The organism is Cellulomonas fimi (assembly GCF_028583725.1).
Classification (GTDB): Bacteria; Actinomycetota; Actinomycetes; order Actinomycetales; family Cellulomonadaceae; genus Cellulomonas; species Cellulomonas fimi_B.
On the sequence record NZ_CP110680.1, the window covers coordinates 2,700,015 to 2,815,357 of the forward strand.

The following is a 115,343-nucleotide window of genomic DNA, read 5'->3' on the forward strand; positions in this document are numbered from 1 at the left end:
CCTCGAACGCGTGCACGTGCCCGCGGTCGGACACGGTGGACACGAGCAGGAGGTCGCCCGAGTGCGCGAGCCGCGCGGCGCGCACGAGGTCGGCGCGCCCTCGCGGGCCGTACGGCGCGAGCGGGTCCTCGCCCTCGGGCTCGGCACCGTCCTGCTCCAGCAGCACGAGGCCGCGCGGACCGATCGCGACGAGCCCGCGGTCACGCGTGTCGGCGACGACGACCCCGACGGTCGGCACGGCCGCGAGCCCGGCGACGAGCCCCGGCCACCGCTCCTGGAGGTCCTCCAGCGCGAGCCGGTGCGACGCGTGCGGGAACCACACGAGCCCCAGGTTGCCCGAGCCCACGACGACGACCTCGGGCACCTCGCCGTCGGCCGCGGCCTCCCGTGCGTCGCGCGCGTCCGGCCCGACCACCGTCGCCGTGCGCCCGCCGCCGAACGCCGACGTGAGCAGCGCGTTCAGCGGCCCCCAGTCCTCGCCGGTCCCGCTCTGGACCCCCGGCGCCGCGGGGGCCGCCATGAGGGCCCGCACGGTGTCGAGCAGGCTGCGTCCCTCGACGTCCTCGAACGTCGCCCCGAGCGCCTGCCCGTGGTCGGACAGCACGACGACCCGGTACGCGCGCGGCGCGACGGCGCACACCGCCTCGAGGGTCCGCAGGACCCGGTCGAGCCCTTCGAGCGAGCGCATCGACTCCGGTCGGGTCGGGCCCGCGTGGTGCGCGATCTCGTCGTAGTCGACGAGGTCGACGAAGATCGTCGGGTCGCCGCGCATGAGCGCCTCGGCGACGAGGGACGTCGACAGGTCCCGCATGAGCACGTTCGTGACGCCGCGCAGCACCACGTACCAGCCGCCTCGCGAGATCCGCGGCCGCACGTCGCGCACACGCTGCCGGCGCGCCTGGTAGAGCTCCTTGACCATCTCCCCCAGCGACAGGCTGACCGCGCGCGCGAGGACGAACGGGCTCGCGAAGAACCGCAGGAACGACGGTCCCGGCCCGAGCCCGGCGCGCTCGCCGTCGGGCCCGCGGCTGCGCGTGCGGCTCATGACGACGTACGCGGCGGACGCGTCGCCGGAGAACATCGTCGACACCGCCGTCCCGCCACCCGCGAGCAGGCCCTTGCCGGTCGTCAGGCGCGTCTCGACGAGCGCCGCGTCGACGGGGTGGTTCGTGACGACCAGCCGGCCGAGACCACGGTCCCACCAGCGGAACGCCGGGATCTGCGTGGAGTCGCCGTGCAGGAGACCCGCCTGGCTCGCGGGCGTCGTCGACGGCACGCGTGCCCACCACTGCTCGAGCCGGTGCGACCCGTCGGTCAGCCAGCGCTGGATCGTCGGGGCCAGACCCGCCTCGATGGCCTGCTGCAGCACGGGCTCGGCGACCCCGTCGAGCTGGACGACGAGCATGCCCGCCTGCCGCGTGCCGTCGGGCACCGCGCCGGACCTGCGGGCGTGCCGACGCGCCCGGCGCAGGACGTCGGCGATGACGTAGTCGCTGTCGTTCGCGCCCCAGACCCAGCGCGCCGCGGCCATGACGACCGCCGTGACGACCAGGACGGCCGCGGTCGCCCACGCCGAGTCGAGCGCGATCCCGGGCGCGTAGGCGAGGGCGACCCACGCGACCGCGACCTGGACGACGAGCCCCGCGACCAGCGCGCCCATCGCCCCCGCGACGGCGGCGAACCAGCGCAGCGGCGCCCGCAGCGCCAGGTCGCCCACGGCGACCGCGAGCGCGACGACCACGACGCCGAGCGGCGACGCGGCAGTGACCCCGTCGACGAGCGCGATCGCGACGCCGAGCCCGAGCGCGGTCGTCGCGAGGCCGAGCAGGACGTCGCCCACGTCGGCGAGCGTCGGCACCCACCGGCGGGGTGGGCGGGCGGGACGCTCGGCGGCGGGCATCGGCGGCGTCAGCGCCTCGGCGGGGCGGCGCGGTGCGGGTCGCTGCCCCAGCGGGCCGCGTCGGGGACGCCGAGGGCGTCGCACAGGGCGTGCCAGACGGTGCGCGGCTCCTCGCCGTCGTCGAGCGCTTGCTGCGCGGTCCGGTGGTCGAGCTCGCCGATGACGAGCTCGCGCACGAGCGCGCGACCCTGGGCGCTGCCCAGCACGTCGTCGACCAGATCCCAGAACTCCCGGTACCTCACGGGCCACAGCCTGCCACCCCGCGGGCGCCGCGCCCACACCCGCGGCCGGGCGCGCGGAGGGCGGGTGTGGGCGCCGCCTGGCACGATGACGCGGTGGTGCTCTCCCGGTTCTCCGACGCGACGCAGGCGTGGTTCTCCGGCGCGTTCGAGCAGCCCACGGCCGCGCAGACCGGTGCGTGGACGGCGGTGTCGGGTGGCGAGCACGCGCTCGTCGTCGCACCGACCGGGTCCGGCAAGACGCTCGCGGCGTTCCTCTGGGCGCTCGACGGGCTGCTCACGCAGGCACCACCGGACGACCCGGCCGCGCGGTGCCGCGTGGTGTACGTGTCGCCGCTCAAGGCCCTCGCGACGGACGTCGAGCGCAACCTCCGGTCCCCGCTGGTCGGCATCCGGCAGGCGGCGGCACGCCTGGGCCGCACGCTGCCCGACGTGACCGTCGGGATCCGCACGGGCGACACCCCGCCCGCGGAGCGGCGCGCGTTCGCGACGAAGCCGCCCGACATCCTCATCACGACGCCCGAGTCGCTGTACCTCGTGCTGACGTCGGCGGCGCGGTCGGGGCTCGCGGGCGTCCGGACGGTGATCGTCGACGAGATCCACGCGGTCGCGGGGACGAAGCGCGGCGCGCACCTGGCGCTGTCGCTCGAGCGTCTGGACGCGCTGCTGGACCGCCCGGACGGGCCGGGGCCCGTGCAGCGGATCGGCCTGTCGGCGACCGTGCGGCCCGTCGAGACGGTCGCGGAGTTCCTCGGGGGTGCGCGGCCCGCGGCGCAGGGCGGGCGCACGGTCACGGTCGTGCAGCCGCCGTCGACCAAGCGCATCGAGGTGGACGTCGTCGTGCCGGTCCCGGACCTCACCGAGCTCGGGACCGTTCCGGGCGCGGACGCCCCGCTGCCCGACCTCGACCTCAGCGGCACCGCGGACCGGCCGCTCGCACGGCCGTCGATCTGGCCGCACGTCGAGGAGCGCGTGGTCGACCTCGTGGCCGACCACCGCTCGACGCTGGTGTTCACGAACTCGCGGCGTGGCGCGGAGCGGCTCACGGCACGCATCAACGAGGTGTGGGCGGGCCGTCAGGGCGAGGACGTGCCCGACCCCGGCACGCTGCGGCCCGCGGCGGTGCCCGCACAGTCCGGCACGGCCGTCGGCGTCGACACCCGGACGGCCGAGACGATCCTGGCGCGCGCGCACCACGGCTCGATGAGCCGCGCGGAGCGCACCCGCACGGAGTCCGAGCTCAAGGCCGGGCGGCTGCCCGCGGTCGTCGCGACGAGCTCGCTCGAGCTCGGCATCGACATGGGCGCCGTCGACCTCGTCGTGCAGGTCGGCTCTCCCCCGTCGGTCGCGAGCGGCCTGCAGCGCGTGGGGCGCGCGGGCCACCAGGTGGGTGCCGTGTCACGCGGGGTCGTGTTCCCGACGTTCCGCGGCGAGCTCGTCCCGGCCGCCGTCACGGCGGAACGCATGCGCGGCGGCGTGCTCGAGCCGCTGTCGGTGCCGCGCAACCCGCTCGACGTGCTCGCGCAGCAGGTCGTGGCGATGGTCGCGACCGACGACTGGTCGGTCGACGACCTCGCGGCCGTGGTCCGTCGCGCCGGCCCGTTCGCGACGCTCGGCGACGCGACGCTGCGCGCCGTCCTCGACATGCTCGCGGGCCGCTACCCGAGCGAGGAGTTCGCGGAGCTCCGGCCGCGGCTGGTGTGGGACCGCGTGACCGACACGCTGACCGCCCGCCCGGGCGCGCTGCGGCTCGCCGTCACGAGCGGCGGCACCATCCCGGACCGCGGCCTGTTCGGCGTGTTCCTCGCGAGCGGCGCGACGACGAGCGACGTGCCGGTCGACGCCGAGCGCACGGGCGGGCGCGTGCGCGGCGGACGGCGCGTCGGCGAGCTCGACGAGGAGATGGTCTACGAGTCGCGCGTGGGCGACACGTTCACGCTCGGGTCGAGCACCTGGCGCATCGACGACATCACGCCGGACCGCGTGCTCGTGACCCCCGCGCCGGGCGTCCCCGGGCGCCTGCCGTTCTGGAAGGGCGACGCGCAGGGGCGGCCCGCGGAGCTCGGGCGTGCGATGGGCGCGTGGGTGCGCGAGCTCGGCACGCTGCCGGAGCCCGCCGCCCGCGCGCGCGTCGAGGCGGCCGGCCTGGACCCCTGGGCGGCCGACAACCTGCTCACGTACCTGGGCGAGCAGCGCGCGTCGACGGGCGACCTGCCGACCGACACGGTGCTGGTCGTCGAGCGGTTCCGGGACGAGATCGGCGACTGGCGCGTGGTGCTGCACTCCCCCTACGGGGCACGCGTGCACGCGCCCTGGGCGATCGTCGTGGGGGCGCGGCTGCGCGAGCGGTACGGGGTCGACGCGGCCGCGATGCACGCGGACGACGGCATCGTGCTGCGGCTGCCCGACGTGCTCGGCGAGGACGCGTGGGCCGAGGGCGACGCGGACGCCGGACCCGCGATCGGCCTCGACGACCTGCTCGTCGACCCGGACGAGGTGCTCGACACCGTGCGCTCGGAGCTCGGCTCGTCCGCCATGTTCGGCGCCCGGTTCCGCGAGGCCGCGAGCCGCGCGCTGCTGCTCCCGCGCCGCCGGCCCGACCGGCGCCAGCCGCTGTGGCAGCAGCGCCAGCGCTCGGCGCAGCTGCTGTCGGTCGCCGCGCAGTACCCCGACTTCCCGATCCTGCTGGAGGCCGTCCGCGAGTGCCTCCAGGACGACTTCGACACCGACGCACTGACGTCGCTCATGCGCGACGTGGCGAACGGCCGCGTGCGCGTCGTCGAGGTCACGACGCCGCAGCCGTCGCCCTTCGCGCAGGCGCTGCTGTTCGGGTACACGGCGCAGTTCCTGTACGAGGGCGACGCGCCGCTCGCCGAGCGCCGGGCCGCGGCGCTCACGCTCGACCCGACCCTGCTCGCCGAGCTGCTCGGCCAGGGCGGCGAGTCGCAGCTCGCCGACCTGCTCGACCCCGCCGCGGTGGTCCGCACCGAGGCCGAGCTCGCGGGCACGGCCCCCGACCGGCAGGTGTCGTCGCTCGAGGGGCTCGCCGACGTCCTGCGCCGGCACGGCCCGGTCACGGTCGACGAGGCCGCACAGCGGGTCGTCGAGGACCACCGCTCCGACGTGCCCGCCTGGCTCGACGACCTCGCACGGGCCCGTCGCGCGATCCGCGTACGGCTCGGCGGCCTGCCGCCCGAGCGCGCCGAGCAGTGGGCGGCGGTCGAGGACGCGGGACGGCTGCGCGACGCGCTCGGCGTCGCCCTGCCCGTCGGCGTCCCCGAGGTGTTCACCGAGCTCGTCCCGGACCCCGTCGGGGACCTGCTGCGCCGGCACGCCCGCACCCGCGGGCCGTTCACGGCCGCGTCGGCCGCGGCGCGGTTCGGGTTCGGCGTCGCCGTCGTCGCCGACGCACTGCAGCGCATGGAGAGCGCGGGCGTCCTCGTGCACGGCCGCCTGCGCCCCGACGAGCTCGGCGGGACGGGCGACGAGTTCTGCGACGCCCAGGTGCTGCGGACCCTGCGGCGACGGTCGCTCGCCGCGCTGCGCGCCCAGGTCGAGCCGGTCGACCCGCAGGCGCTGGGCGTGTTCCTGCCGCGCTGGCAGGGCGTCCAGCCGGTGCGGCTCCCGGGCCGGTCGGCGGGCACGGCGTCCCTGCGCGGGACGGACGGCGTCGCGCGCGTCGTCGAGCAGCTCGCGGGAGCGGCCCTGCCCGCGTCGGCCTGGGAGACGCACGTCCTGCCGGCCCGCGTCCCCGACTACGCGCCCTCGATGCTCGACGAGCTCACCGCCGCCGGGGAGGTGCTCTGGGCGGGGCACGGTGCGCTCGCCGGCCACGACGGCCTGGTGTCGCTGCACCCGACGTCCGTCGCCGACCTCACCCTGCCGCCTCCGCGGGAGCGCGACGCGGACGACCCGACCTCCACGGTCCTGCACGACGGCGTGCTCGAGGCGCTCGGCGGTGGCGGGGCGTGGTTCCTGCACCAGCTCGTCGAGCGGGTGCGCGCGACGTCGCCGGAGGAGGTCCCGCCGTCGTCGGGCGACGTCGCGACCGCGCTGTGGGACCTCGTGTGGGCCGGGCTGGTGACGAACGACAGCCTCGCGCCGCTGCGGGGCTGGCTCGGCACCGGCACGACCGCGCACCGCACGCGGGCTCCGGCACCGCGCGGCAGGGCGCTCCGTCCGCGGCTGGGGCTGCGGGCCGGTCTGCGCGCGTACGCCACCGACGGCAGTGCGACGTCGGGCGTCGGTCCCGGCGGTCCGGCCGGCACGGGCGCGACGTCGGCGGCCGCCGCGGGAGGCCGGTGGTCGCTCCTGCCCCCGCGTGAGGCCGACCCGACCCTGCGCGCGCACGCGGCCGCCGCGCAGCTGCTCGACCGGCACGGCGTGCTGACGCGCGCGGTCGCCCCGTCGGAAGGGCTCGGGGCACGGTTCGCGGACGTGTACCGCGTGCTCACGGCGCTGGAGAACGGCGGCCAGGTGCGTCGCGGGTACTTCGTCGAGCGGCTCGGCGGGTCGCAGTTCGCGCTCCCGGGGGCCGTCGACCGGCTGCGGGTGGACGCGCAGGTCGTCGACCGGGCCGCGGAACGGGCGGCCGACGTCGCGGCCGACCCGCTCGGCGTGCCCGCGCGCGGCGACGGCGAGGGGCCGCTCGTCGTCGTGCTCGCGGCGACCGACCCCGCCAACCCGTACGGTGCCGCGCTCGCGTGGCCGAGCGGCGACGTCGACCGCGACACCCCGGCCGCCGGCTCCGACGGCACGCGCCCGGCCCCCGGACGACACCGCCCAGGCCGCAAGGCGGGCGCGCTCGTCGTCCTGGTCGACGGGGCGCTCGTCCTCTACCTCGAGCGCGGCGGACGCACCGCGCTGTCGTTCAGCGGCGACGCGGCGGTGCTCGAGGCTGCGGCGCACGGCCTCGCGGACGCCGTCCGGACGCGGCACACCGGGCGGCTCACGGTGACGCGCCTGGACGGTGCGGAGGTGCTCGCGGACGGCGCGCTGCACGGACCCGTCGGGCAGGCGCTCGTGACGGCCGGGTTCGCGCCGACGCCGCGCGGCCTGCGCCTGCGGGGACAGTCGTGACCGTGGTCGCGCCACCGGCCCCCGACGCCGTCGTGGCGCGGGCGTCGTCACCGGGACGGACCGGCGATGCCCGAGGGTGACGTCCTGCGGCGCACGGCCGCACGCCTCGACGCGGCTCTCGTCGGGTCGCCGCTGGTCCGGGCCGAGCTCCGTTGGCCCACGGCCGCGGGAGTGCACCTCGTCGGGCGGACGGTGCTCGGGACGACCGCCTACGGCAAGCACCTGCTCACCCGGTTCGACGACGGCCGCACGCTGCACACGCACCTCCGCATGGACGGCACGTGGCGGGTCGCGGCGACGGGCACGCCGCAGGCGCAGGCCCGCGCGCCGCAGATCCGTGCCGTGCTGGCGACGGAGCGGTGGACCGCGCTCGGGCGCCTGCTCGGGATGCTGGACGTCGTCGGGACGCGTGACGAGCACACGCTCGTCGGCCACCTCGGCCCGGACGTGCTCGACGACGACTTCGACGTCGCCGAGGCGTTGCGCCGCTGGGCCGACCGCGGCGCGACGCCCGTCGCGGAGGTCCTGCTCGACCAGACGGTCGCGGCCGGGATCGGGACGATCTTCATGGCGGAGTCGCTGTTCGCGGAGCGGGTCTGGCCGTGGACCCCGGCCGACGAGGTGGAGGACCCGGCGCGCGTCCTCGCGACCGCTCGACGTCTCATGCAGCGCTCGGTCGCCACGGGCCGCCCGGACGAGCGCGTGCACGGACGGCGGCAGCGACCGTGCGTGCGGTGCGGCACGCCGATCGCGCGCGGCACGGCACGGCGTCCGCCGATGGAACGTCCGGTCTTCTGGTGCCCGCGGTGCCAGGCACCGAGGCGGTAGCGGCGGTTTTCACCCGGGTGTGACCACACTCCGGACGCGCGCGTCACCCGCTCGGCGCAGCATCGCGCCGTACCCGTGCCGTGGCGCACGTCGGGGCCGGACATGGCACGGTCCGCGGACCTGAGGTCCACGGACCGTGAGCCCGGCAGCACCGGGACGCGGGTCAGCCGATGGGGGCGAGCTCCGCGCGACCGCGCTGCCAACCACCGTCGGCGCCGCCGCCGACGGACGCCGCGAGGTCGGCCGGGACGGTGTCGGGGATCAGGAGACCCTCGGCCACCGCGACACGGTCGCTGACCTCGCGCAGGACGAGGGACATCGGGACGTCGAGCGCCTCGCAGATGCTGTTCAGCAGCTCCGACGACGCCTCCTTCTGCCCTCGCTCGACCTCGCTGAGGTAGCCCAGCGAGACACGGGCCGCAGACGACACCTCACGCAGGGTGCGCCCCTGGCGCTGACGAGCGTCCCGCAGGACGTCGCCGATCTCTCGACGTAGCACAACCATCCGGGCTCCCCCTCTCGCGTCGCGTGCCGGCCCACCGCTCGGTGCCGGCACCCGCGAGGGGCCCGTCACCACCGCCCCCGGCTTCGTCTGCGCCGGGAGACTCCCACCGTACCGCGCACCTCCCGCGCGCGCGGGCGTGCGTCGGGCCGGGGGTCGAGTGCTCATCACGTGCTGTGCAACGATCCCGACGGTCCGGGTGTTCCCGGCGCGGGCACGCGTCCGGCGACCGCGTCGGCCGCGAGCGCGAGCACCGTGCGCACCGCCGCGGCCCGGACGGCGGGCCGGTCGCCGTCGAGGTGCACCGACCGCACCGCCACGGCGTCCGGCGTCGCGACCGCGACGTGCACGGTGCCGGGCGGGTGGCCGTCCTGCGGCGTCGGGCCCGCCACGCCGGTCGTCGCGAGCCCCACGTCCGCGCCGAGCCGCGCGCGCACGCCGGTCGCCATCGCGGCGGCGACGTCGGGGTCCACGGCGCCGCGCTCCGCGAGCAGCGTCCGGTCGACGTCGAGCAGCGTGCCCTTGAGGTCGGTCGCGTACGCGACCACGCCGCCGCGCAGCACGGCCGACGCACCGGGCACCTCGACGAGCGTCGCGCAGACGAGCCCGCCGGTGAGCGACTCGGCGACGGCCAGCGTCCAGCCGCGGGTGCCGAGAGCGTCGAGGAGCGAGGCGGCGGGCGACCGGTCGGCGGCGCCGCCCGCGCCGCCGGCGGGGGTACGCGTCGTCCCGGCGCCGTCCGCCACGGGTGGACCTACACGCCCGCGGCGGGCGGGACGGCCGCGGCGCGCCGGATCCGCACCGCGGTGCGCACGTAGTCGAGGCCCGTCACGACCGTGACGAGGACGGCGGCGCCCATCACGACGGCCGCGACCACCTCGACGGCCGCGGGGAGCTGGTCGAGCGGCAGGAGGTAGAGGCCGATCGCGACCGACTGCAGGACCGTCTTGAGCTTGCCGCCCCGCGAGGCCGGCAGGACGACGTAGCGCAGCAGGAAGAACCGCATGGCCGTGATCCCGAGCTCGCGGACCAGGATGACGACGGTCACCCACCACGGCAGGTCGCCCAGCCACGACAGCAGGACGAGCGCGGTGCCGACCAGCAGCTTGTCGGCGATCGGGTCCAGCAGCTTGCCGAGGTCGGTGATCTGACCCGAGCGCCGGGCGAGCCACCCGTCGAGCCGGTCGGTCAGCGCCGCGACGACGAAGATCGCGGTCGCGAGCAGGCGCCCGGTGACGGTGTGGCCGCCGTCGGCGAGGAGCGCCCACGCGAAGAACGGGACGAGCACGATGCGGGCCACCGTGAGCACGTTCGCCAGGTTCCAGGCGGAGGGGACGGCGTCGACCACCCGCACAGCCTAGTTCGGCGCGAGCCCCCTCCCGCGCACGGCCGTTCGGGTGACGCGAGTCAACCGGCCGTGGCGCCGCCACTACTGTCCGCGTGTGACCCGACACGCGCGCGCCCGGCGACGGCCGTCGCGCACCGCGGCCGGCCTGGTCGCGGCGGTCGTCGTGCTGGTCGGCGTGGGTGCCGCGACGGCGCTGGCGTCGAGCCGGGCCGACGAGGGCGTGGTCGCGGGCGCGCGCCTCGACCTCCCGCCCGCGGTCACCGCGACGCCCGCGGCGCCGACGCCGACGCCGACGCCCACGGCGGACCCGGACGTCGAGCTCACGCTCGTCGCCGCGGGCGACGTCCTCCCCCACCTGCCGGTGCTGTCCTCGGCGCGCACGGCGGACGGGTACGACGTCGCCCCGCTGCTCGCCGGGCTCGACCGGTGGGTGCAGCCCGCGGACCTCGCGCTGTGCCACCTCGAGGTGCCCGTCGCACCGGCCGGCACCGCACCCAGCGGGTACCCGATGTTCGGCGCGCCCGCGGCGGTCGTGCAGGGGCTGCGCGCGCAGGGCTGGGACGGCTGCTCGACCGCGTCGAACCACTCCGTCGACCGCGGCTTCGCCGGCGTGACCGCGACGCTCGACGCGCTCGACGCGGCCGGGCTCGGGCACGTCGGCACGGCACGCACCGCCGCCGAGCAGGCCCAGCCGCAGCTCTACCGGCTCGACCGCGCGGGTCGGACCGTCACCGTGGCGCACCTGGCGGCGACCTACGGCACGAACGGCATGCCCGTCGACGCGGACAAGCCGTGGTCGGTGGACCGGATCGACGTGCCCGCGCTCGTCGCGGCCGCGACCGCCGCGCGCGCCGCCGGTGCCGACGTCGTCGTGGCAAGCGTGCACTGCTGCGTCGAGTACCGCACCGCACCGACCGCGGAGCAGGTCGCGATCGACCAGGCGCTCGCCGACTCCGGTGTCGTCGACCTCGTCATCGGCCACCACGCGCACGTGCCGCAGCCCGTGGAGCGCCTCGCGGGCGGTCCGCGCGGTGCCGGCATGTGGGTCGCGTACGGCCTCGGCAACTACCTGTCGAACCAGGACGAGGCGTGCTGCTCCCCCGACACGAGCTCCGGCCTGCTGCTGACCGCGCACCTGCGTGCGACCGGCGCGTTCCCCGCGCGGGGCGTGGCGGCGGGCCCCGTCGAGGTCACAGGCGTCGAGTGGACCCCGGTCACCGTCGACCGCAAGGGTGGCCACCGGGTGCACGCCCTCGTCGACGTCCCGCAGGGCACGGACACCCTGTCGGCCGCGCAGGTCGCCGACCGCACCGCGCGCGTGGTCGCGGCCGCCGGCCCACAGGCGCCGCAGCGCACGACCCCCGGCACGTCGACCGGGCCCGCCCCCGTCGTGGTGCCGCGCGCCGCGGGCTGACCGCGCCGGGCCGGGCGGCAGGCCTGGCCGCGGCCGGGAGAGGCGGCGCGGTCAGGTCCGGGTCGCCTCGGCCGGCTGCGCGCCCCCGAACAGCCAGCCCTGCCCGTAGCGCCACCCGTTGCGGTGCAGGTAGCGCGCCTGCTCCTCGTGCTCGATCCCCTCGGCGATCGTCACCATCGCGAGCTCGCGCGCGAGCGCGCCGAGCGCCCGCGCCACCTTCCCGGCGGTCGGGTCGTCGGGGATGCCGGACGTGAACGACATGTCGAGCTTCACGCCCGCGACCGGCAGGTCCCGCAGGTAGGACAGCGGCGAGACACCCGTGCCGAAGTCGTCGAGCAGGATCGGCACGCCCGCGGCGGACAGCTGCGTCAGCTCGTGCCGGATGCGGGTGCTCGACGCCACGAGCGACGACTCCGTGAGCTCGACGACGATGCGCCCGGGGGTGACCCGCCGACGCGAGATCTCGCCGAGGAGCGTCGTCGCGAACTCGCCGTCCCCGAGCTGGTCCGCGGACACGTTGACCGACACCCAGCGGGTCTTGTCCCGCGTGCGGGCGACGAAGTCGACGACCGACGTGGCGACGTACTGCCCGAGCGGGACCGACAGCCCTGCCTCCTGCACGAGCGACAGGAACGCACCCGGCAGCAGGAGGCCGCGGTGCGGGTGCTGCCAGCGCACGAGCGCCTCGTACCCGACGACGCGCATGTCCGCGAGGTCGACGATCGGCTGGTAGTGCACGACGAGCTCGCGCCCCGCGATCGCGTCCGCGAGCTCGCGGTGGATGCCGGTGCTCGACGTGGCGCTCATCGACGCGTCGTACACCTCCGTCCGTCCGCGGCCGGCGGCCTTCGCCCGGTACAGCGCGGCGTCGGCCGCGGCGAGCAGCGCGGGCGCGCCGCCCTCGACGGTCTCGGGGTCGGCGAGCGCGATGCCGATGCTCGCGGCGACCTGGACGCGGCGGCGGGCGATGCGGGCCGGCTCGACGAGACCGGCGTGGATCGCGGCGGCGATCTCGAAGACCGCGCGCGGGCCGTCGGCGTCCTGCACGACGACCACGAACTCGTCGCCGCCGAGCCGCGCGACGGTCCCGCGCCGTGCGGTCGCCGCCCGGAGCACGCCGGCGACGTGCACGAGCAGCTCGTCGCCGGCCGCGTGCCCGTACCGGTCGTTCACCTGCTTGAAGCTGTCGAGGTCGCACGCGATGACCGCGACGCGGTCGACGACCCCGGGCTGCTCCAGCACGGACTGGAGCACCTCCTGCATGAGGGTGCGGTTCGCGAGGCCGGTGAGCGGGTCGTGCATCGCGCGGTGCGTGAGCATCTCCGCCTGCAGCCGGGACTCGGTCGAGTCGCGGACCTGGACGACGAAGTGGTCGGGCAGGCCGCTCGCCGACCGCACGAGCGCCGCGTCGAGCACGACCCAGACGGCGTGCCCGTCGGCGCGCACGTACTTCTGCTCGAGCGAGAAGCGCGGCGCACCGCCCGCGAGGAGCTTGTCGACCTCGACGCGCTCGGCCGCGCGCCCCTCGGGCTCGCCGAGCTCGGACATCGGGTAGCCGCGCAGCGCGTCGACGCGCGTGCCGAGCAGCTCGGCGAGCGCCGAGTTCGCCTCGACGACGCACCAGTCGAGGTCGACGAGCGCCATGCCGATGGGCGCGTTCTCCATCGCGACCCGGAACTGCGTCTCGCTGCGCGACAGCGCCGCCTCGACCTCGCGCCGCCCGGTGACGTCGACGAGCGTCGTCAGGACGGCGGGGTTCTCGCCGTCACCCGCCGGGACGAGCTGGCTGGCGACCTGGACCATGCGGACGTGCATGCCCGAGCTGTCGGGCAGTGCGACGCCGACGAGCTCGGGTCCGTCGGCCGTCGCGCCCGGTCCGCCCGTCGCACGGTGGCCCAGGACGGCCGCCGGGTTCATCGACAGGCCCTGCTCGTTCACCAGCACCAGAGGCAGGTCGGTCACGGGCCTGCCGAGCGCGGCCGCGGGGTCGACGCCGAGGATCGCCGCAGCCCGCTCCGAGATGTCGAGGACGTGCCCGGCGAGCGACTGGACGAGCACGCCCTCCTTCGTGACGGACTGCAGCGCGTCGTACCGCTGCCGCAGCTCGCGGGAGAGCTCGAGGAGCTGGTTGGCGATGCGGACCTGCCGGCGCTGGCGCGCGAGCAGGACGAGGACGGCGATCAGCGCGACGATCGCGACGACGGCGATGACCGTGGAGATCAGGCTCCGCGGGTCGGTCACCGACAGGTTCATCGGCCGCCGCCGGACCAGGGTCCCGCGTCGTCCTCCTCGGCGTCGTCGAAGTAGTCGGTCGCGACCGGCGGGTCGCCCGGCAGCGCGCCGTCGTCGTGCGCACCGGGTTCGCCGCGCAGCATCGCGAGCGTGCCCGGCAGGTCGTCGGGCTGGACGAGCACCTCGCGCGCCTTCGAGCCCTCGGACGGGCCGACGATCTCGCGGGACTCGAGCAGGTCCATGAGCCGCCCGGCCTTGGCGAAGCCGACGCGCAGCTTGCGCTGCAGCATCGACGTCGAGCCGAACTGCGACGTGACGACGAGCTCGGCGGCCTGGAGCAGCAGGTCGAGGTCGTCGCCGATGTCCTCGTCGACCTGCTTCTTGGCGGGGGCCGCGGCGACGTCCTCGCGGTAGACGGGCTTGAGCTGCTTCTTGACGTGCTCGACGACCGCGTGGATCTCGGACTCCGAGACCCAGGCGCCCTGCGTGCGCATGGGCTTGGCGGCGCCCATCGGCAGGAAGAGCGCGTCACCCTGGCCGATGAGCTTCTCGGCGCCGGGCTGGTCGAGCACGACGCGCGAGTCGGTGAGGGAGCTCGTGGCGAACGCGAGGCGCGACGGCACGTTGGCCTTGATGAGGCCCGTGACGACGTCGACGGACGGGCGCTGCGTCGCGAGGACCAGGTGGATGCCGGCGGCGCGCGCGAGCTGCGTGATGCGCTGGATCGACGCCTCGACGTCGCGCGGGGCGACCATCATGAGGTCGGCGAGCTCGTCGACGATCACCAGCAGGTACGGGTACGGCGCGATCTTGCGCTCCGAGCCCGGCAGCGGCTTGACCTTGCCGGCCCGCACGGCGACGTTGAAGTCGTCGACGTGCTTGAACCCGAACATCGCGAGGTCGTCGTACCGCGCCTCCATCTCCCGCACGACCCACTCGAGCGCCTCGGCGGCCTTCTTGGGGTTCGTGATGATGGGCGTGATGAGGTGCGGGATGCCCTCGTAGATCGTGAGCTCGACGCGCTTGGGGTCGACGAGGACCATGCGGACCTCGTCGGGCGTCGCCCGCATGAGGATCGACACGATCATCGAGTTGACGAAGCTCGACTTGCCCGCGCCGGTCGCGCCGGCGACGAGCAGGTGCGGCATCTTGGCGAGGTTGGCGGTGACGTACCCGCCCTCGACGTCCTTGCCGACGCCGATGACCATCGGGTGCTCGGACCGCTTGGCGGCGCTGGACCGCAGCACGTCGCCGAGCGACACCGTCTCGCGGTCCGTGTTGGGGATCTCGATGCCGATCGCGGACTTGCCGGGGATGGGCGACAGGATGCGGACGTCCGCGCTCGCGACCGCGTACGCGATGTTCTTGCTCAGCGCGGTGACGCGCTCGACCTTGACGGCCGGGCCGAGCTCGACCTCGTAGCGCGTGACCGTCGGGCCGCGCGTGAAGCCGGTGACCTTCGCGTCGATCTCGAACTGGTCGAGCACGGTGGTGAGCGACTCGACGACCCGGTCGTTCGCGGCGGAGCGGACCTTGTGCGGTGCGCCCTTGGCGAGGGCGTCCTCGTTCGGGAGCGTGTACAGGACGTCGCCCTCGAGCATCGGCTGCTCGCCGCGGGGCACGCCGCGCGGCTCGGGCGCGCGGAGCTCCGCCGGCGGGCGCGGTGCGGGGACGACGGCCGTGGGCTCGGTGACGGGCGCGGGCTCGGCGTCGGCCGCGAGCGCCTCGACGACGGCGGCCCGCTCGAACGCCTCGTCGCCCACGTACGCGTCGAGGCGGTCGGGGTCCGCGTCGTCGACCTGGCCGGCCCGCTTGCGGCGGCCGAGCAGGCGGGTCTTCTTCTTCGGCGGCTCGATCTCGGGCAGCGCGGTGTGGCCCGCGTTGATGACGAGCGGCGCGTCGTCGTCCTCCTCGGCCTCGGCGTCCCGGTGCCCGCCCGTGAGCCGGTGGTAGAGGTCGCGCAGCCGCGGCACGATCTGGTGGACGGGCGTCGCGGTGACGACGAGCACCCCGAAGAACGCGAGGAGCAGCAGCAGCGCGACGGCGACGCCCGACGTCAGCAGGCTCGCGAGCGGCGTCCCGACGAGGAACCCCACGACGCCGCCCGCGCTGCGCAGCGCGGCGAAGTCGTCGGTCGTGGGCAGCCCGGCGCCGATGTGCACGAGGCCGCAGACGGCGAGCGTGATCGCGGTGAGCCCGATGCTGATGCGCGAGTTGGCCTGGACCCGGTCCGGGTGCCGCATGAGCCGCACGGACAGCCCGAGCAGCACCACGGGCACGACGACGCCGACCGTCCCGAACGTGCCCGCGACGACCGCGTGCACGACGTCGCCCGCGGTGCCGGACAGGCTCCACCACTCGCGGGCCGCGATGACGATCGCGAGCCCCAGCAGCGTGAACGCGAGGCCGTCGCGGCGGTGCGCCGGGTCGAGGTCGCGCGCACCGTGGCCGACCTTGCGCGCGGCGCCGCCGACGAGGTGCGCGGAGCCCATCCACACGCCGCGCAGCATGCGCAGCGGCAGCGCCGGTCGCTGAGGTGCGGGAGCAGGCCCGCGACCGGTGGGTCGCGACGAGCCTCCGCGCGGTGTCGCGGGGCGGCCCTGGCGCGAGGCGCCGCCGGACGCGCCGGAGCGCGCTCGGGACGAGGAGGTGCGGGTCGCCATGGTCCTCACGGTAGTGCGCCGCGCCGACGGGCTCCGGGTGGACCGGCCGCGTGTCGCACGGACGGCGGTCCGTGACCCGCCCGGCGGGCGACCGCGTGGCGGGCCGACGCGCGATGCCGGAGCGTGTCGGGGCGGTGTCCTGGTCAGGCCGTGAGCAGGCCGACGCCGAGCGTGACGACCCCCGCGGCGAGGACCGCGGCACCGGCCGGGAGGAGGACGACGAGCCGGCTCGGCGCCGTCCGGCCGGCTCCCGCGGCCGACAGGAAGAACCCCGCGGGCAGCAGGATCGCGGCGACGAGGACGCCGGTCTGGGCGAGCCAGCGCCAGAACCCGTCGAGCGACGTCGCCTCCCCCAGCAGCAGGCAGACGAGCCCGAGGGTGACGAGCACGCCGGCGTGCGCGTGCCCGGCACGGAAGAACGAACGCTGGAAGTCGGTCGCCGGGACGGTGCCGCCTCCGACGCGCAGGAGGAACCAGCCGCCCGACTCGATGCCGACGACCGTGAGCGCGACGATCCCGGCCGTGATGCGTGCGGCGTCGCTGAGCTCGAGCACGGGTGCCTCCTGGGTCGATGTTTGCGAACAGTGTTATGTAACAGCGTTCGCAAACCGGCGTCAAGACCGTAGACTCCCCGCATGGCCCGGCCCCGGCTGCACGACGACGCGCTGCGCGCACGCCTCCTCGAGGAGACGTCGCGCGTGATCTCCCGCGGCGGTCCCGACGCCGTGACGGTCCGCGACGTCGCGCGCGCCGCGGGCACCTCCGCGTCGGCGGTGTACTCGCTGTTCGGGGGCCGCGAGCCGCTGCTGCGCGCGGTGGGCGACGAGGCCGCCGCCCGGTTCGGCGCGTCGCTCGCGGCCGCCCCGCGCACGGGCGACCCCGCGGCCGACCTGCTCGCCCTCGGGCTCGCCTACCGCCGGTGGGCGCTCGACGAGCCGCACTTCTACCGCGTCATGTTCGGCACCCGCAGCACCGACGACCCGGCCGCCGCACCGGCAGCCCGGGCGACGACGTTCCTGGTGCTGCGGGACGCCGCGCACGCCGTCCTCGTCGCCGCGGACGCTCCCGGCGCGCAGGCGCGCGCGGACCGCGCCGCAGAAGGCCTGTGGGCGCTCGTCCACGGGCTCGTCGACCTCGAGCTCGGCGGCCTGCTGCCGGGCGCCGAGGACGTCGCGGCCGAGCGCTACGCGGCCGTGCTGCGAGCCGCCGGGCCCGGGATCCTGCGCGGCGCCTGACCCACGCCACGATGTCGGACGGCCGTGGGACGGTAGGCCCGTGGGAGTCCAGTCCGTCAGCCGTGACCAGGTGCTGCGCCGCCGCGTGCGCGTCCAGCAGCTCGACCGGCCCGTCGACCCGACGCGTGCCGTGACCGACGCCGCGGTGCTCGACCTCGGCGTGCAGGACACCGGTCCCGACGGCGCCCTGTGGGCGCTCGCGGTCCGCGGCGTCCCCGTCCGGTCGCGCGCCTGGCCGCAGGACGACCTCGCGCTCGTGTGGTCGCTGCGCGGCGCGCCGCACGCCTACCGTCGCGAGCGGTTGCGCGACGTCCAGGCCGCGCTGCGCCCCTACTCCGACGCCGACGCGGCGTCGCGCATCTACGACGCCGCGAAGCCGCTGCGCGCCGCCGGGATCCGCCCCGTCGACGGCCTCGCCCACGCCGCACGGACCATGCGCGCGGTCGTCACGGAGCCCATGGTCAAGGGCGCCCTGTCGACCCGCATGACCCAGGAGCTGCCCGAGCCGTACGTGCGCTGGTGCCGCGCGTGCCGGGCGACGCACATGTGGGAGATGACGTTCCGGCTCGCAGCCCTGCACGGCGGCCTCGAGCTCGAGCCGGGCACGTCGCCGCCCGTCGTGCGCCGGATCCCCGGGTGGCCGTCGTCACGCGTGGGCAGCGTCGAGCGCGCCCGGACGTCCCGCGTCGACCCGCTCGACCCCGTGCGGCTCGTGCTGCACCTCATGGGGCCCGCCGACCCGAAGCAGGTCGCCGTGTTCCTCGACGCGCCCCTCGCGGACGTCCGGGAGCGCTGGCCGGCCGACGTGGTCGACGTCGAGGTCGACGGCGCGCCGCGCTCGGTGCTCGCGTCCGACGCCGAGGCCCTCGCGCGTGCCGGGCGCGACGACGAGCCGCCGGTCGTCCGGCTGCTCGGCCCCTACGACCTCTTCCTGCAGTCGCGCGACCGGGAGACGCTCGTGCCGGACCCCGCCCGCCGTCGCGCCCTGTGGCCCGTCCTCGGCAGGCCCGGCGCGGTGGTCGTCGACGGCGACGTCGTCGGCACGTGGCGCCCGCGGGCCCGGGGGCGCCGGCTCGGCCTCGAGCTCGACCCGTGGGTGCCGTGGACGCGGGACGTGCAGCGCGCGGTCGACGCCGAGCACGAGCGTCTCGCCGAGTTCCGCGGGCTCGAACGCACCTGACCGTCACAGAACCGTCGGCACGCCCCGCTCCAGCACGACCAGCCGGTCCGCCAGACCGGCGGCCGCCGCGCCCTCCACGAACGCCTCGAGCGGGTCGACGAAGTGCGCCCAGTCGGTGTGGTGGACGGGCACGACGCGCGCGCCCGCGAGCAGCCGGGTCGCGGCGACCGCGCGCGCCGCGTCGAGCGTGAGCGGCTCGGCGCCGAACCGCCCGACGTTCGCACCGCCCACGAAGAGCACCGCCACGGCCACGTCGGGAAACCGCTCGGCGACCTGCGCGACGACGTCGACCTGCGCGTTGTCGCCCGACACGTAGACGGTCGGCTCCCCCGCGGCGCGCAGCACGAACCCGGTGACCTGCCCGCTCAGCGCCTCGGCGCCGGGCGGGCCGTGCACCGCGGGCACGGCGGTCACGCGGACCGCGCCGGCCGTCGTCTCCTCCCAGGGCTCCAGCCCGCGCACGCCCGGCACGCGCGCGGCCGCGTCGGGCGTCGAGAGCACGAGCGGCACGTCGGCGAGCAGCGCGCGGCCGCTGACGTCCAGGTTGTCGGCGTGCTGGTCGTGCGAGAGCAGGACCGCGTCGACGGTCCCGATCCCGGCTCGTGGGACCGCGGGCCCCACGAGCTTGCGCAGCGTGACGGCCCCCGGGTACTCGGCGGGCGCGTCGTCGAACGTCGGGTCGGTGAGGAAGGTCAGCCCCGCGTACCGCAGCAGCAGCGTCGGCCCGCCGACGAACGTGGCCTCCACGTGGCCGGTCGTCACGGGTGCGGTGCTCGGGCGGGCGTCGTCGGGTGTCGTGGTCATGCGGCGAGCCTGCCGCCTGTCCCGGCAGGTCGGAAGAGGCAAGGTCACCGCCGACCCGTCGCACCGCCGACGGGTCGCTGCGCGCCCACTCTCGCACCGGCGGTCCGCAGTGTCCGCGGCAGCATCGCGCCGCCTTCCGGCAGGAATGACGGGGACCCGCGTCGGTGGTCCGGCCTAGCGTGGCGTCATGACGTCCACGCTCCCTGCCGGCGGCCGCCCGTGAGCCGCCGGGGCTGGCTCCTGCTCGTCGCGATGGGCGTGATCTGGGGTGTCCCCTACCTGCTCATCAAGGTCGCCGTCGGCGAGGTCACGCCCGCGATGGTCGTGTTCGTGCGCACGGGGCTCGGCGCGCTGCTCCTCGTGCCGTTCGCGCTGCGCGGCGGCGGCCTGCGTGTGCTGCGCGGCCACTGGCGGCCGGTCGTCGCGTTCGCGGTCCTGGAGATCGTCGGCCCGTGGATCCTGCTGTCGAACGCCGAGCGCTCGCTGTCGAGCTCGCTCACGGGCCTGCTCGTCGCGACCGTGCCGATCGCCGCGGTCGTCCTCGCGCGCGTCGTCGCCAACGAGCACGTGACGCTGGTCCGGTGGGCCGGCCTGCTGGTCGCGCTGGGCGGCGTGGCGCTGCTGCTCGGTCCGGGCGCCGGCGCCGACGACCCGTGGGCGGTCACGCAGGTGCTGCTCGCCGCGCTCGGCTACGCGACGGCCCCGATGATCGCGGACCGCTACCTGCGCGACGTCCCGCCGATCCCCCTGACCACGGCCTGTCTGGCGCTGTCCGCGCTCGCGTACGCGCCGGTCGTGGCGTTCACCGGGCCACACCCGTGGCCGTCGACGCCCGCCGTGCTGTCGCTCGCAGCCCTCGGCGCCGTCTGCACCGCCCTGGCGTTCGTGCTGTTCTTCGGCCTGATCGCCGAGGTCGGCGCGGCGCGCTCGACGCTCGTCGCGTACCTCAACCCGGTCGTCGCGGTGCTGCTCGGCGCGCTCGTGCTCGACGAGCCGGTGACCGTGACGGTCGTCGTCGCGACCGCGCTCATCCTGATCGGCTCGGCCGCCGCCTCGCGGCGGACGTCCGGCCGCGCACCGCGCCCCGACGAGCCCGCCGACGCGGTGCCCGCCGGGGAGGCGAACGTGGCGGTCGGCGCGGCTACGCCTCCACGACCACCGGGATGATCATCGGCCGGCGACGCAGCCGGTTCGACACCCAGCGGCCGACGACGCGACGCATCACCTGCTGCAGCTGGTGCGTGTCGACCGCACCCTGCGCCGCGGCCTCCTCGAGCGCCCGCGTGAGGTCCGGGAGGATGTCCTCGAAGACCTCGTCCTGCTCCGCGAAGCCGCGCGCGTGGATCTGCGGGCCCGCGAGCACCTTGCCGTCGGCCGAGCTGACCACCGCGAAGATCGAGATGAAGCCCTCGTCGCCGAGGATGCGGCGGTCCTTGAGCTCGGCCTCGGTGATGCCGCCGACGCTCGACCCGTCCACGTACACGTAGCCGCACGGGACCGCGCCGACGACCGACGCCTTGCCGTCGACGAGGTCGACGACGACACCGTCCTCGGCGAGGACGACCCGGTCGGCCGGCACACCGGTCTGCACGGCCAGGGCCGCGTTCGCGACGAGGTGCCGCACCTCGCCGTGCACCGGCATGACGTTGCGGGGCTTGAGGATGTTGTAGCAGTACAGGAGCTCGCCGGCGCTCGCGTGGCCCGACACGTGCACCTTCGCGTTGCCCGAGTGCACGACGCGCGCGCCGAGGCGGGTCAGCCCGTTGATGACCCGGAACACCGCGTTCTCGTTCCCGGGGATGAGCGACGACGCGAGGATCACCGTGTCGCCGGGGCCGACGGACACCTTGTGGTCGTTGTTCGCGATGCGCGACAGGGCCGCCATCGGCTCGCCCTGCGAGCCCGTGCACATGAGGACGACCTCGTCGTCGGGCAGGTCGTCGACCGCCTTGAGGTCGATCAGCACGCCCTCCGGCACGGTGAGGTAGCCGAGCTCGGACGCGATGGCCATGTTGCGGACCATCGAACGGCCGACCAGCGCGACGCGCCGGCCGTGCGCGACGGCGGCGTCGAGCACCTGCTGCACGCGGTGCACGTGCGACGCGAACGACGCGACGATGATGCGCTTGGTCGAGTCGGCGAACACCGAGTCGAGCACCGGTCCGATGCCGCGCTCCTGCGCGACGAACCCCGGGACCTCGGCGTTGGTCGAGTCCACCATGAACAGGTCGACGCCCTGCTCACCGAGCCGCGCGAACGCGCGCAGGTCGGTGATGCGCCCGTCGAGCGGGAGCTGGTCCATCTTGAAGTCGCCCGTGTGCAGCACGGTGCCCGCACCGGTGCGGACGGCGACGGCGAGCGCGTCCGGGATCGAGTGGTTGACCGCCACGAACTCGCACTCGAACACGCCGAGCGTCTCGGTCCGGCCCTCGCGCACCGCCAGCGTGAACGGCTGGATCCGGTGCTCCTTGAGCTTCGCCTCGACGAACGCGAGCGTGAGCTGCGAGCCGACCAGCGGGATGTCGCGGCGCAGCCGCAGCAGGTACGGCACGGCGCCGATGTGGTCCTCGTGGCCGTGCGTGAGGACGATGGCCTCGATGTCGTCGAGCCGGCCCCGGATGTAGTCGAAGTCCGGGAGGATCAGGTCGACGCCGGGCTGGTGGTCCTCGGGGAACAGGACGCCGCAGTCGATGACGAGCAGCCGGCCGGCGTACTCGAGGACCGCCATGTTGCGTCCGACCTCACCGAGCCCGCCGAGGGCGACGACGCGCAGGGCGCCGTCGGGCAGCGCGGGCGGCAGGGTGAGCTCGGGGTGGGGGTGGCTCAAAGGGTTCTCCTGGGTCAGCGGAGCGCGACGTCGAGCAGTCCGGCGGCGCGCAGGCCGTCCCGGATCGCGTCGACCTCGTCGTCGGTCGCGGGCACGAGCGGCAGCCGCGTCGATCGGGTCGGGATGAGGCCGAGGATCTCGCACGCGGCCTTCGCGGCGACGCCCTGGAAGCCGGCGCCGTTGAGGGCGTCGATCGCGGGCACGACGGCACGGAACTGGCGCAGCGCCTCGGCGTGGTCGCCCGCGTCCCACGCACGGACCACGGCGGCGAGCTGAGCGGGCGCGACGTGGCCGGACACGCTGACGATGCCGACGCCGCCCGCCGCGAGCAGCGTGAGCAGCGCACCGTCGTCACCGGAGTACCAGGCGAGCCCGGTCCGCGCGATCGCCTTGGTCGCCGCGAAGGCGTCGCCGGCGGCGTCCTTCATGGCGACGACGCGGTCGTGCGCGGCGAGGGCGTCGAGGCTGTCGGGCGAGAAGCGGACGCCGGTGCGGCCGGGCACGTCGTAGAGCATGACGGGCAGCTCGGTCGCGTCGGCGATGGCGCGCACGTGCGCGACGACCCCCGCCTGCGACGGGCGGGAGTAGTACGGCGTGACGACGAGCAGCCCGTGCGCCCCGGCCTCGGCGGCCTGCTCGGCCATGCGGACGGCGTGCGCGGTGTCGTTGGAGCCGGCGCCCGCGAGGACGAACGCGTCGTCGCCGACGGCCTCGACGACGGCCTGCACGAGCTCGGCCTTCTCGGGCGCGTGCGTCGTCGGCGCCTCGCCCGTCGTCCCGTTGAGGACGAGGCCGTCGTTGCCCTGCTCGACCAGGCGCTTCGCCAGGGTGACCGCCGCGCCGAGGTCGACGGCACCGTCGGGGGTCATCGGCGTCACCATCGCGGTGAGCACGGCCCCGAACGGTCGGGCGGGCGTGGCGGCGCGGGTCATGCGCTCACGGTACCGCCCGCCGGACCTGCGGCGGTGCCCGGACCACGCCCCGGACGACGCGTCAGCGCCGCACCCACGTGCGGTAGCGGTAGCGCGTCGGGCCCGACACCTGCCACTCGCCCGTGACGTCCGCGGGGTCCCGCTCGCGCCACGCGTCCGCGTCGAGCCGCGGGGCGTGCGCGTCGCCCGCGACGTCGAGGTCGACGACGGTCGCCTCGACCCGGTCGGCGGACGGCAGCGCCGCCGCGAAGACCTCTCCCCCGCCGATCACCCACGTCTCGACGTCGCCGACGAGCGCGAGCGCGTCCTCGAACGAGCCCACGACCTCGGCGCCCGGCGCCTCGAAGGTGGGGTCCCTGCTGAGGACGACGTTGCGGCGACCGGGCAGCGGGCGCACGTGCGGCGGCAGCGACTCCCACGTCGCGCGTCCCATGACGACCGGGTGGCCCGTCGTGAGGCGGCGGAACCGCGCCTGGTCCTCGGGCAGGTGCCACGGGATGCCCCCGCTGGCCCCGATGACGCCTGCGGGGGTCTGGGCCCAGACGAGGACGACGCTCACGCGCGCCATGCTAGGTCGACGCACCTGGCCGGCCCCGCCGCGCCGGTGCCCCGGTCGCCGTGTGCGCACGCGGCCGCCGGGCGACACTGGACCGATGACGACGACGTCCTCGCACCTGCCCCCCACGGTCGCCGCGCACGTCCCCACGGGTGTCCTCGTCGGCGGCGTCTGGCGACCCGCGCACTCCGGTCGCACGTTCGAGGTCGCCGACCCCGCCACGACCGAGGTCCTGTTCGACGTCGCGGACGGGGACGAGCAGGACGCGCTCGACGCGCTCACCGCGGCCGACGCGGCGTTCGAGGAGTGGCGCACCGCCGCGCCGCGCGTGCGTTCCGACGTGCTGCGGGCCGTGTTCGACTCGCTCACGCGCAGGACGGAGGACGTCGCCGCGCTGGTCACCGCCGAGGGCGGCAAGCCGCTCGCCGAGTCACGCGCCGAGGTCGCCTACGCGGCCGAGTACGTGCGCTGGTACTCCGAGCAGGCGGTGCGGCTCGACGGCCTCGCCCGGCGCGCGCCCGCGGGCACCCACCACCAGCTCGTGCTGCGGCGTGCCGTCGGGCCCGCCCTGCTCATCGCCCCGTGGAACTTCCCGATCGCGATGATCGCGCGCAAGGTCGCGCCCGCCCTCGCCGCCGGGTGCACCGCCGTCGTCAAGCCCGCGCAGCTCACGCCACTCACGACCGCGTTCGTCGCCGAGATCGTGCGCGAGGAGCTCGCGGCGCGCGACCTGCCGACGGGCGTGCTCAACGTCGTGCCCACGTCCTCGGCGCGCTCCGTCTCGGGTCCGCTGCTCGCCGACGAGCGGCTGCGCAAGCTGTCGTTCACCGGGTCGACCGAGGTCGGCGCGACGCTGCTCAAGGCGTCCGCGGACCGCATCCTGCGCACGTCGATGGAGCTCGGCGGGAACGCCCCGTTCCTCGTGTTCGACGACGCCGACCTCGACGCCGCGGTCGAGGGCGCGGTGCAGGCGAAGATGCGCAACGCGGGTCAGACGTGCGTCGCCGCGAACCGCTTCCTCGTGCAGGAGGGCGTCGCGCCGGAGTTCACCCGACGTCTGACGGCGGCGTTCGGCGACCTCGTCGTCGGGCACGGCGCCGACCCGGGCACGACCGTCGGGCCGCTCATCGAGGCGGCAGCGGTCGACCGCGTCGAGGAGGTCGTCGCCGAGGCGGTCGACGGCGGCGCGCGCGTGCACGTCGGCGGCGAGCGCCCCGCCCGCCCCGGCTACTTCTACGCACCGACGGTCGTCGACCGCGTCGACCCGGACGCGCGGCTCGTCCGCGAGGAGATCTTCGGCCCCGTCGCGCCCGTCGTGACGTTCGGCTCCGAGGCGGACGGCGTCCGGCTCGCGAACGGCACGCCGTTCGGGCTGGTCGCGTACGCGTACACGCGCGACGTCGGGCGCGTCATGCGGCTCGCGGAGGCGCTCGAGACCGGGATGCTCGGCGTGAACCGCGGCATGGTGTCCGACGCGAGCGCTCCGTTCGGCGGGGTCAAGTCGTCCGGGCTCGGGCGCGAGGGCGGCGAGGCGGGCCTCGAGGAGTACCTCGAGACGGTGTACGTGGCGCTCTGACCGGGGGCGTCGCGGACCCGGCGCGCCGGTGTGCGACAGTGACCCGCGTGGTGAGGGACGACGAGACGCGGGCGGCCGTCCGCCAGGCGGTGTCGGTGTCGGTCGCGACGGGCCTGTACGGCGTGTCCTTCGGCGCGCTCGCGGTCGCGGCGGGGCTGAGCCTGCCCCAGACGGCCGCGCTCAGCGTCCTCATGTTCTCGGGCGGCTCGCAGTTCGCGTTCATCGGCGTGATCGGTGCGGGCGGCGCGGCGGGCGCGGCGATCGCGACCGCGGGGCTGCTCGGCGTGCGCAACGGGCTCTACGGCCCGCAGGTCGCGCCGCTGCTGGGAGTGCACGGCTGGCGTCGCCTGCTCGCCGCGCACCTCACGATCGACGAGTCGACCGCGGTCGGCACCGCGCAGCCCGGACGCGCCGCCGCACGGGCCGGGTTCTGGTGGACCGGCGTCGGCGTGTTCGTCCTCTGGAACGCGTTCACGCTGGCCGGCGCCGTGCTCGGCGACGCGCTCGGCGACCCGCGGAGGTACGGGCTCGACGCCGCGGCCGCGGCCGCGTTCCTCGCGCTCGTCTGGCCGCGCCTCACGGGCCGGTCCGCGCACCTGGCCCGGCTCGTGGCGGCCGGTGCCGTGCTGGTGGCGCTCGCCACCACCCCGTTCGTGCCCGCGGGCGTCCCGGTGCTGCTCGCCGCAGCCGTCGCCATCGTCGTCGGTGTCGTCGCCGCGCCGCCCGACCCCACCGACGCCGCCACCGAGCCGCAGGGAGCCGTCTCGTGAGCGACGTCGTGCTGTGGGGCGCGATCGTCGCCGCAGGCCTCGTTTGCCTGGCGCTCAAGCTCGTCGGTCACCTCGTGCCCGAGCACTGGCTCGCCGAGCCGCGCGTCGCCCGCGCCGCCGCGCTCGTCACCGTCGCGCTGCTGTCCGCACTCGTCGCCGTGCAGGCCGCCACCACGGGTCGCGCGATCGTCCTCGACGCCCGGATCCCGGCGCTGGCCGTCGCCGCGGTCGCGCTCGCGCTGCGCGCGCCGTTCGTCGTGGTCGTCGTGCTCGCCGCGGTCACCGCCGCCGTGCTGCGCGCGCTCGGCATGCCCTGACACCGACGCGACCCCTCGTCGCCCGGCCGGGCGGTCGCCACCCGCTTGATAGCCTCGCCCGACCCGCCGGTCGCCCCGCACCGGCGGCCTGATCTCCCGGAGGACCCCGTGCAGAACCACCGGTGCCCGACCGGCGCCCCGACCTCGCCGACGACCGCGAGCGTCCGACGCGGCCCGGCGGTCCGGGGAGGTGCGGCGTGAACGCCGACGTGTCCGTCCGGCCCGCGGTCCCCGGCGACGAGGGCCGCATAGCGCGCGTGCAGGTCGCCGCGTGGCGGCTCGCGCACGCCGACGCGCTCGGCAGCGAGGCGCTCGCGCTCGTCGACGAGGACGCCGTGCGGGACCGCTGGTCGACCGCGATCACGTCGCCGCCGTCGACCGGCTTCCACGTGCTGGTGGCGTGCGACGGGCCCGCGGTCGTCGGCGTCGCCTCCGTCGCCCCCGTGCCCGCGCCGGCCGACGACCCGACCGGCGCACCGGGCGGCGTGGTGCTCGCTCTCGAGGTCGAGCCGCTGCGGCAGCGGCAGGGGCACGGGTCGCGGCTGCTCGCCGCGGCGGTCGACCTGCTCCGCGCGGACGGCGCCGACCAGGTCCTCACGTGGGTGCTCGACGGCGACACCGCCCGTGAGCAGTTCCTCGCGTCGTGCGGGCTCGGCGCGGACGGTGCGGTGCGCGAGCTCGCGCCCGCGCGCGACGCGCAGGGCGCCGAGCGGATCGTCGTCGAGCGCCGCTGGTCCGCCTCCATCTGACCTCCGCCATCCGACCGCCGCCGGAGGGCGCTGCCGGACGACGACGCGTCAGGCCGCGCGGTGCAGCCGGCTCGCGGTCCGCAGCGACTCGCGCGCGCGTCGCCGGTCCCCCGCCGCGTCGTACGCGAACGCGAGGTGGTACCAGGAGCGCCAGTCCTCGGGCGCGGCGTCGACGACCGCGCGCGCGTCCTCGAAGGCGTCGCGCGCGGCCGCGCGGTCGATCCGCCCGCCGGGCGACCGCGGGAGGGTGTCGACGGGCAGCTCGTCGGCGTCGGCGAGCTCGTCGGCCATCCGCTGCACGTCGACGGCGAGCCGCCACTCGCGCGCGACGAGCCCGACCACGAGCAGCGGCAGCACCCAGAACGCGATCCCGAGGACGACCCCGACGGGCTCGCCGCTCGTGACGAGCGCCGTCGCGCGGACGGCGACCAGCCAGACGTAGAGCGCGAGCAGCCCGGTCATCGCGACCGCGGCCGCGATGCCGGTGCGCCGACGGCGCGAGGGCTCGGCCACGGTCAGAGGTCGAGCAGGTGCTCGAGGCCCACGGTCAGGCCGGGCCGTCGGCCGACCTCGCGCACGCCCAACAGCACGCCCGGCATGAAGCTCACGCGGTCGAACGAGTCGTGCCGGATCGTCAGCTGCTCCCCCGCGTTGCCGAGCAGGATCTCCTCGTGCGCGACGAGACCGCGCAGCCGGACCGCGTGCACGCGGACGCCGTCGACGTCGGCGCCCCGCGCACCGTCGAGCGTCTGCTCGGTCGCGTCGGGCATCGGCCCCAGCCCCGCGGCGGCACGCGCGGCGGCGATCCCCGCGGCCGTGTGGCGCGCGGTGCCGGACGGGGCGTCGACCTTGTTCGGGTGGTGCAGCTCGACGACCTCGGCGGACTCGAACCAGCGCGCCGCACGCGCCGCGAACGCCATGGCGAGGACGGCGCCGATCGCGAAGTTGGGCGCCACCAGCACGCCCACACCGGGCCGGTCGGCGAGGTGGTCGCGGACCCGTGCCAGCGCGTCGTCGTCCCAGCCGGTCGTGCCGACGACGGCGTGCACGCCCGCGTCGACGAGCGCGTGCACGTTGCCCTCGGTCACCGACGGGACCGTGAAGTCGACCGCGACCTGCGCTCCGGCGTCCACGACGGCCGACAGGTCGCCGCCCGCGTCCAGTGCGACCGCCAGCTGCAGGTCGGGGGCCTCGTCGACGGCCCGCACGACGGTCGAGCCCATGCGTCCAGCCGCGCCGAGGACGGCCACCCTGATCGGTTCGCTCACGGGGTGAAACCCTATCCGGCGACCGGCGACCCCAGCGCCGCGGCGATCCCCTGCTCGATCCGCCGCAGCTCCAGCGGTGTGAAGCCGGTGAACCGCTCGACCTCGCGCGGCGGGTAGCCCGCCTGCACGTACCAGCGGATCGCCCCGAGCGCGTCCTCGGGGCGGACCGGTCCCGGTCCGACGGCATCGCGCACGAACGCGGAGAACCGCACCGCCGCGAGCAGCGCGTCGGGCGCGAGGCCCAGGTGCTCGACGGACCACCGGTGCAACGTGCCGACGGGCAGCTCCGCTGCGCGCGCGAGGTCGGCGACGGTCACGAGCCCGCGGGACGCGAGCAGCTCCTCGACCGCGGGCTCGAGCAGGGTGAGCTCCTCGGGCTCCTCGGCCGCCGCGAGCGCCCCGGCGACCGCGACGCCCAGCAGCTGCGCCGCGCGGTCGTCGTCGCCCGCCTCGAGGGCCGCCTGGCACGCGGCCACGTCGGCGGTCGCGAACGACCGGTCGAGCGGGACGACGTCGTCCGGGGCGACGGGGACGCGCAGCCGCGCGAGGGCGAGCGGTCCGAGCTGAGCCCCCAGCCGGACCGACGGGCCCGGCTGCTCACGGACGACGGGGCGGCTCGACGGACCGCGGACACCGGGGCCGTCCGCCGTGCGGCGCCGCGTGAGCGCGTCGACGCGTCCGCCGCGCGCGCCGAGCGTCACGAGCGCGAGCCCGTGGCCGTCCGGCAGGAGAACCTCACGTGTGACGACGACCGACGGCTGCCGGACCACCCACAGGTGCTCGACGAGGCCACGCGCCGCGTCGGGCGGCTCGAACCTGCGGTACTCGACGCTCATACCCCATGATGACGCGCGGTCGCCGGACCGGGTGGGCCGATCGGCCCGCCGGTCGGGTGAGGATCGTGCGGGTGCGTCGGGGTCAGTCGCCGAACGGGCCGACACGCACCACGGAGCGCGGCCGCGACGCGAGCTCGGCGGCGAGCTCCTGCACGTCGGCGGCCGTCACCGAGCGGATGCGCTCGAGCGACTCGTCGATGCTGAGCAGCTCGCCGTGCACCAGCTCGGCCTTGCCGAGTCGGCTCATGCGCGAGCCGGTGTCCTCCATGCCGAGCACGAGGCCGCCCGCGAGCTGCCCGCGCGACCGCTCGAGCTCGGCCGGCGTGATGCCGTCCTGCGCGAGGCGCTCCCACTCGGCGACCATGAGGGCGACGACCTCGTCGACCTTGCCCGGTGCGCAGCCCGCGTACAGCCCGAAGACCCCCGTGTCGGCGTGCCCGGAGGCGTACGAGTACGTCGAGTAGGCGAGGCCCCGCCGCTCGCGGATCTCCTGGAAGAGACGCGACGACATGCCGCCGCCCAGCACCGCGTTGAGGACCGAGAGCGTGAAGCGGCGGTCGTCGGTCGCGGTGAGCGCCGTGCCGCCGACGATGACGTTCGCCTGCTCGGTGTGCCGGCGCACCGTGAGCTCGACGCCGTCCGCCGGGATGCCCGACGAGCCCGCGGCGAGCGCGAGCGACGTGACGGGACGCCGTCCGGTCGGCGCGGCCTGACCGTCGAGCGACCAGCCACCGGTCGCGAGGGCGTCGGCGACCTGGGCGCACAGCACGTCGTGGTCGACGCCGCCCGCCGCGGTGACGACCAGGGTCGACGGCGTGTAGTGCCAGCGGTAGTGCTCCCACACGGCGTCACGCGGGACCGCGCGGATCGTGTCGGGCGTGCCGCCGATGGGGCGGCCGAGCGGGTGTCCACCCAGCACCGCCGACGCGAACTGCTCGTGCACGACGTCGCTCGGGTCGTCGTCGTTCATCGCGAGCTCTTCGAGGATCACGCCGCGCTCGGTCTCGAGCTCGTCGGCGTCGAGCCGCGCCGAGGTCACCATGTCCGCGATGACGTCGACCGCCATCGGGAGGTCGGTGTCGAGCACGCGCGCGTAGTAGCAGGTGTGCTCCTTGCCGGTCGCGGCGTTGGCCTCACCGCCGACGGCGTCGAACGCCTCGGCGATGTCCATCGCGGACCGGCGGGCCGTGCCCTTGAACAGCAGGTGCTCGAGGAAGTGCGTCGAGCCGAAGTGGCCCGACTCCTCGTCGCGCGAGCCGACGCCGACCCACGCCCCGACGGTGGCGGAGCGCAGGCCGGGCATCTGCTCGGTGAGCACGCGGACCCCGCCGGGCAGGACGGAACGACGCACGATGGCGTCGCCGTCCTGCCCGGCGGTCTGCTCCGCCCCGGGCAGGCCCGGGCCGACGAGCGGGAGGTCCAGCGGCACGTCAGGCGTCGGCGGGCGCGGCGGCGGCGGACTCCGCCGGCGCGTCGGCCGCGGCGTCCTCCTCGATGACCGCGTGCAGCGAGAGCTTGCCGCGCGGGTCGATCTCGCCGATCTCGACCTGGACCTTCTGCCCGATGGACAGGACGTCCTCGACGTTCTCGACGCGCTTGCCGCCGACGAGCTTGCGGATCTGCGAGATGTGCAGCAGACCGTCCTTGCCCGGCGAGAGCGACACGAACGCGCCGAACGTCGTCGTCTTCACGACGGTGCCGACGAAGCGCTCGCCCACCTCGGGCATGTGCGGGTTGGCGATCGCGTTGATCGCCGCCCGCGCGGCCTCCGCCGACGGACCGTCGGTGGCGCCGATGTAGACCGTGCCGTCGTCCTCGATCGAGATGTCGGCGCCGGTCTCCTCCTGGATCTGGTTGATCATCTTGCCCTTGGGGCCGATGACCTCGCCGATCTTGTCGACGGGGACCTTCACCGTGATGACGCGCGGCGCGAACGGGCTCATCTCGTCCGGGACGTCGATCGCCTCGGCGATGACGTCGAGGATCGCGAGACGCGCCTCCTTGGCCTGCGTCAGCGCGCCGGCCAGCACCGACGCGGGGATGCCGTCGAGCTTGGTGTCGAGCTGGATCGCGGTGACGAAGTCGCGCGTGCCGGCGACCTTGAAGTCCATGTCACCGAACGCGTCCTCGGCGCCGAGGATGTCGGTGAGCGCCGCGTAGCGGGTCTCACCGTCCACCGTGTCGGACACGAGGCCCATCGCGATGCCCGCGACGGGGGCGCGCAGCGGCACACCGGCGTTGAGCAGCGACAGCGTCGAGGCGCAGACCGAGCCCATGGACGTCGAGCCGTTGGAGCCGAGGGCCTCGGACACCTGACGGATCGCGTAGGGGAACTCCTCGCGGCTCGGCAGCACGGGCATGAGCGCCCGCTCGGCGAGCGCGCCGTGGCCGATCTCGCGGCGCTTCGGCGAGCCGACACGGCCCGTCTCACCCGTCGAGTAGGGCGGGAAGTTGTAGTTGTGCATGTACCGCTTGCGCGTCTCCGGGGAGAGCGTGTCGAGCTGCTGCTCCATGCGGAGCATGTTGAGCGTCGTGACGCCGAGGATCTGCGTCTCGCCGCGCTCGAAGATCGCCGAGCCGTGCACGCGGGGCAGGACCTCGACCTCGGCCGACAGCGTGCGGATGTCCCGCAGGCCGCGGCCGTCGATGCGGAAGCCGTCCGTGAGGATGCGCTGGCGGATGAGCTTCTTCTGCACCGACCGGTAGGCGGCGGAGAGCTCCTTCTCGCGGCCCTCGAACTGCTCGGCGAGCTGGCCCACGACCTCGGCCTTGATCTCGTCGAGACGGTTCTCGCGCGTCTGCTTGTCGGCGATGGACAGCGCCTCGCCCAGCGACGCGGTCGCGGCGGACTCGACGGCGGCGAACGCGTCGTCCTGGTAGTCCGGGAACGTCGGGAAGACCTGGGTCTCCTTGGCGGCCTTCGCGGCGAGCTCCTGCTGCGCCTCGACGAGGACCTTGATGAACGGCTTCGCGGCCTCGAGGCCCTGCGCGACGATCTCCTCGGTGGGCGCGGTCGCACCCTCCTGGATGAGGTTCCACGACTTCTCGGGCGCCTCGGCCTCGATCATGGCGATGGCCACGTCGTCACCGACGACACGACCGGCGACGACCATGTCGAACGTCGCGCGCTCACGCTCGGAGTAGCGCGGGAACGCGACCCACTGGCCGTCGACGAGCGCGATGCGCACGCCACCGACGGGGCCCGAGAAGGGCAGGCCGGAGAGCTGCGTCGAGATGGACGCGGCGTTGATCGCGAGCACGTCGTACGCGTCGTCCGGGTGGATCGCGAGGACGGTGATGACGACCTGGACCTCGTTGCGCAGGCCCTTGACGAACAGGGGGCGCAGCGGGCGGTCGACGAGACGGCACGCCAGGATCGCCTCGGTCGAGGGACGGCCCTCACGACGGAAGAACGAGCCGGGGATCTTGCCCGCGGCGTACTGCCGCTCCTCGACGTCGATCGTCAGCGGGAAGAAGTCGAACTGGTCCTTGGGGTGCTTGCCGGCCGTCGTGGCCGACAGGAGCATCGTGTCGCCGTCCAGGTAGGCGGCGGCCGAGCCGGCGGCCTGCTTGGCCAGGCGGCCCGTCTCGAAGCGGACGGTGCGGGTGCCGAAGCGACCGTTGTCGATCACGGCCTCGGCGAACTGGATCTCGGGACCCTCCACGGGTGCCCTCCTCGTTCTCGAAGGCGCCGGCCGGCCGCGGCGGTCTTCGACCGTGGTCCTCGGAGCCGTGGGGCTCCGGGGGCCACTACCGAGGACCGGACGAGCGGGCCGACGCGGTGGATGGTGCTGGGTGGTGCTGGTGGTGCTGGTCGTGCGGGAGGCACGCCGGCCGGACGGTCAGGCCCGGCCGGGGCGAACATCGGACCAGCCCGGACCCTGGTACGGGTCCGGGCTGGTCCGGAGGCTCAACGGCGCAGGCCGAGGCGCTCGATGATCGAGCGGTAGCGGTTGATGTCGACCTTCTGCAGGTAGCCGAGAAGACGACGACGACGACCGACGAGCAGCAGCAGGCCGCGACGGCTGTGGTGGTCGTGCTTGTGCTCCTTGAGGTGCTCCGTCAGGTCCTTGATCCGCTGGGTCAGGACGGCGATCTGCACCTCCGGCGAACCGGTGTCGCCCTCGTGCGTCGCGTACTCGGTCATGATGGCCTGCTTGGTGGCGCTGTCCAGGGACACGGTTCTCCAGGTTGTCTCGTTGCGCGGTGCTCCGGGGCATGTCCACCCGGGCTCTCTCGTTCCGCGGCCGTTCTGACGGCGTCGACCATCGTACCAGGCGGTTCGTGGCCGACCTGCCGCCCGCCGCCCGCCGCCGGCCCCCGGCCGGCGCCGACGCCCCGCGTCAGGCGGTGGCCGCGCCCGCCAGGACCTCGCGCACGCGCTCGACGTCCTCGCCCATGCGCTCGAGCAGCGCGTCGACCGAGTCGAACCGCAGCGTCGGGCGCAGCCGCTCGACGAGCTCGACGACGACCTGCTCGTCGTAGAGGTCGAGGTCGTCGCGGTCGAGGACGTACGCCTCGATGCGGCGCTCCTGCCCGTCGAACGTCGGGTTGGTGCCGATCGACACCGCGGCGGGCAGGACGCGGTCCGGGTCCTGCGACGTCACGGCGGTCCCGTCGGCGTGCCGCACGCGCCGCAGCCACCCGGCGTACACGCCGTCGGCCGGCACCATGCCCGTGAGCTCACCGCCGAGGTTCGCCGTCGGGTAGCCGAGCTCGCGGCCGCGCGCGTCGCCGTGCACGACGGTCCCGCGCACGCGGTGCGGGCGGCCGAGCACGCGCGCGGCCTGCACGACGTCGCCCGCCTCCAGGAGCTCGCGCGCCCACGTCGACGACCACCGGCGCCGCAGCGGGTCGGCAGCCTGGTCCTCGGCGCTGCCGGGGTCGGCGGCGGGCGCGGGCGTGACGTCCTCGATGACCTCGACGTCGAACCCGTACCGCTCGCCGAGCGCGACCATCGTCGAGAGGTCGCCCGAGTTCTGCCAGCCGAACCGCACGTCGCGGCCGACGACGACCGTGCGCGTCCGCAGCCCGTCGACGAGGTACCGCTCGACGAACTCCTGCGGCGTCTGGCGCGCGAACTCGAGCGTGTACGGCAGCAGGAGGACGGCGTCGAGACCCGTCTCCGCGAGCAGCTCGAGCCGGTCCTCGTCGCCCGTGATGAGCTCGGGCGCGCTGTCGGGCCGGTGCACCTGGAGCGGGTGCGGCGTGAACGTCACGGCCACGGCGCGCGCCCCGACCGCGCGCGCGTCGGCGCACATTCGGGTGAGGACGCTGACGTGCCCGCGGTGGACACCGTCGAAGTTGCCGATGGTCACGACCGACGGGCCGAACCCGGACGGGACGTCCGCGAGGTCGTTCCAGCGCTGCACAGGGAGGATCATGCCACCGCCACGACGCGGCCCTGACGGCGGTCCCCGCCGCGGACGGTCCGGGACGCGCCGCGCGCACGCGCGGACGCGGCACGGCGCGCGGCCGACCCGAGGCCGGCCGCGCGCCGTCGTGGACCGTCCGTCAGCTGCGAGGCCGGTCGATCACGAGCGCCGCGGCGTCGGTCGTGGCCGAGCCCTCGGTGCTGGTGAACACCGCGCGGTACTGCGTGCTCGCGGCGAGCACGGTGACCGGGACCCGCAGCGTCGTCGACGTCGCGCCCGGGATCGTGTGCCACGACCCGCGCGCCCAGCGGACCTGCCACGCGACGCGCGGCTCGGGGTACCCGTCGGCCGCGGCGCGGAACGTCGCGACGGTGCCGAGCCGCGCCCTGACGTCGCTCGGCTGCTGGGTGACGACCGGGGGCGTCCGCTGCACCGTGAGCCGGGCGGCGGTCGACTCGGCGGTCCCCGAGGCGTTCGAGAACACCGCCCGGTACCGGTTGCCGTCGGTCTTCGCGGTCGCCCGGACGGTCAGCGTCAGGCTGGTCGCACCCGCGACGTCCTTCCAGCCGCCCCGCGCACCGCGCACCTGCCACTGCACGGCCGGCGCCGGGACGCCGTTCGCGGCCGCGGTGAACGTGGCGTCGGTGCCGACCCCGGCGGTCGCGTCGGCGGGCTGCTCCGTGATCGTCGGAGCGACCGCGGTCGGCTTCCCGGCGCCCTGGTCGGCGACCCACGACGCGACCCACGACAGCGCCGAGTTCCAGTTGACCGTGATCTCGTTGGTCGACCACGCCTGGATCTCGTCGACGTAGCACGCCGACGGTGCGCAGCCGTTCGGGAAGGCCGCCTTGGTCGTCGGGTCCCACGTCGCCGCCTGGGAGTTGGGACCGCCCGCGAGCGAGCCGGGCGGCGGGCCCGGCAGCGACGGGTCGAGCTGGTGCGCGAACCACCGGCTGTGCTGCTGGTGCGAGGCGACCTCTCCCCAGCCGGTCACGTACGACTGGTTGAGCGCGTTACGGCCCAGCAGGTAGTCGAGCCCCTCGAGCGTCGACGCACGGAACCTCGCGTCGCCGGTGAGGTCGTACGCCGTCGCGACGACGACGAGGTTGTTCGCGACCTGCGAGCTCGAGCCCCACACGTACTGGCCGCCGGGCGGCGAGTACAGCGACCCGAAGCCCTGGTCGGCCTGTGCGGCGAGGTACTCCTCGGCACCCGCGACGACCGACGCGCGGACGTCGTCACGGTCGGGCAGCGCGCTCGGCACGGTCGCGAGGTCGAGCCGGCCGAGCGCCGCGACGCTCCCCCAGCTGAACCCGTCCGGCGTGAACACGTCCGCCGCGTGGAGCGGCGACGACGTCACGGCCTGCGCGAACGCGTCCTCCCCTGTCGTGAGGTACAGCTCCGCGGCGGCCCAGTAGAGCTCGTCGGACACCTCGGAGTCGTTGTACGCGCCGCCGCCGTCCGCACCGGCCTCGCCGGGCGCGTAGAGCGCCGGGTGCGCCTGCGCGGCGGCCCACGTCGAGCGCGCGGCGTCGAGCAGGGTCTCGGCGAACGCCGGGTCGTACGCCTCGAACAGCCGCGCACCCTGCGCGGCGACCGCGGACAGGTTGAGCGTCGCCGCGGTCGACGGGCGGTGCAGCGAGCGCACCTGCGGGTCGTCGGCGGGCAGCAGCGGCAGGCCGGTCCAGCCCTCGTCGTGCACCTTGTGGTGCACCATGCCCGCGTACTCGCCCTCGGGCACGATCATCGAGAGCATCCACTCGAGCTCCCAGCGCGCCTCGTCGAGCACGTCGGGCACGTCGTTGCCGTGCTCGGGCAGGTCGAGCGTGCCGTCGGCCAGCGCCTCGGCCGTGCCGGCGTGCAGCGCACGCTCGTACGTCTGGAGCAGCTGGCCGACCGCGATGCCGCCGTTGACGACGTACTTGCCGTGGTCGCCCGCGTCGTACCAGCCGCCGCTCACGTCGAGCCGGTAGTCGCACGTCCAGCCGTCGTAGTAGTCGCGCGGCCCGAGGCAGGGGACGTCCGTGTCGCCCTGGTTGGGCGCGACGCCGACGTGCCCGGCCTCGCGGGCGTACTCCTCGCCGACGACGTCGGCCTCGATCTCGGTGCCCGAGCGCGCGAGGTAGAAGTAGTTGAGGGCGTCGTACCGGAGCTGCTGGTAGAGGTCGGCCTCGATGTCGAACGGCCGGCTCGTCTCACCGTCTGCGACGAGCGTGAAGCCCTCGCCCTCGACCGTCACGTCGGAGAAGTCGATGACGTGCACGGCCTGCTCGGCCGACGGCTCGACGCCGCGCGGCTCGCTCGTGCCGTCGGCGACGACCCCGCCGTCGGCGTCGTGCAGCTCCCACGCGACCGGGTCCGCTGCGTCCGTCACGAGCGTCGCGCGCTTCGGTCCGAACGGCAGGTAGCCGACCTGGTTGACGCGCACGCGCGGCCCGGTGTCGGGCTCGTACCCGGGCGGTGGGGTCGCGGACGTCGTCAGCGAGACGTCGGAGATGCAGAACTCGTACGCGGCGGCCTTGCCGAGGTGGAACGCGAGCTGCCCCGGCGCGGTGCCGTCGGGCGGGAACGTGAGGTTCGACGTGAACGCGTAGTCGAGGGTCGTCGGCTCGCCGGTGAGCGGCGCCGAGCCCTGCTCGAACGCAGTCCGGTAGGCGCCGCCGCCCTCGCCCACGATGACGCGCACCGGCATGTCCGGCGTCGCGCTCGCGGTGAACGACAGGACGTAGTTCTCGCCCTCGTCGACGGGCAGGCCGTTGTACGCGAGGCCCGCGTCCCAGGGGTTGCTCTGGCCGCCCGGCAGGTCGACGCACATGCGGCCGTCGGCGAACACCGGGTCGCTCGTGCCGTAGAGCGACCACGGGCCGAGCGACTCGGCGAACGACGTGTGCGACAGCAGCTCGACGTCGGAGTCGAGGGACACGTCGTCGAGGCAGAACGTCCACGCGTCGGCGCTGAAGCCGCCGAGCTGGAACGCGATCTGCCCCTCCGGGTCGTCCGGGGCGGGCGTCGCCGGGTACGTGGCGGACGCGGTGAACGTCTCGGTGACGTCGCGCGGGTCGGAGGTCAGCGCCGGGCTCGTGTCGAGCACCGTGCCGTACGGCGCGCCGTTCTGGCCGACGAGGGCGCGGATCGTGACGTCGGTCGAGGCCGACGCGGTGTACGCGAGCGTGTACGTCTCGCCCTGCTCGATCGCGACGCCGTTGAGCACGACGCCGACGCCGTACTGCGCCGACCCGGCCGGCACGTCGACGCACAGCGCGCCCGTGCTCGTGTCGATCGGCCCGTCCGTGCCGTAGGCGACCCAGCCCTCGGCGCCGGACTCGAAGGTGCCCTCCCCGATCTGCGACGCGGCGAGGGCCGCGCCGCTTCCTGCCAGCGCGAGCGCGACCGTCGCGACGACGGCCGTGGCGCCCGTGCGCGCGTGTGCTGAGGTGCGAGAAACCACTCTGTCTCCCCTGTCGTAGGAGCGCTCCCATCCGGGACGGGAGCACCGGTGCGGCGCGGGCAGGTTAGGCACGGCGGTGACGGGCGGGGAAGCGGATCGATGCGACCGAAACGATTCGGTCCTGGATGCGGTCACCGCGGGGGCGATCGGGCCGCTCAGGTCGACGCGGGAGCGAACACCAGCACCGGGCGCACGCGCGGCCCTCGCTCCTCGACGAGCGCGACGAGCGTGCCGTCGGGCGCCATCGCGGCGACCGTCCCGGCCGGCCCGCCCGGCACCGGCGCGAGCGACTGGCCGTACGACAGCGCCCGGACCTCGTCCTCGTCCAGGGTGCGCACCGGGAACGTCGCGCGCGCCGCGTCGGCCAGCGGCAGCACGGGCAGCGGCGCGTCGTCGGGCTCGGCGGCGAGCTCGTCCAGCGTGCGTGCCACATCGAGACCGAAGCCGCCGACCCGGGTGCGCCGCAGCGCCGTCAGGTGACCGCCGACGCCGAGCGCCGCGCCGACGTCCCGCGCGAGCGCGCGGACGTACGTGCCGGACGAGCAGACGACGGTCACGTCGACGTCGAGCACGACCGACCCGTCGACCACGACGCGGCGGCGCTCGTGCACGTCGAAGCGCTCCACGGTGACGGGGCGCGCGGCGAGCTCGACCTGCTCCCCCGCCCGCACGCGCGCGTACGCCCGCTCGCCGCCGACCTTGATCGCGGAGACCGAGCTGGGCACCTGCAGGATGGGGCCGGTGAGCGCGGCGACGGCCGCGTCGAGCGCGGCCTCGGTGATCCCGGACGCGTCGCGGACCTCGACGACCTCGCCCTCCGCGTCGTCGGTCGTGGTCGCGACACCGAGCCGGACGGTGGCGGTGTACTCCTTGTCGGCGCCGACGACGTAGGTGAGCAGGCGGGTCGCACGGCCGATGCCGAGGACGAGCACACCGGTCGCCATCGGGTCCAGCGTCCCGGCGTGCCCGACCTTGCGCGTCGCGGCGAGGCGGCGCGTGCGCGCGACGACGTCGTGGCTGGTCCAGCCCTGCGGCTTGTCGACGACGACGAGACCGTCGGCGGCGGTGGGGCGGCGAGGGCCGGTCGGGGTCGGGCGACTCACGGGATCGGGAGGTGCTCGAGCGTGCACAGGACGAGGCCGTCCATGCCGCTGTCCTCGCCCGTGTGCCGGTGGGCGTCCACGGCGAGCAGCACGTTGATGAGCATGCCCTGCGCGACGAACAGACGGGCGTCGTCGTCCGTGCCGCCGGACCGCTCACGGAACAGCCGGAACGCCTCGCCGAGCGTGTGGCGCGCGACGCGGCCCACCTCGGGGTCGCCGCCCGCGATGAAGCCGTGCATGAGCAGACGCAGCAGGTCGCGGTCCTCGAGCAGGCTGACGTACGCGTCGCCCATCCGCTTGGCGGCCTCGGGGCCGGCCGGGACGCTGCCGAGCGTCGCGAGCACCTGCTCGCTCGCCTGCCGGTACGCCTCCAGGAACAGCTCGCGCTTGGACCCGAAGAGGCGGACGACGTAGGGCTGCGACACCCCGGCGGCGCGCGCGACCTCGTCGGTCGACGCGGCGTACCCACCCTCGCCGAAGACGCGCCGCGCGGCGGCGAGGATCTGCTCGCGCCGCTCGGCCCCGGTCATGCGCTGCGGGGCGCTGCTCTGCTCGATCGTGGACGACACCTTGACAGGTTATCAGTCGATGCCTACGTTCGTCGCTTGTTAGTAATCACTCAATGCCAACAAGCCGAGGAGTCGTCGTGACCGCCACCGCCACCGCACCTCCCCCGGGCGCGAGCCCTGCTCCGAGCAGCACGGTCCGGCCCGCCCAGCGGCGCCCCGGTCGCGCCGTCCCGGTCGGCGTCGCGCTCGTCGCCGCGTCGCTGCCGATGTTCATGGCGACGCTCGACAACCTCGTCATGACGACCGCGCTGCCCGTCCTGCAGGTCGAGCTGTCCGCGTCGCTCGAGCAGCTCCAGTGGATGGTCAACGCCTACACGCTGTCCTTCGCGAGCCTCATGATCGCCGCCGCCACGCTCGGCGACCGGCTCGGCCGCCGCCGGGTCTTCGTCGCCGGCATCGTCGTCTTCGCGCTCGCGTCGATCGCCTCCGCGCTCGCGACCGACGCCGGCACGCTCATCGCCGCCCGTGCCGTCCAGGGAGCCGGCGCGGCCGCCGTCATGCCCCTGTCCCTCACGCTGCTCGCCGGGTCCGTCCCCGCCGCACGGCGCGCCATGGCCATCGGCATCTGGGGCGCCGTCTCCGGCCTGGGCGTCGCGCTCGGGCCGGTCATCGGCGGGGCCGTGGTCGACGGCATCGCGTGGCAGGCGATCTTCTGGATCAACGTGCCCGTCGCGATCGTCGCGATCCCGCTCGTGCGGTGGGCGTTGCCCGAGTCCTACGGGCGCCGGCAGCCGATCGACGTGCCCGGTCTGCTCCTCGCCGGCACCGGCGTCCTCGCGACCGTGTGGGCGATCATCCGTGGCAACGACGACGGCTGGGGCTCTGCGCGCGTCGTCGGCGGGCTCGTGCTCGGCGCCGTCCTGCTCGCCGCGTTCCTCGTCCGCGAGTCGCGCACCGCCCACCCGCTCGTCCCGCTGCGCCTGTTCCGCGTCCGGTCGTTCGCCGTCGCCAACGCGACCGCGCTGCTGTTCTCCGTCGGCGTGTTCGGCATCGTCTTCCTGCTGTCGCAGTACCTCCAGGTCGGCATGGGCTACTCGCCGCTCGAGGCCGGCGTGCGCACCCTGCCGTGGACCGCCGCGCCCATGCTCGTGGCCCCGCTCGCCGGCATGCTCGCCCCGCGCGTCGGCGTCCGTCCGCTCCTCACGGCCGGGCTCGCGCTCCAGGCGCTCGGCCTCGCGTGGCAGGGGCTGCTCGTCGGCGGCGACGTCGTCTACGCGGACCTCGTGCCGGGCCTCGCGCTCGCCGGCATCGGCATGGGGCTGACCTTCGCGCCCAGCGCCACCGCGGTCCTCGCCGACATGGTCCCCGACGACCACGGCACCGCCTCGTCGGTCAACGCGACCATCCGCGAGCTCGGCGGCGCGCTCGGCGTCGCGGTCCTCGTCGCCGTCTTCCAGGCCGCCGATGGGACGCTCACGCCCGAGGGATACCTGGCCGGGCTCCAGCCCGCGATGCTCGCGGCCGCCGCGATCGTCGGCGTCGGTGCGCTGCTGGCCCTGCTCATGCCGCGTGGCACGGGCCGCGGCGTCACGGCCGTCGGGGGCCACTGACACCGCGGGCCGGCGCCGAGAGCGCGACGACCGACCATCCGACGTCCCGACGTCCCGGCGTCCCGTCGGACGAGACGAGCCCCCGACCGGTTCCGCACCGGTCGGGGGCTCGTCCTTCGTCCTGGGGACGCCGGCCGTCATGCCTCGGTGTCGTCCTCGTCCTCCGCGGGCCGGCGGTAGGGATCCGCCTCCCCCGCGTACGACGCCTGCGACGCGAGCGCCGCGACCTCCGCGTCCCGTCGCGCGGCCTCGACGAGCGCGGCGTCGAGGTGCGCCGCCGTCTCCGGCACCGCGTCGAGGTGGAACGCGAGCGTCGGGGTCAGGCGGATGCCGGTCTGCTTGCCGACCTCGGACCGGATGACGCCCTTCGCGCTCTCGAGCGCCTTCGCGCTGCCGTCGCGCGCCTCGTCGTCGCCGTACACCGTGTAGAACACGTCGGCGTGCTGCAGGTCGCCGGTCACGCGGACGTCCGTCACGGTGACGAACCCGAGACGCGGGTCCTTGATCCGCGTGTCGAGCATCTGCGCGACGACCTGCTGGATCCGCTCCGCCAGCTTCCTGGCCCGTGCAGTGTCAGCCATGACACGTCCTTTCTCTCAGCCCAACCAGCTAGAAGCCTCGCACGAGGGCGCACGGAGGGCTCGGTGCCCTGTCCGCGGCCGTGGTGGGGCTGGCAGCCGGTCGCCCCGTGAGGGGCGACCGGCCGGAAGGCCGCGGACAGGGCACCGAGCCCGGCCGCTCCAGACGATCAGACGCGCGGCTTCTCGCGCATCTCCCACGTCTCGATGACGTCCTCGACCTGCAGGTCGTTGAACGACCCGAGTCCGATACCGCACTCGAAGCCCTCGCGGACCTCGGTGGCGTCGTCCTTGAACCGCTTGAGCGACTCGATCGTGAGGTTGTCCCCGACGACCTTGCCGCCGCGCAGCACGCGGGCCTTCGTGTTCCGGCGGATGAGGCCCGAGCGCACGATGGAACCGGCGATGTTGCCGAACTTCGAGGAGCGGAAGACCTCGCGGATCTCCGCGGAGCCCAGCTGGACCTCCTCGTACTCCGGCTTGAGCATGCCCTTGAGGGCCGCCTCGACGTCGTCGATCGCCTGGTAGATGACCGAGTAGAAGCGCACGTCGACGCCCTCGCGGTCGGCCAGGTCCTCGACGCGCTCCGCGAACTTCACGTTGAAGCCGATGATGATCGCGTTGTCGACCGTCGCCAGGTTGACGTCGTTCTGCGTGATGGCACCCACACCGCGGTGGATGACGCGCAGGTCGACCTCCTCGCCCACGTCGATCTTGAGCAGCGCGTCCTCGAGCGCCTCGACGGCACCCGACACGTCGCCCTTGAGGACCAGGTTGAGGGTCTCGACCTTGCCCTGCGCGAGCGCCTGCGTGAAGTCCTCGAGGCTGATGCGCTTGCGGCGCTTGGCCAGGAGGGCGGCGCGCTCGGCGGCCTCACGCTTCTCGGCGATCTGACGTGCCGTGCGCTCCTCGGGAGCGACGAGCAGCGTGTCACCGGCGCTCGGCACCGACGCGAGGCCGAGGACCTGGACCGGACGGGCCGGACCCGCCTCGACGACGGTGTTGCCGTGCTCGTCGAACATCGCACGGACGCGGCCGTGGGCCGTGCCCGCGACGATCGCGTCGCCGACGCGCAGCGTGCCCGACTGGACCAGCACCGTCGCGACGGCACCGCGGCCCTTGTCGAGGTTCGCCTCGATGGCGACGCCACGCGCGTCCTTGTCGGGGTTGGCCCGCAGGTCGAGCGCCGCGTCGGCCGTCAGCAGGACGGCCTCGAGCAGCTGGTCGATGCCCATGTTCTGCTTCGCGGAGACGTCGACGAACATGGTGTCGCCGCCGTACTCCTCGGCCACGAGGTTGTACTCGGTGAGCTGCTGGCGGATCTTGGCGGGGTTGGCCCCCTCCTTGTCCACCTTGTTCACCGCGACCACGATCGGCACGTTGGCGGCCTGCGCGTGGTTGAGCGCCTCGATCGTCTGGGGCATCACGCCGTCGTCGGCCGCGACCACGAGGATCGCGATGTCCGTGACCTGCGCACCACGGGCACGCATGGCGGTGAACGCCTCGTGACCCGGGGTGTCGATGAACGTGATGGCCCGCTCGTTGCCCTCGTGCTCCTTGGTGACCTGGTAGGCACCGATGTGCTGGGTGATCCCACCAGCTTCGCCGGCCACCACGTCCGTGGACCGGATGGCGTCGAGGAGCTTGGTCTTGCCGTGGTCGACGTGACCCATGACGGTCACGACCGGCGGGCGCGCCTGCAGGTCGTCGTCGCCCTCGGCCTCGAGCTCGGCGTCGAGGTCGATGTCGAAGGCCCCGAGCAGCTCGCGGTCCTCCTCCTCGGCCGACACCATCTCGATGACGTAGCCCAGCTCCTGGGCCAGCGCGCCGAACGTGTCCTCGTCGAGCGACTGCGTCGCGGTCGCCATCTCACCGAGGTGGAACAGCACCGTGACGAGCGCCGCCGGGTTGGCGTCGATCTTGTCGGCGAAGTCGTTCAGGGACGAGCCGTGCCGCAGGCGGATGACGGTCGAGCCGTTCCCGCGGGGGACGCTGACGCCGCCGAGCGACGGAGCCTGCATCGCCTCGAACTCCTGGCGCTTCGCCCGCTTCGACTTCCGCCCGCGGACGGGACGACCGCCGGCACGACCGAACGCACCCTGCGTCGAGCCGCGACCGGCACCACCGGGACGACCGCCGCCGCCACCGGGACGGCCGGCGAAGCCGCCGCCGCCAGCACCGGGCGCACCGCCACCGCCGCCGGGACGACCGCCGAAGCCGCCACGACCGCCGCCGCCACCGCCGCCGGGACGACCGGCACCGGCCGGACGCTCACCGGGGCGACCGACGCCGCTCGAGGTGCGGCCCGGCATCATGCCGGGGTTGGGACGGGGACCGCCCGGACGCGGACCACCCGGACGGGGGCCGCCGGGACGGTCGCCGCCGCCGGCCGCGGCCGCGGGGGCCTCGGGACGGCGGTCGCCGGGACGCGGCATGCCCTGCGAGGGCGCGAAGGGGTTGTTGCCCGGGCGGGGACCGCCGGGACGGGGACCGCCGCCGCCGGCACCGGGGCGCTCGCCCTGGCGCGGCATGCCCTGCGAGGGCGCGAACGGGTTGTTGCCGGGACGCGCCGCGGGGCGCGGGGCCGGACGCCCGCCGGGGGTCGGCGCGGAGCCGCCGGGGCGGCCCTGACCGGGAGCGGCGGGACGCGACGGCGCCGGGGCGGGCGCGGCCGACGCGGCCGGAGCCGGGGCGGCGGGACGCGCGGCCGGGGCCGGACGTGCGGGTGCCGGGGCCTGCGCCGGCGCGGCGGGGGCCGCAGCGGCGGGCGCCGGGGCGCTCGGGGCGGGTGCTGCCGGCGCGGGAGCCGCGGCGGCGGGCGCGGGAGCGGCGGGAGCCGGAGCCGCGGGCGCGGCGGGGGCCGGGCGCGCGGCGGCCTTCGGTGCCGAGGCACCGCCACCTGCGGGGTAGGTGTCGCGCAGCTTGCGCACGACGGGCGGCTCGATGGTCGAGCTCGCCGAGCGGACGAACTCTCCGAGCTCGTTCAGCTTGGTCATGAGGGTCTTGCTGTCGACTCCGAGCTCCTTGGCGAGCTCGTAGACGCGGACCTTGGCCACATCTCTCCTGTCCTGGCCCGCCCCCGGACAGGGTCGGACCGTCGTTAGTGCTGGGTACTCATCGCTGGGTACTCATCGGTGCGTGCTCATCGGGTAGCCATCGGCTTCCAACCCGCTTCCTTCTCGACGATCGGCCACGTCACCAGGGGGACCCGGTGACGCTCACTGCTCGTGCTGCTCGAGGTGCTCGTGGACCGCGCGCGTGCCGGGCGGACCCGGCAGCCGCAGGGCCCGCCCGAACGCCCTGTGGCGTTCGGCGAGCTCGAGACAGGCACGATCGGGGTGCAGCCACGCTCCCCTGCCCGGCATCCGGCGACCGACGTCCACGACCAGCTCCGGGACTCCGGGACCGGCGGCGGGGGCGACCACCCTCAGCAGGGCTGACCTCGGGCCGGTCGCTCGGCACCCCACGCACGTCCGCACCGGGCCCACGACTGCCACCACGGGTGCGGGGTCGGGGGTCCGCCTGCTCGGCGAGGAGAGCCGGGCATCCGGCCCAGCCGTCGACAGTCTACCCCTCCGCGTCACCGGTGCTGACCGGCGCCGCGCCGCGGGGCCTCGCCGGCGTCGTGCCGGGCAGCGCCGGCGGCGGGCCCGCCGTCGGCCTCGGGGACCTCGGCGTCGGACCGGATGTCGATGCGCCAGCCGGTCAGCTTCGCGGCCAGGCGGGCGTTCTGGCCCTCCTTGCCGATCGCGAGCGACAGCTGGTAGTCGGGCACGACGACGCGCGCCGCACGGGCCGCCTCGTCGACGACCGTGACGGACACCACGCGGGCCGGCGACAGCGCGTGCGCGATCATCTCGGCCGGGTCGTCGGAGTGGTCGACGATGTCGATCTTCTCGCCGTGCAGCTCGGCCATGACGGCGCGCACGCGGCCGCCCATCGGGCCGATGCACGCACCCTTGGCGTTCACCCCGGGCACGGTCGCGCGGACCGCCATCTTCGTGCGGTGCCCGGCCTCGCGGGCGATCGCGGTGATCTCGACCGTGCCGTCGGCGACCTCGGGCACCTCGAGCGCGAACAGCCGCCGCACGAGGTTCGGGTGCGTCCGTGACAGCGTCACCTGCGGGCCGCGCGGGCCGCGCGCGACCTCGATGACGTAGGCGCGCAGCCGGTCGCCGTGCACGTACTCCTCGCCCGGCACCTGCTCGTGCTGCGGCAGCACCGCCTCGGTCCCGCCCACGTCGACGAGCACCGTGCGCGGGTCTCGGCCCTGCTGGATGACGCCGCCGAGGACCTCGCCCTCCTTGCCGCGGAACGTGCCGAGCACCTGGTCGTCCTCGGCGTCACGCAGCCGCTGGACGATGACCTGGCGCGCGGTCGCGGTCGCGATGCGACCGAACCCGTCGGGGGTGTCGTCGAACTCCGGGGTCTCCACCTCGACCGGACGGCCGTCCTCGCCGAGCGGCGCGGGCTCGCGGGCCCACACGGTCACGTGCCCGCTGCGGCGGTCGACCTCCACGCGTGCCCGCGGGTGCGACCCCGGCGTGCGGTGGTAGGCGGACAGCAGCGCCTGCTCGATCGCCGAGACGAGCACGTCCAGGCTGATCTCCCGCTCGCGCTCCAGCAGTCGCAGCGCCTGCATGTCGATGTCCATGTCAGCCCTCCCCGGCGGCGTCGGCACCCGGGCCCGCCACGTCGTCGTCGTCCACAGGGCCGAGGCCGCTCAGGTCCACCTCGACGCGCGCGTCGCGCACGTCGGTCAGCAGCAGGCGCACGGGATCCCCGGTCTTCGGCCGACGACCCTTGACGCCGGGCGTCACGGGGACGACGACGACCGCGTCGTCGGCGTCCGTCGCGCCGCGCTCGACGCCCGTCAGGCGCCCCGAGACCGTCCCGCCGTCCGCGAGACGGACCGTCACCGACCGGCCCACCGCCCGCGCGAAGTGACGCCGCTCCGTCAGCGGCCGGGACACGCCGGGGCTGGACACCTCGAGCGTGTACTCCCCCGCCACGACGTCCTGCGCGTCGAGCGCGTCCGACACGGCGCGGGTCACGTCCGCGACCCGGTCCAGGTCGAGCTCGCCCTCGTCGTCCTCGGCGACGTCCACGACCACGCGGACCACCGACCGGGCCCCCGCCCTCGCCACCTCGACGTCCTCCAGCAGGAGGCCGATGCCGGCCACCGCCGGTGCGACGACCTGCCGGACCCGCTGGGCGGGTGCTGGCGCGACCATGGGAGGGCCTCCTGTCGGTTCCGACGGGTCACCGGCACGCGGCTCGACCCTGTGATGTTGTGGGACCAGCGTAACGAGTCCGCGCGCACCCGCCGGTCGCGGCGTCGACTCGCCACGCCGCCGTGGGAGGATCACCGGCGATGAGCGCACCGAACCGCCCGACCGCCGCCCGCCCCCGGCCCGCGCCGCTCCGGCGGGCGGGTGCCGTCGTCGTGGCCGTCACCGCTGCCGCCCTGCTGGCGGGCTGCGGCCTGCGGATGGAGACGCCGCCACCCGTCGAGCCGTCCCCCGACGCGGTCGAGCAGGCGCGCGGCCGGACGGCCGAGGACGCGCTGGGGCTCGCGGACGACGCCCGGGAGCTGCTGGCCTCCGCTCCCGCCGAGCCGGTCGCGGCGGTGCTGGCCGACGTCGCGGCGTTCAGCGAGCTGCACGCCGAGCAGCTCGGCGGTGTGTACGACTCCGGCCTGCCGGACCCGACCCCGTCGGCGTCGCCCACCGACGCACCGGACGAGCCCGCGCCGACCGCCGAGACGGTGCTGGCCGCGCTCGCAGAGGACGCCGCCACGGCGCTCGCCGACGCGGACACCGTGCCCGACGGCCCGCTCGCGCGCCTCGTCGGCTCGGTCGCGACCGCACGGACGGACCTCGCCGGGCGGCTCGCGGCGGCGCTGGGCCTGCCCGCACCCGAGATCACCGTGCCGGCACCGACGACGGAGGACGCCTCGACCGACGACGGCGGCGAGGCACCCTCGACACCGTCCGTGGCTCCGACCCCCGGCGCCGACGACGCGAGCGCCGGGGCGCCCGCGGGCCTGGACCGGACCGACCTCGACGCCCTCACGCTCGCGCACGACGAGGCCGGCTACGCGCTCGAGGTCGTCGCGGCCAAGCTCGGCGGCGACCAGCGGACGCTCGCGCAGCAGACCGCGGCCGCGCACCGCGACCACGCGGAGCGGTGGGCGCTCGCCGCCGGTTCGACGGGGCAGCTCGACGACCCGCGGCGCGCGGCGTACGCGCTCCCGCCGGGGCTCGACGACCCGGCCGTCGCGACCGGCGTGGCACGCGGCGTCGAGTCCGCGGTCGCCGACACCTACGCGACGCTGCTCGCCTCCGCGGACGCCGGCGGGCGTGGCGACCTCCTCACCGGCCTCGCCGACGCCACGCGCCGTGCGCGCGTGTGGGGGGCGACGCCGGTCGCCTTCCCGGGCATGCCCGAGCTCGCGGCCGAGCCGCTGCCGACACCGTCCGCCGGCTGACGCGGTCGACACCGTCCGCCGGCTGACGCGGCGACGACGCCGTCCGCCGGCTGACGCCGCGACACCGTCGTCGGCGCCGTCGTCCGGCGGCCGGGGGCTCAGCCGGCGAGCAGCTCGCGGACCCGCGCGGCGACGTGCTCGACGACGTCCGCGACGGGCACCTGCGTGGCCTCGCCACCGGCGCGCGGCCGGACCTCGACGACGCCCTCGGCGAGCCCGCGCCCGACGACGACGACGAGCGGCACGCCGAGCAGCTCGGCGTCGGCGAACTTCACGCCAGGAGACACCTTCGGCCGGTCGTCGTAGAGGACCTCGACCCCGCGCCCGACGAGCGCGCGGGCGATGTCCTCGGCGGCGTCGAACACGGTCGCGTCCTTGCCGGTCGCGACGACGTGCACGTGCGCGGGCGCGACGTGCGCGGGCCACGCGAGACCGCGGTCGTCGTGGTTGGCCTCGGCGAGCGCCGCCATCACGCGGGACACGCCGATGCCGTACGAGCCCATCGTCACGACCTGCGACTTGCCGTTCTGGTCGAGGACCGTGAGGCCGAGCGCCTGCGCGTACTTGCGACCGAGCTGGAAGATGTGGCCGATCTCGATGCCGCGCGCGAGCTCGAGCGGGCCGGAGCCGTCGGGTGCGGGGTCGCCCGCGCGGACCTCGGCGGCCTCGATCGTGCCGTCGGCCGTGAAGTCGCGACCGGCGACGAGGTCGTAGACGTGCCGGCCCGGCTCGTTCGCGCCGGTGATCCAGCGCGTGCCCGCGACGACGCGCGGGTCGAGCAGGTACCGCACGGCGGTCCGCTCGGTGCCCTCCGCGACGGGCACGTTCGGGCCGAGCGCGCCGGGGCCGATGTAGCCCTTGACGAGCTCCGGGTGCGCGGCGAAGTCCGCCTCCCCCGCGGCCTCGACCTCCGCCGGCGCGAGCGCCGCCTCGAGCCGCTTGAGGTCGACCTCGCGGTCGCCGGGCAGCCCGACGACGAGCAGCTCGCGCTCCCCCGACGGGTGCACGAGCGCGAGCACGACGTTCTTGAGCGTGTCGGCCGCGGCCCACGGCCGGTCGGCGCGCGGGAAGCGCTCGTTCGACACCGCGACGAGCGTCTCGATCGTCGGGGTGTCGGGCGTGTCCTCGACGTGCGCGGCGGGCGCGTCGGACCAGTCGAGCGCGGGCGGCGCGACGGTCGTGACGGCCTCGACGTTCGCCGCGTACCCGCCCGCCGAGCGCACGAACGTGTCCTCGCCGATCGCCGTCGGCGTGAGGAACTCCTCCGACCGCGACCCGCCCATCGCACCTGAGGTCGCGGTGACGATGACGTACTCCAGGCCCAGCCGCTCGAAGACCCGCTGGTAGGCGGCGCGCTGCGCGGCGTACGACGCGTCGAGCCCGGCGTCGTCGACGTCGAACGAGTACGCGTCCTTCATGACGAACTCGCGCCCGCGGATCAGGCCGGCGCGCGGGCGCGCCTCGTCGCGGTACTTCGTCTGGATCTGGAACAGCGTGAGCGGCAGGTCCTTGTACGAGGAGTACAGGTCCTTCACGAGGAGCGTGAACAGCTCCTCGTGCGTCGGCGCGAGCAGGTAGTCGCCGCCCTTGCGGTCCTTGAGCCGGAAGATGTTGGGGCCGTACTCGGTCCACCGGCCCGTCGCCTCGTAGGGCTCCTTCGGCAGCAGCGCCGGGAAGTGCACCTCCTGCGCGCCCGCGGCGTGCATCTCCTCGCGCACCACGGCCTCGACCTTGCCCAGGACCCGCAGGCCGAGCGGCAGCCACGTGTAGATGCCGGGGGCCGCGCGGCGGATGTAGCCGGCCCGCACGAGCAGCTTGTGGCTCGCGACCTCGGCGTCGGCGGGGTCCTCCCGCAGCGTGCGGACGAAGAGCGTGGACAGGCGCAGGAGCATGGGGGCGAGCCTAGTGGTCGTGGCGGGGTCGCCCGTGCGCCCGCTGTCGCGGTGTGGGCGGTCTCGGCCAGGATGGGCGGGTGCCCGAGCTGCCCGAGGTCGAGGCGCTCGCGCAGTTCCTGCGCGGGCGCGCCGTGGACCGTGCCGTGTCCGGCGTCGAGGTCGGCGCGATCAGCGCGCTGAAGACGTTCCGGCCGCCGCCCGACGCGCTCGTCGGCGGCGCGGTCGTCGACGTCACACGGCACGGCAAGTGGCTCGACCTCATGGTCGCGACGTCGACGGGCGAGCCGCTGCACCTGGTCTGGCACCTGTCGCGTGCCGGATGGGTGCGCTGGTCCGACGAGCTCTCGCCGCGGCCGGTGCGTCCGGGCAAGTCCCCCATCGCGCTGCGCGTCCGTCTCGACGACGGCTCGGGGTTCGACCTGACGGAGGCGGGCACGCGCAAGCGTCTCGCGGTGCACGTCGTGACGGAGCCCAGCGAAGTCCCGCAGGTCGCCACGCTCGGCGTCGAGCCGCTGTCGGACGAGTTCACCGAGGACCGGCTCGCGGAGCTGCTCGCGGCGCGCAACCAGCAGGTCAAGGGCCTGCTGCGCGACCAGGGCACGATCGCGGGCATCGGGAACGCCTACTCGGACGAGATCCTGCACGCCGCACGCATGAGCCCGTTCGCGCCGACGCGCTCGTTCGACGCGGACCGCACGGCCACGCTGTGGGTCGCGATCCGCCAGGTGCTCACCGACGCCGTCGCCGCCGCGTCAGGGCGGCCCGCCGCCGAGCTCAAGGACGCGAAGCGGCGCGGGATGCGTGTGCACGGGCGCACGGGCGAGCCGTGTCCCGGCTGGGACGGGGTGCCGTGCGGCGACACGGTCCACGAGGTGTCGTTCGCCGACTCCTCGCTGCAGTACTGCCCGACGTGCCAGACGGGCGGCAAGCCCCTCGCCGACCGGCGGATGTCACGCCTGCTGCGCTGACCGCGCCCGCGTCGCCGCCCCGGCCGGCCGGCGACACGTCAGAACAGGACGGTCGCGTACGTGCCCACCTGCCGGAAGCCGACCGCACGGTAGGCCGCGAGGGCACGGTGGTTGTAGGCGTTGACGTAGAGCGACACGACGGGCGTCTCGGCGGACCTGGCGAGCCGGACGACGGCGGCCATCCCGGCCTCCGACAGCCCCTCGCCGCGCCGCTCGGGCGTCACCCACACGCCCTGGACCTGCGCGACTCCCCCGGCGACGGCGCCGAGCTCGGCCTTGAACACGATCGTGTCGCGGGGACCGCGCCGGCCGTCCTCGCGCTCGACGCGGACGAACGAACGACCCGACCCGATGAGCCCGCGGACGCGCGTCTCGTACGGGCCCCCGGGGCCACCGGCGGGCGAGTAGCCGACCTCCTCGGTGAACATCCGGATGCACGCCGGGAGCACGAGGTCGTACTCGTCGGCACGGGAGCGGCGGACCGTCGGGTCCTGCGTCAGGAGCGGTTCGTGGTCGATGACCATCGAGGGCTGGTCCGCCCGGATCTCGCGCGCCGCGGGCCAGGTCCGGCTGAGGCGGTCCCACAGGCCGAGGACCATGTCGGCGGAGCCGACGATCGACGAGCACCGCCGGCCCTGGGCGCGCGCGAGGCCCGCGAACGCGTCGAGCGCACGCGCGGCGAGCTGCGGGTCGTCGGCGGGGACGACGGGCACGACGTTCGCGCCCGCCCAGCAGACCGCGCGCAGCGCGCCGTCGAGCTCGTACCCCCAGAGCGTCCCGCCGGCGGAGCGCAGACCGCTCACGGCGGCCTGCTCGAGGCGGGCCGTCGCGAGCACCGCGGCGACCGGGTCGAGCGCGCAGACGGCGAGCGCGGCGCGCAGGTCCACGTCCCCGAGGACGCGGCCCCCTGCCCGCTCGTCGAGCAGCATCGCGCGGCGAGAACCCATGACACGGATTGTGCACCACGCAGGGCGGCCGGACCTGTCGTCGGGCGCCCGGCGGACGACGCCGCGCGGTGGGTCAGCCGACGGAGACCGTCGGGCCGCCCTGGCCCGCCTCGACCGGGTCCATGGTCTCCGCGAGGCGCATGGCCTCCTCGATCAGCGTCTCGACGATGAGCGACTCGGGGACGGTCTTGATGACCTCGCCCTTGACGAAGATCTGCCCCTTGCCGTTGCCGGACGCGACGCCGAGGTCCGCCTCGCGCGCCTCGCCGGGACCGTTGACGACGCAGCCCATGACGGCGACGCGCAGCGGCACCTCCATGCCCTCGAGACCCGCGGTGACCTTCTCCGCGAGCGTGTAGACGTCGACCTGCGCCCGACCGCACGACGGGCACGAGACGATCTCGAGCTTGCGGGGCCGCAGGTTGAGGGCCTGCAGGATCTGGATGCCGACCTTGACCTCCTCGACGGGAGGCGCCGACAGGGAGACGCGGATCGTGTCGCCGATGCCCTTGCTCAGCAGCGCGCCGAACGCGGTCGCCGACTTGATCGTGCCCTGGAACGCCGGGCCGGCCTCGGTCACGCCGAGGTGCAGCGGCCAGTCGCCGGCCTCGGCGAGCAGCTCGTAGGCGCGCACCATGACGACGGGGTCGTTGTGCTTCACCGAGATCTTGAAGTCGTGGAAGCCGTGCTCCTCGAACAGCGACGCCTCCCACACGGCGGACTCGACGAGCGCCTCCGGGGTGGCCTTGCCGTACTTCGCGAGCAGCCGCGGGTCGAGCGACCCGGCGTTGACGCCGATCCGGATCGAGACGCCGGCGTCGGACGCGGCGCGCGCGATCTCCTTGACCTGGTCGTCGAACTTGCGGATGTTGCCCGGGTTCACGCGGACGGCGGCACAGCCGGCGTCGATCGCGGCGAACACGTACTTCGGCTGGAAGTGGATGTCGGCGATCACGGGGATCTGCGACTTGCGGGCGATCGCCGGCAGCGCGTCGGCGTCGTCCTGGCTGGGCACGGCGACGCGGACGATGTCGCAGCCGGACGCCGTGAGGGCGGCGATCTGCTGGAGCGTCGCGTTGATGTCGGTGGTCGGCGTCGTGGTCATCGACTGGACGCTGATCGGGGCGTCGCCGCCGACCTCGACCTTGCCGACGCGGATCTTGCGGGAGGCCCGCCGGGGCGCCAGGACGGGGGCGGGCGCAGCCGGCATGCCGAGGCTGATCGGGGTGCTCACCTCCCCATCATCGCATCGCTGCGCGCCCGGACCGGACCCGCGAGGCCGACGCCCACGAAACCCGCACGGAACCCGCCCGGCGCCGCGCGTCGGGCGGCGTCCCCGCAGGTCAGATGGTGATGGGGTTCACGATGTCGGCGTACACGAGCAGCAGCCCGACGGCGCCGAGGAGGATGAACACGGTGTAGGCGACCGGGACCAGCTTCGCCGCGTCGAACGGCCCAGGCCGCGGCCGGCCGCGCAGGCGCGCGACCTGACGACGCGCGCCCTCCCACAGCGCCGCGGCGACGTGCCCGCCGTCCAGCGGCGGCAGCGGGATGAGGTTGAAGACGAACAGTGCGACGTTGAGCATCGCGAGCATCTGGAGCCAGCCGGCGATCTTCACCGAGAACGGGAGGTCGGACGCACCGATCTCCCCGCCGAACCGGGCGATGCCGACGACGCCGACGATGCTGTTCTGGTCGCGCTCCTCGTGCGCGAACGTCGACCGCGCGAGGTCCGCGACCTTCGTCGGCAGCGTCGCGACGACGGTGACGGTCTGCCACGTCGCGGACGCGACCTCCGCAGGCGCCTCGCTCCACGGCTGTCGCTCGATCGACTGCGCCGCCGTCACGCCGAGGAACCCGGCGGGCACGGTCCGCATCTCGCCGTCCGCGTCCAGCACGGGGCCGCCGTCCTCGCCGATGACGGGCCGCTCGGCCACGACCGGCGTCACGGTCAGGGTCACCTGCGCGCCGTCGCGCTCGACGACGACCGGGACGCTCTCGCCGCCGGTCGCGCGGATCAGCTCGGTGAGCTGCTCCCAGGACTCGACCGCGGTGCCGTCGTACGACACCACGGTGTCGCCGGGCCGCAGGCCGGCGGCCGCGCCGGGGGCGAGCTCGTCGTCGTCCTGGCACGCCCGGTCGGCGGGTGCGTCGGCGGGGATGACGCACTGCGAGACCGACTCGAGCGTCGTGCTCTGGCCCGAGGGGATGCCGATGCCGACGAGCACCACGACCATGAGGACGACCGCGATGAGCAGGTTCATGACCGGCCCGCCGAGCATCACGACGAGCTTCTTCGGCGTCGACAGCCGGTAGAACGCGCGGTGGTCCTCGCCGGGACGGATCTCCTCGGCGCTCGCCTGCCGCGCGTCGCGCGCGAGCCGGCCGACCCAGGTCCGGGCCGGCGGGTTCCCGACGGCCTCGTCCGGCGGGTACATGCCGACGAGCCGCACGAAGCCGCCCAGCGGGATCGCCTTGAGCCCGTACTCGGTCTCGCCCTTCGTGCGGGACCACAGCGTGGGCCCGAAGCCGACCATGTAGTGGCTCACGCGCACGCCGAAGCGCTTGGCGGGCACCATGTGCCCGACCTCGTGCAGCGCGATCGACAGCAGCAGCACGACGACGACGATCAGCACGCCGACCAGGAACTCCATGCGGTCCCCACACCTCCGGACGAGACGTCCGCGCGCGAGCGGACGGGCCCGTGGCTTCCCGGGCCGGCGCACATCATCCCGCGTCCGGCTGGGAGTGCGCTGACAAGGTCCGCGGAGCGGCACGCGGACCACCCGACCGGCGCACACCCGGGTCGGCGGGGGCGTCGTGTCGGCTGTCGGGGTCGCGCCGGCGCCACTACCGTCCGGGCATGGCGACCGCTCGCACGCACCCGCTGTGGCTCGACCAGCTCTCCGTCGACGACCCCGGCGCGCTGCGGCCCCGGGACCCGCTCGACGGTGACGACCGTGCCGACGTCGTCGTCGTCGGGGCCGGTCTCGCGGGCCTGTGGACCGCGTACTACCTGCTCGAGGCCGACCCGTCGCTCGACGTGCTCGTCGTCGAGGCCGACGTGACCGCGGCCGGCGCGACCGGGCACGGGTCCGGGTGGTGCTCGGCGGACCTGGCCGTGGCCGGCGAGGACCTCGTGACGAGGCACGGGCTCGCCGGGGCGCGCGCGCTGCGGGCGGCGCTGCGCGACGCCGTGGTCGAGGTCGGCGGTGCCGCGGCCGCGGAGCAGGTCGGCTGCGGGTTCGCGTACGGCGGCTCGGTGCTGCTCGCGCGGACGCCCGCCGAGGTCGAGCGCCTCGCGGAGCACGTGCAGGTCGCGGCGGACCTCGAGGACGACGTGCACCTGCTCGCGCCCGACGAGGTCGCCGAGCACGTCGGCGCAACGGGCGTGCTCGCCGGGGCGTACAGCCCGGACTGCGCCCGCCTGCAGCCCGCCGCCCTCGCCCTCGGCCTGCGGGACGTCGTGCTCGCGCGCGGCGGCCGGGTCGTCGACCGGACCACGGCGCTGCGCGTCTCGCCGCGCGCCGTCGCGACCGACCGCGGCACCGTCCGGACCCGCTGGACCGTCCTCGCGACCGGAGCGGCCGTGGCGCCGGGCGCGGACCGGGCTGTCACCGCGCGGCACGGCGTCGCGATCGCCACCGAGCCGTTGGGCGACGCGGCCTGGGCCACCGTCGGGCTGCCGCGCGCGCAGACGTTCGCCGACCGCGCCGCGGGCGTGCGCGGCGAGCGGACCGCCGACGGCCGCCTCGTGCTGGTCGACGTCGGCGGCCTGTCCTCCGCATCCCCCGGCGCCGTCGACCGCGCCGCGGACCGCCTGCACGGCACGCTCGTCGACCTGTTCCCGTCGCTCGCCGACGTGGCGCTCACGCACCGCTGGTCGGCGACCGTCGGCGTCGCGCGCGACGGGCACCCGTCCGTGGGGCTCGACGACGACGGCATCGGGTGGGTGCGCGGGCTCGGGTTCGACGGCGTCGCCGCGGCGAACCTCGCGGGTCGGACGCTCGCGGACCTCGTCACCGGCGCGGAGGGACCGCTCGTGCGGTTGCCGTGGGTCGGCCACCGCTCGCCGGCCTGGCCGCCCGCTCCCCTGCGCCGGCTCGGTCAGGCGGCCGGGCGGGTCCGGGACGCGGCGCGCGTCAGCGCTGCGCGAGCACCTCGTGCGCGCGCGTCCGCGCCCACCGCTCGGCGCTGAGCACCGCGTCGAGCGACAGCGCGTCGGGCGCCGTGCCGTCGTGCTCGCCGAGCACGCGCTCGACCGTGGACACGATGTCGAGGAACCCGATCCGGCCCGCCAGGAACGCCGCGACGCACTCCTCGTTGGCCGCGTTGTAGACCGCCGGGTGGGTGGCGGACGTCGCGACCGCCTCCCGTGCGAGCCGCACGGCGCCGAAGACCTCCTCGTCGAGCGGTTCGAACGTCCACGCCGTCGCGCTCGTCCAGTCGCACGGCGGGGCGACGAGCGGCACCCGGTCCGGCCACGACAGACCCAGCGCGATCGGCAGGCGCATGTCCGGCGGCGATGCCTGCGCGATCGTCGAGCCGTCGACGAACTCGACCATCGAGTGCACGACCGACTGCGGGTGCACGACGACCGTGATGTCGTCGACCGGCACGCCGAACAGCAGGTGCGCCTCGATGAGCTCGAGCCCCTTGTTCATGAGCGTCGCCGAGTTGACCGTGACGACCGGTCCCATCGACCACGTCGGGTGCGCGAGCGCCTGCGCCGCCGTCACGGTCTTCACGTCGTCGAGCGACCAGCCACGGAACGGCCCGCCCGACGCCGTCAGGACGATCCGCCGCACCTCGTCGCGCGCCCCGCCGCGCAGCGCCTGCGCGATCGCCGAGTGCTCCGAGTCGACCGGGACGATCTGGTCCGGTCGCACGCGCGCCGCGTGCACGAGCGCGCCGCCGACGACGAGCGACTCCTTGTTCGCGAGCGCGAGCGTGCTGCCCGCCCGCAGCGCCGCGAGGGTCGGCCCCAGACCCACCGAACCGGTGATCCCGTTGAGGACGACGTCCGCCCCGCGGCCCGCCAGGTCCGTCGACGCCTCGGGGCCCGCGACGACCTCCACATCCGTGCCGTCGAGGGCGGCCCGCAGCGGCTCACCCGCAGCGGGGTCGGCCACCGCGACCGCCTCCACGCGCAGGTCACGAGCCTGCTGCGCGACGGCGTCGACGTCGCGACCGCCCGCGCTCAGCCCGACGACGCGGAACCGGCCCGGGTTGCGACGGACCACGTCGATCGCCTGGGTGCCGATGGACCCCGTGGAGCCGAGGATGACGACGCTGCGCTCACTCACGCGCCCATCCTCCCGGACGCGCGGACCGTGCGGTGACAGCCGCCCGGACGGCCCGCCCCGCGGCCGCACGACCCGACGTCACTCGACGCCGAGCAGCACCTCGACCGCGCGCGCCAGGAACGCGTCCACCGTGGGCTCCGCGTACGCGTTGCGGCCGCGCCGGCTGCGGAACGTCGCCGAGCGGACCTCGGCGGCCGACAGCGGCGTGCCCTTGTCGAAGTACGCGACCAGGCGGTGGCACAACGCGTCGACGTCCGCGGGCTCGTAGCCCTGCTGCCGGCCCTCCGGTGGGGCGAAGCGGTCGCCGTCCGGACGTGACAGGCGCCCGTAGAGCGTGCGCGCCTGCTCGCTCAGCTTGGCCATCCACGCGTCCTGACCGTTGCGCTGGACGAACTCCGCACGCTGCCGCGCGACGAACGCCTGCTCCAGCCGGTCGAGCGCCGCGTCGACCGCCGCGGTCACGTAACCGCCGCGGACCATGTCGAACGCGACGCCCCGCACGTCCTTGCTCGACAGGCCCGACGACGGGCCGGCCTCGTACACCTGCCGCGCGTGCGTGAAGAAGTCGTCGACCTCGTCCGGGTCGTACCCCTGCTTCAGGCCGGAGACGGTCCGGAACATGCCGTCGCTCACTCAGTCCTCCTCCGCGGCGAGCTGTCCGCACGCCCCGTCGATCTCGCTGCCGCGCGTGTCCCGGATGGTGGTCGGGATCCCGTGCGCTCGCAAGCGTGCCACGAACTCGCGCTCCACCTCGGGATCGCTCGCCGTCCACCGCGAGTTCGGCACCGGGTTGAGCGGGATCGGGTTGCAGTGCACCCAGCCCTTGCCGCGCGCCGCGAGCTTCTCGCCGAGCAGGTCGGCCCGCCACGCGTGGTCGTTCACGTCGCGGATGAGGGCGTACTCGATCGAGACGCGGCGGCCCGTCTTCTCGAAGTAGCGGTGCGCCGAGTCGATCGCCTCGTCGACGCTCCACCGCGTGTTGACCGGCACGAGCTCGCTGCGCAGCTCGTCGTCCGGCGCGTGGAGCGACAGCGCGAGCGTGACCGGGATGCCCTCGTTCGCCAGCCGGTCCATCGCCGGCACCATGCCCACGGTCGACACCGTGACGTTGCGGGCCGACATGCCCAGGCCGTCGGGCGTGGGGGCGACCAGGCGACGGACCGTCTCCATGACGGCCTTGTAGTTGGCGAGCGGCTCGCCCATGCCCATGAACACGACGTTGGTCAGGCGCGTCGGCCCGCCGGGCACCTCACCGTCGGCGAGCGACCGCGCGGCCGCGCGCACCTGCTCGACGATCTCCGCCGTCGACAGGTTCCGCGTCAGGCCCATCTGGCCCGTGGCGCAGAACGCGCACGCGAGCCCGCAGCCCGCCTGGCTCGAGATGCACAGGGTCGTGCGGTTCGCGTACCGCATGAGCACCGACTCGACCTTGGCGCCGTCGAACAGGTGCCACAGCGTCTTGACGGTCGTGCCCTGGTCCGCGGTCATCGTGCGGTGCGCCGTGAGCAGCGTCGGGAACAGACCCTCGACGAGCTTGTCGCGCGTCGCCTTCGGCAGGTCCGTCATCTGCGCCGGGTCGTTGGTCAGGTGCGTGAAGTAGTGCGTCGCGAGCTGCTTGGCGCGGAACGGCTTCTCCCCCAGCTCCGTCACGGCCTCGACCCGCTGCTCGGGCGTGAGGTCGACGAAGTGCTTGGGCGGCTTGCCCCGCGGTCCGCGGGTCGGCGAGGACAGGTCGAGGCGCACGGGTGTACCGGTCATGCGGGGCACCCCCTTCTGGGTGTCGGTGGGACGTGCGGTGCGGCTCGCGGCCGCCGGCCGCGGACGCGTGGCGTGCCGGTCAGCCGGCGGGCTGCAGCACCGCGAGGATGACGTAGGCGGCGGGCGCCGTGAGGAGCAACGAGTCGAGCCGGTCGAGGATCCCGCCGTGGCCCGGGATCAGCCGGCCCATGTCCTTGAGCTCGAGGTCGCGCTTCAGCATCGACTCGGCGAGGTCCCCCAGCGTGGCCGTCACGACGGTCGCGAGACCCATGACGACGCCGACGAGCGGCTCCCCGCCGAACGCGGCCTGCACACCGACCACGCCCACGACGCTCGCGAGCACGACCGACCCCAGCAGGCCTTCCCACGTCTTGTTCGGGCTCACCGACGGCGCGAGCGGGTGCCGCCCCAGCAGCACCCCGACCGCGTACCCGCCGGTGTCGCTCGCGACCACCAGGAGGATGAACAGCATGACCCGCCACGGCCCGTCGGGCTCCGCGAGCAGCAGCATCGCGAAGCCCGCGAGGAACGGCAGGTAGGCCGCGGCGAACGCGCCCGCGGTCGCGTCGCGCAGCGCCGCCTCGCCGCTGCCGTCGAGCACACGCCAGACGACGACGCCCCCCACGGTCAGCATGAACGCGACGAACAGCGCCTCCGGGCCCGCCAGGTACGCCGACACGAGCGTGCCGACCGCGCCGACGAGCAACGGCAGCAGCGGCAGGTGGATGTTGCGCCGCGCGAACGCCTGCGCGAGCTCCCACAGGGCCGCGCACACCGCGACGATCGCGACGACGCCGAAGACCTCCTTGCGGATGAACAGCGACGCGACGACGCCGACGAGCAGCGTGACACCGACCACGACCGCGACCGGGAGGTCACGTCCCGGGCGGAGGGTCTTCGGCGCGGCGATGGTGCTGTTCTCCGTCATCAGACCTCGAGCAGCTCGCTCTCCTTGGAGGCGAGCAGGTGGTCGATCGTCTCCACGTGCTTCTTGGTCAGCGCCTCGAGCTCCTTCTCGGCGCGCACGACCTCGTCCTCGCCCGCCTCGCCGTCCTTGACGATGCGGTCGAGCTCCTCCTTGGCCTTGCGTCGCACGGAGCGCACCGACACGCGGGCGTCCTCCGCCTTCGACTTCGCGAGCTTGACGAAGTCCTTGCGGCGCTCCTCCGTCAGCGCGGGCAGCACGACGCGGATGACGTTGCCGTCGTTGGTCGGGTTCACGCCGAGGTCGGAGTCGCGCAGCGCCTTCTCGATCGCCGTCGTCGACGACTTGTCGAACGGCGACACCAGGATCGTGCGCGCCTCGGTCACGTTGAACGACGCGAGCTGCTGCAGGGGCGTCGGGCTGCCGTAGTAGTCGACGAACACCTTGGAGAACATCGCCGCGTTGGCCCGGCCGGTACGGATGGTCGCGAAGTCGTCCTTGGCGACCTCGACCGCCTTGTCCATCTTCTCCTCGGCCTCGAGGAGGGTCTCGTCGATCACCGCTGCTCCTTCGTGCTGCTGTCGTCTCGGGGTCTGGCGTGCGGGCGTGGTGCGTCAGCTCGCCGTGACCAGCGTGCCGATCTTCTCACCCTGCAGGGCCCGGGTGACGTTGCCCCGCTCCTCGAGCCCGAAGACGCGCATCACCACGTCGTTGTCGCGGCACAGGCTGAGCGCGGTCGCGTCCATGACGCCCAGGTCGCCGACGAGCGCGTCGGTGTAGGTCAGGTGGTCGAGCTTGACCGCGTCGGGGTCCTTGCGGGGATCCGCGGTGTAGACGCCGTCGACGCCGTTCTTGCCCATGAGCACCTCCTGGCAGTGCGTCTCCAGGGCGCGCTGCACGCTCACGGTGTCGGTCGAGAAGTACGGCATGCCCGCGCCCGCGCCGAAGATCACGACGCGGCCCTTCTCCAGGTGCCGGATCGCCCGCAGCGGGATGTAGGGCTCGGCGACCTGGCCCATCGCGATCGCCGTCTGCACGCGCGTGCTCACGCCCGCCTGCTCCAGGAAGTCCTGCAGCGCGAGGCAGTTCATGACCGTCCCGAGCATGCCCATGTAGTCGGCACGTGCCCGGTCGATGCCGCGCTGCGAGAGCTCCGCACCACGGAAGAAGTTGCCGCCGCCCACGACGATCGCGACCTGCACGCCCGACCGCACCGCGACCGCGATCTCCGCCGCGACCCGCTGCACCACGTCCGCCGCGAGGCCGACGTCACCGCCGCCGAACGTCTCGCCCGAGAGCTTGAGGAGCACGCGCCGGGCAGGGGCGGCCGAGCCGGTCGCGGTCGGGTCCTGGGTCACTGCGCCTCCATCGAGGGTGGGGTGGTGCGGGCGGTGCGGGGTGCGGGCCGGGTCGCGTCGGTCCGCGTGAGCACGCTCCGCGCGGCCGAGCGGCCCGGACCCGGTGCGACGGTGGCCCCGACCCTTGCGGGCCGGGGCCACCGTCGATCACATGGGGTCAGGCTCCCACGCGGTAGCGCACGAAGCCGGTCAGCGTGCCGCCGGCCTCGGTGAGGACCTGGCCGACCGACTTCTTCGGGTCCTTCGCGAACGCCTGGTCGAGCAGGACGTTCTCCTTGAAGAACCCGTTGAGGCGGCCCTCGACGATCTTCGGCAGCGCGGCCTCGGGCTTGCCCTCGGTGCGGGCCGTCTCCTCGGCGATGCGGCGCTCGTTCTCGACCGTCTCCGCCGGGACCTCGTCGCGCGTCAGGTACGACGGCGAGAAGGCGGCGATGTGGGTCGCGATGTCGCGCGCGACGTCGGCGCCGGCCTTGTCCGTCGCCACGAGGACGCCGACCTGCGGGGGCAGGTCCTTGTTGACCTTGTGCAGGTAGACCTCGACGTGCTCGCCGGCCACGCGGGCCAGACGGCGCACGACGACGCGCTCACCGAGCGTCGCCGCCGTCTCGTCGACGATCGACTGGACGCTCGTGCCGTCGACCTCGGTCGCGAGCAGCGCGTCCGCGTCGCGGGCCGACGAGTCGACCGCGGCCGCGAGGACGCGCTCCGCGAGGTTGACGAAGTTCGGGCTCTTCGCCACGAAGTCCGTCTCCGAGTTGACCTCGACGAGCACGCCCGTCTGGCCCTCGCCGTCCGCCGTCGGGCCGACGTGCGCCGCGACGAGACCGTCGGAGGCCGAGCGGCCCTCGCGCTTGCCGACGCCCTTGAGGCCCTTCACGCGGATGATCTCGAGCGCCTTGTCGGCGTCGCCCTCCGCCTCCTCGAGCGCCTTCTTGACGTCGAGCATGCCCGCGCCGGTCTTCTCGCGCAGCGCCTTGATGTCAGCGAGCGAGTAGTTCGCCATCAGTGTTCCGTTCTGGTCGAAGGGGTGTGCAGGAGGACGCGCGTCAGTTGGACGCGGCGTCGCCCTCGGCCGGGGCGGCCTCGTCGCCGGCGGCGGCCGGGCTGGCCTCGTCGCCCTCGGCGGGCGCGGCCGCAGCGGCCTCGACGGTCTCCGCAGCCTCGGCGACCGCGGCGGCCTCCTCGGCCGGGGCGTCCGCCGTCACGACGTCGGCAGCGGTCGGGGCGTCGGCCTGCACGGCGGCCGGGGCAGCGGCGGACGAGCCCGACTGCAGGTCGGCCTCGGCACCCGCGAGCAGCTCGCGCTCCCACTCGGCGAGCGGCTCAGCGTCGGCCTCGGCACCCTCCGCGGCGGCGGTGCGGCCCGAGTGGCGCTTGAGCAGACCGTCGGCGGCGGCGTCCGCGATCACGCGGGTCAGCAGCTGGACCGCGCGGATCGCGTCGTCGTTGCCCGGGATCGGGTAGTCGACGACGTCCGGGTCGCAGTTCGTGTCGAGGATCGCGACGACCGGGATGCCGAGCTTGCGCGCCTCGTCGACCGCGAGGTGCTCCTTGTTCGTGTCGACGATCCACACGGCCGAGGGGACCTTGGCCATGTCACGGATGCCGCCGAGGGTCTTGCTGAGCTTGTCCTTCTCGCGACGCAGGACGAGCAGCTCCTTCTTCGTCAGGCCCGAGGCCGCGACGTCGTCGAAGTCGATCTGCTCGAGCTCCTTGAGGCGCTGGAGGCGCTTGTGGACCGTCGAGAAGTTGGTGAGCATGCCACCCAGCCAGCGCTGGTTGACGTACGGCATGCCGACGCGCGCGGCCTGCTCGGCGACGGGCTCCTGCGCCTGCTTCTTGGTGCCGACGAACAGGATCGAGCCACCGTGCGCGACGGTCTGGCTGACGAAGTCGTACGCGCGGTCGATGTAGGACAGCGACTGCTGCAGGTCGACGATGTAGATGCCGTTGCGCTCGGTGAAGATGAAGCGCTTCATCTTGGGGTTCCAGCGGCGGGTCTGGTGCCCGAAGTGGACACCGCTCTCGAGCAGCTGGCGCATGGTCACGACGGCCATGGCACGTCCTTCCGGCGCGCACCGGCCGGTGCGCGCGTCTGGGCGGGGCCGCCTCGGCGGGCCCGCGTCTCGGTTGTCGGCCCCGACGGAGGTCGGTGCCCCTGGCGCCACGTCGGGGGCTGCGCCGCGACCGTCCCCGACGAGCGGAGGTGGTCTGCGGACCGGTGCAGCGCCCGACCCCGGTCGAGGTCCGCGGGGCGGACGGTCGAGGCGGGTCGGTGGTGCGCGATGTCGACCGGCACGGACCGGTCGCAGGGGAAGTCTAGCCGACGCCGGGCCGTGCCCCGTCCGGGCACGTCGAGGTCCGGTCCCGTCGAGGTCCGGTCACGTCGAGGTCCGGGCACGTCGAGGTCCGGGCACGTCCGGGTCCGGGCACGTCGAGCCGTCCACAGCCCGCGGACCACAGCCGTCGCCCACCACGGGGTCCGGCGTCCGCGCGGCCGGGCACCCGACCGGGAACCCTCGGGTCCCATGCCCCCTCTCGCCCTCGCCCTCGTGCCCACCCCTCGACGTCGGCGGGCCGCACGCGCGTCGGCACCGCGTCGCGACCCCAGCGCCACGCACGCGCTCGCGGCCGTCGCCGCCCTCGCCCTCGTCGTCCCGCTCTCGGGCGCGGCCCTCGCGGGCGGCCTCGACGCGTCCGACCGCGCTCTCGGCCTCGGTCTCGACCCACGGTCCGGCGCAGGCTCCTGGCCGGCCGCCGAGACGTACGCCTGGCCGCTCGACCCGCCGGTGGAGGTCACGGCGCGGGTCGAGGCGCCACCCGTCCCGTGGGCCGCCGGGCACCGGGGCGTGGACCTGCGGGCAGCGCCGGGAACCCCGGTCCGCGCCCCCGCCGCCGGGACCGTCACGTTCGTCGGCGTCGTCGCCGGCCGTGGTGTCGTGACCGTGACCCACGACGACGGTCTGCGCTCGTCCGTCGAACCCGTCACCGCCACGGTCGCGGTCGGGGTGCGGGTCGCCGCGGGCGGCCAGGTCGGCACGGTCGCGCCGGACGGCGGTCACTGCGCGGCGGCGGGGTGCCTGCACTGGGGCGTCCGTCGTGGCGACGTCTACGTCGACCCGACGGGCCTCCTCGACGGGGGACCGATCGTGCTCCTACCTCCGCCGTGACGACGAGGGGGCGCCCACCTCGGCGAGGTGGACGCCCCTGGCGCGCGACGAGCCGTGCTCGCCGACGGGGTGGTTCGGGGTCAGGCCTGCTCGGCGTCGACGAGACGCGTGCGCAGGCGCAGCATCGCGGCGGTGTGCATCTGCGAGATGCGCGACTCGGTGACGCCGAGCACGCGCCCGATCTCGGCGAGCGTCATGCCCTCGTAGTAGTAGAGGACGACGACCATGCGCTCACGCTCCGTGAGCTGCTCGATCGCCCGGGCCAGGAGGAACTTGGTCTCGGCCGCGTCGAGCGAGCCCGCGGGGTCCTCGCTGCGCTCGTCGCCGAGCGTGTCACCGAGGCTCACGCCCGCCTGGCGGTCCTCGCCGCCGCCGAGCAGCTCGTCGAGCGCGGCGATGTTGACGGTGGAGAGCTGGGAGAACGTCTGGCGCAGCTCGGAGACGGCGATCTCCAGGTGCGCCGCGACCTCGGCCTCGGTGGGCGCGCGGTGCAGCTTCGCCTCGAGCTCGGCGTACGCACGGTCCACGGAGCGCGCCTTGGTCCGCACCGAGCGCGGGACCCAGTCCATCGCACGGAGCTCGTCGATGATCGCGCCGCGGATCCGCGAGGACGCGTACGACTCGAACTTCACCGCACGGCCGGTCTCGTACTTCTCGATCGCGTCGATGAGACCGAACATCCCGTAGGACACGAGGTCGGCCTGCTCGACCGAGCTGGGCAGGCGCATGCCGACCCGACCGGCGACGGCGGACACCAGCGGTGCGTAGTGCAGGATCAGCTGCTCGCGGGCGGCGCGGCTCCCGGTCGCCTTGTAGTCGTCCCACGCGTCGGCGATCTGCGGCTCGACGACCGGGGCCGACGCGACGTCGACGTCCTCGACAGGAGCGGGCTCGGCGGTGCGGGGGCGCGGGATCACGCCCGCCGGCGCGGTGCCGACGAACCGCAGGCGGGACGGGGCGGCGTCCAGTGCACTCGTCATCGAGGTACTCCGTTCGTGCATGCGCGGCCGGGCGCGCGAAGAGGGGCCAGGCACACCGGCTGGACCATGGAGGGGGTGGTCGCGCGCTGCGTGGCCGCCGTGCGCACGGCGCCGACGACGCCCCGGGTCGTGCGGCCGACACCCGGGCGGGGGCGGCGCGCAGGAATTCCGGTGACATTCATCGGAAATGCCGAGAACGGGTCGACGACGCGGGGGCTGCGGTGCCCCGCGGTGGCCGTCGTCTCGTTCATGGCCCCTACGGTGACGGGAAACACACGCGCCGAACAAGCCGCTCCTTCACTCCTCCGGCGCAGTCGCGGGCGATTGTGGACGCATTGTCTGAATCGATGTCCGATTCGACCGACCGGCGTGACGAAATTCACCCGGCCGGTCCCGTCCGGATCCGCCGGGACGGGAACTCTCGACGCCGGTCGCTCGTCCAGTTGCCTCACGCATCTGTCTCGCGGCGGGCCATCGCACCCTCACCGCCGCGCCCGGAGCCAGCCCGCGCCCTCGCGCCGCACGAGCCCGTCGAGCTCGAGCAGCCCGAGCGCGCCGTGCACCTCCGCGACGCTCACGACCGCGGCCGCCGCGAGCGCGGTCGGCTCGAGAGCACGACGCCACGACGTCGCGTCCAGGACCCGTCGCACGTGCTCGGGCAGACCGTCCCCCGGCCCCGGGGGCACCGCGCGCGGCTCGGGTGCGGGGCCGGCGATCCCCGCGAGCTCGAGCACCTCCGCGGCGTCGGTCACGCAGACCGCGACCCCCGACCGCAGCAGGCGGTGGCAGCCGGCCGACGCCACCGACGTCACCGGACCGGGCACGACGCCCACCGGCCGCAGCAGTCCCGCCGCGTGGTACGCGGTGCTGATCGCCCCCGAGCGCCACGCGGCCTCCACGACGACGGTCGCCGTGCCGATCCCGGCGATGAGCCGGTTGCGCTGCAGGAACCGGACCCGCGTCGGCGACGACCCGACAGGGACCTCGGACACGACCGCGCCGCCCTCCGCCACGACGGCGTCGAGCAGGCGCGCGTTGCCGCGGGGGTAGGCGCGGTCGACGCCGCCCGCGAGGACGACGACCGTGCAGCCCGCCCGTGCGAGGGCGCCGCGGTGCGCCGCGGCGTCGATCCCGAAGGCACCGCCCGACACGACGGCGACGCCCCGGTCGGCGAGGCCCGACGCGAGGTCGTGCGCGACGCGCTCCCCGTAGGTCGTCGCGGCGCGTGCGCCGACCACCGCGACCGAGCGGGAACCCGCCGGCGCGAGGTCCGACGTCCCGCGCACCCACAGCCCGAACGGCGCCGTCGGCCCGAGCGCGTCGAGCGCGGTCGGCCAGCCGTCGTCGCCGGGCACGAGGAACGTGCCCCCGAGGCCCGCCAGGACGTCGAGCTGTCGCGCGACGTCCAGCGTCTGCGCGCGTGGCGCCCAGCGTTCGAGCGCGCGCGCGAGCCGGGCCCGCGTCGACGTGCCCGCGCCCTTCCCGCCGTCGATCTCGCCGGCGAGCCCGCCGGTGGGCTCGCCGCGGTCGACGCCGGCACGTCCTGCCGCACCGGGGACGTCGTCGACGCCCGAGCACAGGTCACCACGCGCACCGAGGACGTCGTCGACCCCGACGCGAGCGTCCCGGCCCGCGCGGATCGCACGCTCCACGCGATCCCATGCCTCGTGCGGTCCGAGTGCCGCGACGAGTGCGCCGGCGACCGCGTCGCCCGGCTCGACGAGTGCGCTCCACGCGGCCCGCGCGCGGCGCTCCTCCGGACCGGCGCTCATGCGCCGTGCCCGCGCGTCCGCAGGAGCAGCGCACGCCCGACGTCGGCCCGGCCGGGCGCCGGACGGCCGTCGAGGTCGGCGAGCGTCCACGCGACCCTGATCACGCGGTCGACACCGCGCAGGCTCAGCGTGCCGCGCTCGACCGCACGGTCGAGGTCGGCGACGACCGTGCGGTCGGCGCGGAGCCGTTCGCGCAGCCACGTGCCGGGCACCTCGGCGTTCGTCCGCCACGGCGTGCCGACGAGGCGCGCCGCCTGGGCGGCGCGCGCCTCGGCCACCCGGCGAGCGACGACCCGGGTCGGGTCGCCCGCGACGCCGCCCGGACGGGTCGGCGGGAGCTCGACCTGCAGGTCGACGCGGTCCAGGAGCGGGCCTGAGAGGCGCGCGAAGTAGCGGCGGCGCTGCTCGCTGCGGCACGTGCAGTCGAGACCCTTGCCGACCGCACGCCCGCACGGGCACGGGTTGGCCGCGAGCACGAGCTGGAACCGCGCCGGGTACCGGGCGGCACCCGCGGCGCGGTGCAGGACGAGCTCGCCGTGCTCCAAGGGCTGCCGCAGCGTCTGGAGGACCGCGGTCGTGAACTCGGGTGCCTCGTCGAGGAACAGGACGCCACGGTGCGCGCGGGAGGCCGCACCCGGCCGCGGGAACCCCGACCCTCCACCGACGACGCTCGCGGGCGTCGCCGTGTGGTGCGGGTCCTCGAACGGTGGCCTCGTGAGCAGGCCCGCGCCGGGATCGAAGGTGCCCGCGATCGAGTGCACGGACGTCACCTCGACGGCGGCGTGCTCGTCGAGGTCGGGCAGCAGCCCGGGCAGGCGCGCCGCGAGCATCGTCTTGCCGGTGCCGGGCGGGCCGACCATGAGCAGGTGGTGACCGCCGGCCGCGGCGACCTCGAGGCAGTGGCGCGCGTCGTCCTGGCCGAGCACGTCGGCGAGGTCGAGGCGTCGCTCGGCGCGACCCGCGGGGACCGGGGGGCCGTCCGCGGGCGGCAGGTCCGGCACCTCGACGTCCGCGCCGTACTGCGCCGCCACCTCGGCCAGTGTCGTCGCGCCCACGACGTCCGCGCCGGGCACGAGTCGCGCCTCGTCGACGTTCCCCACCGGCACGACGACCCGCGGGTGTCCGCCGGCGACGGCGGCGGCCACCGCGGGGAGCACGCCGCGCACGGGTCGCAGGCGCCCGTCCAGCCCAAGCTCGCCCACGTGGACCACGCCGCGCACGCGGTCGGCGTCGACGGTCCCCGCGCCCGCGAGCGTCGCGACGGCGATCGCGAGGTCGAACGCGGAGCCGGACTTCGGCAGCGTCGCGGGCGACAGGTTCACGGTGATCCGCCGGTTGGGCCACGCGAGCCCGCTCGACGTGACCGCCGCCCGGACCCGGTCGCGCGACTCGGCGAGCGACGCGTCGGGCAGGCCGACGAGCGTGAACGCGGGCAGCGACGGCGCGAGGTGGGCCTCGACGTCGACGACGTGCGCGGACAGCCCGACGAGCGCGACGGCCAGGGTGCGTCCGAGCGTCACTCAGACCACCCCCACGAGGTGCTCGACGTGCGCGGCACCACGGGCCGGGACGAGGACGCACACGACGTCCACCCGGACCGACGCGGGTCGCACGTCGTGCGCCGCGAGCCAGCGCGCCGCGAGCCGGCGGACCCGCGCGAGCTTGCGCGCCGTCACGGCCTCCGCGGGTGACCCGTACGCGGACGAGCGCCGCGTCTTGACCTCGACGACGACGAGCTCCGTGCCGTCGAGCGCCACGAGGTCGAGCTCGCCGTCACCGCACCGCCAGTTGCGTTCGAGCACCTGCCAGCCGCGCTCGCGCACGTGCGCCGCCGCCACGTCCTCGCCGTACCGTCCCACCGCGTCCTTCGCCCGCACCGGACCACCTCCGCAGGCAGCGTGGCGCCAACGGTGCGTCGTCGGGCGGGCGGCGCGGGAGATCGGTGGACGGTCGGCCGCCGGTCCGGGGCTGTGGACGGCTCGGGGTCCGCTCAGCGCGAGAAGGGTGTCCCACCGCCGAGGTCGAGCTCGGGCTTCGCGAGCTCCTCGACGTTCACGTCCTTGAACGTCACGACGCGCACGGACTTCACGAACCGGGCCGACCGGTAGACGTCCCACACCCACGCGTCCGCGAGGCTCAGCTCGAAGTACACCTCGCCCGCGGCGGACCGCACCTGCAGGTCGACGTGGTTGGCGAGGTAGAACCGCCGCTCGGTCTCGACCACGTACGAGAAGAGCCCCACGACGTCCCGGTACTCGCGGTACAGCGCGAGCTCCATGTCGGTCTCGTAGTTCTCCAGGTCCTCGGCGCTCACGCGTCCATCATCCCCCATGCCCGCCGGGCGTACGCCACCGCGACCCGCCGCGGGCCCCGGTCGTCCCGGTCAGTCCGGATCGCCGAGCGTGTCCACGACCGGGCCGGGCCACCCGGACGCGTCGAGCGGCACGAGCGGCTCGAGGCCGGCGACGTCGACCGCGAGGAGGCCCTCCGACGCGGCCGGCAGGCGCCACGACCGCCGGTGCAGCACGCACGGCCCGAGCGTGCGCAGGGCGTCGAGGTGGTCGGGCGAGGAGTACCCCTTGTTCTCGTCCCACCGGTAGTCCGGGTGCTGTGCGGCGAGCTCGACCATCATCGCGTCGCGCTCGCACTTGGCCAGCACGGACGCGGCCGCGACCGTCGCGCACGACCGGTCCGCCTTGACGCGGGTGAGGACGCGCGGCGCGGGCGTCTCCTCGGGCTCGACGGCGGCGAACAGGTCCTGCTGGGAGGGCCCGGACAGCCAGTCGTGCGCGCCGTCGAGCAGGACCACGTCCACCGGCCCGACCTGCGTCCGCACCTGCTCGAGCGCGCGCGTGCCGGCCAGCCGGAGTGCGGCGATGATCCCGACCGCGTCGATCTCGGCGGCGCTGGCGTGGCCGACCGCACGCGCGAGGCCCCAGCGACGCAGCGCGGGCAGCAGCGCGGTGCGCGCGAGCGGCGTGAGCAGCTTGGAGTCGGCGACACCGCGCGGCGCCGAGCGGGTGGCCGCGTCGACGACGACCACCCCGACGCTCACCGGCCCGGCGAGCGACCCGCGGCCCACCTCGTCCATGCCGGCGACCAGGCGGGCGCCCTCGCGGAGCAGCACGCGCTCGTGCCGCAGGTGCGGACCGCTGCGCGGCTTCGCGGCTCGCGACGGGCGCGGCGTGGCGGTGGCGAGCTCGGCGGTCACGACGGGTCCGGGACGTCCTCGAACGTGGCCGACGGGTTGCGCAGCAGGCCCGCACGGTCGAGCGGCCACACGGTCACGAACGCGACGCCGACGACGTTCTCGACGGGCACCGAGCCGCCGCCGGGGTCGCCCATGTTGAAGCGTGAGTCGAGCGAGCGCTGCCGGTTGTCGCCCATGACCCACAGGGAGTCCGGGGGCACCGTCACGTCGAACGGGACGTCGCTGGGGATCGCGCCGGGCGCGACGTACGGCTCGTCGATCGCGACGCCGTTGACGGACAGCGGTCCGCCCGCGACGCACGCCTCGTCGCACACGACGTGGTCGCCCGGCAGCCCGATCACGCGCTTGACCAGGTGCTCCCCCGCGTCCTGCGGGTACAGCCCGATGAACGTGAGGACGTCGCGCACGACCTTGTTGACGCCGGTCGGCGCGACCTCCTCGGCGCCGTTGAGCCAGCCGCCCGGGTCCTTGAACACGACGATGTCGCCGCGCCGCAGGTCGAACGGGCCGGGGGTCAGCTTGCTCACGAGGATGCGGTCGTCCTCGACGAGGGTGTCGTGCATCGACGGGCTCGGGATGAAGAACGCCTGGATGAGGAAGGTCTTGACGACGAGCGACAGCGCGAGGGCGCTCACCAGGATGATGACCGTCTCGCGGAGCATCGACAGCGCGCCGTTGCGCTGACGCTTCGCGACGTGCCGGTTGCGACGGGACCGCCGGTCGTCGTGGGCACCGTCGCCCGGCGAGGACTCGTCGGTCGGGTGGGGCACGAGGCCCTCCCGCGGCCAGGGGGTGCGCCGGGGCTGCTCGTGGACTCCCTCGGCGGGACGGTCGATCACCCGCACACTCTCGCACGCCGCAGGGCCGTTCGTGTACCTGACCACGACACGGTCACGGGGCTCCTGTGACCCGCCTGTGAGGGGTTCGAGAAGACGCCGACGGGCGGCCACCCGCCAGGGGTGACCGCCCGTCGTGGAGCGTCGGGAGGGCTCAGCCCTTCGACGGCGCCGACTCGCGCTTCTCCTTGATCTTGGCCTTCTTGCCGCGCAGGCCACGCAGGTAGTACAGCTTCGCGCGACGGACGTCACCGCGGGTGACGACCTCGATCGACTCGAGCGACGGGGAGTGCACCGGGAAGGTGCGCTCGACGCCGACCTGGAAGCTGATCTTGCGGACCGTGAACGTCTCGCGGACGCCGGCGCCCTGGCGGGCGATGACGACACCCTGGAACGCCTGGACGCGCGAGCGGTTGCCCTCGACGACCTTGACGTTGACCTTGACGGTGTCACCGGGGCGGAAGTCCGGGACGTCGGTGCGCAGCGAGGCTGCGTCGAGCTGGTCGAGCGTGTGCATGTGTGCTGCTTCCCCGCCCTGCCACAGGTCAGGAACGTTCTCGTGGACGCCCCGGCCGCTGTCGGCGGGCGCCTGCGATGGTCTGGTTCCGGTGCGTCCGGGGCCGAGCGATCGGCGGTTCCCGGCTGGCCGTGGGCCGTCTCCCCTGTGGCAGAGACGCGACCTGCGCGCACCAGCGGACAAGTCTGCCACAGCGGCCGCCGCCCGCGGTAATCGCGTCAGGCCTCGCGCGACCCGCCCCCCGGTCCCGAGGGGTCCTCCGTGGCCTGCGGCTCCGCGCCGTGCGGCGGCCGGCCGGCGTCGGCCAGCGTCGCCCGGTCGTGCGCGTCGAGCGCCGACGGGTCGAGCGCGTCGAGCAGGTCGGGACGGCGCTGCGCCGTGCGCACGAGCGCCTGGTCCCGCCGCCACCGCGCGATGCGGCCGTGGTGCCCGGACAGCAGCACGTCGGGCACCGCGAGGTCGGCCCACGTCGGCGGCTTCGTGTAGACGGGGTACTCCAGCAGGCCGGCCGCGCCGTGCGACTCCTCGACCAGCGACTCCGGGTTGCCGACGACGCCCGGCAGCAGCCGCGCGACGGCCTCGACGAGCACGAGCGCCGCGACCTCACCGCCGTTGAGCACGTAGTCGCCGAGGGAGAACTCGCTGACGGTCACGCCGGGACGGGTCGCGTAGTGCGCGGCGACGCGCGCGTCGATGCCCTCGTACCGGCCGCACGCGACGACCAGATGGGTCTCGGTCGCGAGGCGCTCCGCGGTCCGCTGCGTGAACCGGTCGCCCGACGGCGTCGGCAGCAGCAGGTGCGAGTCGTCGTCGAGCAGGTCGTCGAGGGCCCTCCCCCACACGTCGGGCCGCATCACCATGCCCGCGCCGCCGCCGAAGGGCGTGTCGTCGACGGTGCGGTGACGGTCCGTCGTCCAGTCGCGCAGGTCGTGCACGCGCAGGTCGAGCAGCCCGGCGGTCCGGGCCTTGCCGACGAGCGACAGATCGAGCGGCGCCAGGTAGTCGGGGAAGATCGAGACGACGTCGACGCGCACGTCAGGCCTCGTCGTCCGCGCCGCGGCCCGGCTCGTCGCCGCCGCGCGTCTCGTCCGACACGACGAGGTTGGCGGCGTCCGACGCGAGCAGGCCGCCCGGCGGGTCGAGCACGACACGTCCACCGGCGACGTCGACGACGGGCACGATCGCCCGCACGAACGGCACGAGCGTCCGGGCACCGTCGGGCTCGCGCACCACGAGGACGTCGTGCGCGGGCGCGTGCTCGAGGCCGACGACCTCGCCGAGGAGGCGGCCGTCGACGTGCTCAGCCCGCAGCCCCGCGAGCTCGTGGGGGTACCAGGCGTCGTCCTCGTCCTCGGTGTCGTCCGCATCGACGACGAGCGTCACGCCGGTCAGGCCCTCGGCGGCCGTGCGGTCCGTGACCTCGGCGAACGTCACGTACCAGCGGCCCTGCTGCACACGTGTGCGCACGACCGTGAGCGGACCGGCCGACGCCGGTTCCGTGGCGATCACCGCACCGGCGGCGAGCCGCTCCTCGGGCGTGTCGGTGCGCAGGTCGAGCGCGACCTCGCCGCGCAGGCCGTGCGGCCGTCCGATGCGCGCGACGGTCAGCAGCATGAGGGTTCCTCCGAGGGGGGCGGCGTGGATCGGGTGGTTCGGCTGCACCGGCGCGGGAGGCCGGGCACGGCACAGGCCCGGTCCCCAGGCTAGGGGACCGGGCCTGTCGAGCCGTCGGGCGCCGCCGTGGCGGCGGGCCCGTGGGCGGGTCAGCGGCGGTCGACGTCCACGACGTCGACGCGCACCGCACCGTCCGGGGACAGCGCCCCGACGACGGTGCGCAGCGCGCGGGCGGTGCGTCCGCCGCGACCGATGACGCGTCCGAGGTCGTCCGGGTGGACCCGGACCTCGAGGAGCTCGCCGCGCCGCAGGGACGAGGCGTTCACGCGCACGTCGTCCGGGTGGTCGACGATCCCGCGCACCAGGTGCTCGAGCGCGTCGGCGAGCATCAGGCCTGCTCGTCCTCGGCGGCGGGCGCCTCGTCGGCCGGGGCCTCCGCGGCGGCGGCCTTCTTCTCCGACGCCGTCGCCTTGACCTTCTCGGCGTCGGCGGCGGCGGCCTCGATCGCGGCCTTCGGGTCGACCTTCTCGCCCTTGGTCTTCAGGGTGCCCTCGGCGCCCGGCAGGCCCTTGAACTTCTGCCAGTCGCCGGTGACCTTGAGGAGCGCGAGGACCTGCTCGGTCGGCTGCGCGCCGACACCCAGCCAGTACTGCGCACGCTGGGAGCTGACCTCTATGAACGAGGGCTCCTCGGTCGGGTGGTACTTGCCGATCTCCTCGATGACGCGGCCGTCGCGCTTGGTGCGCGAGTCCGCGACGACGATGCGGTAGTACGGCGCCCGGATCTTGCCGAGACGCTTGAGACGGATCTTCGTGGCCACGGTGTGGTCTTCTCCTGGATCTGCTGGGGTGGCCTCGAGGCGCTGCCCGTGGGGTGGGCGCGCCGGTCCGGCCGAGGACACGACGGAGGCAGGTAGAGGGGCTGCAGCCGTCGGGTACAGCCGACCATTGTGCCAGACGACGCGGGATGCTCCCAAGCCGGTCGGCTTCTCCCGAGCAGCCGTGTCCGCGCGGGTCAGCGCACCCGGCGCCCGCGCAGGACGACCGCCGCGGGGTCCGCCAGCACGCGCACGTCCTCCCGCGGGTCCGCGGTGTAGACGACGAGGTCCGCCGACGCACCCTCGGTCAGGCCGTCGACGCCGAGCCACGCGCGGGTCCGCCAGCTCGCGGCGGCGACGACGTCGCGGTCGGGGATGCCCGCCCGCGCCATCTCGGCGGCCTCCTCGGCGATGCGGCCGTGGCCGATCGTGCCGCCCGCGTCGGTGCCGACGAGCACGGGCACGCCGGCGTCGTGCAGGTCGCGCACGTGGGCGTACCGCCGCTCCCCCATGGCCCGCATGCGCGCGGCGAACACCGGGTAGCGCTCGGCGCCCTGGGCGGCGATCGACGGGAACTGCGCGACCTGCAGGAGCGTCGCGGTCACGGGGACGCCGGCGGCGGCGATGCGCTCGACGTGCTCGGGGCTCGCGCCCGTGGCGTGCTCGAGGCAGTCGACGCCCGCGTCGAGCAGGTCGTCGAGCGACTCGGTCGCGAACGTGTGCGCCGTGACGCGCGCGCCCGCGTCGTGCGCGGCGGCGACGGCCTCGATCAGCACGTCGCGGGGCCACAGCGGGCGCAGGTCGCCGTCGGCGCCGAGGTCGCGGTCGATCCAGTCGGCGACGAGCTTGACCCAGCCGTCGCCGCGCGCGGCCTCCTCGCGGACGGCGGCGGGCAGCTCCTCGACGGACTCGAGCTCGCGGCCGTAGTGCCGCAGGTACCGCTTGGGGCGCGCGAGGTGGCGGCCGGACCGGACGAGGCGGGGAAGGTCGTCGCGCGCGTGGACCCAGCCGGTGTCGGCGGGCGAGCCCGCGTCGCGGACCAGCAGCACGCCGGAGTCGCGGTCGTCGAGCGCCTGCTTCTCGGCCGTGGCGTCGTCGACCGGGCCGTCGGCGGCGAGGCCGATGTGGCAGTGCACGTCGACCAGGCCCGGCAGCACCCAGCCATCGAGCACCGCTGACGGCGACGTGGCAGGACGCGAGAACGTCATGCGCCCGCCGACGACCCACGCCTCGCCGACCTCGCGGTCGTCGTCGAGCACGACGGTCCCGCGCAGGTGCAGGACGTCGCCGCCGGTCATGGCGTCAGCGTCCGAGGAAGCGGTCCAGCCCGGCGGGGAGCTGCAGGTCCGCCGGGTCGACGTCCTGCTGCGCGGGCTGCTGGCCGAGGCCGAACGCGGAGCCGGACGCCGCCGGCGTCGCGGGACCGCGCTCGAGCGCCGCGCGCTCCTGGGCGGCGCGCTTCGCGGGGTTGCCCGACTTGCCCTTGACCTTGCGCGCGGGTGCCGCCGTCCGGCCGCGGGACTTCTTGCCACCCATCCCGGGCAGGTTGCCCATGCCCGGCATGCCCGGCATGCCGCCGCCCTTGGCCATCTGACGCATCATCTTCTGCGCGCCGTCGAACCGCTCGACGAGCTGGTTGATGTCCGTCGGCGTGGTCCCGGAGCCGCGGGCGATGCGGGCGCGGCGCGAGCCGTTGATGATCTTCGGGTTCTGCCGCTCGGCGGGTGTCATCGAGCGGATGATCGCCTCGATGCGGTCGACCTCACGCTCGTCGAAGCTGTCGAGCGCCTCCCGCATCTGGCCCATGCCCGGGAGCATCCCGAACATGTTCTTCAGGGGGCCCATCTTGCGGAGCTGCTGCATCTGCACGAGGAAGTCCTCGAGCGTGAAGTCCTCGCCGCTGACGAGCTTGCCCGCCATCTTCTCGGCCTGCTCGGCGTCGAACGCCTTCTCGGCCTGCTCGATGAGCGTGAGGACGTCGCCCATGTCGAGGATGCGCGACGCCATGCGGTCGGGGTGGAAGACCTCGAAGTCCGTGAGCTTCTCGCCCGTGGACGCGAAGAGGATCGGGCGGCCCGTGACCGACGCGACCGACAGCGCCGCACCGCCGCGCGCGTCGCCGTCGAGCTTCGAGAGCACGACACCGGTGAAGCCGACGCCGTCCGCGAAGGCCTGCGCGGTGGTGACCGCGTCCTGGCCGATCATCGCGTCGATGACGAAGAGGATCTCGTCGGGCTCGACCGCGTCGCGGATGTCGGAGGCCTGCTGCATGAGGTCGGCGTCGACGCCGAGGCGGCCCGCGGTGTCGACGATGAGGACGTCGTGCTGGCGGTTGCGCGCGGTCTCGAGACCCTGGCGGGCGACGGAGACCGGGTCGGCGCCGGCGGGCAGGTAGTCGTCGGAGCCCTGGTTGCCGGGGTGCGGCGCGTACACCGGAACACCGGCCCGCTCCCCCACGACCTGCAGCTGGGTGACGGCGTTGGGGCGCTGGAGGTCGGCGGCGACGAGCAGCGGCGTGTGGCCCTGGTTCTTGAGGTGCAGCGCGAGCTTGCCCGCGAGCGTCGTCTTGCCCGCACCCTGCAGACCCGCGAGCAGGATGACGGTCGGCGGGCGCTTGGCGAACGTCAGCGGCCGGTTCTGGCCGCCGAGGATCGAGACGAGCTCGTCGTTGACGATCTTGACGACCTGCTGCGCGGGGTTGAGCGCCTGCGACACCTCGGCGGACAGCGCGCGCTCGCGCACGGCACCGGTGAACGAGCGCACGACCGGCACGGCGACGTCGGCGTCGAGCAGCGCCCGGCGGATCTCGCGCACGGTCGCGTCGATGTCGGCCTCGGACAGACGGCCCTTGGTGCGCAGGTTCTTGAAGGTCGACGTCAGTCGGTCGGACAGGGTGGCGAACACCGGGCGGTCCTCACGCTTCGGGGATCACGGACGTCCCAGGGTACCTGTCAGGACCCGACCGGCCCGCGCGACGAGGTCGTCGACGAGCGTGCCGCGCCATGCGCTCCACGCCGCCGGTCCGGCCGCCGACGCGTCCGCCTCGGTCAGCGCGCGGAGCACCGCGAGCAGGTCGGCGCGGTGGTCGACCGCGTCGAGCAGGCGCGCGACCGTGGCGGGGTCGTCCGGGTCCGCGGTGGTCGCGAGGTCGACGAGCGTGAGGTGCTCGCGGACCAGGCGCGCGACGTCGGTCGCGACCTGGTCGTCGAACCCCATGCGCTGCACGATCGGCGCGGCGAGCCGCGCCCCCTCGACCGAGTGGTCCCCCGCGCCCGCGCGCTTGCCGATGTCGTGCAGCAGCGCCGCGAGCAGCAGCGTGTCGCCGAGCGCGAGGTCGCGGCGCGCGTGGCCCGCCCGCGCGACGGTCTCGACGAGGTGCCGGTCGACGGTGTGCCGGTGCACGGGCGAGCGCTGCGGCCGGTTGCGCACGCCGGCCCACTCCGGGATCCAGGTCGTCACGACGCCGGCCAGGTCGAGCGCCTCCCAGATGGGCACCTGCGCGTGCTCGGACGCGAGCAGCTGGAGGAAGTAGGACCGCGCCGCCTTGGGCCACGGCGTCGGCAGCGGGGGCGTGGCCGTGAGGCTCGCGACCGTCACGGGCGAGAGCGCGAGGCCCGTGCGGGCGGCGGTCGCCGCGGCGCGCAGCGAGAGCAGCGGGTCCTCGGCGGGGCGCGCGTCGACCGCGAGGACGATCTCGCCGTCGTGCTCCACGAGGTCCTCGGCGATGGGCCGCAGCCGCGGCGGGGTCCGGCGGCCGCGCACGAGCACCGGCTTGCGGGCCGGACGCTGCAGGGCCTGCCGGGCGTTGCGGGCGGTCGTGTCGAGCGCGTACGAGATGACGCGACCGGCCTCGGCGACGCTCGCGAGGAGGTCGTCGCGGTCGTCGAACCCGACGAGCGCGGCGACCTCGTCCTGGTCGGCGAGCAGCAGCCGGTTGGTGTGGCGGCGCGTCGCGACCTGGACCGCGTCCCGCACGTCGAGCAGGTGCGCGTAGGCGTGGTCGACGGCGCCGTGCGGGCGGTCGGTCAGCCAGGTCGCGGCGAGCGCGCTGAGCACGACCGCGTCGCGGATCCCCCCGCGGGCCTCCTTGAGCTCGGGCTCGATGCGGTACGCGAGCTCGCCGTGCTGCTCCGCGCGCTGACGCGTCGACGACAGGAGCTCGGGCAGCCGGCGGCGTGCGGCGGACCGCCAGTCCTCCAGCAGGGCGGACTTGGCGCGCGCGATCACGACGGCGTCGCCCGCGACCGGCTGGAGGTCGAGCAGCCCCACGGCCGCCGGCAGGTCCTTCGACGCCACCTGGCGGCACTGCGCGAGCGAGCGCACCGAGTGGTCGAGGTCGAGCCCGGCGTCCCAGATCGGGTACCAGAGGCGCTGCGCGAGCTCGGCGAGCTGCTCGGGCGAGTGCCCGCGCCCCTCGTGCACGAGCAGCAGGTCGAGGTCGCTCACCGGGCTCGCGTCGCCGCGGCCGATGCTGCCCACCGCGCCGAGCGCGATGCCGTTGACGTCCTGCCCGTCCGTCGCCTGCTGCCAGAGCTCGGCGAGCCGGTGCCGGACCAGGTCGACGACGGCCGCGCGGCGCGCGACCCCGTCGGCGGTGGGACCCGTGAGGCGGGCGGCGAGGTCGAGCCGCTCGACGCGGAGGTCCCGCACCCCGACGAGGGGATGCGGGACCTCCGGCGACTCGTGCTCGGCCGCGCCCCCCGCGGGCGGCCGGTTCTGCGTCATGTGCTGTGCGGGACCGTCCTGCTCAGAGGGCGTCGTCGCCGTGCTCACCGGTGCGGACGCGAGCCACGTCCTCGACCGGCACGACCCAGACCTTGCCGTCGCCGATCTTGCCGGTCTGCGCGGCGCGCACGATCACCTCGGTGACGCTCGCGGCGTCCGCGTCGGCGACCAGCACGTCGATCTTCACCTTCGGCACCAGGTCCACGGTGTACTCCGCACCGCGGTAGACCTCGGTGTGCCCGCGCTGACGGCCGTAGCCGCTGGCCTCGCTCACCGTCAGACCCCGGACACCCGCCGCCTCGAGGGCCGACTTCACGTCGTCCAGCCGGTGCGGCTGGATGACCGCCGTCACGAGCTTCGTCATCACTTCACCTCCGTCACGACCCGGGCGCCCGCGCCCAGGGACTCGTACGCCGTCTCGCCGTGCGTGGCGAGATCGAGACCGCCGACCTCGTCCTCCTCGGTCGCCCGCAGGCCGATGGTGGCCTTGAGGATGAGCGCGATGACGAGCGTGGCCAGACCGCTGAACAGGATCGCGCACAGCGCGACGATGACCTGCGTGGCGAGCTGTCCGACGCCACCACCGTAGAACAGGCCGTTCTCCGCGCCGTCCGCGTACCAGGTCGCGTTCGCGTCGGTCGCGAAGAAGCCGATGAGGACCGTGCCGACGAGACCGCCGACCAGGTGGACGCCGACGACGTCGAGCGAGTCGTCGTAGCCGAACCGGTACTTCAGGCCGACCGCCAGGGCGCACAGGACGCCGGCGACGACACCGATGCCGATCGCGCCCCACGTGTCGACGGCCGCGGCCGCCGGGGTGATCGCGACGAGACCGGCGACGACACCCGACGCGGCACCGAGCGACGTGGCGTGACCGTCGCGGACCTTCTCCGTCGCGAGCCAGGCGAGCATCGCGACCGCGGTGGCGACCGTCGTGTTGACCCACGCGCGGCCGGCGGTGCCGTCGGCGGCGAACTCGGAGCCCGCGTTGAAGCCGAACCAGCCGAACCACAGGAGCGCGGCGCCGAGCATGACGAACGGCAGGTTGTGCGGACGCATCGGCTCGCGGCCGAACCCGCGGCGCTTGCCCGTGACGATCGCGAGGACGAGGCCCGCGACACCGGCGTTGATGTGCACGACGGTCCCACCGGCGAAGTCGATCGGCGTCGGCAGCGAGCCGGCGAGGAACCAGCCGCCGCCGAGCAGGCCGCCGCCCCAGACCATGTGGGCCAGCGGGATGTAGACGACCGTCACCCAGATCGCCGCGAAGACGAGCCAGGTGTTGAACTTGAAGCGGTCCGCGACGGCGCCGGAGATCAGCGCGACGGTGATGACCGCGAACGTGAGCTGGAAGCCTGCGGCGACGAGGAACGGCACGCCGGTGGCGGCCATCAGGCTCTCCTCGTCGGTCGCGCCCTGCAGGCCGAAGTACTCGAACGGGTTGCCGACGAAGCCGCCGTAGTCGCCGCCGAACGTGGCCGAGTAGCCGTACAGGACCCAGATGAGCGACACGATGCCGAGGGCACCGAAGCTCATCATCATCATGTTGAGCACGCTCTTGCCGCGCACCATGCCGCCGTAGAAGAACGCCAGGGCGGGCGTCATCAGCAGCACCAGAGACGCGGCGAGGATCATGAACGCGGTGTTCCCGCTGTCGAGTTCGAACATCGAAATCGCCTCTCCCGTCGCCAGCCGGGGGTGGCTGGTCCGGTACCAAAGGTCGGCCAGGACGATTTCGGCGATGCGCTGGCGGTGTTACAGCGGTGTGACAACGCTCACCTGCGGGTAAACGTTCGGTTTCGTGGTGGGCGGCCGTCCAGCAGCGACCGCCCACCTCACCGCGCCGGCTACTGCGCGAGCAGACCGTCGACGAACGCCTCGGGGTCGAACGGCGCGAGGTCGTCGGGCCCCTCGCCGAGGCCCACGAGCTTGACCGGGACGCCGAGCTCGCGCTGCACCGCGACGACGATCCCGCCCTTGGCGGTGCCGTCGAGCTTCGTCAGGACGATGCCGGTGACGCCCGCGACCTCGGCGAACACACGCGCCTGGTTGAGGCCGTTCTGACCGGTCGTGGCGTCGAGGACGAGCAGCACCTCGGCGAGCGGCGCCTCGCGCGTCAGGACGCGCGTGATCTTGCCGAGCTCGTCCATGAGGCCCGCCTTGTTCTGGAGACGGCCCGCGGTGTCGACGAGCACGACGTCCACGGCCTCGGTCTTGCCGGTGCGCACCGCGTCGAACGCGACCGACGCCGGGTCGGCGCCGTCCTTGTCGGACCGCACGGTCCGCACACCGACGCGCGACCCCCACGTCTCGAGCTGGTCCGCCGCGGCGGCGCGGAACGTGTCGGCGGCGCCGAGCACCACCGTGCGGCCCTCGGCGACGAGGACGCGCGCGAGCTTGCCGACGGTCGTCGTCTTGCCGGTGCCGTTGACGCCGACGACGAGCACGACGGCCGGCACGGCCGCTCCCTCGGCCGTCGTGCCGGGGTCGGTGTGCAGCGCGCGGTCGAGCGTCGGGTCGACGATCGCGAGCAGCTGGTCACGCAGCACGGCGCGCACCTGACCGGGCTCGCGCAGGCCCTCGACCCGGACGCGCGTGCGCAGCGCGTCGACGATCTCGGTGGTCGGCCCGGCGCCGACGTCGGCCAGGAGCAGCGTCTCCTCGAGCTCGTCCCAGTCGTCCTCGGTGAGGTGGTCGCGGGACAGGACCTGGAGCAGGCGGGCGCCGAGCGGCGAGCCGGACCGGGACAGGCGGTCGCGCAGGCGGGTCAGACGGCCCGCGACCGGGGCCGGGACCTCCAGGACGGGCGGGCGGTCGAGCTCCGCGACGTCGTCGGGTGCGGCCTCCGGCGGGGCGGCCGTCCCGGGGGCGGTGTCGACCGGGACGGGGGTCGCGGCGGGCGCCTGCGGGTCGCCGAAGGGGGCTTCGGGCGCGGGCACGGGCGGCGGGACGTCCTGCGTCGTCGTGCCGCCGCCGCGACCGCGGCGCAGCGTGACGAGCAGCGTGCCGACGGTGACGACGACGACCGTCGGGATGCCGACGGCGAGGAGGGTGTTCAGAAGGTCCTGGTCCACGCGCACAGTCTGGCTGGGCGGCGGGCGTGCGCGCGAGCCGGTCCCCCGACGCGCCGGTGCGACCTCGCCCACACGAAGCGGACCGGGGTCGGTCCAGGCGATCGGGTCCTGCGGGTCAGGCGCCGCGCTGGCGGGGCAGCGCCCGTGCGGCCTTGCGGCTCGCGCGCTGCAGCGTGTCCGCGAGGTCGTCGACCTGCAGGTACGGGTCGCCCTCGTCGGCGGTCGCGCGGAGGAACTCGTCGAGGGACACGTCGACGGGGCGGACCGCCGCAGCGGCCGCGGCCGCGGTCTGGTCGGCGTCCGGGTGCTTGCGTGCCGCCCAGCCCGCGCGGAACGCGCGCAAGGGGCCGTTGCGCTCCTCCCCGGGCGCGCCGGAACCCGCCGCGACGCCGGCGAGGATCAGCACGGCGAAGGCGACGAGGAGCGACACGAGGATCCCGACGAGCACAGCCACGGCACCATCCTCCGCGCCGCACCGTCCCGACGCGCGCGACGTCACCCGCGCGGCGGACAGCCCTCACACGATCTCCACACGCGCCGCCCGCATCGTCCCGGTCGCCCGGGTCCGGGCTCAGACGGCGACGTCCTCGCGCATGCGCTGGCTCACCACGGTCGTGACGCCGTCGCCGCGCATCGTCACGCCGTAGAGCGCGTCGGCGATCTCCATCGTGCGCTTCTGGTGCGTCACGACGATGAGCTGGGAGTCCTCCTGCAGCTCGCGGAAGATGTCGAGGAGCCGCCCGAGGTTGGCGTCGTCGAGGGCCGCCTCGACCTCGTCCATGACGTAGAACGGCGACGGCCGCGCCTTGAAGATCGCGACGAGCAGCGCGACGGCGGTCAGCGACCGCTCGCCGCCCGACAGCAGCGACAGCCGCTTGACCTTCTTGCCCGCCGGTCGCGCCTCGACCTCGATCCCGGTCGTGAGCATGTCGTCGGGGTCGGTGAGGACGAGCCGCCCCTCGCCGCCCGGGAACAGGCGCGGGAAGACGACGTCGAAGGCCGCGGCGGTGTCGCGGTAGGCGTCGGCGAACACCTGCTCGACGCGCTCGTCGATCTCCTTGACGATCTCCAGCAGGTCCGCGCGCGACTTCTTGAGGTCCGCGAGCTGGTCGGTGAGGAACTTGTGCCGCTCCTCGAGCGCGGCGAACTCCTCCAGCGCGAGCGGGTTGACGCGACCGAGGAGGGACAGCGCGCGCTCGGCGGCCTTGAGCCGCTTCTCCTGCTGCTCGCGCACGAACGGCACCGCGGTCGGTGTGTCGGGGTCGGGCTCGGTGCCGGGCGGGAGGACGACGGGCACGTCGCGGTGCGGGCCGAACTCGTCGAGGAGCACCTGGGGGTCGAGACCGAGCTCCTCGACCGCGCGGTTCTGCAGCTGCTCGATGCGCAGGCGCTGCTGCGTGCGCGCGACCTCGTCGCGGTGCGCGGCGTCGGTGAGCTGCGCGAGCTCGCGCGCGAGCTCGTCGACCCGGGCGCGCGTCGCGGACAGCTGCTGCTCACGCTCCGTGCGGGCGGCCTCCGCGGCCTCGCGCTCGGTCGACGCCTGGCGCAGCGAGCCCTCGATCGCGGCGAGCGCGTGCGCCGCGCCCTGCCCGACCGCGACGGCCGCGGCCGCCTGGCGGGCCCGCACGCGCTCGCGCTCGGCGGCCTTCTGCCGGGCGGCGCGCTCGGCCTCGGCGGCGCGCTCGAGCGACGCGGCACGACCCGACAGGGCTCGCGCGCGCTCCTCGCTCGTCCGGAGGGTCAGGCGGGCCTCCGTCTCGCGCGAGCGCGCGCCGGTCGCCAGGCCGGCCAGGGTGTCGCGGCGCTCGGTGGCCTCCGCGATGGTCGCCTCCGTGTCGACGGGCTCGTCCTCGGCGACCGCGAGGCGGGCGGTCAGGTCGGCGAGCTCGGCGGCGTCCGACTCGAGGGTCGCGGAGGCGGCCGTGAGCGACGCCTCGACGCGGTCCGCCTCGGCGCGCGCGGCCCGGACGGCGGACCCCAGGTGGCCCAGCTGCTCCGCGACGGCGGCCAGCGCGGCGTCGGACTCGTTCAGGCGGGCGAGCGTGCGGTCGTGCTCGTCGCGGGCGCGCTGCTGCTCGGCGGTGGCGGCGGCGATCTCGAACCGCAGCCGCTCGGCCGTGGCCGTGGCCTCGGCCGCTCCGCTGCGGGCCTGGTCGAGCGCGGCCTGCAGGTGTAGCGCGCTCGGTGCGGTCGCGGACCCGCCGGACGCCCGGTGGCGGGACAGGACGTCGCCCGCGCGGGTCGCGACGACGAGGTGCGGGTGCTGGGCGACGAGCGCGCGGGCGGTCGCGAGGTCGTCCACGACGACGACGTCGGCGAGCAGCGCGCGCACGGTCGCCTGGACGTGCGGTGGCGCCGTGACGAGGTCCACCGCGCGGTCGGCGCCCGGCGGCAGGTCCGGGACCGGGCTCGCGTCGGGCGCACCCGCGACCAGCAGCGTCGCGCGTCCGGCGTCCTCGGTGCGCAGCCAGCGCAGCGCGTCCACGGCGGCGTCGACCGACTCGACCGCCACGCCGTCGGCGAGGGCACCGAGGGCGGCGACGACGGCCTCCTCGTCGCGTGCGTCGACCGCGAGCAGCGCCGCGACCGACCCGACCGTGCCGGTGAGCCCGTCGGCGGCGAGCAGCGCGCCCGCACCGTCCTTGCGCGTGAGGCTGAGCTCGAGGGTCTCGGCCCGCGCGACGAGGGCCCCGTGCTCGCGCTCGGCCTCGGACAGCCGCTGCTGCAGGTCCGTGAGCCGCTCGGTCGCGACGTCGAGTGCCTCGGCCGCGGCCTCGTGCGCGGCGTCGAGCCCTTCCTCGCCGGCCTCCACGCCCGCGACCTCGGACTCGAGCGCGACGAACTCGGTGTGCGCGGTGGCCTCACGCTCCCGGGCCGCGGCGAGCGTCTCGTGCAGGCGCCCGATCTCCGCCTGTGTCGCCTCGACGCGGCTGCGACGGGCCGCGACCTGACCGGCGAGCCGGGCGACGCCCTCCCGCCGGTCGGCGGCGCCGCGCAGCGCGGTCGCGAGCTCCTTCTCCGCGGCCGTCGTCGCCTGCTCGGCCTCCTGGCGGGCCGTCACCGCCGCCTCGAGCGCGACGCGCGCCAGGTCGACCTCGGCGGCGAGCTCGGCCTCCGCGGCCCGGACACGCTCCGCCTGGGCGGCGAGGTCGTCGGGGTCCTGCCCACCCGTGCGCTCGGACCCGGCGCTGCCTAGCAGCCGGACGCGGTCCGCGGCGAGCGACGCCGTGCCCCGCAGCCGCTCACGCAGCGACGACAGGCGGTACCAGACCTCGGTGACCTCCGTGAGGTGCGGGGTGGCCTTGGCGGCCTCGCGCTCCAGGGCGGCGAGCCCGTCACGCGCGGCGGCCAGCGCCTGCTCGACCTCGGCACGTCGGGCGAGCAGGGCGGACTCGTCGGCGATCTCCTGCTCGAGCGTCGCGCTGAGCTGCGCGAGGTCGTCGGCGAGCAGGCGGGCGCGCGCGTCGCGCAGGTCGGCCTGCACGACGGCGGCCTTGCGCGCGACCTCGGCCTGCCGGCCGAGCGGGCCAAGCTGGCGGCGGATCTCGCCCGTGAGGTCGCCGAGCCGCGTGAGGTTGGCCTGCATCGCGTCGAGCTTGCGGAGCGCCTTCTCCTTGCGCTTGCGGTGCTTGAGGACGCCCGCGGCCTCCTCGATGAAGCCGCGCCGCTCCTCGGGCGTCGCGCGCAGCACCGCGTCGAGCTGGCCCTGCCCGACGATCACGTGCATCTCGCGGCCCAGGCCGGAGTCGGACAGCAGCTCCTGGATGTCGAGCAGCCGACAGCCCTGCCCGTTGATCGCGTACTCGGACCCGCCGCTGCGGAACAGCGTCCGCGAGATCGTGACCTCGGTGTACTCGATCGGCAGCGCGCCGTCGGTGTTGTCGATGGTCAGCGCGACCTCGGCGCGGCCGAGCGGCGGGCGGCCGGCGGTGCCGGCGAAGATGACGTCCTCCATCTTGCCGCCGCGCAGCGACTTGGCGCCCTGCTCCCCCATGACCCACGCGAGCGCGTCGACGACGTTCGACTTGCCCGACCCGTTCGGGCCGACGACGCAGGTGACGCCCGGCTCGAAGCTCAGCGTCGTCGCCGAGGCGAACGACTTGAACCCCCGCAGGGTGAGGGTCTTGAGGTGCACGCACGAAGCCTAGGACGTGAACGGCGGGCGGCCGGGGACGCTGGCCGCGTCCGCCGGCCGCCCGCCGTCGGTGTCAGTACCGGGTCGTGCTCACAGGGCCGGGAACCACAGCCCGATCTCGCGCGCCGCCGACTCCTCGCCGTCCGAGCCGTGCACGAGGTTCTGGATGACCTTGAGGCCCCAGTCGCGGGCCAGGTCGCCGCGGATCGTGCCGGGCGCGGCGACCGTCGGGTCGGTCGCCCCGGCGAGCGAGCGGAAGCCCTCGATCACGCGGTGCCCCTCGACGACCGCGGCCAGCACGGGGCCGGACCGCATGAAGTCGACGAGCGGCTGCAGGAACGGCTTGCCGGCGTGCTCGGCGTAGTGCTCCGCGAGCAGGGCCTCGTCGGCCTCGCGGAGCTCGACGGCGACGAGCGTGTAGCCCTTCGCCTCGATGCGACGCAGGATCTCCCCCACCAGACCCCGGCGGACTCCGTCGGGCTTGACGAGGACCAGGGTGCGCTGCGTGTCAGTCATGGCCGTCACCCTAACGGGGGCGGCTCGGCCGTCCGGTGACGTGTCCGTGAACGGTCAGGGGCCGACCATGCCGGGGTGCGCGGCGTCCCACTCGGCGCGCTCACGGTCGATGCGGCCGCCGACGCGCAGCGAGAACACCCACATCGCGGCGAACACCGCGCCGACCACGAACATCATCGGCACGACGAACCCGCAGGCCAGGACGACGACCTGCGCGACCGACCCCGCGACGTAGCCACCCGGCCGGCCGACCCACCCGGCGAGCACGAGCAGGACCACCGTGAGAGCGCCGCCGACCCACCACACGGTGGCGGTGTCGGCCACCCGCAGGCCGTACGCCACGAGCGTCGCGAAGAACACCACGAACGCCTCGAGGACGAGCATCGTCTGGGTGAACTGCGGCTTCGCGGGGCGCTTGCGGCGCACGGCCTGCGGGTCGGTCGAGCTCATCGCGTCAGGCTACCGGGCACCCACGGCGTCGCCGTCGGCGGCCCGGTCGGCGGTCCCGGCGTCGGACGCGGGGGCCGAGAGCTCGTCCACGACCACCGCACCGTCGACCGTCGCGTCCGCGTGGACCGCGCCCGCGCGCACGTCGTCCGCCGCGACGGCCTCGCCGCGCGCGACCATGCCGGCCACGTCGGAGAGCTTCACCTCGCGGAGGAACAGCGCGAGCACGAAGCCGACGACGACGAGCGGGATGAAGTACCAGAACGACGAGGACAGGCTGCTCGCGTAGGCGTCGATGACGCCGGTCTTGAACGGCTCGGGCAGCTGCTGGACGACGTCCGGGGTGAGGCCGGACGCCTCCCCGCCGGAGCCGGCGGGCACGCCCGCGAACACGTCCGTGACCTGCTCGATGAGACGGCTGGTGAACATCGTCGAGAAGACGGCGACACCCACGGCTGCGCCGATCTCGCGGAAGAAGTTGTTCGCCGACGTCGCGGTGCCGAGCTCGTGCGGGTCGACCGCGTTCTGCACGGCCAGGACGATCGTCTGCATGACGAGGCCCATGCCGGCGCCGAGCACGAAGATCATCGCGCCGAACAGCCACATCGACATGTCACCGGTGATGCGGGTCAGCCACACCATGCCCACGGTCGTGATCGCGAGGCCCGCGACGGGGAAGATCTTGTAGCGACCGGTCTTGGTGATCGCGATACCCGAGCCGATCGCGGTGAGCATGACGCCCGCCATCATCGGCAGCAGCAGGTAGCCGGACTGCGTGACGCCGACGCCGGTCGACATCTGGAGGAACGTCGGCAGGAACGCGAGGGCCGAGAACATGCCCATGCCGAGGATGAAGCCGATGGCCGTCGCGATCGTGAAGGTGCGGTTGCGGAACAGGCGCAGCGGCAGCAGCGGGTCGGACGCCTTGAGCTCGGCGAGGATGAACAGCGCGATCGACAGCAGCGTGCCCGTGACCAGCGCGAGGAGACCCGGGTCGGACCAGTCGTAGCCGCGCTGCCCGCTCCAGCTCTCCCAGCTCGTCGCGAGGACCAGGCCGGACGTGCCGAGGACGACGAACAGGATGCCGGCGACGTCGATGCGGCGGCCCGAGCGGTGCGACGGGAGCTTGAGCGCGAACCACGCGACCGCGAACGCGGCGATGCCGACGGGGATGTTGATCCAGAAGCACCAGCGCCAGTCGGCGTGCTCGGTGAACAGGCCGCCGAGCAGCGGGCCGACGACGGCCGCGATGCCGAACAGCGCGCCCATCGGACCCATGTACTTGCCGCGGTCCTTCGCGGGGACGATGTCGGCGATGATCGCCTGCGACAGGATCATGAGGCCGCCGCCGCCGAGGCCCTGGATGCCGCGGCCGACGACGAGCCAGCCGAACGACGCGGCGAAGCCGGCGACGGCCGACCCCGCGGTGAACAGCGCGATCGCCACGAGGAACGGCCAGCGCCGGCCCCAGATGTCGCCGAACTTGCCGTAGAGCGGCATGACGATCGCGATGGCCAGGATGTAGGCCGTCACGACCCAGCCCTGGTGCTCGACGCCGTCGAGCTCGCCGACGATGGTCGGCATCGCGGTGCCGACGATCGACTGGTCGAGCGACGACAGGAACATGCTCGCCATGAGGGCGCCGAAGATGAGCCAGACGGTGCGGGGCGTGAGGACGACGAGCGGCTTGTCGCTCGCTCCCACGTCGGGGACGGTGGCGGTGGCCATGCGGGTTCCTTGCTCTGGTGGGGACGTGGCGATGTCGTCCGGGCGCACGGGCGCGCCCGGGCCCGCCGCGGCGGGCAGGTCGGTGGGGGTCAGTCGGCGAGCAGCGCGCGCAGCTCGCCGAGCACGGTGTGCAGGTGGACGCGGACGTCGCCCTCGCCGCCCGCCGACTCCCAGCGCACGAACGTGGCGTGCGTGAGGAACAGCGCGAGCGACGCGACGGTCTCGGGCGAGTGCGCGGGGTCGTCCCCGAGCCGGCGGGCGACGAGCGACATGAGGTTGCCCTTGTGCTTGTCGAGCCAGGCGAGGTGCCGCGCGAGCAGGCGCGGCTCCTGCGCGGCGATGGCCAGGCCCTTCGCGAGGCGCGCGCGGCCGGGCGGCGCGGCGTCGAGCAACGAGCCGACGAGGTGCTCGAGGTCGGTCACGAGGTGGCCCGTGGGGCCGCCGGACGCGAACTCGTCCTCGATGAGCGGGTCGATCGGGTAGGTCGCGTGCCCGAGGACGGCGTCGTCCTTCGTCTCGAAGTAGTTGAAGAACGTGCGGACGGAGACGCCCGCCGCCTCGCAGATCGCCTCGACCGTCACGGCGTCGAGGCCGTCGCGGTCGACGAGACGGTGGGTCGCGTCGATGAGCGCGTCGCGACGTGCGCGCTTCTTGCGCTCGCGCAGCCCGAGCGCGCCGACGAGCTCCGCGATGCTGGGCGCCGACTCGTCGACCGGGCGCGTGTCCGCGGGGTCGGCGAGGTCGCGGGCGGACTCGACTTCCTGCATGGGATGCAACATTACAGCGACTGCAACTTTGCAGTCCATGCACTTTCTGTGCCGTCGCTCACCCGGACCAGTGCGACGGCGCCCACGCGGCGAGGGTCAGACCTCGCCGAAGCCGCCCTCCACGGCGGCGAGCAGCGCGTCCCGCGCCTCGGCGGCCTGCGGACCCTCGGCCTCGACGACGATCTCTTGGCCCTGCACCGCCCCGAGCTTCATGAGCTGCAGGACGCTCGCCGCGTCCACGCCGTTGACCCGCACGCGCGCGTCGTAGCCCGCGAGCATCCGCGCGACGATCGCCGCCGGCCGCGCGTGCAGCCCGAGCGGGTTGCGCAGCACCGCCGAACCCCGCGCGACGTCGTCGCCCGCGGCCGTCGCGGCAGCCGGCTCGGTCGGGGGGACCGCCGCGAACGTCGTCCCCGCGTGCTCAGCCGCCGCGACGACGGCGTCGAGGTCCGCTCCCCCGTGCGCCGCGACCGCAGCCGCGACGGCCCCCTCCACGAACGGCGCGTCCGCCAGCCGCACGCGCACCGCGACCTCGGGCTCCGCGAGGTCGAGCACCGACTCCGCGGTGAGCACCGCCGACCCGAGGTCCGTCAGCACCACGGCCGACCGCTCGTCGGCGGTGGCCTCGCCCAGCGCCGCCTCGACCAGGTCGAAGCTCGTGCCCAGGCCGCCGTCGGGTCCACCGCCCGCCGCGAGCAGCAGCACGCCCGGCGCCATCTGGCCCGCGAGCTCGACCGCACCCTCGGCGAGGCCGCGCGAGTGCGACACGAGCACGAGCGCGACGCGGGCCGTCGCGCGTCCGGACGTCACGCCGCGGCCTGCGCGGCAGCGGCGAGCAGCAGCTCCGTCGAACGCGCCCCGGGATCGAGGTGACCCGCCGAACGCTCGCCCAGGTAGCTGGCACGTCCCTTCGTGGCGACCAGCGGGATCGTCGCCTGCGCGCCGTCGGCCGCGGCCTGCGCCGCCGCCGCGAGCACGGCCGCGGGCCCCGCGCCGGAGTCGGCCGCCGCGACGGCGGCCTCGGTCGCGGGCGTCCACGCGTCGACCATCGTCTTCTCGCCCGTCGTCGCCTTGCCGCGCACGACGATCCCCTCCAGCGCGGCCTCGAGCAGCGCGACGACGCCGCCGCTGTCGAGCTCGCTCACGGCCGTGGCCCGGGCGGCCCGCAGGAACGCGGTGCCGTACAGCGGCCCGGCCGCTCCGCCGACGGTCGACATGAGGGTCGTCGCGACGAGCTTGAGGACGTCGCCGATCTCGGCGGGCTGCTCGGGCAGCGCGTCCAGCTTGGCGACGACCGCCTTGAAGCCGCGGTTGAGGTTCTCGCCGTGGTCGCCGTCGCCGATCTGACGGTCGAGCTCGACCAGCTCGTCGCGGTGCTCGGCGACCGTCGCGGCGCTCGCGCGCACCCACGCCACCGCCCACGCCACGTCCAGCGTCATGCCCCGTCCCCTCGACCGCGGACGTCCCGGAGCGTCACCACCGCAGGGCGGTCGTGTGCACCGGGGCGTCCCACAGGGCGGTCAGCTCGGCGTCCAGCCGCAGCACCGTGACCGACGCGCCCTGCATCTCCAGTGATGTCACGTAGTTGCCGACGAGCGAGCGAGTGACCTCGACCCCGCGCTCGGAGAGCAACGCGCGTGCCCGACGATAGACGACGTACAGCTCGGAGGCGGGCGTGCCCCCCATGCCGTTGACGAACAGCAGCACCTCCTCGCCGCCCGACAGGCCCAGGTCGTCGACGACGGGCGTGAGCAGCATCTCGGTGATCTCGTCCGCACCCGCGAGCGGGATGCGCCGCCGGCCGGGCTCGCCGTGGATGCCGATGCCGATCTCGATCTCGTCCTCGGGCAGGTCGAAGCTCGGCTTGCCGGCGTGCGGGACGGTGCACGCGGTGAGCGCGACGCCCATCGAGCGCACGTTGGCGATGACGCGCTCGGCCACCGCGGCGACCGCGTCGAGGTCGTCGCCGCGCTCGGCGGCCGCACCCGCGATCTTCTCGACGCACACGGTCCCCGCGACGCCGCGCCGGCCGGCCGTGTAGAGCGAGTCCTCGACGGCCACGTCGTCGTTGACGACGACCGACCGGACGGTCACCCCCTCGGCCTCGGCGAGCTCGGCGCCCGTCTCGAAGTTCAGCACGTCGCCCGTGTAGTTCTTCACGATCGCGAGCACGCCCGCGCCGGCGTCGGCCGCCTGGATCGCGGGCGCGATCTGGTCGGGCGTCGGCGACGTGAACACCGCACCGGGCACGGCCGCGTCGAGCATGCCGACACCGACGAACCCCGCGTGCAGCGGCTCGTGCCCGCTGCCGCCGCCGCTCACGAGACCGACCTTGCCCTCGCGTGCGCCACCCGCGCGCACCACGTACGGCGGGTCGAGGTGCACCTCGACGAGGTCCGGGTGCGCGGCCGCGAAGCCCTCGAGCGACTCGGCGACGACGTCCTGGGGGTCGTTGATGAGCTTCTTCACGCTGTCCGTCCTCCCGTCGACCTGGGCACGACCGCCCACGTCAGGTGCGTCGAGGCCTCGTCGTCCCGACCACCCCCACCTTCTCCGCGCCCCAAGGAACGGTCAAGGCGACGACGTGCGCCCCCGGTGCACGTTCGTGCAGCCGGGGGCGCGGTGTCCCCCGGACGGGTGGCAGCGCAGGGTGCGACGAGCCGTCAGGGGCGGCCCAGGAGGATCCGGGCCTCCGCGACGAGCACGATCGAGCCGGTGACGAGCACCGCGGCCCCCCGCTCGACCTCGCTCTCCGCGAGCGACGCCGCCAGGTCGACGGCCTCGTCCAGCCGCTCGACGACGTGCACGCGGTCCTCGCCGAACACGTCGTACGCGACCTCGGCGAGGTCCTGCGGGTCGAGCGCGCGTGCTGTCGGAGCCCGCGTCACGACGACCTCCGCGAGCACCGGCTCGAGGACCGACAGGATCCCCTCGGGGTCCTTGTCCGCCATCACGCCGACGACGCCCACGACACGCTGGAACGCGAACGCCTCCTCCAGCGACGCGACGAGCGCCTCGACTCCCGCAGGGTTGTGCGCGCCGTCGACGATGACCGTCGGGCTCGACCGCACGACCTCGAGGCGGCCCGGCGACGTGACGTCGGCGAACGCGGCCCCGACGACGTCGCCGTCGAGCGCCGCACCACCGGTGAGAAACGCCTCCACGGCGACGAGCGCGAGCAGCGCGTTGTGCGCCTGGAACGCGCCGTGCAGCGGCAGGAACACCTCGGAGTAGACGCCGCCGAGCCCGCGCAGCGTGAGCATCTGCCCGCCGACCGCGACCTGCCGGTCGACGACCGCGATCTCGACGCCCTCGCGCACGACGCGCGCACCGTGCTCGGCCGCCGCGGCCAGCACCACGCCCTCGACGTCCTCGGTCTGCTCGGCGAGGACCAGCGTCGCGCCGTCCTTGACGATGCCCGACTTCTCGGACGCGATCTCGACGAGCGTGTCGCCGAGGTAGCGCTCGTGGTCCATCGCGATCGGCGTGATGACCGCGACCTCGCCGTCGACGACGTTCGTCGAGTCCCACCGGCCGCCCAGGCCCACCTCGACGACGGCGACGTCGACGGGCGCGTCCGCGAAGGCCGCGAACGCCATGACCGTGAACACCTCGAAGAACGACAGGCGCGGCTCGCCCTTCTCCGCCGACCGCTGGTCGACCAGGTGCACGTACGGTGCGACGTCCTGCCACACCTCGACGAACCGCTCGTCGCTGATCGGCTCGCCGTCGATCGCGATGCGCTCGGTCACGCGCGTGAGGTGCGGGCTCGTGAACCGCCCCGTGCGCAGGCCGTGCTCGCGCAGCAGCCGCTCGACCATGCGGCTCGTCGACGTCTTGCCGTTGGTGCCCGTGAGGTGGATGGTCCGGTACGCGCGCTGCGGGTCGCCCAGCAGCTCGCACACCGCGCGCACGCGGTCCAGCGTCGGGTCGATGTCGTGCTCGGGCGCGCGCGCGAGGATCGCACGGTAGACCTCGTCGGCGGCCTCGCGCGCGGCGCGCTCCTGCTCGGCGCGCAGGTGCTCGGATCCCTTGCTCATGCCTCGTACCCGCCCGCCTCGACGGCCTCGACGTGGACCTCGACCGCGTCGCCTGCGGACGGGTTGACCGTGACGCTCACCGCGAGCGTCTCGTGCGCGATCGTGTCGCGGTGCGTCTCGACGTCGGCCACGTGGTCGCGCGGGACGTCGAGCGTCAGCAGGATGCGGTCGCCGACGTTGAGGCCGGCGGCCTTGCGGGCGTCCTGCACCTGCCGCACGACGTCGCGCGCGTACCCCTCGGCCAGGAGCTCGTCGTCGAGGGCCACGTCGAGCACGACGAACCCGTCGGTCGACAGCACCGCGGCGGCCAGGTCGGCCCCGTCCCGCTGCTCGACGACGGTCGACACCGTGTACTCGTGCTCCTGCAGGGCGACGTCGCCGTCGTCGGTGCGCACGACGACGCCGTCGGCCGTCTGCTCCCACGCACCCGCCTTGGCGGCCTTGATGACGGTCTGCACGGCGCGGCCCAGGCGCGGGCCGGCGGCGCGCGCGTTCACGGCGAGCTGGGCGCTCACGCCGAGGTCGGCGGCGTCGGCGTCGTGCAGGCCGAGGAGCTCGACCTCGCGGACGTTGACCTCCGACGCGATCAGCTCGACGAACGGGCCGAACCACTCGGGGTGCGGCACGACGACGCGCAGGCCGCGCAGCGGCTGGCGCACGCGGATCTGCCGGGCCTTGCGCAGCGCGTGCGTCGTGGACACGACCTCGCGCACGCGGTCCATGGCGGCGACGAGCTCGGCCTCCGTGTACTCCGAGGCCGCGTCGGTCACCGGGACGTCGGCGGCCGTCGGCCAGTCCGTGAGGTGCACGCTGCGCCCGCCCGTCAGGCCGCGCCAGATCTCCTCCGTGACGAGCGGCGCGAGCGGCGCCATGAGGCGCGTGAGCACCTCGAGCACCGTCCACAGCGTGTCGAACGCCGCCTGGTCCTCGTCCCAGAACCGGTCGCGCTGCGTGCGCACGTACCAGTTGGTCACGAGGTCGAGGTGGTCCCGGACCGCCTCGCACGCCTCCGCGATGTCGTACGCGTCGAGGTGGCGCGTGACGTCGTCGACGAGCCAGCGCGTGCGTGCGAGCACGTACCGGTCCATGGTCGCGAGGTCGGCGACGCTCTCCTCGTCGACCCGCCTCGCCGTGAGGCCCTCGCCGCCGCGCACCGCACCCGCGTACAGCGTGAAGAAGTAGTACGTGCTCCACAGCGGCAGCAGCACCTGGCGCACGCCGTCGCGGATGCCCTCCTCCGTGACGACGAGGTTCCCGCCGCGCAGGATCGGGCTCGACATGAGCGACCAGCGCACCGCGTCCGAGCCGTACTTGTCCCACATGACGACGGGGTCCGGGAAGTTGCGCAGCGACTTCGACGCCTTGCGGCCGTCGTCGCCGAGCACGATCCCGTGGCACATGACGTTCCGGAACGCCGGGCGGTCGAAGATCGCCGTGGCCAGCACGTGCAGCGTGTAGAACCAGCCGCGCGTCTGCCCGATGTACTCGACGATGAAGTCGCCCGGGTAGTGGTGCTCGAACCAGTCCGCGTTCTCGAACGGGTAGTGCACCTGGGCGAACGGCATCGCGCCCGAGTCGAACCACACGTCGAGGACGTCGGGGATGCGGCGCATGGTCGAACGGCCCGTCGGGTCGTCCGGGTTCGGGCGCGTGAGGTCGTCGATGAACGGCCGGTGCAGGTCGGGCTCGCCCGCCTCGTTCACGGGCAGGCGGCCGAAGTCCGCCTCGAGCTCGGCGAGCGAGCCGTAGACGTCGACACGCGGGTGCAGCGGGTCGTCGGACACCCACACGGGGATCGGCGTGCCCCAGTAGCGGTTGCGGCTGATCGACCAGTCGCGCGCGTTGCTCAGCCACTTGCCGAACTGGCCGTCCTTGATGTGCTCGGGCGTCCAGGTGATCTCCTGGTTGAGCTCGACCATGCGGTCGCGGAACTCGGTCACGCGCACGAACCACGAGGACACGGCCTTGTAGATCAGCGGGTTCCGGCAGCGCCAGCAGTGCGGGTAGGAGTGGTCGTAGGTCTCGTGGCGCACGACGACGGACCGCTGCGCGGCGTCGACGCGCGCGAGCGGACCCGAGCCCGCCTTGAGGTCGGCGATGATCGGCTTGTTCGCCTCGAACACCTGCTGGCCGGCGTAGTCGCCGACCTCGGCGGTGAACCGGCCGCGCGCGTCGACCGGCACGACGGGCGCGATGCCCGCCGCGTCGCACGCGACCATGTCGTCCTCGCCGAACGCGGGCGCGAGGTGCACGACGCCCGTGCCGTCCTCGGTCGTGACGAAGTCCGCGGCGAGCACCCGGTGCGCGTGCTCGTGGCCCGCGAAGTAGTCGAACGGCGGCGTGTAGGAGCGCCCGACGAGGTCGGCGCCCGTGAGCGTCGCGACCACGGTCGCCTCGCCCAGCTCGCGCTGGTACGCCGCGAGGCGCGCCGACGCCAGGACGACGCGCTCCCCCGGGTGGGCCTGCGCGAACGAGGAGTCCCCGGCCGGCTCGACGACGACGTACTCGACGTCGGCGCCCACGGCGACTGCGAGGTTGCTCGGCAGCGTCCACGGCGTCGTCGTCCAGACGAGCAGCAGCTCGCCGCCGTCCAGGCGGAGGCCGACGGTCAGCGCGGGGTCCTGGCGCGACGCGTACACGTCGTCGTCCATGCGCAGCTCGTGGTTCGACAGCGGCGTCTCGTCGACCCAGCAGTACGGCAGGACGCGGTAGCCCTCGTAGGCGAGGCCCTTGTCGTGGAGCTGCTTGAACGCCCAGATCACCGACTCCATGAAGGTGACGTCGAGCGTCTTGTAGTCGTGGTCGAAGTCCACCCAGCGCGCCTGGCGCGTCACGTAGTCGCGCCACTCGCCCGTGTACTTGAGCACCGACTCGCGGCACGCGTGGTTGAACTTCGCGATGCCGAGCTCGTCGATCTGCGCCTTCTCGGTGATGCCGAGGAGCCGCTGCGCCTCGAGCTCCGCGGGCAGGCCGTGCGTGTCCCAGCCGAACCGGCGCTCGACGCGGCGGCCCTTCATGGTCTGGAAGCGCGGGACGACGTCCTTGGCGTAGCCCGTGAGGAGGTGGCCGTAGTGCGGCAGGCCGTTGGCGAACGGCGGGCCGTCGTAGAAGACGAACTCGTTGCTGCCGTCCTGCCCCGCGTCGCGCTGGTCGATCGACGCCTGGAACGTCCCGTCGGCGTCCCAGTGCGCGAGGACGTCGCGCTCGAGCCCGGGCAGGTCCGGCGACGCGGGCACGGGCTGGTCGGGGCGGTGCAGCGGGTAGCGCGGTGCGGTGGTCACCGTCGGGTCTCCTGGTCGATCTCGCTCACGGCCGCGAGGACGACCACCCCCGGGTGCGGGGACGACCGCGGTACCACCTCGCTTGCCGGCTCCCCCTCGCGGGGTCGTCGACCTCTCTGCTGCGGCTGTGACGGGCCTGCCCCGTCCGGTTCTACTGGGGCTCGTCCTCGCGGGCGGGTCGGAGCCTGTTCTTCCGGAGGCTCGCCGGTGATGGCCGGGTCGACGCCTGTGGGCGTGAGTCTACCGACTCGTCCCGGGAGGTCCGCCACCGCGAATGCGTCCGCGCAGGCCACGGCCCGGCCGTCACGGGAGGGCGTGACGACCGGACCGCGGTCGGGGGTCAGCGCGTCGCGAGGGCGGCGACCTCCGTGGGGGTGAGCGCGGAGCTCCAGACGGACACCTCGTCGACGTCGCCCTGGAACGGCGTGTCCCACCAGTTGACGCCGAGCGCGAACGTGCCGGTCGTCGTCGTGAGCACGTCGGGGAAGCCCGTGCCCGTGTAGCGCGCCTCGCCGTCGACGTAGACGACCACGTCGCCGCCGTCGACCGTCACCGCGACGTGGCTCCACTCGCCGACCGGGATCTGCGTGCCCGTGCCTGCGTCGTACCACTGCGCACCCGACCAGACCATCGTCGAGCCGCCGACGCCGTCGTGGCCGCGCGGGACGACGCTCACCCAGCTGTTCGCGTCGCGTGCCGCGAAGAACGCGGTCGTGTACGGCGTGAGCACCTGCGGGCGCAGCCACATCGACGCGGACCACGTCGAGCCGGACACGAGGCCGTCGGGCAGCCGCACGCCCGACGTGCCGTCGAGGTGGGCGGCCTGGCCGCGCACGCCGTCGGCGACGTACGTGACCTGCCCGTCGGCCTGGTCGATCCGCGGGCCGGTCGTCGTGGCGGCCGCGTGCGTGCCGGTGCCGTCGGTGAGGTCGCCCTCGAAGGACCACGAGCCGACGACGCCACCGGCCACGCGCTGCAGGACCGTGACCTCGAACGTCGCCGTCTTCTGGACCGTGCCGTTGCGGACCGTCGCGGTGAGGTTGACGTGCGCGTCGCCCTCACCCGCCTCGGGGCGGGTCACGTCACCGGTCGTCGAGACGACGGCCGGGTCGGACGACGCCCACGTGATCGTCGTGCCGTGCGTGCCGGTGGTCGGCAGCGTGAGGTCCGCGACGACGCCCGAGGTGTCGCCGAGGTCGAGGTCGGCGACGACCGCGTCGACGGCCTGCTTCGCGGTGAGCGACGGGACCGCGCTGCCCCACAGCGTCACGCCGTCGCGGGACACGACACTGAACGTCACGACCCAGCGGGCCTGGTCCGGCTGCCACGAGCGCGTGAAGACGCCCTCGTACCGGGTGCCGCCCGCGTCGATCCGGGCCTGGTTCCTGCCCGTGAGGGACCACTTGCCCGTCAGCGAGCCGGTGACCTTGCCGTTGGACGTCAGCGTGATCGGCGTCGCGCGGCGCTGGTCGGCGGTGAGGGCCTTGTCGTGCGTGACGAGCGCGTACTCCCCCGCGACGTCCTTGCGCTCGACGCGCCGGTCGTCGCCGCCCGCGTACCGGCACGGGTCGAGGACGGGCCAGCCTTGCGCGTTCATCCACATCTGGTGCACGCGGACCTCGTGCTGCTCGCCCTGGCCCGGGAACCGGGAGTGGAACACGAGGAACGTCTCACCCGTCTCGGGGTCGCGGTACCAGCTGTTGTGGCCGGGCGACAGGTAGCCCGTGCCGGGTCCCTCGCCGGGGTCGCCGACCTCACGCGCGAACAGGTGGTTGCCGAGGATCTTGGTGCCGAACGGCTCGATCGACGCGTCGTCGAACAGCGGCTTGGTCGGGTCCGCCTTGACCTGCGCCATGTCGTTGCCGGCGGCGTCGAGGTACGGGCCGTCGGGGCTCTTCGAGCGCGCGACGCGCACGTTGTACGCGCCGTTCGCGTCGAGGCCGCCGAACGACAGGAAGAGGTAGTAGTACCGCGTCTTCGTGTCGTACATGACGCTCGGGCCCTCGATGCGGCTGTGGTTGCCGCCGACGAGGTGCTTCCCGTAGCCCTGGCCCGGGACCGGCTTCCCGGTGGACGGGTCGAGCTCGAGGATGAAGATGCCGCCGGAGTACGAGCCGTACACGAGCCACCAGTTGCCCTTGGCGTCGATGAACGCGTCCGGGTCGACCGTGTTGGGGTGCACGCGGGCGTCGTAGATCGCGCCGTCGACGGCGTCGGACGGCTGGTCCCACATCCCCGACTTCAGGAAGATCCCCTGGTCGACGTAGGGACCGTCGACGTCGTCGCTCACGGCGATCCCCATGGCCGAGCGCGGCGAGTCGCCCTTGCAGGCGTTGTAGTACATCGCGTACCGGCCGTCGGGCAGCTGGATGACGTCGGCCGCCCAGAGGGTGTCGGTCTGCGCCCACGCGAACGTCTCCGCGAGGTTGGCGCGGACGTCGTCGAAGAGCGGGTTGTCGGCGTTGGCGCCGTCGGCGACCTTCTCCCAGTGCAGGAGGTCGTCGGTCTTCGCCGCGGCGAGGTGGCTGCCGAACACCCAGATCTCGTCGTCCGCGGTGACGACCGACGGGTCGTGCACGGAGACGTCCTGGAACGTCGGCGGGGGCGGTTCGGCCGGGCGGCGGTGCGCCTCGGCGGCAGGGGCGCTCGTGACTCCGAGCGCGAGGGTGAGGGCGGCGGCCGTGAGGGCGGCGCGCACGGGGCGACGGGCCATCGGTACTCCTGGTACGACGTCGGACGCAGGACAGGGCGCACGCGGCGATGCCGCGACGAGCGCCGGATCCGAAATCTACAACGTTGTGGGAAAGAAGTACATCGTTGTAGGAGACGGGATTCGTCCGTTGGCGGTCGCGTCGTGCGGCCTCGACGCCGACTCAGCCCTCGGCGTCGACGCGCTCGCCGTCGGTCGCGGACGTCGCGGGCGACTCGGGCGTCGCGGGCGTGGCGGCCGCCGCGTCGGCAGCGACCTCCCGCGGACCGCGGCCGTCGCCCAGCCCCGCGAGGTACGACGCGACCCACGCCAGCGCCGAGTTCCAGTTGATCGTCATCTCGTTGACGCCGTACGCGTGCACGTCGTCGACGAAGCAGCGCTGCGCGGGACTGCCCGCGAGTTCCGCCGACACCGGGTCGGGGCAGTCGGAGTTGGGGCCGCCGGAGACGGTCCCGCGCGGCGGGTGCGGCAGGGCCGGGTCGAGCGCGTGCGCGTACCAGCGGCTGTGCTGGTTCCGCACGTCACGCGTCCCGAAGCCGGTGACGTACGAGACGCCCATCGCGTTGCGGCCCAGCACGTAGTCGACGCCGCCGAGGACCGCGTCGCGGTAGCGGTCGTCGCGCGTGATCTCGTGCGCCGCGGCCAGGATCGCGAGGTTGTTGAGGATCAGCCCGTTGCTGCCCCAGTCGTAGCGGCCGCTCGTCGGGACGTACGGGAGGCCGAACGGCTGGGTCGCCTGCTGCTCGACCAGCGCGTCGGCGGCGTCAACGACCGACGCGCGCACGAGCGACCGCTCCGGGAGCGCGCTCTCCACGGTCGCGAGCTGCAGACGCGCCCACGCGGCGACGTGGTTCCAGTCGAACCCCTCGGGTCGGAAGGCCGGCCTCTCGCCGCCGAGGCGGTAGGGGTTGGCGCGCAGGTCGGCGGCGTACCGGTCCTCGCCGGTCGTGAGGTAGAGCTCCGCGGCGGCCCAGAGACGGTCGTCGTCGACGTCGACGTCGTCGTACGGGCCCGAGCCCGCGTTCTCGAGCGTGTTGGTGTCGGGCGCGAGCAGCACCGGGTGCTCCGCGGCGGCGTCGTACGCGGCTCGGGCGGCGGCGAGCAGGCGCTCGGCGAGGTCCGCGTCGTGCGGCGCGAAGACGCGGGACCCCTGCGCCGCGACCGCCGCGAGGTTGAGCGTCGCCGCGGTCGACGGGCGGTGCAGGAAGCGCGGCTGCGGGTCGTCGGCGGGCAGCGTCGGCAGCGGCACCCAGCGCTCGTCGGACACCTTGTGGTGCGCGAGCCCCGCGTGCGGCTGCCCGTCGGGCACGACCATGCGGAGCATCCACTCGAGCTCCCAGCGCGCCTCGTCGAGCAGGTCGGGTACGCCGTTGCCGCGCTCGGGGATGCGCAGCGAGCCGTCGCCGAGCGCGTCGGCGCTGCCCGTGCGCAGCGCGCGCTCGTACAGGCCGAGCAGCTGGGCGACCGCGATGCCGCCGTTCACCACGTACTTGCCCTGGTCGCCCGCGTCGTACCAGCCGCCCGTGACGTCGAGCGTGTAGTCGCCCGTCCAGCCCTCGTAGAGGTCGACGCCGTCCGCCGTCGTCGCGTGCCCGGCCGGCAGGCACGGCACCGCGCCGTCGCCGCGGTTCGGCTCGACGTCGACGTGCCCGGCGGCCCGCCCGTACCCGTCGCCGAGCAGGTCCTCCTCGATCGCGATGCCGCTGCGCTGGCCGTAGAACACGACGAGCGACTCGACGCGCAGGTCGTCGTAGAGGTCGGCGCCGATCGCGAACGGGTCGCTCGTCGCGTCGTCGGCGTTCAGCACGTATCCGGTGCCCGGCGCGGTGACCTCGTCGAACGCGATGACGTGCACGTCCAGGCCGGCCGACGCGTCGTGCCCGCGCGGCGCCGACTCCCCCGTCGCGGCGACCGCGCCGTCGGCGTCGAGCAGGCGCCAGGCGACGGGCTCGGTCGCGTCCGTGACGAGCGTCGCGGCCTTCGGCCCGTGCGTGAGGTAGCCGACCTGGTTCACGCGCACGCGGGGTGCGTCCTGGCTGGTCATGTCCGTCCCTTCGTCGCGGCAGGCCGACGGCCGCCACCCTACGGCCCGGGACGGACGGCCCGGCGGCGTTCCGTCGCGCGGGAGAGGATCGGACCCATGCCCCTCGTCCTCCTCGACCTCGACGGCACCCTGCTCGACTCGGCCCCCGGCATCACCGCGTCGGTCCGGGCCGCCTACCGCACGGTCGATCTGCCCGTCCCGCCCGACGACGTGCTGCGCTCGTTCGTCGGCCCGCCCATCTGGGACAGCCTGCGCGCGCACGGCGTGCCCGCGGATCGCGTCGACGAGGTCGTGCACGCCTACCGGACCTCCTTCGCGGACGTCGGCATGTACGACGCGACCGTGTTCGACGGCATCGTCGACGTGCTCCGGGACCTGCGCACCGCCGGGTTGACGCTCGTCGTCGCGACGGCCAAGCCCGAGGTGTTCGCGCGACCGATCTGCGACCGGCTCGGGCTCGCCGACCTCGTCGACGGGGTGTTCGGTGCGCCGCTCGACGAGTCCGCGACGAAGGCCGACGTCATCGCCCGCGCGCTCGCGTCGCTCGCCGACCGGCCCGAGGCGGCGATGACGCTCATGGTGGGCGACCGCGAGCACGACGTGCACGGCGCGGCCGAGCACGGCGTCGCGTGCGTCGGCGTGACGTGGGGTTACGCGGCGCCGGGCGAGCTCGAGGCCGCCGGGGCGGTCGCGGTCGTCGGAACCCCGGGCGCGCTGCGCGACGAGGTGCTCGCGCGCCTGGCGCCGGCCCGTCGCGACGAGGTCGCCCCGCGCGCTTGACCTTGACGCTGCGTCAACTCCTACCGTGGATCAGGACCACACAGGGAACGCCACGGGAGGACGCGGTGGAGGCCTCGATCCAGGAGGTCGCCCGGCTGACGGGCACCACGAGCCGCACGCTGCGGCACTACGACCGGATCGGGCTGCTCGAGCCCAGCCGGGTCGGCGAGAACGGGTACCGCTGGTACGACGAGGACGCCCTCGTCCGGCTCCAGCGGATCCTGCTCCTGCGCGACCTCGGGCTCGGGCTCGCCGACATCGGCCGGGTGCTGGACCGCGAGCAGGACGAGACCGTCGCGCTGCGACGACACCTCGCCTGGCTCCGCGACGAGCAGCGGCGGCTCGCCCGGCAGGCCGCGTCCGTCGAGCGGACCCTGACCGCACGACAAGGAGGAGGACCGATCATGGCCGACGAGATGTTCGACGGCTTCGACCACACGCAGTACAAGGACGAGGTCGAGGAGCGCTGGGGCAAGGACGCGTACGCGCGGAGCGACGCCTGGTGGCGTGGCCTGTCCGACCAGCAGAAGCGCGCGTTCCAGGAGGAGGCCGCGCAGCTCGGCCGCGACTGGGGCGCCGCCGCCGAGGCCGGCGTCGACCCGGTGTCCGACGAGGCGCAGGAGCTCGCGCGGCGGCACGTCGCGTGGCTCGGCGGCATCCCCGGCACCCCCGGGCACGGCACCGCGCCCGTCCGGGAGTACGTCGTCGGGCTCGCCGACATGTACGTCGCCGACCCGCGGTTCGCGAAGAACTACGGCGGCGAGCAGGGCGCGACGTTCGTCCGCGACGCGCTGCACGAGTACGCGGCCCGTCACCTCTGACGGGTCCCGGGCGACGTGCCCGGGCACTCGGGCTCCCCGCCCTGGTGCCCGGGCGCACCGCCCGTCGAGCCTCCTCGTCAGACGCCGGCACGCCTCGCCGGCCGAGACGAAGGAGCACCCGCATGACCAGCACCACCGCCGAGCCGACCGCCACCCCGACGCGCCGCACCGGGTCGGCGACCAGCCGCGCGTGGGCGTGGACCGGCGTCGCCGCAGGCGTCCTCGCGATCGGCGCGATCCAGGCGTCGATGGCGGCGGGCGTCGACTGGGAGAAGACCGCCGGCGACCCGCTCGCGATGATCGAGGACGCCGCGACCAAGCAGTCGACGTTCCTCGTGTTCCACGTGCTCGCGGCCCTGACCGTCGTGCTGCTGCCGATCTTCGGCGCGGGGCTGCGGCGCCGCCTCGACCAGCAGGCGCCCGCCGGGTCGCTGCACGGCGGGATCGCCGCCGCCGGGCTCCTGCTCACCGCGGCCGCGATGCTGCTGGGCAGCGGTCTCGACACGCAGTTCACGTTCGCGTTCCAGGACACGTCGATGGTCGTGCCCGAGTCCGGTGCGTTCTACACCGACTGGGTCGCCACGATCCCGTGGCTGTGGCTCGGTGCCGGCCTCTCCGCGCTCGCGCTGGGCATGGCGTCGCTCCGGCACGCGGCCGCCCCGAGGTGGATCGGGTGGGTGTCCGTCGTGCTCGGCGCGCTCACCGTCCTCACCGGCATCTCGCCGCTGCAGTACCTCGCCGGGTTCGTCGGGCCGATCTGGCTGCTCGTCGTCGCGCTGGGCTTCGCGCTCGGCGACCGGCGCTGAGCGGCCGCGTCCCCGCCACGGACGCGCACGTGCCCGCACAGCTCGTCGCGTACGGCCCCGTCCGGTTCACCCGGGCGGGGTCGTACCCGTCCCCCGGGGGCAGCCCCTACGGTGACGCCATGACGACGGCCGTGGTCGCGCGTCGCGGCGGCCGGCCCCGCACCGCCGTCGCGCTCGCGCTGGTGACCTACCTGCTCACGCTCACGGGCGTGCTGCTGCTCGTCGCCGCGCGCGAGCCCGCGACGCCCGAGCTGCTGTTCACCGCGGTCGACGTCATGGTCGGGCTCGTCTACGGGACGGTCGGCGCGGTGATCGTGGCGCGCCGCTCGCACGTCGTCGGCTGGCTCGTCGTCGGCACGGGCGTCGGCGGCGCGCTCGCGACGCTCGGCAGCGGCTGGGGTGCGTACCACGCGGCGCACCCGTCGCTGCCGCCGCTGCCGCTCGTCGCGTCGTTCGTCAGCTGGGCGTGGGTGCCCGGCACGCTCGGACTGTTCCTCGTCGTGCCGTGGCTCGTCCGGGAGACGCGTCCGTCGTGGTGGGCCCGCGCGGGCCTGGCGCTCGGCGTCGCGACCACCGCGGTGTTCACGCTGCAACGGCTGCTGCTGCCCGGCACGGACAACACGGGCACGGTCGTGGCGACCGTCGTGGTCGGCGCCGTCACCGCGGCGGCGACGGGGTGGCGGCGCGTGCGCGGGCCGGTCGCCGAGCGGCCCGGCCTCGGTCTCCTCGCGGCGGGCGTCGCGCTCATGGCCCTGTCGTTCCTGCCGCTCGCGTTCGCCGACACGCCGTTCGAGATCGTGCTCGCGGTGCCGCTGCTGCACCTCGCGTGCCAGGCGCTGTTCCCCGTCGCGCTGCTCACCACGGTGCTCCGCAACCGGTTGTGGGGCATCGACCTCGCCGTGAGCCGTGCCGCCGTCGCGGCGCTCCTGACCGTGGGACTCGCCGTCGTCTACGCGGTCGTGCTCATGGGCGTCGGCGCGCTCGTCGACAGCAGCCCGGTCGCGCAGGTCCTCGCCGCGGCGGGCGTCGCGGCGGCGGTGCAGCCGGTGCACGGCTGGCTCGGCCGGCGCGTGCGCGTCCTCGTCTACGGCGAGGCGGCCACCCCGGGCCGCGCCGCGCTGCGCGTCGGCCGGCAGCTGTCCGTCGCGTCGGACGCCGACGACCTGCTGCGCGGGCTGGCCGGCGCGCTCGGCGAGGCGCTGCGGCTCGAGTCCGTGACGGTCCGCGGCACCCGACCCGACGCGGAGGCGACGTGGGGAGTCGCGACGTCCGCACCGGTCGAGCGGCCGCTGGAGCACGGGGGGCGCCGGGTCGGGTCGCTCGCGCTCACCGCCAGGCCGGGTGAGCGTCTCGACGCGCGCTCGACCGACGCGCTCGACCACCTCGCGCCCGTCGTCGCCGCCGGGGTCGCGCTCGCGCAGGGCACCGCCGACCTCGTGCGCGCCCGCGACGCCGCGACGCGCGCGCGGCTCGCCGAGCGCACGCTCATCCGGCGCGAGCTGCACGACGGGATCGGCCCGTGGCTCACCGGGCTGCGGCTCGGGCTGCAGGGCGCGCGGAACACGCTCGACCGGGACCCGGCCGCGGCCGCCGCGGTCCTCGACGCGCTCCAGGCCGAGGTCACGCAGCGCGTCGAGGACGTGCGGCTCCTGTCACGCAGCCTGCTGCCGCCCGTGCTCGACGAGCAAGGGCTCGCCGCGGCGCTCGACGACCTCGCCCGACGGACGGCCGCGAACGGCTTCACCGTGACGCTCGACGTCGACGCGGACGCGCTCGACGGGCTCGACCCGCGGGTCGCCGCCGCGGCGTACGGCATCGTGAGCGAGGCCGTCACGAATGCGTCCCGGCACAGCGGCGCGGCGACGTGCACGGTGACGGCCGCGGTGCACGGTGCGACGGTCGTGGTGACGTGCGACGACGACGGGCACGGCATGCCGCCCGACCGGACGTCCGGCGTCGGGACGCGGTCCATGCGCGAGCGGGCCACGGAGCTCGGGGGGTCCGTCGCGTGGGTCGACCGCGACGGCGGCGGCGTGCGCGTGCGGGCCGTCCTGCCGCTCGTGCCCGACGCGTCCGACGCGTCCGACGTCGGCGCCGAGGGGGTGCTCGCGTGACCGTCCGCGTCGTCCTCGTCGACGACCACCCCGTCTTCCGGATCGGCATGGCCGCGCTGCTCGACTCGCTGCCCGGCATCCGCATCGCCGGCCAGGTCGCGTCCGCCGCGGAGGCGCGCACGCTGTTCGCCGGCCCCGTCGAGGTGGACGTCGTGCTGATGGACCTCGACCTCGGCGACGGGTCCGGCGTCGACCTCACGCGCGACCTGCTGCGCGCGCGACCCGGGCTGGCCGTGCTGGTCGTCACGATGCACGAGGACGACGACGCGGTCGTCGCGTCCGTCCGCGCCGGCGCCCGCGGCTACCTCGTGAAGTCGGCGCCGCCCGACGCCGTCGAACGCGCGGTCCGCGCGGTCGCCGCCGGGGAGATGATCCTGTCCCCCGCCGTCGCGCAGCGGGCCATGGCGTACGTGCTGGGCGGGCGGACCGCGACGCGCGTGCCGTTCCCGCAGCTCACCGACCGCGAGCGCGAGGTGCTCGACCTCGTCGCCGCGGGGCTGGACAACGCGGTCATCTCGAAGCGGCTGTCCCTGAGCCCGAAGACGGTCCGGAACCACGTGGCGAACGTGCTGACCAAGCTCGCCGTGCCGGACCGGTCCGCGGCGATCGTGAAGGCGCGCGAGGAAGGTCTCGGCGGAGCGTGACGTCCGGCATACGCCGCAGGCCGTTCGCGCGGGTCACGCCGAGGCGGCCCGGACCGGCGGCTCGGCCGACCACGGGAACGTGATCCAGCGGTCGGTGCGCCGCCACACGTAGTCCGGGTCGACGATCGACCGGGACTTCGCGTACAGCACCGCGGTGCGCGCCTCGGCGCAGTGCCCGGCGACGAGCCGCTGGACGAGGGCGAGGGTCTCCCCCGTGTCGGCGACGTCGTCCACGACGAGCGCCGTCAGGCCGTGCAGCGCGGCGGTGTCGAGCAGCGGCGGCAGGAGCTGCGGCTCGTCGAGCCGCTCGTCGACGCCCGTGTAGAACTCGACGTTGAGCGTGCCGACCGACTTGGTGCCGAGCGCGTAGGCGATCGCACCGCCCGGCGGGAGCCCGCCGCGCGCGACGGCGACGACGAGGTCCGGCGTGAAGCCCGAGTCGACGACGGCCTGCGCGAGCTCGCGCACCGCGACGCCGAAGAGCGCCCAGTCGAGCACCTCCCGGTCCGCGGGGAGGTCCTGGCCGGGTGCTGCCTCGGTGGTCGCCATGCCGTCAGGGTAGGTCGGTCGCGTTGCCGGGAGGTTGCCCGCAGGTCCCGGGTGACGGGCGCGTACGTGCGCGTGCCTCTCCGCGCCGTCCGGCGGCACCACGAGCAGCGTCCGGCGTCCCGCGAGCGGCGGGCTCACGCGCGGTCGAGCGACCGCTGCCAGTCGGCGTGCAGCGCGGCGAACCGGCCCCCGGCGGCGACCAGGTCCCCGGGCGAGCCGTCCTCCACGACGCGCCCGTCCTCGACGACGAGCACCCGGTCCGCGCCCATGACGGTCGACAGCCGGTGCGCGATGACGACGGCCGTCCGGTCGGCGAGCAGCGTGCCGAGCCCTTCCTGCACGAGCAGCTCGCCGGGCACGTCGAGCGAGCTCGTCGCCTCGTCGAGCACGAGCAGCGCGGGGTCCGCGAGGAACGCGCGCGCGAACGACACGAGCTGACGCTGGCCCGCCGACAGCCGCACGCCGCGCTTGTCGACCTCGGTGTCGTACCCGTCGGGCAGCGAGGCGACGAGGTCGTGCACGCCGACCGCGCGCGCGGCGGCCTCGACCTCGCCACGGGTGGCGCCGGGGCGGCCGAGGGCGATGTTCGCGGCGACCGACCCGGAGAACAGGTACGCCTCCTGCGTCACCATGACGACGGCCCGCCGCAGGTCCACGGGGTCGATCTGCCGCACGTCGACGCCGTCGATCGTCACCGCGCCGGTCCGCACGTCGTAGAACCGCGTGAGCAGCTTCGCGACCGTCGACTTGCCCGCGCCCGTCGCGCCGACGAGCGCGACCGTCTGGCCCGGCGGGACGTGCAGGTCGAGCCGGTGCAGGACCGTCGGGCCGTCGCCGTACCCGAACGTCACGCCGTCGAACCGCACGTCACCGCGCGCGTGCGGCAGGCGGACCGGGTGCGTCGGGTCCGGGACCGACGGCTCCTCGGCGAGCAGGTCGGCGACCTTCTCGAGCGCCGCCGTCGCCGACTGGAACGAGTTGTAGAACATCGCCATCTGCTGCAGCGGGCTGAAGAACCGGCGCGCGTACAGCACGGCCGCCGCGAGCACGCCGACCGCGAGGTCGCCGTCGAGCGCGCGCAGGCCGCCGACCAGCAGCACCGTCGCGACGGTGACGTTGCCGATGAGGACGAGGCCCGAGTCGAACCAGCCGTTGAGGCGGATCGACCCGGCGCTCGACTCGCGGTACTGCTCGGACAGCTCGTCGTACGCGGCCTGCACGTGCGGCTCCCGGCGGAACGCCTGCACCGCGCGGATGCCCGTCATGGTCTCGACGAACCGCACGATGACGCGTGCGGCCGCGGTGCGGTTGCGTCGGTACTGCGCCTGCGAGCGGCGCTGGAACCAGCGGCTCAGCAGCACTCCCGGCACGACCGCGACGAGCAGGACGAGCCCGGAGCGGGGGTCGAGGATCGCGAGCGAGACCGCGGTGAGGACCATCGACAGGACGCCCGCGGCGAGCGTCGTGACGCCCCCGTCGAGCAGCTCGCGCACCGCGTCGAGGTCGGACGTCTGCCGGCTGATGATGCGGCCCGACGTGTACCGCTCGTGGAACTCCAGGCTGAGGCGCTGCGTGTGCCGGAAGACGCGGCGCCGCAGGTCGAGCAGGATCGCCTGCGACACGCGGGCCGACGCGCGCACGGTCGCCGCGACCAGCACCCCACCGAGGACCGCGATGACCAGGTACGTCGCGGCGACCGCGAGCACCGGCGCGCTGTTCCCCTCGACCAGCGCGGGCAGCGCGTGGTCGATCCCGTACGCGACGAGCGCCGGCCCCGACACCGCCGCGACCTGCGACCCGACGACGAGCGCCACGGTCAGCCACACCGGCCGCCGCACGGGGTGCAGCAGGGACCGCAGCAGGACGAGCGACCGGCGCCGCGCCTCGCGGGATCGCGTGCGGGCGTCGTCGACGGTCGGGTGGTCGAGCGTGGTCGCGCTCATCGGGCCGCCTCCACCTCGTCGTCGGCCGGTTCGTGCTCGGTCGCCGCGAGCGCGGTCAGCACGAACCGGTAGTGCGGGTGGTGCGCGAGCAGGTCGCGGTGGGTGCCGACGCCGGTGATCCGGCCGTCCTCCAGCACCGCGACCCGGTCGGCGAGCGCGACGGTCGACGGGCGGTGCGCGACGACGAGCGTCGTCGTGCCGGTGAGCTCGGCGCGCAGGCGCTGCGTCACCTCCGCCTCGGTCGTGACGTCGAGCGCGGACAGCGGGTCGTCGAGCAGCAGGACGCGTGGCCGGACGGCGATCGCGCGCGCGAGCGAGACCCGCTGCCGCTGCCCGCCCGACAGGCTCAGGCCCTCCTCGCCGATGACGGTCTCGACGCCGTCGGGCAGGTCGTGCACGAACTCGGCGCGCGCGACGTCGAGCGCGCGCGTGAGCCGGTCGTCGGTCGCGCCGGCGGGGTCGACGCCGAGCAGGACGTTCTCGCGGACCGTCGTGGAGAACAGGATCGGGTCCTCGAACGCGACGGCCACCGCGGACCTCAGCTCGGCGCGCGTGAGGTCGCGGACGTCCACGCCGTCGACGGTGACGCGGCCTGCGGTCACGTCGAACAGGCGCGGCACGAGCTGGAGCAGCGTCGTCTTGCCGCTGCCCGTGAGGCCGACGAGCGCGACGGTCTCCCCCGGCTCCACGACCAGGTCGACGCCCGCGAGCACGTCGGGCCCGTCGCCGTGGCCGAACCGCACGCCGTCCAGCACCAACCGCGCGCCGTGCGGACCCGCCGGCGGCAGGTGGGACGGCCGCGCCGGGTCGGTGACCGTCGACGGGGTGTCGATCACCTGGAGGTAGCGGTCGGTCGCGGCGCGCGCGTCGAGCGTCATCGCCAGCAGCGCTCCGAGGCGCTCGACGGGCTGGTTGACGACGGCCGCCGTCGCGAAGAACGCGACGAGCGCGCCGACGGTGATCTCGCCGCGCGCGGTCAGCGTCACGCCCACCGCGAGCGACACCGCGAGCACGGCCTCGGGGATCGCACCGAGCGCGAACGACACGCGCGACAGCGTGCGGGCCTTGTGGATCTCCGTCTCGCGCAGCTCGTCGGCCTGGCGCACGAAGTCGTCGAGCGCGTCGTCGCCGCGGCCGAACGCCTTGAGCACGCGGATGCCGTGCACCGACTCCTCGACGGTCGTCGCGAGGTCGCCCGCCTGGTCGCGGGCCCGCCGCGCCACGTCGCGGTAGCCGGTACGGAACCGGAAGCTCAGCCACACCATCGGGATCGCGCCCGCCACGTACACGAGCCCGAGCTGCCAGCTCGTCGCGACCATGAGCACCACGCCGACCACGAGCGTCGTCGCGCTCACGATCAGCATGACCAGCCCGAACACCATCCAGCGGCGGATCGTGCCGAGGTCCGACATCGCCCGGGACAGCAGCTGCCCGCCGGACCACCGGTCGTGGAACGCCACCGGCAGGTCGAGCAGGTGCCGGAACAGCGACGTGCGCATCTCGCGCTCGACCGTCGTCCCGGGCGTGAGGATCAGCGCGCGCCGGCTCCACACGAGCACCGCCTCGAGCACCCCGAGCCCCAGCACCAGCAGCGCGCCGAGCACCACGCCCCGCCGCGACGAGTCGGTCAGCAGCGGCCCGTTGACGATCGCGCGCAGCACCTGCGGGACGGCCAGCGCGAGCATGCTCGCGCCGAGCGCCGTGCAGCCGCCGAGCAGCACCCGCGGCACCGCCGGGCGCGCCCAGGTGAGCAGTCGCAGCATCGCGCGGGGGGTGGCCCGACCGGCGGTGGTCGGCGGGGACGGTGGCACCCGTCCACCCTACGAACCGCTCCCCGACGCCGCCCGGGGCGCCCCACGCGTCCTGCATCCCGAGACGCGCGAGAACGCGCGGCGGGTCAGACGCCCGTGCGGGCCGTCTTGGTGTTGTGCGCCTGCGCGCGCGGGCGGACGACGAGGAGGTCGACGTTGACGTGCGGCGGGCGGGTCAGCGCCCACGTGATCGTGTCGGCGATGTCGTCGGCGACGAGCGGCTGATACCCCTCGTAGACCGCGGCGGCGCGGGCCTCGTCGCCGTCGAACCGGACGAGCGAGAACTCCTCGGTCGCGACCGCGCCGGGCGCGATCTCGATGACGCGGATCGGCTCGCCGACGATCTCCCAGCGCAGGGTCGTCGCGAGCATGCGCTCGGCGTGCTTCGCGCCGGTGTACCCGGCACCGCCCTCGTACGCGCCGTGCGCGGCGGTCGACGTGACCACCACGACGTCACCCGAACCCCGCTCGCGGAGCAGCGGCAGGAACGCCTTCGTGGCGCGGAGCGTGCCGAGGACGTTGAGGTCGTACATCGTGCGCCACTGCTCGAGGTCGGCGGTCTCGACGGGGTCGAGACCGAGCGCGCCGCCGGCGTTGTTGACGAGCGCGTCGAGCCCGCCGGTCTCGGCGACGTGCGCGGCGAGCCGGGCGACGTCGTCGTCGGACGTGACGTCGGCGACGAACGCGTCGGCGCCGGTCTCGGCCGCGAGCGCCTCCAGGCGGTCGGCCCGGCGTGCGGTGGCGACGACGTCCCAGCCCTCGGCGCGGAGGCGGCGCACGGTCGCGGCGCCGATCCCGGACGAGGCCCCCGTGACGACGGCGCGGCGCGGGCGGACGGGGGCGGTGCTCATGGGGTCTCCCTGGGGGTGCTCGCGGTGGCGCGGGTGGCGGTGGGGCTGCCGTCGCGCATCACAGCACGTCGGCGGCGACGGCGTCGAGCACGTCGCCGAGGATCTCGAGGCCGTGCGCGGCCTCGGCGGGCGTGACGACGCACGGGGGCACGACGTGCACGCGGTTGTCGGCGGTGAACGGCAGCAGGCCTCGTTCCAGCGCACCCGTGCGCACCCGGCCGATCACGGACGCGTCGACAGGTTCGCGGGTCGCGCGGTCGCGCACGAGCTCGACAGCCCAGAAGACGCCGAGGCCGCGGACCTCCCCCACGAGCGGGTTGCGGTCGGTGAGCGCGGCCAGGCCGGGACCGATGACGTCCCGCCCGACGGCGGCGGCGTTGTCGACGATCCCCTCGTCGGCCATCGCGTCGAGCGTCGCGACGATCGCCGCCATCGCGAGCGGGTGACCCGAGTACGTGAGGCCGCCGGGGAAGACGCGCACGTCGAATGTCCGGGCGATCGCGTCGGAGATCATGACGCCGCCCGCGGGCACGTAGCCGGAGTTGACGCCCTTCGCGAAGGTGATGAGGTCGGGCACGACGTCGAACCCGTCGAGCGCGAGCCAGCGTCCGGTGCGGCCGAACCCGGCCATGACCTCGTCGAGGATCAGCACGATCCCGTAGCGGTCGGCGATCTCGCGGACACCGCGCAGGTAGCCGGGCGGTGGCACGAGCACGCCCGCGGTACCGGGGATCGTCTCCAGCAGGATCGCGGCGACCGACGTCGGGCCCTCGGACTGGATCACGCGCTCCAGGTGGTGCAGCGCGCGCTCGGCCTCCTGCGCGGGGGTCGTCGACCAGAACTCCGACCGGTACGGGTACGGGCCGAACACGTGCACGTGGCCGCGCGCGTACTCGTTCGGCACGCGCCGCCAGTCGCCCGTCGCGACGACGGCCGCGCCGGTGTTGCCGTGGTACGAGCGGTAGTGCGACACGACCTTGTCGCGGCCCGTGTGCAGGCGCGCCATGCGGATCGCGTTCTCGTTCGCGTCGGCGCCGCCGTTGGTGAAGAAGACCTTCGAGAAGCCGGCGGGCGCGCGCGCCAGGATCCGTTCCGCCGCCTCGCCCCGGACGAGCGCCGCGGTGGACGGCGCGATCGTCGTGAGCGTCGACGCCTGCGCGCGGATCGCCTCGACGACGCGCGGATGCTGGTGGCCGATGTTCGTGTTGACGAGCTGGCTCGAGAAGTCGAGGTAGCGGCGCCCGGACGCGTCCCACACGTGCGAGCCCGAGCCGCCGGCCAGGACGAGCGGGTCGAGGGCCGCCTGCGCGGACCACGAGTGGAAGACGTGCTCGCGGTCCAGCCGGGCGGCGGCCGCGTCGTCGGGATGGATGGTCGTGCTGGTCGGGACGCTCACGTCTCCCCCTCGTGCTTCGGTGCCGGGCCGGGACCGTGCGGCGCGGACGGGTGCGCCCGCGCCGCACGGGGATGTCAGTTGCCGCCCGGCTCGAGCGTGACCTCGGCCGCCTGGAAGTCGGCGCCGTCGACGTCGACGCCCTCGGCACGCAGCTCCCCGAGCGCCTTGTCGACGTACTCGTTGGTGTACGCGTCGGCGCTCGGCTCGGCCGTGATGACCGTCGCCCCCTGGTCGTTCTTGGTGTTCAGGGCGATGTCGACGGTCCGCTCCCAGGCCGACTCGTCGATGATCCCGATGCCGCCCGGCGACGGCCAGACGAGCTTGTTGACCTCGTTGACCTGCCACAGCTGGTGGCTGGCACCGAGCTGTGAGCCCGCGGCCACGACGAGGTCGCGCGCCTCCTCCGGGTTGTCGCGGACCCAGATCCAGCCCTTCAGGCTCGCCTTGAGGAACTTGACCGTCGTCTCCTCGTACTCCTCGTCCGACGCGAGGCGCTCCGAGTTGGCCCAGATCGCGTCCTGGAGCATCGCGGTGCCCTCGTCGTTCCAGTCGACGACCGTGAAGTCCTCGGGCTGGTAGAGCTCGCCGGTCGCGGGGTTCACGGCCTCGAGGACCTGCGCGTACTCGTTGTACGTCATGGCCTGGGCGGCGTCGATCTCGCCCGACAGCAGCGCGTTCATGTCGAACTGCTGCTGCACGAGCGTGACGTCGGTCGCCGGGTCGAGGCCGGCCTTCGTCATGCCCGCGAACAGCTCGAACTCGTTGCCGAAGCCCCAGTTGCCGACCTTCTTGCCCTTGAGGTCCGCCGCGGACGAGATGCCCGAGTCGGCGAACGCGACCTGGAGCGTGCCCGACCGCTGGAAGATCTGCGCGACGTCGGTGATGCCCGCGCCCTGCTCGCGCGACGCGAGGGCCTTGGGCACCCACGCGATCGCGTAGTCGACGGACCCGTCGGCCAGCACCGACTGCGGGACGATGTCGACACCGCCCTCGACGATCTCGACGTCGAGGCCCTCGTCCTCGTAGAAGCCCTGCTCGGCGGCCGCGATGTAGCCGGCGAACTGGGCCTGCGTGAACCACTGCAGCTGGAGCGTGACGGGGGTCAGCCCGTCGGGGCCGCCGGACGCGTCGGGCTCGGGGTCGCCGGAGCCGCTGCTGCACGCCGACAGCACGAGCGCGGTGGCGACGCCGACAGCCGTCGCGGTCCACGCGGAACGCCTGGTGGGGGTCATCTCGGGTCCTTCCTGGGGGGCGGCACTGGCGGGGCGCGCTCGCCGGAGGGGGCGAGTCGCGGTCGGCCGCACCTGGCGTCGTCGGCAGGCGGGACGGGTGGGTGGCGTCAGGTCCCGTCAGGGACCGCGCCGTTGCGGCGGGCGACGGCGCGTTCGAGCGCCGCCGTCGCGAGGTAGAGCACGAGGCCGAGCAGGATCGCGCCGAGCACGAACGCCCACGCGCGCGCGTACGCGCTGTTCGCGGCGGCGGCGGTGATGCGTGAGCCGAGCCCGTTCTGCAGCCCGCCGAAGTACTCGGCGACGACGGCCGCGATGACGCCCGTCGACGACGCGATCCGCAGCCCGGTGAACAGGTACGGCAGCGCGCCCGGCACGGTGACCGTGCGCGTGACCTGCCACGACGACGCCGCGTACGCCCGCATGAGGTCGCGGTGCACGGGCTGCACCTGCCGCAGGCCGCGCAGCGTGTTGACGAACACCGGCGCGA

At 74.8% G+C, this 115,343-nt stretch carries 97 protein-coding genes (2 of these 97 cut by a window edge); 20 read left to right on the forward strand and 77 right to left on the reverse strand.

The genetic code is table 11. The annotated features are described in order from the left end of the window. A protein-coding gene (locus OOT42_RS12225; protein ID WP_273651481.1) for an alkaline phosphatase family protein crosses the window boundary here: on the reverse strand, positions 1–1,840 show its 5' portion. The gene continues 185 nt to the left of window position 1, outside the view; the window shows 1,840 of its 2,025 coding nt (coding positions 1–1,840); its start codon is at positions 1,838–1,840; the stop codon falls past the left edge of the window. Positions 1,841–1,908: 68 nt separating this feature from the next. Beyond that, positions 1,909–2,142, reverse strand: coding sequence for a DUF3046 domain-containing protein (locus tag OOT42_RS12230; protein WP_272727339.1), 234 nt, complete (start codon positions 2,140–2,142; stop codon positions 1,909–1,911). Positions 2,143–2,235: 93 nt separating this feature from the next. Here OOT42_RS12230 and OOT42_RS12235 point away from each other — a divergent pair, with 93 nt between their 5' ends. Both OOT42_RS12235 and OOT42_RS12240 read left to right on the forward strand, forming a co-directional pair. Then, complete coding sequence (locus tag OOT42_RS12235) at positions 2,236–7,218, forward strand: ATP-dependent helicase (protein ID WP_273651482.1); 4,983 nt, start codon at positions 2,236–2,238, stop codon at positions 7,216–7,218. A 66-nt stretch (positions 7,219–7,284) separates the two neighbouring features. Continuing rightward, complete coding sequence (locus OOT42_RS12240; protein ID WP_273651483.1) at positions 7,285–8,046, forward strand: Fpg/Nei family DNA glycosylase; 762 nt, start codon at positions 7,285–7,287, stop codon at positions 8,044–8,046. Between the two features lie 163 nt (positions 8,047–8,209). On the opposite strand, the gene OOT42_RS12245 is transcribed toward OOT42_RS12240, so the two are convergent. The 3 genes from OOT42_RS12245 to pgsA all read right to left on the reverse strand — a co-directional run bounded on the left by OOT42_RS12245 (position 8,210) and on the right by pgsA (position 9,896). After that, positions 8,210–8,551: a helix-turn-helix domain-containing protein gene (locus OOT42_RS12245; RefSeq protein ID WP_273651484.1), complete on the reverse strand. Its 342-nt coding sequence runs from the start codon at positions 8,549–8,551 to the stop codon at positions 8,210–8,212. 164 nt (positions 8,552–8,715) lie between these two features. Next, positions 8,716–9,294 (reverse strand): CinA family protein, encoded by a 579-nt coding sequence (locus OOT42_RS12250; RefSeq protein ID WP_273651485.1) that lies wholly within the window; start codon positions 9,292–9,294, stop codon positions 8,716–8,718. An 8-nt stretch (positions 9,295–9,302) separates the two neighbouring features. Then, entirely contained in the window at positions 9,303–9,896 is a 594-nt protein-coding gene (gene pgsA, locus OOT42_RS12255; RefSeq protein ID WP_273651486.1) for a CDP-diacylglycerol--glycerol-3-phosphate 3-phosphatidyltransferase, read from the reverse strand. A gap of 94 nt (positions 9,897–9,990) precedes the next feature. Here pgsA and OOT42_RS12260 point away from each other — a divergent pair, with 94 nt between their 5' ends. Beyond that, a complete protein-coding gene (locus tag OOT42_RS12260; RefSeq protein WP_273651487.1) occupies positions 9,991–11,310 on the forward strand; it encodes a CapA family protein in 1,320 nt (439 codons plus the stop codon). A gap of 51 nt (positions 11,311–11,361) precedes the next feature. Here OOT42_RS12260 and OOT42_RS12265 read toward each other — a convergent pair whose 3' ends face one another. From OOT42_RS12265 to OOT42_RS12275, 3 genes are all read right to left on the reverse strand, one after another. Continuing rightward, positions 11,362–13,551: an EAL domain-containing protein gene (locus OOT42_RS12265; RefSeq protein ID WP_273651488.1), complete on the reverse strand. Its 2,190-nt coding sequence runs from the start codon at positions 13,549–13,551 to the stop codon at positions 11,362–11,364. An 8-nt stretch (positions 13,552–13,559) separates the two neighbouring features. Next, a complete protein-coding gene (locus OOT42_RS12270) occupies positions 13,560–16,205 on the reverse strand; it encodes a DNA translocase FtsK (protein WP_273651489.1) in 2,646 nt (881 codons plus the stop codon). 143 nt (positions 16,206–16,348) lie between these two features. Continuing rightward, a complete protein-coding gene (locus OOT42_RS12275; RefSeq protein WP_273651490.1) occupies positions 16,349–16,759 on the reverse strand; it encodes a hypothetical protein in 411 nt (136 codons plus the stop codon). 81 nt (positions 16,760–16,840) lie between these two features. Here OOT42_RS12275 and OOT42_RS12280 point away from each other — a divergent pair, with 81 nt between their 5' ends. Together OOT42_RS12280 and OOT42_RS12285 are read left to right on the forward strand one after the other, a co-directional pair. Then, on the forward strand, positions 16,841–17,440 hold the full coding sequence (locus tag OOT42_RS12280) for a TetR/AcrR family transcriptional regulator (protein WP_273651491.1): 600 nt from the start codon (positions 16,841–16,843) through the stop codon (positions 17,438–17,440). A 40-nt stretch (positions 17,441–17,480) separates the two neighbouring features. Beyond that, positions 17,481–18,620, forward strand: coding sequence for a DNA glycosylase AlkZ-like family protein (locus tag OOT42_RS12285; protein ID WP_273651492.1), 1,140 nt, complete (start codon positions 17,481–17,483; stop codon positions 18,618–18,620). Positions 18,621–18,623: 3 nt separating this feature from the next. Here OOT42_RS12285 and OOT42_RS12290 read toward each other — a convergent pair whose 3' ends face one another. After that, positions 18,624–19,424, reverse strand: a complete 801-nt coding sequence (locus OOT42_RS12290; protein ID WP_273651493.1) for an MBL fold metallo-hydrolase — start codon at positions 19,422–19,424, stop codon at positions 18,624–18,626. A gap of 219 nt (positions 19,425–19,643) precedes the next feature. Here OOT42_RS12290 and OOT42_RS12295 point away from each other — a divergent pair, with 219 nt between their 5' ends. Then, positions 19,644–20,591, forward strand: a complete 948-nt coding sequence (locus OOT42_RS12295; RefSeq protein ID WP_273651494.1) for a DMT family transporter — start codon at positions 19,644–19,646, stop codon at positions 20,589–20,591. Here the strand turns inward: OOT42_RS12295 and OOT42_RS12300 are convergent. The 3 genes from OOT42_RS12300 to OOT42_RS12310 form a co-directional block, all read right to left on the reverse strand. After that, on the reverse strand, positions 20,566–22,251 hold the full coding sequence (locus OOT42_RS12300) for a ribonuclease J (RefSeq protein ID WP_273651495.1): 1,686 nt from the start codon (positions 22,249–22,251) through the stop codon (positions 20,566–20,568). The genes OOT42_RS12295 and OOT42_RS12300 overlap by 26 nt on opposite strands. A gap of 14 nt (positions 22,252–22,265) precedes the next feature. Beyond that, a complete protein-coding gene (gene dapA / locus OOT42_RS12305) occupies positions 22,266–23,183 on the reverse strand; it encodes a 4-hydroxy-tetrahydrodipicolinate synthase (protein WP_273651496.1) in 918 nt (305 codons plus the stop codon). Between the two features lie 61 nt (positions 23,184–23,244). Beyond that, entirely contained in the window at positions 23,245–23,742 is a 498-nt protein-coding gene (locus tag OOT42_RS12310) for a dihydrofolate reductase (RefSeq protein WP_273651497.1), read from the reverse strand. Between the two features lie 94 nt (positions 23,743–23,836). On the opposite strand from OOT42_RS12310, the gene OOT42_RS12315 reads away from it, so the two are divergent. The 4 genes from OOT42_RS12315 (at position 23,837) to OOT42_RS12330 (ending at position 27,151) form a co-directional block, all read left to right on the forward strand. Continuing rightward, positions 23,837–25,315, forward strand: coding sequence for an NAD-dependent succinate-semialdehyde dehydrogenase (locus OOT42_RS12315; RefSeq protein ID WP_273651498.1), 1,479 nt, complete (start codon positions 23,837–23,839; stop codon positions 25,313–25,315). Between the two features lie 50 nt (positions 25,316–25,365). Then, a complete protein-coding gene (locus OOT42_RS12320) occupies positions 25,366–26,085 on the forward strand; it encodes an AzlC family ABC transporter permease (protein WP_423776014.1) in 720 nt (239 codons plus the stop codon). Then, on the forward strand, positions 26,082–26,402 hold the full coding sequence (locus OOT42_RS12325) for an AzlD domain-containing protein (RefSeq protein WP_273651500.1): 321 nt from the start codon (positions 26,082–26,084) through the stop codon (positions 26,400–26,402). The genes OOT42_RS12320 and OOT42_RS12325 overlap by 4 nt, the downstream gene beginning before the upstream one ends. Before the next feature lie 197 nt (positions 26,403–26,599). After that, the gene (locus OOT42_RS12330; RefSeq protein WP_273651501.1) at positions 26,600–27,151 is read left to right on the forward strand and encodes a GNAT family N-acetyltransferase; all 552 of its coding nucleotides are present in this window, start codon (positions 26,600–26,602) and stop codon (positions 27,149–27,151) included. A 48-nt stretch (positions 27,152–27,199) separates the two neighbouring features. Here the strand turns inward: OOT42_RS12330 and OOT42_RS12335 are convergent, their stop codons facing one another. The 10 genes from OOT42_RS12335 to OOT42_RS12380 all read right to left on the reverse strand — a co-directional run bounded on the left by OOT42_RS12335 (position 27,200) and on the right by OOT42_RS12380 (position 39,750). After that, a complete protein-coding gene (locus OOT42_RS12335; RefSeq protein WP_273654834.1) occupies positions 27,200–27,613 on the reverse strand; it encodes a hypothetical protein in 414 nt (137 codons plus the stop codon). Positions 27,614–27,666: 53 nt separating this feature from the next. Next, complete coding sequence (gene dapB / locus OOT42_RS12340; protein WP_273651502.1) at positions 27,667–28,419, reverse strand: 4-hydroxy-tetrahydrodipicolinate reductase; 753 nt, start codon at positions 28,417–28,419, stop codon at positions 27,667–27,669. A gap of 11 nt (positions 28,420–28,430) precedes the next feature. Then, on the reverse strand, positions 28,431–29,255 hold the full coding sequence (locus OOT42_RS12345; protein WP_273651503.1) for a hypothetical protein: 825 nt from the start codon (positions 29,253–29,255) through the stop codon (positions 28,431–28,433). 82 nt (positions 29,256–29,337) lie between these two features. Continuing rightward, the gene (locus OOT42_RS12350) at positions 29,338–30,684 is read right to left on the reverse strand and encodes a M16 family metallopeptidase (RefSeq protein ID WP_273651504.1); all 1,347 of its coding nucleotides are present in this window, start codon (positions 30,682–30,684) and stop codon (positions 29,338–29,340) included. A gap of 1 nt (position 30,685) precedes the next feature. Beyond that, positions 30,686–32,920 carry a polyribonucleotide nucleotidyltransferase gene (locus OOT42_RS12355; protein ID WP_273651505.1) on the reverse strand — a complete coding sequence of 745 codons (2,235 nt, stop codon included), beginning with the start codon at positions 32,918–32,920 and terminating at the stop codon, positions 30,686–30,688. Between the two features lie 245 nt (positions 32,921–33,165). Next, positions 33,166–33,435: a 30S ribosomal protein S15 gene (gene rpsO, locus OOT42_RS12360; protein ID WP_013770699.1), complete on the reverse strand. Its 270-nt coding sequence runs from the start codon at positions 33,433–33,435 to the stop codon at positions 33,166–33,168. A 163-nt stretch (positions 33,436–33,598) separates the two neighbouring features. Further along, the gene (locus OOT42_RS12365; protein ID WP_273651506.1) at positions 33,599–34,639 is read right to left on the reverse strand and encodes a bifunctional riboflavin kinase/FAD synthetase; all 1,041 of its coding nucleotides are present in this window, start codon (positions 34,637–34,639) and stop codon (positions 33,599–33,601) included. A gap of 130 nt (positions 34,640–34,769) precedes the next feature. Beyond that, positions 34,770–38,078, reverse strand: coding sequence for a glycoside hydrolase family 9 protein (locus OOT42_RS12370; protein WP_273651507.1), 3,309 nt, complete (start codon positions 38,076–38,078; stop codon positions 34,770–34,772). Positions 38,079–38,233: 155 nt separating this feature from the next. Further along, positions 38,234–39,181, reverse strand: coding sequence for a tRNA pseudouridine(55) synthase TruB (gene truB, locus OOT42_RS12375; RefSeq protein ID WP_273651508.1), 948 nt, complete (start codon positions 39,179–39,181; stop codon positions 38,234–38,236). Beyond that, positions 39,178–39,750: a TetR/AcrR family transcriptional regulator gene (locus OOT42_RS12380; protein ID WP_273651509.1), complete on the reverse strand. Its 573-nt coding sequence runs from the start codon at positions 39,748–39,750 to the stop codon at positions 39,178–39,180. Before OOT42_RS12380 ends, truB begins: the two co-directional genes overlap by 4 nt. Before the next feature lie 77 nt (positions 39,751–39,827). On the opposite strand from OOT42_RS12380, the gene OOT42_RS12385 reads away from it, so the two are divergent. Beyond that, positions 39,828–41,300: a DHA2 family efflux MFS transporter permease subunit gene (locus OOT42_RS12385; protein WP_273651510.1), complete on the forward strand. Its 1,473-nt coding sequence runs from the start codon at positions 39,828–39,830 to the stop codon at positions 41,298–41,300. A gap of 137 nt (positions 41,301–41,437) precedes the next feature. Here the strand turns inward: OOT42_RS12385 and rbfA are convergent, their stop codons facing one another. The 5 genes from rbfA to rimP form a co-directional block, all read right to left on the reverse strand. Beyond that, complete coding sequence (gene rbfA / locus OOT42_RS12390) at positions 41,438–41,881, reverse strand: 30S ribosome-binding factor RbfA (RefSeq protein WP_273651511.1); 444 nt, start codon at positions 41,879–41,881, stop codon at positions 41,438–41,440. A gap of 167 nt (positions 41,882–42,048) precedes the next feature. Continuing rightward, the gene (gene infB / locus OOT42_RS12395) at positions 42,049–44,934 is read right to left on the reverse strand and encodes a translation initiation factor IF-2 (RefSeq protein ID WP_273651512.1); all 2,886 of its coding nucleotides are present in this window, start codon (positions 44,932–44,934) and stop codon (positions 42,049–42,051) included. A gap of 162 nt (positions 44,935–45,096) precedes the next feature. Further along, positions 45,097–45,462, reverse strand: a complete 366-nt coding sequence (locus tag OOT42_RS12400; RefSeq protein WP_273651513.1) for a YlxR family protein — start codon at positions 45,460–45,462, stop codon at positions 45,097–45,099. Further along, positions 45,459–46,532, reverse strand: a complete 1,074-nt coding sequence (gene nusA, locus OOT42_RS12405; RefSeq protein WP_273651514.1) for a transcription termination factor NusA — start codon at positions 46,530–46,532, stop codon at positions 45,459–45,461. Before nusA ends, OOT42_RS12400 begins: the two co-directional genes overlap by 4 nt. A 1-nt stretch (position 46,533) precedes the next feature. Next, positions 46,534–47,112 (reverse strand): ribosome maturation factor RimP, encoded by a 579-nt coding sequence (rimP, locus tag OOT42_RS12410; protein ID WP_273651515.1) that lies wholly within the window; start codon positions 47,110–47,112, stop codon positions 46,534–46,536. 140 nt (positions 47,113–47,252) lie between these two features. Between rimP and OOT42_RS12415 the strand changes: the two genes are divergently transcribed. Next, positions 47,253–48,368: a DUF4439 domain-containing protein gene (locus OOT42_RS12415; RefSeq protein WP_273651516.1), complete on the forward strand. Its 1,116-nt coding sequence runs from the start codon at positions 47,253–47,255 to the stop codon at positions 48,366–48,368. Between the two features lie 98 nt (positions 48,369–48,466). Here OOT42_RS12415 and OOT42_RS12420 read toward each other — a convergent pair whose 3' ends face one another. Continuing rightward, complete coding sequence (locus OOT42_RS12420) at positions 48,467–50,260, reverse strand: proline--tRNA ligase (RefSeq protein WP_273651517.1); 1,794 nt, start codon at positions 50,258–50,260, stop codon at positions 48,467–48,469. A gap of 80 nt (positions 50,261–50,340) precedes the next feature. Between OOT42_RS12420 and OOT42_RS12425 the strand changes: the two genes are divergently transcribed. Next, positions 50,341–51,231 (forward strand): Fpg/Nei family DNA glycosylase, encoded by an 891-nt coding sequence (locus tag OOT42_RS12425; RefSeq protein WP_273651518.1) that lies wholly within the window; start codon positions 50,341–50,343, stop codon positions 51,229–51,231. Between the two features lie 38 nt (positions 51,232–51,269). Here OOT42_RS12425 and OOT42_RS12430 read toward each other — a convergent pair whose 3' ends face one another. The 3 genes from OOT42_RS12430 to OOT42_RS12440 form a co-directional block, all read right to left on the reverse strand. Continuing rightward, complete coding sequence (locus OOT42_RS12430; protein WP_273651519.1) at positions 51,270–52,178, reverse strand: GNAT family N-acetyltransferase; 909 nt, start codon at positions 52,176–52,178, stop codon at positions 51,270–51,272. Positions 52,179–52,251: 73 nt separating this feature from the next. Further along, positions 52,252–53,412 carry a flavodoxin-dependent (E)-4-hydroxy-3-methylbut-2-enyl-diphosphate synthase gene (ispG, locus tag OOT42_RS12435; RefSeq protein WP_273651520.1) on the reverse strand — a complete coding sequence of 387 codons (1,161 nt, stop codon included), beginning with the start codon at positions 53,410–53,412 and terminating at the stop codon, positions 52,252–52,254. 109 nt (positions 53,413–53,521) lie between these two features. Next, positions 53,522–54,832 carry a M50 family metallopeptidase gene (locus tag OOT42_RS12440; RefSeq protein WP_273651521.1) on the reverse strand — a complete coding sequence of 437 codons (1,311 nt, stop codon included), beginning with the start codon at positions 54,830–54,832 and terminating at the stop codon, positions 53,522–53,524. A 209-nt stretch (positions 54,833–55,041) separates the two neighbouring features. Between OOT42_RS12440 and OOT42_RS12445 the strand changes: the two genes are divergently transcribed. Further along, the gene (locus tag OOT42_RS12445; protein ID WP_273651522.1) at positions 55,042–56,376 is read left to right on the forward strand and encodes an NAD(P)/FAD-dependent oxidoreductase; all 1,335 of its coding nucleotides are present in this window, start codon (positions 55,042–55,044) and stop codon (positions 56,374–56,376) included. Here OOT42_RS12445 and dxr read toward each other — a convergent pair. The 8 genes from dxr to rpsB form a co-directional block, all read right to left on the reverse strand. Next, positions 56,321–57,484, reverse strand: coding sequence for a 1-deoxy-D-xylulose-5-phosphate reductoisomerase (gene dxr, locus OOT42_RS12450; RefSeq protein WP_273651523.1), 1,164 nt, complete (start codon positions 57,482–57,484; stop codon positions 56,321–56,323). The two genes, OOT42_RS12445 and dxr, sit on opposite strands and share 56 nt — an antisense overlap. A 78-nt stretch (positions 57,485–57,562) precedes the next feature. Continuing rightward, positions 57,563–58,117 (reverse strand): DivIVA domain-containing protein, encoded by a 555-nt coding sequence (locus tag OOT42_RS12455; RefSeq protein ID WP_273651524.1) that lies wholly within the window; start codon positions 58,115–58,117, stop codon positions 57,563–57,565. Then, positions 58,118–59,242: a 23S rRNA (adenine(2503)-C(2))-methyltransferase RlmN gene (gene rlmN, locus OOT42_RS12460; protein WP_273651525.1), complete on the reverse strand. Its 1,125-nt coding sequence runs from the start codon at positions 59,240–59,242 to the stop codon at positions 58,118–58,120. It abuts the gene before it with no gap. Between the two features lie 79 nt (positions 59,243–59,321). Further along, entirely contained in the window at positions 59,322–60,170 is an 849-nt protein-coding gene (locus OOT42_RS12465) for a phosphatidate cytidylyltransferase (protein WP_273651526.1), read from the reverse strand. After that, the gene (gene frr, locus OOT42_RS12470) at positions 60,170–60,727 is read right to left on the reverse strand and encodes a ribosome recycling factor (RefSeq protein ID WP_273651527.1); all 558 of its coding nucleotides are present in this window, start codon (positions 60,725–60,727) and stop codon (positions 60,170–60,172) included. The genes OOT42_RS12465 and frr overlap by 1 nt, the downstream gene beginning before the upstream one ends. 54 nt (positions 60,728–60,781) lie before the next feature. After that, complete coding sequence (pyrH, locus tag OOT42_RS12475; RefSeq protein ID WP_272729816.1) at positions 60,782–61,525, reverse strand: UMP kinase; 744 nt, start codon at positions 61,523–61,525, stop codon at positions 60,782–60,784. A 157-nt stretch (positions 61,526–61,682) separates the two neighbouring features. Next, the gene (tsf, locus tag OOT42_RS12480) at positions 61,683–62,528 is read right to left on the reverse strand and encodes a translation elongation factor Ts (RefSeq protein ID WP_273651528.1); all 846 of its coding nucleotides are present in this window, start codon (positions 62,526–62,528) and stop codon (positions 61,683–61,685) included. Positions 62,529–62,571: 43 nt separating this feature from the next. Then, the gene (rpsB, locus tag OOT42_RS12485; protein ID WP_273651529.1) at positions 62,572–63,582 is read right to left on the reverse strand and encodes a 30S ribosomal protein S2; all 1,011 of its coding nucleotides are present in this window, start codon (positions 63,580–63,582) and stop codon (positions 62,572–62,574) included. A 471-nt stretch (positions 63,583–64,053) separates the two neighbouring features. Here rpsB and OOT42_RS12490 point away from each other — a divergent pair, with 471 nt between their 5' ends. Beyond that, complete coding sequence (locus OOT42_RS12490; protein ID WP_273651530.1) at positions 64,054–64,695, forward strand: M23 family metallopeptidase; 642 nt, start codon at positions 64,054–64,056, stop codon at positions 64,693–64,695. Between the two features lie 80 nt (positions 64,696–64,775). Here OOT42_RS12490 and whiG read toward each other — a convergent pair whose 3' ends face one another. The 31 genes from whiG to OOT42_RS12645 all read right to left on the reverse strand — a co-directional run bounded on the left by whiG (position 64,776) and on the right by OOT42_RS12645 (position 101,909). Beyond that, positions 64,776–65,675 (reverse strand): RNA polymerase sigma factor WhiG, encoded by a 900-nt coding sequence (whiG, locus tag OOT42_RS12495; RefSeq protein ID WP_273651531.1) that lies wholly within the window; start codon positions 65,673–65,675, stop codon positions 64,776–64,778. Positions 65,676–66,157: 482 nt separating this feature from the next. Further along, a complete protein-coding gene (gene dprA, locus OOT42_RS12500) occupies positions 66,158–67,447 on the reverse strand; it encodes a DNA-processing protein DprA (protein WP_273651532.1) in 1,290 nt (429 codons plus the stop codon). After that, on the reverse strand, positions 67,444–68,967 hold the full coding sequence (locus OOT42_RS12505; RefSeq protein WP_273651533.1) for a YifB family Mg chelatase-like AAA ATPase: 1,524 nt from the start codon (positions 68,965–68,967) through the stop codon (positions 67,444–67,446). Before OOT42_RS12505 ends, dprA begins: the two co-directional genes overlap by 4 nt. Further along, the gene (locus tag OOT42_RS12510) at positions 68,968–69,324 is read right to left on the reverse strand and encodes a YraN family protein (RefSeq protein WP_273651534.1); all 357 of its coding nucleotides are present in this window, start codon (positions 69,322–69,324) and stop codon (positions 68,968–68,970) included. It abuts the gene before it with no gap. 113 nt (positions 69,325–69,437) lie between these two features. After that, entirely contained in the window at positions 69,438–69,761 is a 324-nt protein-coding gene (locus OOT42_RS12515) for a DUF2469 domain-containing protein (protein WP_273651535.1), read from the reverse strand. Between the two features lie 69 nt (positions 69,762–69,830). After that, complete coding sequence (locus OOT42_RS12520; protein WP_273651536.1) at positions 69,831–70,658, reverse strand: ribonuclease HII; 828 nt, start codon at positions 70,656–70,658, stop codon at positions 69,831–69,833. Beyond that, positions 70,655–71,497, reverse strand: coding sequence for a signal peptidase I (gene lepB, locus OOT42_RS12525; protein ID WP_273651537.1), 843 nt, complete (start codon positions 71,495–71,497; stop codon positions 70,655–70,657). The genes OOT42_RS12520 and lepB overlap by 4 nt, the downstream gene beginning before the upstream one ends. Positions 71,498–71,648: 151 nt before the next feature. Then, entirely contained in the window at positions 71,649–72,011 is a 363-nt protein-coding gene (gene rplS / locus OOT42_RS12530; RefSeq protein ID WP_273651538.1) for a 50S ribosomal protein L19, read from the reverse strand. A 218-nt stretch (positions 72,012–72,229) separates the two neighbouring features. Continuing rightward, positions 72,230–73,045, reverse strand: a complete 816-nt coding sequence (gene trmD, locus OOT42_RS12535; protein WP_273651539.1) for a tRNA (guanosine(37)-N1)-methyltransferase TrmD — start codon at positions 73,043–73,045, stop codon at positions 72,230–72,232. 1 nt (position 73,046) lies between these two features. Then, complete coding sequence (rimM, locus tag OOT42_RS12540) at positions 73,047–73,625, reverse strand: ribosome maturation factor RimM (protein ID WP_273651540.1); 579 nt, start codon at positions 73,623–73,625, stop codon at positions 73,047–73,049. 149 nt (positions 73,626–73,774) lie between these two features. Further along, positions 73,775–74,014 (reverse strand): RNA-binding protein, encoded by a 240-nt coding sequence (locus tag OOT42_RS12545; RefSeq protein WP_130779711.1) that lies wholly within the window; start codon positions 74,012–74,014, stop codon positions 73,775–73,777. Continuing rightward, complete coding sequence (gene rpsP, locus OOT42_RS12550) at positions 74,014–74,445, reverse strand: 30S ribosomal protein S16 (protein WP_273651541.1); 432 nt, start codon at positions 74,443–74,445, stop codon at positions 74,014–74,016. The genes OOT42_RS12545 and rpsP overlap by 1 nt, the downstream gene beginning before the upstream one ends. A 194-nt stretch (positions 74,446–74,639) precedes the next feature. Continuing rightward, positions 74,640–75,740 carry an amidohydrolase family protein gene (locus tag OOT42_RS12555; protein ID WP_273651542.1) on the reverse strand — a complete coding sequence of 367 codons (1,101 nt, stop codon included), beginning with the start codon at positions 75,738–75,740 and terminating at the stop codon, positions 74,640–74,642. A gap of 4 nt (positions 75,741–75,744) precedes the next feature. Further along, positions 75,745–77,346: a signal recognition particle protein gene (ffh, locus tag OOT42_RS12560; RefSeq protein WP_273651543.1), complete on the reverse strand. Its 1,602-nt coding sequence runs from the start codon at positions 77,344–77,346 to the stop codon at positions 75,745–75,747. Between the two features lie 24 nt (positions 77,347–77,370). Beyond that, positions 77,371–79,167: a [protein-PII] uridylyltransferase gene (locus tag OOT42_RS12565; RefSeq protein WP_273651544.1), complete on the reverse strand. Its 1,797-nt coding sequence runs from the start codon at positions 79,165–79,167 to the stop codon at positions 77,371–77,373. Positions 79,168–79,189: 22 nt separating this feature from the next. Continuing rightward, the gene (locus OOT42_RS12570) at positions 79,190–79,531 is read right to left on the reverse strand and encodes a P-II family nitrogen regulator (protein WP_124343010.1); all 342 of its coding nucleotides are present in this window, start codon (positions 79,529–79,531) and stop codon (positions 79,190–79,192) included. Beyond that, positions 79,531–80,835: an ammonium transporter gene (locus OOT42_RS12575; RefSeq protein WP_273651545.1), complete on the reverse strand. Its 1,305-nt coding sequence runs from the start codon at positions 80,833–80,835 to the stop codon at positions 79,531–79,533. The genes OOT42_RS12570 and OOT42_RS12575 overlap by 1 nt, the downstream gene beginning before the upstream one ends. Before the next feature lie 179 nt (positions 80,836–81,014). Beyond that, positions 81,015–82,241 carry a signal recognition particle-docking protein FtsY gene (gene ftsY, locus OOT42_RS12580; protein ID WP_273651546.1) on the reverse strand — a complete coding sequence of 409 codons (1,227 nt, stop codon included), beginning with the start codon at positions 82,239–82,241 and terminating at the stop codon, positions 81,015–81,017. 115 nt (positions 82,242–82,356) lie between these two features. Next, on the reverse strand, positions 82,357–82,695 hold the full coding sequence (locus tag OOT42_RS12585) for a hypothetical protein (protein WP_273651547.1): 339 nt from the start codon (positions 82,693–82,695) through the stop codon (positions 82,357–82,359). Positions 82,696–82,812: 117 nt separating this feature from the next. Further along, positions 82,813–86,376, reverse strand: coding sequence for a chromosome segregation protein SMC (gene smc, locus OOT42_RS12590; protein ID WP_273651548.1), 3,564 nt, complete (start codon positions 86,374–86,376; stop codon positions 82,813–82,815). A gap of 90 nt (positions 86,377–86,466) precedes the next feature. Next, positions 86,467–86,892, reverse strand: a complete 426-nt coding sequence (gene ndk, locus OOT42_RS12595; RefSeq protein WP_013770652.1) for a nucleoside-diphosphate kinase — start codon at positions 86,890–86,892, stop codon at positions 86,467–86,469. Positions 86,893–86,946: 54 nt separating this feature from the next. Beyond that, entirely contained in the window at positions 86,947–87,342 is a 396-nt protein-coding gene (locus OOT42_RS12600; RefSeq protein ID WP_273651549.1) for a DUF4233 domain-containing protein, read from the reverse strand. Between the two features lie 9 nt (positions 87,343–87,351). Further along, positions 87,352–89,067, reverse strand: a complete 1,716-nt coding sequence (locus OOT42_RS12605) for an MDR family MFS transporter (RefSeq protein WP_273651550.1) — start codon at positions 89,065–89,067, stop codon at positions 87,352–87,354. 89 nt (positions 89,068–89,156) lie between these two features. Then, positions 89,157–89,834, reverse strand: a complete 678-nt coding sequence (locus OOT42_RS12610; RefSeq protein WP_273651551.1) for a TetR/AcrR family transcriptional regulator — start codon at positions 89,832–89,834, stop codon at positions 89,157–89,159. Between the two features lie 96 nt (positions 89,835–89,930). Further along, the gene (gene dhaM, locus OOT42_RS12615; RefSeq protein WP_273651552.1) at positions 89,931–90,644 is read right to left on the reverse strand and encodes a dihydroxyacetone kinase phosphoryl donor subunit DhaM; all 714 of its coding nucleotides are present in this window, start codon (positions 90,642–90,644) and stop codon (positions 89,931–89,933) included. Further along, entirely contained in the window at positions 90,641–91,273 is a 633-nt protein-coding gene (dhaL, locus tag OOT42_RS12620; protein ID WP_273651553.1) for a dihydroxyacetone kinase subunit DhaL, read from the reverse strand. Before dhaL ends, dhaM begins: the two co-directional genes overlap by 4 nt. 34 nt (positions 91,274–91,307) lie before the next feature. Further along, positions 91,308–92,303, reverse strand: coding sequence for a dihydroxyacetone kinase subunit DhaK (dhaK, locus tag OOT42_RS12625; RefSeq protein ID WP_273651554.1), 996 nt, complete (start codon positions 92,301–92,303; stop codon positions 91,308–91,310). Positions 92,304–92,497: 194 nt separating this feature from the next. After that, positions 92,498–93,874, reverse strand: coding sequence for a bifunctional folylpolyglutamate synthase/dihydrofolate synthase (locus tag OOT42_RS12630; protein WP_273651555.1), 1,377 nt, complete (start codon positions 93,872–93,874; stop codon positions 92,498–92,500). Further along, a complete protein-coding gene (gene ileS, locus OOT42_RS12635) occupies positions 93,871–97,155 on the reverse strand; it encodes an isoleucine--tRNA ligase (protein WP_273651556.1) in 3,285 nt (1,094 codons plus the stop codon). The genes OOT42_RS12630 and ileS overlap by 4 nt, the downstream gene beginning before the upstream one ends. Before the next feature lie 340 nt (positions 97,156–97,495). After that, positions 97,496–99,868, reverse strand: coding sequence for a LamG-like jellyroll fold domain-containing protein (locus OOT42_RS12640; RefSeq protein WP_273651557.1), 2,373 nt, complete (start codon positions 99,866–99,868; stop codon positions 97,496–97,498). 160 nt (positions 99,869–100,028) lie between these two features. Further along, positions 100,029–101,909, reverse strand: coding sequence for a glycoside hydrolase family 9 protein (locus OOT42_RS12645; RefSeq protein WP_273651558.1), 1,881 nt, complete (start codon positions 101,907–101,909; stop codon positions 100,029–100,031). A gap of 96 nt (positions 101,910–102,005) precedes the next feature. Between OOT42_RS12645 and OOT42_RS12650 the strand changes: the two genes are divergently transcribed. The 5 genes from OOT42_RS12650 to OOT42_RS12670 all read left to right on the forward strand — a co-directional run bounded on the left by OOT42_RS12650 (position 102,006) and on the right by OOT42_RS12670 (position 107,074). Next, positions 102,006–102,689: an HAD hydrolase-like protein gene (locus OOT42_RS12650; protein WP_273651559.1), complete on the forward strand. Its 684-nt coding sequence runs from the start codon at positions 102,006–102,008 to the stop codon at positions 102,687–102,689. A gap of 65 nt (positions 102,690–102,754) precedes the next feature. Then, a complete protein-coding gene (locus OOT42_RS12655; protein WP_273651560.1) occupies positions 102,755–103,510 on the forward strand; it encodes a MerR family transcriptional regulator in 756 nt (251 codons plus the stop codon). A 122-nt stretch (positions 103,511–103,632) separates the two neighbouring features. Beyond that, positions 103,633–104,316, forward strand: a complete 684-nt coding sequence (locus OOT42_RS12660) for a hypothetical protein (protein ID WP_273651561.1) — start codon at positions 103,633–103,635, stop codon at positions 104,314–104,316. A 119-nt stretch (positions 104,317–104,435) separates the two neighbouring features. Further along, positions 104,436–106,430 carry a sensor histidine kinase gene (locus OOT42_RS12665; protein ID WP_273651562.1) on the forward strand — a complete coding sequence of 665 codons (1,995 nt, stop codon included), beginning with the start codon at positions 104,436–104,438 and terminating at the stop codon, positions 106,428–106,430. Continuing rightward, a complete protein-coding gene (locus tag OOT42_RS12670; protein ID WP_273651563.1) occupies positions 106,427–107,074 on the forward strand; it encodes a response regulator in 648 nt (215 codons plus the stop codon). The genes OOT42_RS12665 and OOT42_RS12670 overlap by 4 nt, the downstream gene beginning before the upstream one ends. A 33-nt stretch (positions 107,075–107,107) precedes the next feature. Here the strand turns inward: OOT42_RS12670 and OOT42_RS12675 are convergent, their stop codons facing one another. The 7 genes from OOT42_RS12675 to OOT42_RS12705 form a co-directional block, all read right to left on the reverse strand. Further along, positions 107,108–107,623 (reverse strand): phosphoribosyltransferase, encoded by a 516-nt coding sequence (locus OOT42_RS12675; protein WP_273651564.1) that lies wholly within the window; start codon positions 107,621–107,623, stop codon positions 107,108–107,110. Between the two features lie 134 nt (positions 107,624–107,757). Continuing rightward, a complete protein-coding gene (locus tag OOT42_RS12680) occupies positions 107,758–109,566 on the reverse strand; it encodes an ABC transporter ATP-binding protein (protein WP_273651565.1) in 1,809 nt (602 codons plus the stop codon). After that, complete coding sequence (locus OOT42_RS12685) at positions 109,563–111,329, reverse strand: ABC transporter ATP-binding protein (protein ID WP_273651566.1); 1,767 nt, start codon at positions 111,327–111,329, stop codon at positions 109,563–109,565. The genes OOT42_RS12680 and OOT42_RS12685 overlap by 4 nt, the downstream gene beginning before the upstream one ends. Before the next feature lie 134 nt (positions 111,330–111,463). Further along, positions 111,464–112,228, reverse strand: coding sequence for an SDR family oxidoreductase (locus tag OOT42_RS12690; protein WP_273651567.1), 765 nt, complete (start codon positions 112,226–112,228; stop codon positions 111,464–111,466). Positions 112,229–112,286: 58 nt separating this feature from the next. After that, positions 112,287–113,624: an aspartate aminotransferase family protein gene (locus OOT42_RS12695; RefSeq protein ID WP_273651568.1), complete on the reverse strand. Its 1,338-nt coding sequence runs from the start codon at positions 113,622–113,624 to the stop codon at positions 112,287–112,289. Between the two features lie 74 nt (positions 113,625–113,698). Continuing rightward, complete coding sequence (locus tag OOT42_RS12700; protein ID WP_273651569.1) at positions 113,699–114,856, reverse strand: ABC transporter substrate-binding protein; 1,158 nt, start codon at positions 114,854–114,856, stop codon at positions 113,699–113,701. Between the two features lie 107 nt (positions 114,857–114,963). Continuing rightward, positions 114,964–115,343, reverse strand: the final stretch of a protein-coding gene (locus OOT42_RS12705; RefSeq protein WP_273651570.1) for an ABC transporter permease. The gene runs 397 nt beyond the window's last position; only the last 380 of its 777 coding nucleotides appear in the window; its start codon lies off the right edge, out of view; it ends in the stop codon at positions 114,964–114,966.

Coding starts and splice junctions, on each gene's coding strand:
- OOT42_RS12680 (WP_273651565.1), bottom strand. CDS start 109,566: ATGAGCGCGACCACGCTCGACCACCCGACCGTCGACGACGCCCGCACG.
- rplS (WP_273651538.1), bottom strand. CDS start 72,011: ATGCACACGCTCGACCAGCTCGACGCAGCCTCGCTGCGCACCGACGTC.
- OOT42_RS12685 (WP_273651566.1), bottom strand. CDS start 111,329: ATGCTGCGACTGCTCACCTGGGCGCGCCCGGCGGTGCCGCGGGTGCTG.
- rbfA (WP_273651511.1), bottom strand. CDS start 41,881: ATGGCTGACACTGCACGGGCCAGGAAGCTGGCGGAGCGGATCCAGCAG.
- OOT42_RS12245 (WP_273651484.1), bottom strand. CDS start 8,551: ATGGTTGTGCTACGTCGAGAGATCGGCGACGTCCTGCGGGACGCTCGT.
- OOT42_RS12365 (WP_273651506.1), bottom strand. CDS start 34,639: ATGATCCTCCCTGTGCAGCGCTGGAACGACCTCGCGGACGTCCCGTCC.
- rlmN (WP_273651525.1), bottom strand. CDS start 59,242: ATGACCGGTACACCCGTGCGCCTCGACCTGTCCTCGCCGACCCGCGGA.
- OOT42_RS12290 (WP_273651493.1), bottom strand. CDS start 19,424: ATGACCACGACACCCGACGACGCCCGCCCGAGCACCGCACCCGTGACG.
- OOT42_RS12240 (WP_273651483.1), top strand. CDS start 7,285: ATGCCCGAGGGTGACGTCCTGCGGCGCACGGCCGCACGCCTCGACGCG.
- OOT42_RS12675 (WP_273651564.1), bottom strand. CDS start 107,623: ATGGCGACCACCGAGGCAGCACCCGGCCAGGACCTCCCCGCGGACCGG.
- OOT42_RS12700 (WP_273651569.1), bottom strand. CDS start 114,856: ATGACCCCCACCAGGCGTTCCGCGTGGACCGCGACGGCTGTCGGCGTC.
- ndk (WP_013770652.1), bottom strand. CDS start 86,892: ATGACTGACACGCAGCGCACCCTGGTCCTCGTCAAGCCCGACGGAGTC.
- OOT42_RS12570 (WP_124343010.1), bottom strand. CDS start 79,531: ATGACGAAGCTCGTGACGGCGGTCATCCAGCCGCACCGGCTGGACGAC.
- OOT42_RS12430 (WP_273651519.1), bottom strand. CDS start 52,178: ATGGGTTCTCGCCGCGCGATGCTGCTCGACGAGCGGGCAGGGGGCCGC.
- OOT42_RS12490 (WP_273651530.1), top strand. CDS start 64,054: ATGCCCCCTCTCGCCCTCGCCCTCGTGCCCACCCCTCGACGTCGGCGG.
- OOT42_RS12690 (WP_273651567.1), bottom strand. CDS start 112,228: ATGAGCACCGCCCCCGTCCGCCCGCGCCGCGCCGTCGTCACGGGGGCC.
- OOT42_RS12440 (WP_273651521.1), bottom strand. CDS start 54,832: ATGGAGTTCCTGGTCGGCGTGCTGATCGTCGTCGTCGTGCTGCTGCTG.
- whiG (WP_273651531.1), bottom strand. CDS start 65,675: ATGACGAGTGCACTGGACGCCGCCCCGTCCCGCCTGCGGTTCGTCGGC.
- OOT42_RS12645 (WP_273651558.1), bottom strand. CDS start 101,909: ATGACCAGCCAGGACGCACCCCGCGTGCGCGTGAACCAGGTCGGCTAC.
- OOT42_RS12465 (WP_273651526.1), bottom strand. CDS start 60,170: ATGACGGAGAACAGCACCATCGCCGCGCCGAAGACCCTCCGCCCGGGA.
- OOT42_RS12575 (WP_273651545.1), bottom strand. CDS start 80,835: ATGTTCGAACTCGACAGCGGGAACACCGCGTTCATGATCCTCGCCGCG.
- OOT42_RS12640 (WP_273651557.1), bottom strand. CDS start 99,868: ATGGCCCGTCGCCCCGTGCGCGCCGCCCTCACGGCCGCCGCCCTCACC.
- OOT42_RS12345 (WP_273651503.1), bottom strand. CDS start 29,255: ATGAGCGTCGAGTACCGCAGGTTCGAGCCGCCCGACGCGGCGCGTGGC.
- dprA (WP_273651532.1), bottom strand. CDS start 67,447: ATGAGCGCCGGTCCGGAGGAGCGCCGCGCGCGGGCCGCGTGGAGCGCA.
- OOT42_RS12415 (WP_273651516.1), top strand. CDS start 47,253: ATGAGCGCACCGAACCGCCCGACCGCCGCCCGCCCCCGGCCCGCGCCG.
- OOT42_RS12665 (WP_273651562.1), top strand. CDS start 104,436: ATGACGACGGCCGTGGTCGCGCGTCGCGGCGGCCGGCCCCGCACCGCC.
- rimP (WP_273651515.1), bottom strand. CDS start 47,112: ATGGTCGCGCCAGCACCCGCCCAGCGGGTCCGGCAGGTCGTCGCACCG.
- OOT42_RS12335 (WP_273654834.1), bottom strand. CDS start 27,613: ATGACCGGGCTGCTCGCGCTCTACGTCTGGCTGGTCGCCGTCCGCGCG.
- rimM (WP_273651540.1), bottom strand. CDS start 73,625: ATGCTGCTGACCGTCGCGCGCATCGGACGGCCGCACGGCCTGCGCGGC.
- OOT42_RS12555 (WP_273651542.1), bottom strand. CDS start 75,740: ATGACCGGCGGCGACGTCCTGCACCTGCGCGGGACCGTCGTGCTCGAC.
- OOT42_RS12445 (WP_273651522.1), top strand. CDS start 55,042: ATGGCGACCGCTCGCACGCACCCGCTGTGGCTCGACCAGCTCTCCGTC.
- OOT42_RS12610 (WP_273651551.1), bottom strand. CDS start 89,834: ATGCAGGAAGTCGAGTCCGCCCGCGACCTCGCCGACCCCGCGGACACG.
- OOT42_RS12280 (WP_273651491.1), top strand. CDS start 16,841: ATGGCCCGGCCCCGGCTGCACGACGACGCGCTGCGCGCACGCCTCCTC.
- nusA (WP_273651514.1), bottom strand. CDS start 46,532: ATGGACATCGACATGCAGGCGCTGCGACTGCTGGAGCGCGAGCGGGAG.
- OOT42_RS12315 (WP_273651498.1), top strand. CDS start 23,837: ATGACGACGACGTCCTCGCACCTGCCCCCCACGGTCGCCGCGCACGTC.
- OOT42_RS12420 (WP_273651517.1), bottom strand. CDS start 50,260: ATGCTCCTGCGCCTGTCCACGCTCTTCGTCCGCACGCTGCGGGAGGAC.
- tsf (WP_273651528.1), bottom strand. CDS start 62,528: ATGGCGAACTACTCGCTCGCTGACATCAAGGCGCTGCGCGAGAAGACC.
- dapA (WP_273651496.1), bottom strand. CDS start 23,183: ATGACCCGCGCCGCCACGCCCGCCCGACCGTTCGGGGCCGTGCTCACC.
- OOT42_RS12545 (WP_130779711.1), bottom strand. CDS start 74,014: ATGCTCGCCGACGCGCTCGAGCACCTGGTGCGCGGGATCGTCGACCAC.
- OOT42_RS12605 (WP_273651550.1), bottom strand. CDS start 89,067: ATGGCCACCGCCACCGTCCCCGACGTGGGAGCGAGCGACAAGCCGCTC.
- dhaL (WP_273651553.1), bottom strand. CDS start 91,273: ATGACGCTGGACGTGGCGTGGGCGGTGGCGTGGGTGCGCGCGAGCGCC.
- rpsB (WP_273651529.1), bottom strand. CDS start 63,582: ATGGCCGTCGTGACCATGCGCCAGCTGCTCGAGAGCGGTGTCCACTTC.
- OOT42_RS12650 (WP_273651559.1), top strand. CDS start 102,006: ATGCCCCTCGTCCTCCTCGACCTCGACGGCACCCTGCTCGACTCGGCC.
- OOT42_RS12630 (WP_273651555.1), bottom strand. CDS start 93,874: ATGAGCAAGGGATCCGAGCACCTGCGCGCCGAGCAGGAGCGCGCCGCG.
- OOT42_RS12270 (WP_273651489.1), bottom strand. CDS start 16,205: ATGGCGACCCGCACCTCCTCGTCCCGAGCGCGCTCCGGCGCGTCCGGC.
- OOT42_RS12565 (WP_273651544.1), bottom strand. CDS start 79,167: ATGACGCAGAACCGGCCGCCCGCGGGGGGCGCGGCCGAGCACGAGTCG.
- OOT42_RS12600 (WP_273651549.1), bottom strand. CDS start 87,342: ATGAGCTCGACCGACCCGCAGGCCGTGCGCCGCAAGCGCCCCGCGAAG.
- OOT42_RS12660 (WP_273651561.1), top strand. CDS start 103,633: ATGACCAGCACCACCGCCGAGCCGACCGCCACCCCGACGCGCCGCACC.